Origin of the sequence: Orrella sp. JC864 (assembly GCF_037026685.1) — a bacterium.
In the GTDB taxonomy this organism is placed as follows: Bacteria; Pseudomonadota; Gammaproteobacteria; order Burkholderiales; family Burkholderiaceae_B; genus Orrella.
In genome coordinates, this window is sequence record NZ_JBANET010000015.1 from 1 (window position 1) to 110,381 (window position 110,381).

Genomic DNA, 110,381 nt, shown 5'->3' on the forward strand with positions numbered 1-110,381 from the left:
CCTACACGACGCTCGTCCGATCTCTCGGCCTGCGGCGCCGCAGCGGCCGGGCGCGGCTCGGCGGCCGGCGTGGGCGCGGCGCCAGCGGGCTCCTCGCGCAGCGGGGCTTCGCCGGTCTCGGGCGTATCGCGCTTGACGAAGACGCGCTTCTTGCGCACTTCGACCTGGATGGTGCGCGAGCGGCCGCTGCCGTCGGCCTGGCGGATTTCGGAAGTCTGGCGGCGGGTCAAGGTGATCTTTTTGCCTTCCGTCGCGCCATGCGCACGACGCAGCGATTCGAGGAGCTTGGCCTTGTCGCTGTCTGTGACGGCATCGTCCACCGACCGGAGGTGAACGCCGGCCGAACGCAACTGCTCCAGCAGCACGTTGGCAGGCATCTTCAGCTCGGTGGCGAACTGGGCGACAGTATTACTCGACATTAGGTTTCTCTCTTCCCTATTTACAGCGTATTTCCACGGTACCGCGGCGACCTCGAACCGATGCTGCCTGGCGCGGCGCCCGCCGCCCATTCAGGGCCGCGGGCGGGCGTGCCGCAAGCCGGGCCGCCTTGGGCTACCTTCGCCCTTGCGGGCTGGGGCACGAGCGCCTGCGGGCGGCCGGGCCGCGCTCACGCGGCCGGCTTGTCATCCTCGAACCAATGCGCGCGGGCGCGCATGATCAGCTCGCTGGCCGCCTCGGTATCCAGGCCGGCCATCTCGGCCAGCTCGTCGGTGGCCAGCTCGGCCAGGTCGTCACGCGTTTTCACTTCATGTTCGGCCAGCTTGGCCACCAGTTCGGGCGTCACGCCCTCCAGGCCAAGCAGGTCCTGGGCGGTTTCCATCATTTCTTCCTGCGCAATGGCCTCGGTCAGCAGCGCGTTGCGGGCACGGGTGCGCAGTTCGTTGATGGTGTCCTCGTCGAAGGCCTCGATCTCGAGCAGCTCCTGCATGGGCACGTAGGCGATTTCTTCCAGGCCGGTGAAGCCCTCGTCGATCAGGATGTCGGCCACTTCCTCGTCGACGTCCAGCTTGCTCATGAACGTCGCGCGCAGGTTGGCGCGCTCGGAAGCTTGGCGATTGAGGCTTTCCTCGGGCGTCATGATGTTGATCTGCCAGCCCGTCAGCTCGGAAGCCAGGCGCACGTTCTGGCCGCGCGCGCCGATGGCCTTGGGCAGGTTCTCTTCGTCCACCACCACGTCCATCGCGTGCTTGTCCTCGTCGACCACGATGGACTCGACGTTGGCCGGCGCCAGCGCGCCGATGACGAACTGCGCCGGGTCTTCGGACCACAGCACGATGTCCACCTGCTCGCCGCCCAGTTCGTTGCGCACCGCCGTGACGCGCGAACCGCGCATGCCCACGCAGGTGCCGATGGGATCGATGCGCTTGTCGTAGGCCACCACGGCGATCTTGGCGCGCACGCCGGGATCGCGGGCGGCCGCCTTGATCTCGAGCAGGCCCTGCTCGATCTCGGGCACCTCGTTCTCGAAGAGCTGGCGGATGAAATCGGGCGAGGTGCGCGACAGGATGACCTGCTGGCCGCGCGCCGCGTGATCGACCTTGAGCACGTAGGCGCGCACGCGATCGCCCACCCGCAGGTTCTCCTTGGGGATCATTTCCTGGCGGGGCAGGCGGGCCTCGATCTTGCCCGTCTCGATGATGCAGTCGCCCTTGTCCATGCGCTTGACCGTGCCCGAGATGATGGTCTCGCCGCGATCCAGGAAGTCGTTGAGCACCTGCTCGCGCTCGGCGTCGCGGATCTTCTGCAGGATGGCCTGCTTGGCGGCCTGCGCGCCGATGCGGCCGAACTCGACCGGCTCGAGCGGCTCCTCGATGTATTCGCCAACCTGGATGCCGGGCACGATCTCGGTTGCCTCGGACAGCAGCTCTTCGCGGTCGGGCTCTTGCAGGCCGGCTTCGTCGGGCACGACCAGCCAGCGCCGGAAACCTTCATGATCGCCCGTCGAGCGGTCGATGGACACACGGATGTCGGCATCTTCCTTGAAGCGTTTTTTCATGGCCGAAGCCAGCGCCCCTTCGAGCGCCTCGAAGACCACGTCGCGCGCCACGTTCTTTTCGCGCGCCAGCGCATCGACCAACAGAAGAATTTCGCGACTCATCGCTTTTTGCCCTTGAAATCCAGAACGGGATCCAGCTTTGCACGGTCGATCTCGTCGAACGTGAAGTTCAGCACCTGGGTCTCGTTCTTCTTTGCCTCAAATTCCAGACCGAACACCGCGGCGCCGGCCGCGGTGCCTTGCGGCGCCGGCTCGGGAGCCACCAGGGTGCCCGTGTATACCTTGCGGTTGTCCACCGCCTCGCGCAGCTTGATCTCGACGCGCTCGCCCGCGAAGCGCCACAGGTCGGCCTCGCTGCGCAAGGGCCGGTCCACGCCCGGCGAGCCCACCTCGAGACGGCGGTAGTCGATGTTCTCGACTTCGTACACGCGCGAAAGCTGGCGGGTGACCCGTTCGCAATCCTCGATACGCACGCCTTCGGGACGGTCTATCGTCACGCGCAGCAGGCCCATGGCGGCGCGCTCGATATCCACCAGCTCGACATCCATGCCGGCCAGCGCCTGTTCGGTCAATGCGTAGAGATCTGCCATATATATAAAAAAAGGGCTGACTACCCAGCCCCATCTGCATTCATGCCGGGCAGCTTGCAATCAAAGCCACCTGCGCCTGGTTTCGCACAAGGCCCCAGGGCGCCACCGGGCCTATCAACCCAGCACTATGCACCCACTGACCATGCGAAGCCATTGATTCTAGCAGATTTTTTCAAAAAAATCCTGTTCCGTCGCGGGGTTACGCACGGCGGCCCGCCACACCGCGCCTGGCCGGCTGGCCGCACCAGCCCTGCACGCCCTGCCCCGCAGCCCGGTGCCGCGGGCCGCCCGCGCAGGCAGGCGCCGGATCAGCGGCCGCCGCGCCCGCCCAGGAACCCCAGCCGGGACTCGTGGGCCGAGGCGCTGCGCGGCTGCGCGTCGTCGCCGCGCCCGCCGCCCTGGCCCGGGCGGCGCCCGGACCGCTGGGGCCGCTTGGCCGCGCGCGGACCTTCCTGCGGGCGAGCGCCTGGCTTGCCTTGCCCACGCGGCGCGCCGCCGGGCGCGCCGGCCGTCGCAGCGGCCTTGCCGGGGGCCTTGCCGCCCGGCTTGCCAGGCTTGCCGCCCTTGCCGCGCGCCTTCTGGCCCTTGCCGTTGCCCGCCTTGTCGCCGCCCGGCTTGTTCGCGGCCTTGCCGCCACCCTGCCCGGCCAGCGGATGGCCGTTGGCGTAGCCGCCCGAGAACATCAGGCCGGGCGTAAAGGGATCGACCGCCTGCGCGCCGTTGCGGCGCCCGCCCTTGATCGTGCCCTTGCGGCCCAGCCGCGCGCCGCTCATGCCGTTCTGCTCCAGCGTGCCGAAACCAGGCGGCAGCGCGCTGTCGTGCGAGACCGGCTGGCGCGGCCGGCGGCCATCGCGGCCATCCTCGTCGCCGTCGCGGATCAGGCCCAGCTGCACCATCAGCGCCGTTACCACCGAGGGCTCGACATCCTCCCAGCGGCCGCGCCGCAGGCTGCTGGGCAGCACCACGTCGCCGAACCGGGTCCGGATCAGACGGCTGACCGTCACGCCGACCGCCTCGAACATCCGGCGCACCTCGCGGTTGCGGCCTTCGTTCAGCGTCACGCGCCACCAGCGGTTGCTGCCCTCGCCACCCAGGAATTCCAGGCTGCCAAAAGCAGCCTTGCCGTCCTCCAGTTCGATGCCCTCGACCAGCGAACGGCGCGCCGCTTCGTCCAGTTCGCCCAGCACCCGCACCGCGTATTCGCGCTCGGCGCCGTAGCGGGGATGCATGAGGCGATTGGCCAGGTCGCCCGAAGTGGTGAAGATCAGCAGCCCTTCGGTGTTCAGGTCCAGGCGGCCCACCGACAGCCATTTGCCGTTGCGCACCGCCGGCAGGCGCGCAAAGACGCTGGCGCGTCCGCCCGGATCGTCATGGCTGACGATCTCGCCGGCCGGCTTGTGATAGAGGATCATGCGCGGCGGCTTCTTGGCATTGGGGCGCGTGACCAGCTTGCCGTTGACGCGCACCTGGTCGTTGGGCGCCACGCGCTGGCCGATGTGCGCCGGCTCGCCGTTGACCGACACCCGTCCGGCGACGATCAGCTCTTCCATTTCGCGGCGCGAGCCGATGCCCGCATCGGCAAGCACCTTGTGCAGCTTGGGCATGACCGCGTCGCTGGACAGGTACTTGTTCAGCCGTTGTTCGGTGCGCGAGGAGCGCTGCAGATAGGACAGGGCCTGGTCTGCCTCCTGCTCGCTGCCGCGCAGCGCTTCGGGCAAGAGGGTCTCGGCCTCGGCCGCCTGGGTCGCACCGGCACCCGCCCCCGCTCCGGCGCCTGGACGGCGGCGGCGGCCGCGGGCCACGGGCTTGTCCGCCTTGGGCGCAGCGCCCTCGGCCGGCGCGCCACCGGGCTGGGCCGACTCCTGGGCCACGCCGCTCTCGGCGCCGGCCTGCGCTTCGCGGCGCCGGCGAAACGGCGTCCTGAGCTTGCGGCCCTTGCCTTTGGGGGCACCGCCCTCGGCGGGCGCGGCGGCCTCGGCGGGCGCCGCGGAAGCGTCCTGCAAAGGCAGTTCTTCTTGCACGTTCTGATTCATGTTTTATCAGACTCCGATCATTTCTCGATTTTTGCGAACGTGGGGCGCCGCATTCAGGGGCGGGGCAAATCCACTTCGGCCGGCGTGCCGGCAGGCAACTCGTCGGGCACTTGCGGCACCGGCGCCTCGGCAGGCCCGTGGCCGGGAATTTCAGGGGACCGGTCCGGCGCCGGCACTTCGGCCGGACCAGGCTGCAGCGGAACGGGCTCGGGCAACGGCCGCCCGGGCTGCGGCTCAGGGGCCGGTTCCGGCTCAGGAACCGGCTCCGGCTGGGGGTCCGGTTCGGGTTCGGGAGCCGGCTCTGGCTGCGGCTGGGGGTCCGGCCCGGGTTCGGGAGCCGGCTCTGGCTGCGGCTGGGGTGCCGGCTCGGCCTGGGCCGGCTGCTGGCCCTCGGGCACGCTCAGCGCCAGGCTGCCCAGTTGCTGTTCCATCTGCTGGGGATCGAGCTCGGGCAGCTCGTCCAGCGCCTTGAGCCCCAGGTCGTCCAGGAATTGCCGCGTCGTGCCCAGCAGGGCCGGCCGGCCGGGCGCGTCGCGATGGCCGATGGTTTCTATCCAGCCGCGGTCTTCCAGAGACTTGATGATCTGCGAAGACACGGTCACGCCCCGGATGTCCTCGATGTCGCCGCGCGTGACTGGCTGGCGCCAGGCGATGATCGCCAGCGTCTCCATGACGGCCCGCGAATACTTGGGCGGCTTCTCGGGATTGAGCCGCTCCAGGTAGCGCTGCATGCCCGGCCGGCTCTGGAAACGCCAGCCCCCGGCCAGCTGCACCAGCGCCAGCCCCCGGCTTTCCCACTGCTGGGCCAGCATATCGAGCAACTCGGGCAGGCGCGCGGCGTCGACCTCCTCGCCCTGGAACAGCCGCCGCAGCTCGTTCATGGGCATGGGCTGCTGGGCGCACAGCAAGGCGGTCTCGAGCACCGCAATGGCTTGGCTGTCGGTCATCAAGGTTGAGGTCTCCGCGTTTCGGCTTCGAGCCCGGGCTGCGGCCTGCGCCCACGCCCGCGCCGCGCCGGCCCGGACATCGCCGGGCAGACGGAAACAGACAGACAGGCGCAAGGAAAAAGGCTCGACAAGACCGAAAGCTCTATGTTGCTAAAAGACGAAATCCGGGCTGCCGCCCCGGCCGGCAGCCGCGCTCGCGCCCAGGCGCCGCCGGCCATCCGCTACCAAAGCGGCACACGGCGGGCGGAACGAAAAGGAACGCAAAACGCGCGTTTACGCAAATACACCAAAGCGTGCAACTGCCGTATCAGGGTTGGGCGTATGTGCAGGGCTGGACGGTTCCGCCGGGGCAGGCAACTTACCGTTATTGATTATTGCCCTGCGCAGGCGGTTAGCCTGTCGCCGTAAGGCCGGACCGGTCCGCCATGATGGCTGGGACAAAACCTGGCTTGCTTGCAGTCAGGGACACGGGCCGATGAGGCTGGCTAAGGGCGGCATGCGCTGCTGCCCGCCGACACCGCCTTTGAACCGGCTGCGCCATCCGTGCTGCGGGCACTTGGTTCAAATGTCCGACGGCCAGCACTTCGAAAGCAGTTGTCAGTATAACCCCAACGCTTCGCGCCTTGTAAAGCCTTTGTGGGCAAATTGCCTGCCCCGGCATGGGAGCGGCGCACGCCTACGGCGCGCGCGCGCGCTCGAGCAGTTGCTCCAGCGCCAGGCGCAGCGCGGCGCCTTGCACGGCATCGGCCACCATCGCCACCAGCCCGCAGGCCGCCTGCCCGGTGTCGGGCAGGTCCTGCAAGGGATAACGCTGGCCGTGCACGCCATGCAACACCGCCATCGTGCCCGGGGAGCCGGCCCATCTGAGCACGGCCTTCAGGCGCAACAGCACCGGGCCGTATTCGTCCTGCAAGGCGGCCAGGCCCGCGAGAAAACGTCCTGCCTGCAAGCGGTGGCCCACAGGCAGGGCGATCACGTGCAAGCCGGCGTGGCTGGCCTGCAACCGTGCCGCGGCAGGCGCGATGCCTTCCGCCTGGCCCTGCCCCGCGCCGGCCAGCCCCAGCCAGCCCGCCGCCGGTGCGCGCCCGCCGCCATAGGGTCCCAGGTTCGCGAGATCCAGGACCAGCGGCGCATCGGGGCGCGCAAGCGCGATGGGCACGCCCGGCCATTGCGCGGCCAATTGCCCGCACAGCGCCTGGGCCGCGTCCGCCCCGGCCAGGTCGGCCTTGGTCAGCACGATACGATCGGCCAGGGCCAGTTGCCGGCGCCATTCGGGCCGCAACGCCTGGCTGCGGCCCGCATGCTGGGCGTCGACGGTGACCAGGGCGCCGCCGTATCGATAGCGCGCCGCCAGGAATTCGTCGTGACGCAGCGTGAACAGAATGGGCGCCGGATCAGCCAGCCCGGTGGTCTCGACGAGCACCCGAGCGAACCGCGGGATGCGGCGCTGCAGGGCCTGCATGAACAGCTCGCGCAGGGCCTGGCTGAATCCGCCGCGCAGGCTGCAGCACAGGCAGCCGCCCTCGAGCAGCGAAATCCGTTCGTCGACGACGCGCAACAGGTGGTGGTCGATGGCGATGCTGCCCACCTCGTTGACCAGCACGGCGGTATCGCGCAAGCCACCCTCGGCCAGCAGGCGATTGACGAGCGTGGTCTTGCCGCTGCCCAGAAAGCCGGCAACCACCACCACCGGCAGGCGGCGATCAACCTGCATGGTCAGCCCCGCCGGGCCGCCCCAAGGGGCTGACGGCCCCCTCGGGGGGCAGCGAACGCAGTGAGCGTGGGGGCCCCATGCCAGCCCCGCCGGGCCGCCCCAAGGGGCTGACGGCCCCCTCGGGGGGCAGCGAACGCAGTGGTCTCATCCAGGCCATGATTGCGGGGATATATACCACGGCTGCTCCGGTATATAGTGGATCGCCTGGCAGCGGGCACCACGGACCGGCCGCCTGGAACTACGATAACGAGGAGCAAGCATGAAGCAGAAGATCGGACTCATCGGCGTAGGCCTGATGGGCCACGGCATCGCCCGCAACCTGGTCAAGCACGGCTATCCCCTGACGGTGCAGGACCATCCCGGCAACCAGCCGCTGGACGAGCTGAAGGCCGGCGGCGCCACCACGCAGGCCAGCGCCCGGGCCGTGGCCGAGCACAGCGACGTGGTGATCCTGTGCGTGACCGGCAGCCCCGAGGTCGAGGCTGTACTGCAGGCCGAGGACGGCGTGCTCAAGGGCCTGCGGCCGGGCGCGATCGTGATCGACTGTTCCACGGCGCTGCCCGAATCGACCCGGCGCATGGCGCAAGCCGTGCAGGCCGCGCAGGGCCGTTTCCTGGATGCGCCCATGACCCGCACCGTCAAGGACGCCCACGAAGGCCGCCTGAACCTGCTGGTCGGCGGCGATGCGCAACTGCTCGAAGAAGTGCGCCCCATCCTGGCGTGCTTTGCCGAGAACATCACGCACGCCGGGCCGGTGGGCGCCGGCCACCAGATGAAGCTGCTGCACAACTACGTTTCGCTGGGCTCGGTGGCCCTGCTGGCCGAAGCGGCGGCCTGCGCCCAGGGCGCGGGCATCGCCCCGCAGGTGCTGATCGACGTGCTGGGCAAAGGCGGCGGACGCGGCGTCGCCCTGGAACGCATCGGACCGTACCTGCTTTCGGGCGATACCTCCGGCCTGCACTTTTTCATGTCCAACGCCGCCAAGGACCTGGGCTACTACACGCAGATGGCGCGCGACGGCCAAGCCGAACACGGCATTGCCGACAGCGTCTCGGCCGCGTATGCCAAGGGCGTGGAAAAGCTCGGTCCGCGCGCGGTGGTCCTGCAGCTGGGCGAGGCCTTCGGCCAGCAGGCCCGGCAGCCGGCCAGCGCCTAGCATCCCAGACGGCGGCCATGCCGCGCCGCCTGGCCGCCGTGGCGCGGGATGCGCGCGCCGCCGGCAAGGCGGCGTGCGGGCAGCCGGCCTATTGCGCGGGCGCGGCAGCCGGCTTGGGATAGGCCTGCTGGTAGACCACGCTGAACGTGGCCAGCGCCTTGAGCGCCTCTTGCGGATCGTGCCCGTGCTTGAGCGCGAAGCTGTCGAAGCCGCAGCGCGCCTGGTAATACAAGGTATCGATCATGACATCGCCCACGGCGCGCAGCTCTCCGCGCCAGCCCAGCGGGCCGCGCAGGGTCTGCGCCAGCGAATAGCCCCGGCCGTCGGTGTAGACGGGGAACGATACGGCGATCAGGGCCAGGCCTTCGGGATCGATCCTGCCGTCGCGGGCCAGCACGCGCGGATCCGAATCGGGCGCCAGCAGCACGCCGACCGGATGGCGGCGCTGGCGCAGCGCCGCCTCGTGCGCGGTCCAGACCGTCAGCGGTACGATCCAGCCGGGTTCGTCCGGCGGCAACTGGCCCTCGGGGGCGTCCTGCGCCGGCTCGAACACGGCCGAGACGGTGTCCTCGATGCGGCCGTTGCGGATCAGCCGGGGCAGGCCGGCAAATTGCGTGCCCTCAGCCATGGGCGGCCTCCGCGGGAACCCGGGGCTTGGACAGGCCCGGATCGGAATAGACATCCTGCTTGAAGGGCTCGATGCCGGTGCGCTCGACCACATCGATGAAGCGCTCGGCCTCGCTGTCGCGCAGGCGCAGGTAGGTCTGCACCAGGCGCTCGACCACGTCGGCCACCTGCTCGCGCGCGAACGAGGGGCCGATGATGCGCCCGACCGCCGCGCCGGCGCCGCGGGTGGTCTCGATGTCGGCGTGCTCCTTGTCCGCGCCGTTCTGGCGCCCGCCCAGCGTGACTTGGTACCACTCCTCGCCGGCCTTGTCCACGCCGAGAATGCCGATATGGCCGACGTGGTGATGGCCGCAGGAGTTGATGCAACCCGAGATGTTCAGGTCCAGCTCGCCGATCTCGTGCAGGTAATCCAGGTCGTCGAAGCGGCGCTGGATGGACTCGGCAACCGGGATGGAGACCGCATTGGCCAGCGCGCAGAAATCCCCGCCCGGACAGGCGATGATGTTGGTCAGCAAACCGATGTTGGGCGTGGCCAGGCCCAGTGCGTCCAGCGCCTGCCAGAGCTCGAACAGGCGGCTCTTGCGCACGTCGGCCAGCACCAGGTTCTGCTCGTGCGAGACGCGCAGCTCGCCGAAGCCGTAGCGCTCGGCCAGCTCGGCCACGCTGTCCATCTGGTCGGCCGTGATGTCGCCCGGCGGCACGCCGGTCTTCTTGAGCGAGGCGGTGACGGCCGCATAGCCGGCCACGCGGTGCGGGTGCACGTTGGTCTTGAGCCAGCGCGCAAAGCGCGGCTCGGCCTGCGCCCGCTCGGCGGTGGGATCGGGCTCGTGCGCGGCCTGCGGGTCGTAGTCCGGCCAGACAAAGCGCGCCGCGATCGCATCCAGCGCTTCCTGGGTAAGCGTATCGGGTCCGTTGCGCAACCCCTGCCAGATGTCGTCGACCTGCTGCGCGAACACCTCGGGGGTCAGGTCCTTGACCAGGATCTTGATGCGGGCCTTGTACTTGTTGTCGCGCCGGCCGTGCAGGTTGTAGACCCGCAGCACCGCCTGCAGATAGGTCAGCAGGTCCTGCCAGCGCACGAAGGGATTGATGAGCTTGCCGGTGATGGGCGTGCGGCCCATGCCCCCGCCGACCCAGACGCGAAAGCCGATCTGGCCGTCGCGCTCGACCGCATGCAGGCCGATGTCGTGCACGCCGACCGCCGCGCGGTCATGCAGCGCGCCGCTGACGGCGATCTTGAACTTGCGCGGCAGGAAGGCGAATTCGGGATGCAGGGTGGACCACTGGCGGATGATCTCGCACCACACCAGCGGATTGACCAGTTCGTCGGGCGCGATGCCGGCGAAATGGTCGGTGGTGGTGTTGCGGATGCAATTGCCGCTGGTCTGGATGGCGTGCATCTGGACCGAGGCCAGCGCCGCGAGGATGTCGGGCACGTCCTGCAGGCGCGGCCAGTTGAACTGGATGTTCTGGCGGGTGCTGAAGTGCCCGTAGCCGCGATCCCACTTGCGGGCGATATGCGCCAGCATGCGCAACTGCCGCGAGGACAGCAGGCCATAGGGGATCGCCACCCGCAGCATGGGCGCATGGCGTTGGATGTACAGGCCGTTCTGGAGCCGAAGCACGCGGAACTCGTCTTCGCTCAGCTGGCCGTCCAGGAAGCGGCGCGTCTGCCCGGCGAACTGGGCCACGCGTTCGTCCACCAGCTGCTGGTCGACCGGATCGTAGATATACATGACAGCAACCTCGTTGCGTCCGGCCGGCCTGGCCGGACATCGCGCCCGCACGAGATGCGTGGGCGACCTTCGATTATATTTTTCGCAAGGGCGCCAAGGTCGGGCCGGGTAAGCTAATAACCACAATGTATAAGCGGGCCGGCCCGGCCCGGCGAGCCTACGAAGGCCGCGGCGGACAAGGGGCCGGCGGCGCCGCGCAGCCGGCGGCACGGGAATTTGTTACCGTAGAAGGCGGCCTCCCGCTTTCTTGCCGCCGGGCCGGCCCAAGCCTCCCCTGTCGGGAACTGGCCAAGCCACAGGCGCAGCGTGGGGACCCTCACTTTTCGGAGCTTATGCCATGCAACGCAATTTCGACCTCGTAGTCAGCCTGCTCGGGGCCATGCGCGATGCGCCCGCCGCGCAACTGACCGTCGCCGAGCTGGTCCAGGCCTTGCAGGCCCCGGGCATCGACGAAGCCGACGAAGCCAGCGTGCAGCACCACCTGGCCATCATGGAAGACGCCGGCTTCGTCAAGCGCGTGGACGAGGTGATCGCCACCCGCTGGCGGCTGACCTGGGCCGGCTACGATGCCCTGGAAGGAAACGAGGACGACGAGGACGAGGACGACGAAGTCGATCCGAGCTGAGCCGGCGCGCCAGGCGCGCGGCCCGCGGCGCTCAGTCGTCGTGCCGGCCGCCGGCGTAGCCCAGCCCGATGGCCAGGGCGATGCCCACCGCGATGCCGATCACGATGTTGTCCAGGGCCAGGCCGATGGCCACGCCGATGGCGATGCCTAGGGGTAAAGCAAATTTCTTCATGGCGGGCAGTTTATAACGCCGGCGCGGCGCGGCAGGACCGCCAGGTTCTTGCGCTGGTTTTTTTGCCTGTGCGCTTGCACAAATCAAAAAATCAGTGCTATTATCTCGCTTCTTCAGGTCCCCGATAGCTCAGTCGGTAGAGCGACGGACTGTTAATCCGCAGGTCGCTGGTTCGAGCCCAGCTCGGGGAGCCAAAAAGAACAAAAGCCTTCACCTTGCCGTGAAGGCGCGGTAAACAGAAAAGCCTTCACTCAGTGAAGGCTTTTTACCGAGTAGTGTTGGTGTCTGCTTGTCTGGCCGCATCCGACTGCGCCCGATGATCCGCACCGCGCCGGCATAGCTCAGTCGGTAGAGCAGCGCATTCGTAATGCGAAGGTCGGGGGTTCGACTCCTCTTGCCGGCACCAATCCCAGAAGGCCGTCCGCACGCGGACGGCCTTTTGCTTTGCCGCCCGGCTATTCGGCGTCGGGCTGCCGCTCGGGCGCGGCCTCCTGGAAAGCCGGCAATTCGCGGCATGCCGCGTCGATGCGCACGATGGTGGGCATCTGCGCCAGGCTGCAGTCGAAACGGCGGGCATTGGCCACCTGCGGCACCAGGCAGATGTCGGCCAGGCCCGGCGCATCGCCGTGGCAATAGCGCCCGGTGCCCGGCGACTGCGCCAGCATGGCCTCGAGCGCCGTCATGCCCACCTCGATCCAATGCCGGTACCACTCGTTCTTGGCCTCTTCGCCCAGGCCCATGCCGCGCTTCAGGTACTTGAGCACGCGCAGGTTGTTCAAGGGATGGATGTCGCAGGCGATGGTCTGGGCCAAGGCCCGCACGCGCGCGCGGCTGGCCGGGTCCGGCGGCAGCAGCGCCGGCTCCGGATGCAGCTCCTCGAGATACTCGATGATGGCCAGCGACTGGTGCAGCACCAGGCCGCCGTCCATCAGCGTGGGCACCAGCGCGTTGGGATTGAGCGCGGTATAGCCGGCCTGCAGCTGCTGGCCGCCCTCCTTGAGCAGGTGCACCGGCACCGTCTCGTAGGACAGGCCCTTCAGGTTCAGGGCGATGCGCACGCGGTAGGCGGCGGAGCTGCGGAAATAGCTGTAGAGCTGCATCGAAAGCCTCGGGTCAGGATGCGGGAGACTGCAGGTCCACGGCCACCGCCTTGCGCGAGAGCTCCCTGGGCAGCGGGAAGGCGACGTTTTCCTGCAGGCCGTCCATGGTGCGCACGGAGATGGCGCCCAGCGACTTCAGGCGCTCGATCACGCGCTGCACCAGCACCTCGGGGGCCGAGGCGCCGGCGGTGATGCCGATGCGCGAGCGGCCCTGCAGCCATGCCGGATCGATGGCCTCGGCCCCGTCGATGAGATAGGCGGGCGTGCCGCGGCGCTCGGCCACCTCGCGCAGGCGATTGGAATTGGAGCTGTTGGGGCTGCCCACCACCAGCACCAGGTCGCACTCGGGCGCCATGAGCTTGACCGCGTCCTGGCGGTTCTGCGTGGCATAGCAGATGTCGCTTTTCTTGGGCTCGACGATGGAAGGGAAACGCGCCTTGAGCGCGCCGGACACCGCGGCCGCGTCATCCACCGACAGCGTGGTCTGGGTCACGTAGGCCAGGTTATCCGGGTCGGCGACCTGCAAGGCCTGCACGTCCTCGACCGTCTCGACCAGGTGCATGCCCCCTTCGGCCTGCCCCAGCGTGCCCTCGACCTCGGGATGGCCCCTGTGGCCGATCATGATGATCTCGCGCCCGGCCGCGCGCATGCGCGAGACCTCGATATGCACCTTGGTGACCAGCGGGCAGGTGGCGTCGAAGATGCGCAGCTGCCGCTCGGCAGCCTCGCGCCGCACGGCCTGCGAGACGCCGTGGGCGGAAAAGACCACGATGGCGCCGGCCGGCGCCTGGTCCAGCTCGTCGATGAAGATGGCGCCCTTGGCGCGCAGGTCCTCGACCACGTAGCGGTTGTGCACGATCTCGTGGCGCACGTAGATGGGCGCGCCGTGCAGTTCCAGGGCGCGCTCGACGATGTCGATGGCCCGGTCCACGCCGGCGCAAAAGCCCCGGGGCTGGGCCAGCAGCAGCTCGGCGCCGCCGGCGGTATGGGTCGTGGCGGTCATCACAGCACTCCTAGTATGGCCACGTCCACCTTCAGGGCGGCGCCGGCCAGCGGATGATTGAAATCGAACAGCGCGTAGTCCGGCGCCAGCTCCTTGAGCACGCCCGAATAGCGCCCGCCGTTGGGCGCGGTGAACTCGACCATGTCGCCCGGGGAAAACTCGGCATCCGGCCCGGCATGGCGCGCCAGCATTTCGCGGCTGACGCGCTGGATCAGCTCGGGGTTGCGCTCGCCGTAGGCTTGCGCGGGGCTGAGCGTGAAGCTGTAGCGGCTGCCCTCGGGCTGGCCCACCAACGCCTGCTCCATGCCCGGGGCCCACTGGCCCGCGCCCAGCTGCAAGGTGGCCGGCCGGCCGTCGAAGGTATCGGCAAAGACGGTGTTCTGGCCCGGGCCGGAAGCCAGGACGATGCGGTAATGCAGGGTCAGGTAGGAGTCGGGACGGACAAAAACGTTCACGGAGTCGGCAGCGGCGGGCAAGGTCTGTCACCTTAATAGGCGTTTATCAAACCCGATTTTAGAACGACCCATGCCCGAACCGCTTTGCGAACAGGCCGAACGCCCGCGCGAAAGGCTTTTGCGCCACGGCGCGCAGGTGCTGACCGACGCCGAGCTGCTGGCGCTGGTGCTGCGCACCGGCACGGCCGCGCAGGACGCCGTGCAGATGGGCCGGGCCCTGCTGCTGCGCTTTGGCGGGCTGCGCGCCCTGCTCTCGGCCGACATCCCCGCCCTGATGCGCCAAAGCGGACTGGGGCAGGCCAAGGCCTGCCAGCTGGCCGCGGTGCTGGAGCTGGCGCGCCGGGCCGCCGAGGAGGAACTGAGCCGCGGCGACGCCCTGAAGGACCCCCGGCGCGTCAAGCACTATTGCAGCCTGCTGCTGGGCCACCAGCCGGTGGAGCACTGCATGGCGCTCTACCTGGACAGCCAGCTGCGCCTGATCGGCACCGAGGAGCTGGCCCGCGGCACGCTCTCGCAGGCCTCGGTCTATCCGCGCGAAGTGGTGCGGGCCGCGCTGCGCCACCATGCGGCGGCGGTCATCCTGACGCACAACCACCCTTCCGGCTCGCTGCAGCCCAGCCTGGCCGACCAGCACCTGACGCGCCAGCTCAAGCAGGCGCTGGCGCTGGTGGACGTGCGCCTGCTCGATCACATGGTGGTGGGCGGCGGACAGGCGGTATCCATGGCCGAACTGGGCATGCTCTAGGCACAGGGCCGCGCGCATGCTAGAATTTGTGGTTAACCGTTTTTCCCCTAGCCCAGGATACGTGGTTTTTGGCAGCTTTCGGGGGTGCGGCAGCCGTTGCCCTGGCAACGACGCCGGCACCGGCCCGAGGCGCAAAGGCTGGCGACCCGCCCCAAGGATTCCATCATGAAAGAAGGCGTTCATCCCGATTACCGCGAAGTGGTGTTCCAGGACCTGATCACCGGCAACAAGTTCATCACCCGCTCCACGCTCAACACCCGCGAAACCATCGAACTGGACGGCAAGACCTACCCGCTGTTCAAGTGCGACGTGACCTCGGAATCGCACCCCTTCTACACCGGCGCCCAGACCCGCATCGTCGAGACCGGCCGCGTCGAGAAGTTCCGCGCCCGTTTCGCCCGCACCGCCGGCACCAAGAAGGCCGCCGACGCCTGATCGCTGGCGCCGCAGCCTTGCCGTCCCGCGCCCCGGCCCGGGCGACGGCGCAGACCAGGCAGCCGCAAGGCTGCCTTTTTTGCCTTCGCCGCAAGCAGGGCCGCTACGGCGCGTTACATTACGTCCTGTGTCCCCAGAATCGCGTTCCACTCCCGCCCGGCTGACCGCCCCGGCGACCGTCAAGCTGCCCCGCTACGTCCTGCTGGGGCTGGGGCTGGCCTACATCCTGGCCGGCCTGTTTCTGCGCGACCCCTGGAAGACCGACGACGTGGTGGGCGTGGCCACGATGCTGACCGCCCTGCACGAAGGCATGCGGGCCTGGCTGCTGCCGCAAGTGGGCCAGCTGGCCTATGCGCAGGACGGCCCGCTGGTCACCTGGGTGGGCGCGGCGGCCATCTGGCTGTTCGGCGCATGGATCGGCGAGCTCTCGGCCGCCCGGCTGCCCAACCTGCTGTGGTTCGGCCTGACGGCGTGGGGGCTGTGGTACGGCACCTACCTGCTGGGCCGGCGCAAGGAAGCGCAGCCCCTGGCCCTGCCTTTCGGCGGCGAGCCCACGGTGCGCGACTACGGCCGCATGCTGGCCGACGCGGCGCTGCTGCTGCTGATCGCCACCGCCGGCATACTCTGGCGCACCCACGAGACTTCGGAAGTGCCCGCCATCATGGCATGGCAGGCGCTGGCCTACTACGGGCTGGCCCGCATGCTGGACAAGCCCGTGCTGGGCGCGACGGTGCTGGGCGTGGCGCTGGCCGCGGCCTTCCTGACGCGCTCCTGGCCGGGCGCGCTGCCCATCCTGATCGCCATGGCCCTGGCCTTCCAGCCGCGCAGCGCCCTGTGGCGCTCGCGCCGCTGGCTGATGTGGCCGCTGCTGCTGGCCATGACGCTGGTGCTGCTTTGGTGGGTGCCCGCCTCGCAGCAAGGCGAGTACTGGATGCGCGCCTGGCGCCAATGGAACGAATCGCTGTTCGGCTTTCCCGGCTTTGCCGGCATCGGCCGCATGCTGCGCGACCTGCCCTGGTTCCTGTGGCCGACCTGGCCGCTGGCGCTGGTGGCCCTGTGGCGCTGGCGCGCCTGGCTGGCCGCGCCGCACATCTCTATCCCGGCCTCCTTCGCCTTCGGCGCGGCCGTGCTGCTGCCGCTGATGCGCCAGCCTTCCGAGCCCGAATTCATGCTGCTGGTGGTGCCTTGCGCGGTGCTGGCCGCCTTTGCCCTGCCCACCTTGCGCCGCGGCGTGGTCAACACGCTGGACTGGTTCGCCGTGATGTGCTTTTCGCTCACCCTGGCCACCGTCTGGCTGGGCTGGGTGGCGCTGCACTTCGGCTGGCCCGCCAAGATCGCCGGCAACATCGCCCGCCAGACCGCCGGCTTCGAGCCGCAGGTCTCCTGGACCGCCTTCGCGCTGGCGCTGGGCATCTCGGCCTGCTGGGTCGCGCTGGTGAACTGGCGCCTGCGCACCCGCCCGGCCGCGCTGTGGCGCGGCACCGTGCTCTCGGCCTGCGGCCTGTCGGCCACCTGGCTGCTGCTGGTGCTGCTGTGGATGCCGCCGGTGGACTACGCGCGCAGCTACCGCACCGTCTCTGGCGAGCTGGCCGCGGCGCTCGAACAGCACCGCCGGCCGGGCGAATGCCAGCGCGCCCTGAGCCTGGGCAGCGGCCAGCGGGCCTCCTTCCTGGTCTTCGACGGCCTGAACTTCGCGTACGACTCGCGCTGCACGCTGGTGCTGCAGCAGACCACGCGCAACGACCTGCGCGACGGCACCGCGGCCTACAGCGACATCGATCCTGCGCAGGTGCTCTGGCAGGGCGGACGCCGCGCCGACCGCCACGAAGTCTTCCGCCTGCTGCGCATCGCCCCTTCCCAATGAGCGCGGGTTCCCTGCCGGCCCCGGCCGGCGAGCGCTTTGGCGCCATGCTGGGCAAGATCCTGCGCCACGCCTGGCCTGTGCTGGTGACCCAATGGGCCGGCATCGCCTTCGGCGTGCTCGATACCGCCATGACCGGACATGCCGGCGCCAGCGACCTGGCCGCCATGTCGCTGGCCGTCTCCATCTACCTGACCATCTTCGTGGGCTTGATGGGAGTGGTGCATGCCCTGATTCCCATCATCGCGCAGCATTTCGGCGCGGGCCGCCATGCCGAGGTCGGCCGCGCCTGGGGCCAGGGCGTGTGGCTGGCGCTGGGGCTGTCGGCGGCCGGCGGCACGCTGATGCTTTTCCCCGATGCCTGGCTTTCGTTCTCGGGCGAAGTGGCGCCGCAAGTACGCCAGGGCGTGGCCAGCTACCTGCATGCGCTGGTGCTCGCCCTGCCCGCGGCGCTGATGTTCCGCACGCTCTACGCGCTGGGCACGGCGGTGTCCCGGCCCAAGCTGGTCATGGCCGTGAACCTGGGCGGCGTGGGCCTGAAGGCCTTGTGCAACTGGCTTTTCATCTACGGGAAATTCGGCTTGCCGGCCATGGGCGCGGCCGGCGCGGGCCTGTCCTCGGCCATCGTCTACTGGAGCAGCCTGGCGGCCGGCCTGTGGCTGATCCGGCGCGACCGCTATTTCGACAAGTTCAAGCTGCGCCTGGGCAAGCCCGATTGGCCCGCCCTGCGCGAACTGCTGCGGCTGGGCCTGCCCATGGGCGGCTCGTACCTGGTGGAGGTCTGCGCCTTCACCTTCATGGCGCTGCTGATCGCGCGCGAAGGCACCCATGTGTCGGCCGGCCACCAGATCGTCGCCAACCTCGCGGCCCTGTCCTACATGATGCCCATGGCGCTGGGCGTGGCCAGCGCCTCGCTGGCGGCCCAGGCCATCGGCGCGGGCGATGCGCGCCTGGCGCAGCGCACCGGCCAGGCCGGCCTGCTGCTGGCCCTGGCCGGCGCCGTGCTGACCGCCGCGCTGCTGGTGCTGCTGCGGCCGTGGATCGTCGCGGCCTATACGGGGAACGCGCCAGTGGCTGCCGTGGTGATGTCGCTCATGCCCGTGATCGTGCTGTTTCACCTGGCCGACGCCATGCAGTGCCTGAACACCTACCTGCTGCGCGCCTACAAGGTGGCGGTGGTGCCGCTGCTCATCCAGGTGCTGGCCCTGTTCCTGGTCGGCCTGGTGGGTGGCTGGTGGGCCGGTTTCGGCCCGGGCCGCGGCAGCCTCGAACCGCTGCGCCAGCTGCTGGCGCCGCAGGCCCCGCCCGGCGCGGGCACCATGTGGATCATGGCCGCGATCGGGCTGGCGCTGTCGGCGCTATTGCTGCATGGCTGGTACCGGCGGGTGGCGCGGCGGGCCGTGCTGGCGTCCTGAGCCCGGGCGCGCCGGCGGGCCGCCCGCGGCAACAGGCCCTAGCGCGGCCGCTTGTCCACCACCCGCCGGGCCTTGCCCGTGAGGGTCCGCTCGACCTGTCCGCACTCGAGCACCCGCACCCGCGCGCTCACGCCGATCATCGCCTTGATGTCGTGCTGCAGGCGCCGGCCCAGCTGCTCGCGCTCGGCCGCATCCAGCACGCCCGCTTCCTCGCGCGCCTCGGTCAGCACCTCCAGTTCGTCCAGCGAGCCGCTGCGGGTCAGCACCAGCTGGTAGTGCGGCGCCAGCTGGGGCAGCTTGAGCACCAGCTCCTCGACCTGCGTGGGAAAAAGATTGACGCCGCGCACGATCAGCATATCGTCGCTGCGGCCCGTGATCTTGCCGATCCGGCGCATGCTGCGCGCGGTGGGCGGCAACAGCCGCGTCAGGTCGCGCGTGCGGTAGCGGATCACCGGCATGGCCTGCTTGCTCAGCGAGGTGAACACCAGTTCGCCCGGCTCGCCGTCGGCCACCGGCTCGCCGGTCAGCGGGTCGACGATCTCCGGCAGGAAGTGGTCCTCCCAGACCACCGGGCCGTCCTTGGTCGCGGCGCATTCGCTGGCCACGCCCGGGCCCATCACTTCGGACAGGCCGTAGATGTCCACCGCGTCGATGCCGGCATGGGTTTCGATGTCCTGGCGCATCTGCCCCGTCCAGGGCTCGGCGCCGAACACGCCGATGCGCAGCGAACTTTGCAGCGGGTCGATGTTCTGGCGGCGCATCTCCTCCAGGATGTTGCAGAAGTACGAAGGCGTGACCATGATGACGTCGGGCTTGAAATCACAGATCAGCTGCACCTGCTTTTCCGTCTGGCCGCCGGACATGGGCACCACCGTGCAGCCCAGCCGTTCGGCGCCGTAGTGCGCGCCCAGCCCGCCGGTGAACAGGCCGTAGCCGTAGGCCACGTGCACCACGTCGCCCGGGCGCGTGCCGGCCGCCCGCAGCGAGCGCGCCACCAGCGCGGCCCAGGTCTCGATATCCCGGCGGGTGTAGCCCACCACCGTGGGCTTGCCGGTGGTGCCGCTGGAGGCATGCACGCGCACGACCTGCTCGCGCGGCACCGCGAACATGCCAAAGGGATAGTTCTCGCGCAGGTCCTGCTTGGTGGTGAAGGGAAACCTCGCGATGTCCGACAGCTGCTTCAGGTCGGAAGGATGCACGCCGGCCGCATCGAAGGCGCGGCGGTAATGGGGCACGTTCTCGTAGGCGTGGGCCAGCGTCCATTTCAGGCGTTGCAGTTGCAGCGCCTGGATCTCGTCGCGGCTGGCATGCTCGATGGCATCGAGGCCGGCGTCCTGGGCTACGGTGTTCATGATGCGCGATGTCTCCTGGTTGCTTGTTCCGTGGCGGCGCCCGCCGGTCAGTCCGGCTGCGCCACGATGTTGCCCTGGATGCGGTAGGACCGGCCCCGGAACACCGCGACCTGCCTGCCTTCCTGGTTGGTGACGACGACGTCGTAGACGCCGGTGCGCCCGGCCAGCGAAACCTCGCGCGCCTGCGCCGTCAGCACGTCGGCCTCGCGGGCCGGGGCGAGAAAGTCGATGGTGCAGCCCGAGGCGACGGTCGCCTGGTTGCGGGCGTTGCAGGCGAACGCGAAGGTGCTGTCGGCCAGGGCGAAGATGAAGCCGCCGTGGCAGCTCTTGTGCCCGTTGAGCATGTCGGCGCGCACGGTCATGCTCATGCGCGCGCTGCCCGGGGCAATGGCTTCGAGCCGTGCCCCCAGGCCCTGGGAGGCGGCGTCGGCCGCATACATGGTCCGGCCCACGGCCTGGGCCAGCGCCTGCGCGGCCGGATCCGGCACGGCGTGTTGGGCAGACAAGGCCGCGGGCTGCGCGAACGGTTCGCTCATCATTTCCCCTTGAAGACGGGTTCGCGCTTTTCCAGGAAGGCCTGCACGCCTTCGCGGTAGTCGTGGCTGCGGCCCAGCTCGCGCATCAGGTCGCGCTCCAGGTCGAGCTGCTCGGCCATGCCGTGCCGGCCGCTTTGCAGGATGGCGCGCTTGGTATAGGCCAGGCCCAGGGTGGGCGCGGCGGCGAGCCGGCGCACCAAGGCTTGCAGCGTCTCTTCGAATTCCTGGTCGGGCACGCACTGCCAGATCAGTCCCCACTCCTGGGCCTGGCGCGCCGGCAAGCGCTCGCCCAGCAGCGCCAGGCCCATGGCGCGCGCCAGGCCCACCCGGCGCGGCAGCGACCAGGTGCCGCCGGTGTCGGGCAACAGGCCCAGCCTGGCGAACGATTGGATGAAGCTGGCCGATTCGCAGGCGATCACCAGGTCGCCGGCCAGCGCCAGGTTGGCGCCCGCGCCGGCGGCCACGCCGTTCACGCCCATCACCACCGGCAGCGGCAGGGCCTGCAGGCGGCGCACCAGCGGCGCGTAGTGGCGCTCGATCGTCGCGCCCAGGTCCGGCGCCTGGCCGTCGGCCGAAGGCTGGCGCTCGGACAGGTCCTGCCCGGCGCAAAAGCCGCGGCCCGCGCCACGGACCAGCAGCACGCGCGCGCCCCCGGCCTCGACGCGCGCGAGCGCATCGGCCACTTCCTCGTGCATGCGCGCGGTAAAGCTGTTGAGCTTGTCCGGCCGGTTCAGCGTCAGGCGCGCGATGCCTTCTTCGAGCTCGAACAGGATGTCGTGGTAGCCGTTCATTGCGGTTTCCATGCCGTTTGCCATCACGCCGCGTGCCGGCGCGACTGCACCACGCGGAAACGGTTGGCGACGAAGGCCGTGTCGGACAAGGCCGCGTTGCCGGCCGGATTGGCGCCGGTGCCGTGAAAGTCGCTGAAGGCCGCGGTCTGATTGACGAACACGCCGGCGGTCAGGTTCAGCGACAGGTTCACCCCCGTCTCCTGCGCCATCTGCTCGACCGCCTGGATCACCGGCTCGCCGGTGGCATAGGCCGACAACGACAGCGCCCCCTTTTCGCGCACCAGCCTGCCGGCCAGCGCAATGGCCGCCTGGGTGGATTCGACCGGCACCACGAAGGCGATGGGGCCGAACCACTCCTGGGCGATGATTTCGCTGCCGGCCTCGCCCTGCAGCAGCAGCGGCGTGCGCACGCGGGCCTGCTCGAACTGCGGATGGACCAGGGCCTGGCTGTCGGCCAGCACCTTGAGCCCCAGGCCGCGCGCGCGCTCGAGCCGATCGAGCGTGGCCTGGCTCTGGATCGCGCCGGTCAGCTCCACCGCCTTGGCCGGGTCGGCGGCCAGCTTGGCCAGCGCCGCGCCCAGGGCTTGCGCGACCTCGTCGAAGGACAAACGGCCCTCGGGCGTATCGATGCCGTCCTTGGGCACGTAGATGTTCTGCGGCGCCGTGCACATCTGGCCCGAATACAGCGCCAGCGAGAACGCCAGGTTGCGCACCATGCCCTTGAAATCGTCGGTCGAATCGATGATGACCTGGTTGACGCCGGCCTTCTCGGTATAGAGCAGCGCCTGGCGGGCATGCGCCTCGAGCCAGCGGCCGTTCTCGGCGCTGCCGGTGAAGTCGATGATGCCAACCTGCGGATCGGTCGCCAGGCGCTGGGCGGCATCGTCGCCGGCCTCGTGCGCGGCCAGCAGCACCACATCGGGATCGAAGCCGGCCTCGGCCAGCACCTCGCGGGCCACGGCCACCGTGATGGCCAGCGGCAGGATGGCCGCCGGGTGCGGCTTGACGATCACCGTGTTGCCCGTGGCCAGGCTGGCGAACAGGCCCGGATAGCCGTTCCAGGTGGGGAAGGTGGCGCAGCCGATCACCAGGGCCACCCCGCGCGGCACCACGGCAAACCGCTTGTGCATGCGCAGCGGCTCGTGCTTGCCCTGCGGTTTTTCCCAGCAGGCGCTGCCGGGGATGCGCGACATTTCCTGCCACGCATAGGCCACGGCCTCCAGCGCACGGTCCTGCGCGTGCGGGCCGCCGGCCTGGAAGGCCATCATGAAGCCCTGGCCGGTGGTGTGCTGCACGGCCTGCGCGATCTCGAAGCTGCGGCGGTTGAGCCGCTGCAGGATCTCCAGCGCCACGCCCACCCAGGCGCGAGGGCCCGCGCGCCGCCAGGCCGGCGCGGCCGCGGCGCTGGCCGCGACCAGCGCGGCGGGATCCAGGCGCGGATAACGCACATCCAGCGCCAGGCCGAAAGGCGAACGCTCGCCGCCCACCTTGCCCTGCTCGCCGGCTATCGGCAGCGGGAAGTCCTTGCCGAGCAAGGCCTCGAACGCGGCCTGCCCTTGGCCGGCCGCCGTCTCGCCATAGGCCCTGGGACTGGGCGATTCGGCAAACGGGCTCCAATAGCCGCGGGCTTGCGTCGCCTGCACGGCCTGCTGCAGCATCGCCTCGTGGCGGGCGAAGAGATCTGGCTTATCGGACATGAATCAAGTCTCCTGGTCGAAATCCAACACCAGCCGCTCGCTGACCGCGTAGCTCTGGCAGCTGAGCACGAAACCGCGCGCAACCTCGTAGTCTTCCAGGGCGAAGTTGGCGTCCATGTCCACCTCGCCCTCTGTCACCTTGCAGCGGCAGGTCGAGCACACCCCGCCCTTGCACGAATAGGGCAGCTCGATGCCTTGCTCGAGCGCGGCCTCCAGCACGTTCTGGCTGCGGCGCGCAACGGAAAAAACGCGGCGGTGGCCGTCCTGGATCACCGTGACCTGGCACTGCCCGTCCCCGCCGGCGGCCGGCTCGCTGCTACGCGCCGGCCGCGGCCCGCGGGGCGCGCCGAACAGCTCGAACTTGATGCGCTCGCGCGGCAGGCCCTTGTCCTGCAGGGCCTGCACCACGCCTTCGATCATGGCCGGCGGCCCGCAGACGAAAGCGTGGTCCACGCCCGCCGGATCGAGCCAGCGCTCCAGCAGCTGGGCGACCTTCCCGCCGTCCAGGCGGCCGTTGAACAAGTCGATGTCCTGCGCCTCGCGGCTCATCACGTAGACAACCGCCAGGCGCTGCATGTAGCGGTTCTTCAGGTCCTCGATCTCCTCGCGAAACAGCACCGAGGACGAGGCGCGGTTGCCATAGCACAGCGTGAAGCGGCTGCGCGGTTCGGCGGCCAGCGCGGCCTTGACCAGCGACAGCACCGGCGTGATGCCGCTGCCCACGGCAAAGGCCACGAAATGGCGGCTTTGGCCGGGATCGAAATCGATGGTGAAGTTGCCCGAGGGCGGCAGCACCTCCAGCACCTGGCCGGGTGCCAGCTCGCTGTTGGCCCAGGTCGAGAAAGCGCCGTCGTCCAGGCGCTTGATGGCCACGCGCAGTTCGCCGTCCTCGGGCGCCGAGCAGATCGAATACGAGCGGCGCAGCTCCTGCCCGCCCACCTGCGTCTTGAGGGTCAGGTACTGCCCGGGCAGGAATCGGTACGCGGGCGCCAGCTCGGCCGGCACCTCGAAGGTGACCACTACCGCGTCGCGGGTGTTGCGCGCCACGCGCGCCACCGTCAGGGGATGAAAGCTCGCCATGATCCAGAAAGCCGATGCGCCGCTAGTGCGGCTTGAAATAGTCGAAGGGTTCCTTGCAGGCCAGGCAGCGATACAGCGCCTTGCAGGCCGTCGAGCCGGACTGGCTGACCAGCCGGGTGGACAAGGCGCCGCACTGCGGACAAGGCACGGCCGGGGCATCGGCGCGGGGCAGGATGCCCGATACATCCACCGCCTGCTGCACGGGCGGCGCGATGCCGTAGCGCCTGAGCGCCTCGCGCCCGCGCGGGCTCAGCCAGTCGGTGGTCCAGGCCGGCGCCAGCCGGGTGCGCACGTCCACCTCGCCTATCCCCTGGCGCGCCAGCGCCTGGCGTATGCCGTGCTCGATCTCCTGCATCGCCGGGCAGCCCGAGTAAGTGGGCGTGACGGTCACCACGCAGGTCTGTCCTTCCCAGGCGATCTCGCGCACCACGCCCAGGTCGACCACCGAGAGCACCGGGATCTCGGGATCGGGCACGGACTCGAGCCAGCCGCGGATCTCCTGCGGCGCCGCCCGGCGCAAGAGCGCCGCGCTCACCACGCACCCCCGGGATAGGCGCGCTGCAGGTACTGCATCTCGGCCAGCAGATAGCCCAGCGCCTCGGTGTGCCGGCCCTGGCGCCCGCCCCGCATGGCCGCATGGCGCGCCTGCGCCGGATCCGGCAGGGCCAGCGTGGCCTGCCGGCACACCTGCCCGACATGGCGCGACCACGGCTCGTACAGGCTTTGCAGGGTGCAGGCGATGCCTTGCCCGGCCATGCCCAGGTCCAGTTCGTCGTCGATGAACAGCTCGCCGGTGTAGGGCCAGAGCGCGTCCACGGCCGCCTGCATGCGCGCGTGGCTTTCCTCGGTGCCATCGCCCAGGCGCACCACCAGGTCGGACGAGCGGCGCACGTGGTAGGCGGTTTCCTTGACGGACTTCTCGGCGATGGCGGCCACGCGGGCGTCGGCCGAGCGCGCCAGCGCCTGCAGCAGGAAGAATTGCCAGACATCCAGGAAGAACTGGCGCACCATGGTATGGGCATAGTCGCCGTTGGGCAGCTCGGCCAGCAGCACGTTGCGGTATTCGTGGGCGTCGCGCAGGTAGGCCAGCGCATCTTCGTCCTTGCCCTGGCCCTGCACCTGGCCGGCCAGGGTCAGCCACAGGCGCGCCTGCCCCAGCAGGTCCAGCGCGGTGTTGGTCAAGGCAAGGTCTTCCTCCAGCTCGGGGCCGTGGCCGCACCATTGGGCCAGCCGCTGGGACAGCACCAGCGGCGTGTCGGCCAGGCGCAGCAGGAATTCGGTCTGCAAAGCCGTGCAGGCGGCCGGCTCGGCGGGGGCGCTTGGCATGGCGGCTCCTAGATGTGCTGCACGCCCTCGGGCATGGGAAAGAAGGTGGGATGGCGGTAGACCTTGCTTTGGGCCGGGTCGAACAGCGGCGCCTTGTCGTCGGGGCTGCTGGCCACGATGTCGGCCGCGCGCACCACCCAGATGCTCAGCCCTTCGTTGCGCCGGGTATAGACGTCGCGCGCATGATTGATGGCCATCTGCGCGTCGGCCGCGTGCAGGCTGCCCACGTGCTTGTGCGCCAGGCCATGCTGGCTGCGGATGAAGACTTCCCAAAGCGGGGTCGATTCGTGGTTCATGGGATGCGTCTCGTCTCGGATAGGTGCGAAGCGGCTCAGGGGTGCGGACCGGCTCAGGCCGCCTGGCGCCGGGCGCGCTTGCTGGCGTGGGCGAGCAGGGCTTGGCGCACCCAGGCGCCCTCTTCGTGGGCGCGCCGGCGCGCGGCCAGCCGCTCGCGGTTGCAGGGGCCGTTGCCGCGCAGCACCGCATGGAATTCGTCCCAATCGATCTGGCCGAAGTCGTAGTGGCCGCGTTCGGCGTTCCACTTCAGGTCGGGATCGGGAATGGTCAGGCCCAGGTATTCGGCCTGCGGCACCGTCTGGTCGACCATCTTCTGGCGCAGCGCATCGTTGGAGAAAAGCTTGATCTTCCACTGCATGGACTGCGCGCTGTTGGGCGAATCGGCATCGGGCGGGCCGAACATCATCAGCGCCGGCCACCACCAGCGGTTCAGCGCGTCCTGGCACATCTGCTTCTGCTCGGGCGTGCCGTGCAGGCACATCTGGATCAGCAGGTCGTAGCCCTGGCGCTGGTGGAACGACTCTTCCTTGCACACGCGCACCATGGCGCGCGCATAGGGGCCATAGGAGCAGCGGCACAGCGGGATCTGGTTGATGATGGCCGAGCCGTCCACCAGCCAGCCGATCATGCCGATGTCGGCCCAGCTCAAGGTGGGATAGTTGAAGATGCTGGAATACTTGGCGCGCCCGGCCAGCAGTTCGTCGACCAGCTGCTCGCGCGAGACGCCCAGGGTTTCGGCCGCGCTGTACAGGTACAGGCCGTGGCCGCATTCGTCCTGCACCTTGGCCAGCAGGATGGCCTTGCGCTTGAGGGTGGGCGCGCGCGTGATCCAGTTGCCCTCGGGCAGCATGCCGACGATTTCCGAATGGGCATGCTGCGAAATCTGCCGCACCAGCGTCTTGCGATAGTTATCGGGCATCCAGTCTTGCGGCTCGATGCGCACGCCCTGGTCGATGCGGCGCTGGAAATCGGCCTCCTGGCCCTGGAGTTCTGCGGCATCGCGCACCCGCGAGACGCCGGTTTCTACGAGCTGGGCGTACATGTTTTGCCTCCTTGTGCGGCCGGGTCGTGGCCAGTCCGCTGATGAGGAGGATTATTTAATACAAAAAAATCACTGTCAATCGTATTTCTGTATCATGTCATGCACGGCCATTTAGGTATCATGTCCCCGCCTTGAATGCTCCCATCGAAGATTTTCTGCAGCGCCAGCTGGCCGAACAGGCCCCGCGCGCCAAGTCGCTGTGCGTCACCCTGCTGGGCGACGCGCTGGCGCCGCACGGCGGCGCCATCTGGCTGGGCGACCTGATCGAACTCACCTCCCCGCTGGGGGTCAACGAGCGGCTGCTGCGCACCAGCGTGTTCCGGCTGGTGTCGCAGGGCTGGCTGCAGTCCGAACGCATCGGCCGGCGCAGCCTGTACACGCTCTCCCCGCAGGGCCTGCGCCTGACCGCGCACGCCTCGGCGCGCATCTACATCGGGCCGCCGTCCGACTGGAACGGCGAATGGACGCTGGTGATCCTGCCGCGCACCGGCAACGGCCAGCTGGCCGAGCGCGCCGAGCTGCGCCGCGAACTGGTCTGGGAAGGGTTCGGCGTGGTGGCGCCCGGGGTATTCGCGCATCCGCAGGCCGATGCCGGCACGGCGCACGAAATCCTGGAAAAGCTCGAGATCCCCGGCCGGGCGCTGGTGCTGCGCGGCCACGAGCTGCCGGGCGCAGGCGGCCTGCCCCTGTCCAGCCTGGTGCAGCTGTGCTGGAACCTCGACGAACTGGCGGCGCAGTATCGTGATTTTTCGGCGCGCTACGCGGCGCTGCAGGCGCTGCTGGCCCGGCAGGCGCCCTCGCCCGCGCAGGCTTTCACGCTGCGCACCTTGCTGATACACGGTTGGCGGCGCATCGTGCTGAACGACCCGCAGCTGCCCGCCCCGCTGCTGCCGCCCGACTGGCCCGGCCTGGCGGCGCGCCGGCTATGCGGCGCGCTGTACTGGCAGCTGTTCGCCGCCTCCGAAACACATCTGCAGGCCATCGCCAGCCGCGACAATGCCGCCTATACGCCGCTGGCGCCCGGCGCGCTCTCGCGCTTCGAGGGCGCGCCGGCCGAAGCGGCGGCCCTGGCGGCCCAGCAGGCCTGAAGGCGGGCGGTCCGGCGCTGCCGCGCCGGCGGCATGGGCGGCATGGGCGGCATGGGCGGCATGGGCGGCATGGGCGGCATGGGCGGCATGGGCGGCATGCCTAGACTTTCAGGAAGTGCTCGCGGTAGTACTTGAGCTCCTGGATGGACTCGTAGATATCGGCCAGCGCCTCGTGCCGGCTCTTTTTCTCGAAACCCTTGTAGACATCGGGCCGCCAGCGGCGCGCCAGCTCCTTGAGCGTGCTCACGTCCAGGTTGCGGTAATGGAAGAACGCCTCCAGGCGCGGCATGTAGCGCACCATGAAGCGGCGGTCCTGGCCGATGGTATTGCCGCACAGCGGCGACTTGCCGGCCGGGACGTAGCGGGACAGGAAATCGAGCAGCATCGTTTCGGCCTGGGCCTCGTCCAGGCTCGAGGCGCGCACCTTCTCGGTCAGGCCGCTCTTGCCGTGGGTGGCCGTGTTCCAGCTGTCCATGGCGGCCAGCAGGCTGTCGGGCTGGTGCACCACCAGCACCGGCCCTTCGGCCACCACCGTCAGGTCGGGTTCGGTGACGACCACGGCCACTTCGATGATGCGTTCCTTTTCGGGGTCCAGCCCGGTCATCTCCATGTCGAGCCAGACCAGGCGGTTTTCGTTCTGCGCCATATAATTTGCCTTTGGAAACCCCGGATTTTCTCATAGACGGCTGCATGCAATCAGCGATCCCCTTCTTCACGCTGGCCTTCGTCCTGATGCTGGCCGCCGACGTGCTGGTCAAGCTGTGGCTGGCCAGCCGCCAGATCCGGCACGTGGCCAGCCGGCGCGATGCCGTCCCGCCCGAGTTCGCTTCCCGCATCGGCCTGGCCAGCCACCAGCGCGCCGCCGACTATACGGTGGCCCGGGCGCGGCTGGGCATGCTCGAGCGGGTCTACGAGGCCGCCATCCTGGTGGGCCTGACCCTGCTGGGCGGGCTGCAGGCGCTGGACCTGCTGGCCGCGCGCCTGGCCGAAGGCCAGATGGCGCGCCAGCTGCTGCTGCTGGCCATGGTCTGCGTGCTGCTGGGCGCGGCCGGCCTGCCCTTCACCCTGTACCGGCAGTTCCGGCTAGAGGCCCGCTTCGGCTTTAACCGCATGACCCCCTGGCTGTTCGTCACCGACCTGGCCAAGGCCACGCTGGTGGGCGCGGCCCTGGGCCTGCCGCTGGCTGCCGTCGTGCTGTGGCTGATGGCCGGCGCCGGCAGCTATTGGTGGATCTGGGCCTGGGCCGTCTGGGCAGGCTTTAACGTGCTGATGCTGCTGATCTTTCCCACCGTCATCGCGCCGCTGTTCAACAAGTTCACGCCGCTGGCCGACGCCCAGCTGGCCGAGCGCATCAAGGGCCTGGCGCAGCGCTGCGGCTTTGCCATCGAGGGCCTGTTCGTCATGGACGGCTCCAAGCGCTCGGCCCACGGCAACGCCTATTTCACCGGCTTTGGCAAGTCGCGCCGCATCGTCTTCTTCGACACGCTGCTGGCCAAGCTCAACGGCGACGAAATCGAAGCGGTGCTGGCGCACGAGCTGGGCCACTTCAAGCGGCGCCACATCACCCGCCGCATCGTGATCAGCTTCGGCGCCGCGTTGGCGCTGTTTGCCGTGCTGGGCTGGCTGGCGCAGCAGCACTGGTTCTATACGGGGCTGGGGGTGCTCCCGCAGCTGGGCGGGCGCAACGATGCCATGGCGCTGATCCTGTTCTTCCTGGTGGTGCCGGTCTTTACCTTCCCCTTCACCCCCATCGCCAGCTGGTACTCGCGCCGCGACGAATTCGAGGCCGACCGCTATGCCGCCGAGCAAAGCGACGGCGCCCAGCTGGTCTCGGCGCTGGTCAAGCTCTACGACGACAACGCCGCCACGCTCACTCCCGACCCGGTGCACTCGGCGTTCTACGACAGCCATCCGCCCGCGGCCGTCCGCATCCGGCAATTGGCGGCAGGATGAACAGCCCCTTGCTGCCCGGCCGGGTCGTATCGGCGCACGGACGCCATTACCTGGTCGAGATGGCCGACGGCAGCGAACGCCATTGCTATCCCCGCGGCAAGAAGGCCGGCGCGGCCGCGGTCGGCGACCAGGTGCTGATCCAGCCCCAGGGACGCGACGAAGGCAGCATCGAAGCGGTCTGCGAGCGCCGCAACCTGCTCTACCGCTCCGACGAGCAACGCACCAAGCAGTTCGCCGCCAACGTCGACCAGCTGCTGATCGTGGTGGCCGTGCGGCCGACGTTTTCCGACGACCTGCTGGGCCGGGCGCTGGCGGGAGCCTGGTCGGCGGACATCGCGCCGCTGGTGGTCCTGAACAAGATCGACGTGGCCGAAGCGCTGCAGGCCGCGCGCGAACGCCTGGCCGTGGTGCGCACGCTGGATGTGCCGGTATTCGAGGTATCCGCGCTGGACGCCGCCTCGGCGCGCCAGACCCTGCTGCCGCACCTGGCCGGCAAAACCAGCCTGCTGCTGGGACAAAGCGGCATGGGCAAGTCCACGCTGCTCAACGTGCTGGTTCCGGGCGCGCAAGCGCCCACCCGCGAGCATTCGCAGGCGCTGGACATGGGCCGGCACACCACGACCAGCACGCGCCTGTACCACCTGCCCGAAGGCGGCGATCTCATCGACTCGCCCGGGTTCCAGGCTTTCGGCCTGCAGCATTTGTCGGCCAAGGAAATCGAAAGAGGCTTTCCCGAGTTCGCCCCGCATATCCCGGCTTGCCGCTTCTATAACTGCATGCACCTGCATGAGCCGGGCTGCGGCGTGCTGGCGGCCCTGGCCCAGGGCCGGATCAGCCCCGCGCGACATGCCTTGTATGCGCGGATCGTGCGCGAGAACGAACAAGGACAGCACAGGTACTGAGGCGCGCGAGCCCGGGATGCGTGCCTGACACGGTTGCCGGCGCAATCGCCTAACGCGACTGCCAGGACGAAAGCTGGGCGTGGCGCAGCAGGTGATAGAAGTTGCGCAGCATCGCGGCGGTGGCTCCCCAGATGAAGCGGCCGTTCCAGGGCATGGAATAGAACTGGCGCTGGCGGCCATCGGCCAGGGTGGCCACGTGCAGGCGATGATTGGCCGGATCGGTCAGGAAGGCCAGCGGCACCTCGAAGATATCGGCCACCTCGAAGGCATCGGGCTTGAGCGTGAAGCCCGGCCTGACCAGGGCGGCAACGGGCGTGACCGAATAGCCGGTGGTCGTCACATAGGGCGGCAAGCTGCCCAGTATCTCGACGTAGTCGCCCGTCAGCCCGGTTTCTTCCTGCGTCTCGCGCAACGCGGCCGCAACCGGGCTGGCATCCCAGCTTTCGATGCGCCCGCCCGGAAAGCTGATCTGGCCGGCATGATCGCGCAAATGCGCCGCCCGCTGCGTCAGCATCACCTTCAGCCCCGCTTCGTGCACCACCATGGGAATGAGCACGGCAGCCTGCACCGGCGGCCCTTCGCGGCCCGGCGTGCGCCAGCGTTCTTCCAGCGAAGGATCGGGCGTCCACGAAGGCGGCGCGCTCAGGATGCCTCGCAGGGCATGGGGCGTGAGCAGGCCGGGATCGACGGGCGCCAGGCCTTCATTGGCCACGCGCCAGGGCTGCTCGGTCGGATCGAAGGCCGGCGCAAGCCGCGCCCGAGGGGCGGCCTTGCCGGACGGGGGATGCTCGGCCATCAAGAAAACGGTTTGCTGGCAAAAAACAGGAAACGCACGGTCCCGGAAAAGCGCAGCCACGCCGCGCCTTCGGCCCGGCCGGCCCTGCAAGGAGGCCGTAGCCCCGCGGCGCGGCCCGGCGACAGAAAAAAAGGCACCCTTGCAGGTGCCTTTTTTACCCGAGAAGCCGGGAACATCGCGTTCAGGCCTGCGCCTGGGCAGCGGTGTTCTTGCGAACCAGCTTTTCCTTGATGCGAGCCGACTTGCCCGAACGCTCGCGCAGGTAGTAGAGCTTGGCGCGGCGCACGTCGCCACGACGCTTGACCTCGATGGACGCGATTTGCGGCGAGTAGAGCTGGAAGGTCCGCTCGACGGCTTCGCCCGAGGAGATCTTGCGCACGATGAAGGCCGAGTTCAGGCCGCGGTTGCGCTTGGCGATGACCACGCCTTCGTAGGCCTGCACGCGCTTGCGGCTGCCTTCGACCACGTTGACGTTGACGACCACGGTATCGCCGGGCGCGAAGTCGGCCAGGGTCTTGCCGGCGGTCAGGCGAGCAATTTCTTCCTGCTCGAGGGTCTGGATGAGGTTCATGAAAGAACTCCGGAATGATCTTGCTCGGGATCTTTATGCAGCGAAACGCAGGCCGCCAAGACCTGTGTTCCGGATGCGCTCTTGGGCCAAGGGCGAAAGCGGCAAACCGCATCGCATCTTGCGCCTGCCAGCGGCCAAGCCCGCAAAACGCCAGCCAGGCCAAAACGCCAGCTGGACCCTTTGCCGCCGGGTTTGCCGGCCAAGCCGGTAAACCCTAAGCACACCGGTAGCTACCGGCAGGCCTTTGCCGCCAGGATAAGTCCCGGCAGAGGATACGTTGAAAAGCCCATGATTCTAGCGCAAAAGCCCTGGAAAACCAAATGCTTGGGGGCAAACAGGAAGGGCAGGAAGGCGCCCGTGCCACGGACGCGCGCCGGGCCCGCCGCCCGGCCATCAGAAACCGCCAGCGTGGCCCAGCCACATCAGGCCGGGGATCATGGCGCCCCATGCCAGCACCAGCGCCACGTCCACCACCATGGCGCGCAAGCCGGGCTTGGCGGCCTGGGCGCCGGAGCCGGCGCAGTCGACCGCGCCGGCGGGCGCAGCGGGCCGGCGTTGCTGGGACGCCACATCTTCTGCCCCCGACGCGGGCCGCTGCGCGGGCCGGGCCGATTGGAAAGGCCATTTGCGGCGCGGCCCCAGGCTGGCGGGGGGGAGATAGCTGCCATAGACGCTGCTGTATTGGGTCGTGAACATGTCGATCTCGCTAGGTTGCCTGCATCCGGAAACGCGGCGCGCGCGCGGCGCGGCGCCGGCCGGGAGAAAAAACGCCAGGACCTTAGCCATGGGAAGGCCCTGCCTCGAAAAGCCCCAGTTGCCGGGGAGCATGGCCCGGCCGTGCCGCTGCCGGGGGTTGGAAAAGGTCGTGGGCCAGGCCGCCGCCGCGCAAGCGGTCCGCCAGGCCGGCGCGGGCCACGGCAATCCGGAAACGCTGGGCGATCAGCTCGGCCCAGGTGCCAGTGCCGCGCATGCGCGTGCCAAAGCGCGGATCGTTGCGGCGGCCGCCGCGCAGGTCCTCGATGCGATGCAGGACCCGCCCTGCCCGCTCGGGGTAATGCGCCTGCAGCCATTGCTCGAAGACTTCACGCACTTCGTAGGGCAGGCGCACGATGGTGTAGAAAGCCTGCCCCACGCCGGCCTGGGCGGCAGCCTGGACAATGCGTTCGATCTGGTCGTCGTTGATGAAGGGGATGACCGGCGCGATGCCCACGCCGGTGGGCACGCCGGCTTCGGACAGGCGCCGCAAGGCCTGCAGGCGGCGCCAGGGTGCCGAGGCGCGCGGCTCCAGCGTGCGTGCGACGTCGGCGTCCAGCGTGGTAAGGCTGACATGGACGCTGACCAGGTTCAGTTCGGCCAGCGGAACCAGCAGGTCGAGGTCGCGCTCGACCAGCGCGTTCTTGGTGATGACCGACACCGGATGCCGGGTTTCGAGCATGAGCTCGAGCACGCCGCGCGCCAGGCGCCACTGGCGCTCGATGGGCTGGTAGGCATCGGTGGCCGATCCCAGGGTGATGGCCTTGGGCACGTAGCCCGGGCGGGCCAGTTCGGCGCGCAGGGCCGCGACGGCGTTTTCCTTGGCAACGAGGCGGGTTTCGAAATCGAGCCCGGGCGAGTAGCCCAGGTACGCATGGGTGGGCCGGGCATAGCAGTAGATGCAGCCGTGCTCGCAGCCGCGATAGGGATTGACCGCCTGCTCGAAGGGAATGTCGGGGGAATCGTTGCGGGAGATCAGGCGCCGGGCCTGCTCGGCCTGGACGCGGGTGGCCGGATGCGGCGCCAGCTCGCCCTCCTGGGCGTCGCGCTCTAGCGTGTCGGTATCGATGCCGCGCGCATCGCGCTGGAAGCGGTGCGCGACGTTAGTAACCGCACCCCGGCCGCGCAAGGCGGCGGGGGCGGCAGCCGGGGACCCAGGACCGGCAGAACAGGAGGTATCGAAAGCGACCATGAGAGTACTGTACAAAAAACCAGTACTTTTCACAAGCTTTCGAACCGTTTTCTTTTTACACCTTTTCCCGCCCGCCAGCGAGCCGGGATCGACGGCGGGCGCCGCCGCAGGCGGGCCGTCCCGGGCGAAAACGCTACAGCCGCACCATCCCCGCCGCGGCCGTCTGGTGGGTCGCCTCGTCGATCAGGATGAAGGCGCCCGTTGCCGGCAGATGCGCATAGTCGTCCAGCGGCAAGGGCTCGCGCACCGCCAGCCTGACACGGCCGATGTCGTTCATCCCGAGCCCGCCGGCCGGCTCCACCTCCTGCAGTTCGTGGATGTCGCGGCGGCTGAGCACGGCGCGGACCCGGGCGCTGGTCAGCCGGGTGCCGTGCTTGAGCAGGTAGCGGCGCGCCGGATGAAGCGCGCGGGCATCAAGCCAGCACAGTTCGGCGTCGAACTCGCGCATCACCCTGGCAGGCGCCTGGGCCCCTGCCAGCACGTCCCCGCGCGAGACGTCCACGTCGCGGTCCAGCACCACCGTGACCGCATCGCCGGCCCGCGCCGCCTGGACCGGGCCGCCCGGCGCCAGCAGGCGCTGCACCCGGGCGCGCGTGCCGGCAGGCTGGACCACGATGTCCTGCCCGGCATGCAGCGTGCCGCTGGCCAGCCGGCCGGCATAGCCCCGGAAATCGTCCACCCGTTCGCCGCCATGGCGGATCACCCACTGCACCGGCAGGCGCACGGGCGCATCGCCGGGCGCCTGCGCGGCCGGCAACTGCTCGAGCAGGCGCAGCAAGGGCTGGCCCTCGTACCAGGGCGTATGCGCCGAAGGCCGGACCACGTTCTCGCCGGTCAGCGCCGACAGCGGGAGCACGTCGAAACGGTCTATCCCCAGCTTGCGCGCCAGCTCGGCATAGGCGCTGGCGATGCGTTCGAACACCGCCCGGTCCCAGGCGACCAGGTCCATCTTGTTGACCGCCACCACGATCTGCCCGATGCCCAGCAGCCGGGCGATGGCGCTGTGGCGCCTGGTCTGGGGCAGCAGCACGCCCTGCGCGGCGCGCGCGGCGTCGATCAGGATGATGGCCGCGTCGGCGGTGGAGGCGCCGGTGACCATGTTGCGCGTGTACTGCTCGTGGCCGGGCGCATCGGCAATGATGAACTTGCGCAGCGGCGTGGCGAAGTAGCGGTAGGCCACGTCGATGGTGATGCCCTGCTCGCGCTCGGCCTCCAGGCCGTCGGTCAGCAGCGACAGGTCCAGGGCCTGCCCCTCGGTGCGCTTGTGCTTGGCGCGCGCGATGGCCTGCAGCTGGTCGGCGAACACGCCCTTGCTGTCGTACAGCAGCCGGCCGATCAGGGTCGACTTGCCGTCGTCCACCGAACCGGCGGTGATCAGCCGCAGCACGCCCCGCTCGGCGTCGCGCAGAAAATGCCCGTCCCTGGCGTTCATCAGAAGTACCCCTCTTTCTTGCGGCGCTCCATCGAGGCCTCGGATGTCTGGTCGTCCATGCGCGTGGCGCCGCGCTCGGTGACGTCGCTGACCGCCGTCTCGGCGATGATGGCCTGCACATCGGCCGCCAGCGAGGACACCGGGCAGGTGCAGGAAATATCGCCCACCGTGCGAAAGCGCACCGACAGGGTTTCCACGGTTTCGCCCTCGGCCGGCGGGGTCAGCGGCGTGACGGGCACCAGCAGGCCGCGCCGGCGCACCACCTCGCGCCGGTGCGCGTAATAGATCGACGGCAGGGCCAGGCCTTCGCGCTGGATGTACTGCCACACGTCCAGCTCGGTCCAGTTCGAGATGGGAAACACGCGCATGTTCTCGCCCGGATGCACACGCGTGTTGTACAGGTTCCACAGCTCGGGCCGCTGGGCCTTGGGATCCCATTGCCCGAACTCGTCGCGAAACGAGAAGATGCGCTCCTTGGCCCGCGCCTTTTCCTCGTCGCGCCGCGCCCCGCCGATGCAGGCATCGAAGCCGAACTCCTCGATGGCCTCGAGCAGGGTCACCGCCTGCGCGGCGTTGCGCGTATCGGTTTCGCGGCGCAGCACCACCGAGCCGCGCGCGATGGAATCCTCCACGCTGCGCACGATCAGCCTCTCGCCCAGTTCGGCGGCGCGCGCGTCGCGAAAGGCGATGACTTCCGGAAAGTTGTGCCCGGTGTCGATGTGCATCAGCGGGAACGGGAAACGGCCCGGGCGAAAGGCCTTCTCGGCCAGGCGCAGCAGCACGCAGGAATCCTTGCCGCCGGAAAAAAGCAGCACCGGCCGCGCGCACTCGGCGGCCACTTCGCGCAGGATGTGCATGGCTTCGGATTCCAGCCAGTCCAGATGGCTGCGGGTCGCAACGGCGCTCATGATGGAGATGAATTCCTGGAAAAATCGATCGGAACAGGACCGGCCCTGCCGGTTCAGGACCGCCTGCGGGCCAGGCCCGGCGGCCCGGCCCGAAGCGCGGGCGCGGGGCGGTTGCCGGCGTGCAGGCCGCATTCCTTGCCGTCGGCCGACTCCCACCACCAGCGCCCGGCCCGCGCATCCTCGCCGGGCCGCACGGCGCGCGTACAGGGCTCGCAGCCGATGGAGGGGTAGCCCTGGTCGTGCAGCGGGTTGTAGGGCACGTCCAGGGCGCCGACGGCGTCCCAGACCTGCGCTTCGGTCCAGTCGGCCAGGGGATTGAACTTGCGCAAGCCAAAAACCGGGTCGTGCTCCTCTTCGGCCAGCGCGCCGCGCGTGGCGGCCTGCTCGCGGCGCTGGCCCGTCAGCCAGGCGCTGCGTCCGGCCAGGGCGCGGCGCAAAGGCTCGACCTTGCGCAGGCGGCAGCACGCCTTGCGCAGTTCGACGCTTTCATAGAAGGCATAGGCCCCGTGGGCCGCCACGTGGGCCTGCATCGCCTGCGGCTCGGGCCGCATCACGGCGATCGCCCTGCCGTAGCGCTTTGCCACGATATCGATCATGCCCAGGGTTTCGGCATGCAGCCGCCCGGTGTCCAGGGTAAAGATCTCCAGCGGCAGGCGCAGCGTGCACAGGGCATGCGTCAACAGCATGTCCTCGACCGCCAGGGACGAGGCCAGCGCGGCGTCCGGATGACGGGCGGCGATGCGGCCCAGGCGCTCGCACAGCGCCTGCCAGGGCGCGCGCACCGACGCCGGCAGCGCCGCAGACGCCTGCCCGCCCATGATCAGCCGCCCGCCGCGAACACGCGCGCATGGCGGGGACGGGCCAGCAGCGCGTCGCCCTCGCTGGCCCGCAGCGCCCGGAACGTCTCCTCGGGCAGCTGCGCCTCGATCAGCTGGCCGTTGTCCTCGCGGGCCAGCTCCAGGAAGGCGCTCGGACCGGCCAGGTAGGCATGGTTCAGCCGCACCGGAATGCCTTCGCTGCCCGTGCCCGGGCGCGCGATCTCCAGGTCGTGGGGCCGCACGTAGGCGACGGCCTCGGCCGGACCGGCGCCGGCGAACTCGGGCGCCGGCAGCGACAGTCCGTGATCGCGCCACACGCCGTCATGCACCTGGCCCTTGAACTGGTTGACGTCGCCCAGAAAGCCATACACGAAAGGCGTGGCCGGGCTTTCCCAGACCTCGCGCGGGGTGCCCACCTGTTCGATGCGCCCGGCATTCATCAGCACCACGCGGTCGGCCACCTCCAGCGCCTCTTCCTGGTCGTGGGTGACGAACACGCTGGCCACGTGCAGTTCATCGTGCAGGCGCCTGAGCCAGCGGCGCAGCTCCTTGCGCACCTTGGCGTCCAGCGCGCCGAAGGGCTCGTCCAGCAGCAGCACGCGCGGCTCGACAGCCAGCGCACGGGCCAGCGCGATGCGCTGGCGCTGCCCGCCCGACAGCTGCGAGGGGTAACGGTCGGCCAGCCAGTCCAGCTGCACCAGCCCGAGCAGCTCGTGCACCTTCTGGCGGATCTGGGCCTCGGGAGGGCGCTGCGAGCGGTGCTTGACGCGCAGGCCGAAAGCCACGTTCTCGAACACCGTCATGTGCTTGAACAGCGCATAGTGCTGGAAGACGAAGCCGACCTGGCGATGGCGCACATGCACGTCGGTGGCGTCTTCGCCCGCGAACCACACCCGGCCCTGGTCGGGCTGCTCCAGGCCCGCGATGATGCGCAGCAAGGTGGTCTTGCCGCAGCCCGAGGGGCCCAGCAGCGCCACCAGCTCGCCGGTCTCGATATGCAGGGATACGTCGTCCAGGGCGCGGAAATTGCCGAACCGCTTGGACAGGTTTTGGACTTCGATGCTCATGCGCCAGCTCCGTGTCAGGCCAGGGCCGCCCGCACCGGCACCGGCGCGGGCTCGGCATGCACGCCGGCCCGCGCGGGGCGGGCGCCCAGCCACTGGACCAGGTTCTTGGCCGCCAGCGTCACCAGCGCCAGCAGGGCCAGCAGCGAGGCGACGGCAAAAGAGGCCGCGAACATGTATTCGTTGTAGAGGATCTCGACGTGCAGGGTCATGGTGTTGGTCAGCCCCCGCACTTGCCCCGATACCACCGACACCGCGCCGAACTCTCCCATGGCGCGCGCATTGGCCAGTATCGTGCCGTACAGCAGGCCCCATTTTATGTTGGGCAGCGTCACGCGCCGGAAAATCTGCCAGCCCCCGGCGCCCAGCGTCAGGGCGGCCAGCTCCTCCTCGCTGCCCTGCGCCTGCATCAAGGGGATCAGTTCGCGCGCCACGAACGGGAAAGTGACGAACAAGGTGGCCAGCACCACCGCCGGCACCGCATAGACGATGCGGATGTCGTGGGCCTGCAGCCACGGGCCGAACCAGCCCTGCGAGCCGAACAGCAGCACGAACACCAGGCCGGCCACCACCGGCGAGACCGAGAAAGGCAGGTCGATCAGCGTAATGAGCCACTGCTTGCCGCGGAATTCGAAACGGGTGATGGCCCAGGCCGCGGCAATGCCCAGCGCAAGATTGACCGGCAAGGCGATCAGCGCCACGAACAGCGTCAGGCGGATGGCCGACAGCGCGTCGGGCTCGGTGATGGAGGCCACGTACACGTCCCAGCCGCGCGCCAGCGCTTGCGTGAACACCGCCACCAGGGGCAGCAGCAGGAACAGGGCCAGGAAACCCAGCGAGACGGCCAGCAGCAGCGCCCGCACCCAGCGCGGCTCGGTCAGGTGGGAAGGACGGCCGTGCCGGCTCACTTGCGCGCTCCCTGGCGACGCGCCTGCCACCATTGCAGGCTGTTGATGAGCAGCAGCAGGAGCAGCGAGGTCGCCAGCATGGCGGTGGCGATGGCGGCCGCGCCCGCGTAGTCGAACTGTTCGAGCTTGGCGATGATGAGCAAGGGAGTGATCTCCGAAATCATGGGCATGTTGCCGGCGATGAAGACCACCGAGCCGTACTCGCCCACCGCGCGGGCGAAGGCCAGCGCAAAGCCGGTCAGCAAGGCCGGCAGCAGCGCCGGCAGCAGCACGCGCCGGAACGTTTGCCAGCGGCCCGCGCCCAGGCTGCCGGCGGCCTCTTCAAGGTCGCGCTCGATGTCCTCGAGCACCGGCTGCACGGTGCGCACCACGAAAGGCAGGCCGATGAAGATCAGCGCGATGACGATGCCCACCGGCGTAAAGGCCACCTTGATGCCCAGCCAGCGCTCGATGGGCGCGCCCAGCCAGCCGTTGCCAGCGTACAGCGAGGTCAGCGCGATGCCCGCCACCGCGGTGGGCAGGGCGAAGGGCAGGTCCACCAGCGCATCGACCAGCTTCTTGCCGGGAAAGGAATAGCGCACCAGGGTCCAGGCCACGGCCAGGCCGAAGACCAGGTTCACCGCGGCCGCGATGGCCGAGGCCCCGAAGGTCAGCCTGAAGGAGGCCAGCACGCGCGGGGCCGCAATGGTTTCCCAAAAGCCGCTCCAGCCCAGTTCGGCGCTCTTGATCGGCAGGGCCGCCAGCGGGATCAGCACCAGCAGGCCCAGGTACAGCAAGGTATAGCCCATGGACAGGCCGAACCCGGGCAGCACGCCCAAGCGCCGGCCCGCGCGGGGCCGGACCGGGCCCGCCAAGCGCGGCCCGGCCTGGCGCGGCCCGGGTGCATCTGCTGCCGGGGGCAGGCTCGCGGAAACGTTCATGCTGGCCGGCCCCGCGTCAGCGGCCCTTGGGCTGGTAGATCTGGTCGAAGGTGCCGCCGTCGGCGAAGTGCGCCTGCTGCGCCTTGCGCCAGCCGCCGAACTGGCCGTCGATGGTGACCAGCTTGACCTCGGGGAACTGCTGCGCATACCTGGCCGCCACGTCCTTGTCGATGGGGCGGTAGTGATGCCTGGCGATGATCTCCTGCGCCTGGGGCGTATACAGGTATTCGAGGTAGGCCTGGGCCGCCTCGCGCGTGCCCTTCTTGTCGACGTTCTGGTCCACCAGGGCCACCGGCGGCTCGGCCAGGATGGACAGCGAAGGCACGACGATGTCGAACTTGTCCGGCCCCAGTTCCTGGACCGACAGGAAAGCCTCGTTCTCCCAGGCCAGCAGCACATCGCCCACGCCGCGCTCGACGAAGGTGATGGTCGAGCCGCGCGCGCCGGTATCGAGCACCGGCACGTTCTGGAACAGCTTGCGCACGAATTCCTTGGCACCTTCGGCATTGCCGCCGTTGCGCTGCAGCGCGAAGGCCCAGGCCGCCAGGTAGTTCCAGCGCGCGCCGCCGGAAGTCTTGGGATTGGGCGTGATCACCTGCACGCCCGGCTTGACCAGATCATCCCAGTCCCTGATGCCCTTGGGATTGCCCTTGCGCACCAGGAACACGATGGTCGAAGTGTAGGGCGAGCTGTTCGAGGGCAGGCGCTTTTGCCAGTCCTGCGGCAGCAGGCCGCGGTCGGCGATGGCGTCGATGTCGTAGGCCAGCGCCAGCGTCACCACGTCGGCGTCCAGCCCGTCGATGACCGAGCGTGCCTGCCTGCCGGAGCCGCCGTGCGACTGGCGGATGGTCAGCCGGGTGCCGGTCTTTTCCTGGTATTGCTTGACGAACGCCTCGTCGATCTCGCGGTACAGTTCGCGCGTGGGATCGTAGGACACGTTGAGCAGCGTCTGCGCCTTGCCTTGCGCCTGCGCGCCCGCCGGGGCCGCCAGGCCCGCCACCAGGGCCGCGACGGCCAACCAAGCTGCTTTACGAACCATGACCTCTTTCCTTGTATCGGGGAATCGAGGCCAAAGTGTGGGGGCTGCGCTTGAGGAACGGAACGAAGCTTTCATTGATAGTTCATCGCCCAGGCTCCTAAATACCGCCGGATATAAGGTTCCGCCCCGCATGCCGCATGCGCCGTATCGCTAGAGGCGGGCCGGCGACACGGCCGGCCGCAGCCGGCGTACCGTCCTAGGCCGGCACCCCGGCCAGGGCCGCCGCCAGGGCGTCCACGGCGGCCTCGGCCCGCGCGATCGAATCGGCCAGCCTGCCATCGCCGAACTCATCGTATTCGATGGCCACCTCGTGCACGTCGGTCACCCCGATGTAGGCGAAGGCGGTGCGCACCGAGGCCTCCACATGGTTCAGGTGTCCGATGCGCCCGCCAGGGTGGTATCCATGATCCCCCCGCGAGGACAGGATCACCAGCCGCTTGCCCGCGCCAGCCAGCAGCGGCCAGTAAGGGTCGCCGTTGCGGCGGCGGTCGAAACCGAAGGTACGCCCCACCCGCACGATGTTGTCGATGTAGGCCTTGAACTGCGCGGGCGGGCCGAAGTTGTACATCGGCACTCCCGCGACGATGAGATCGGCCCGCAGCAATTCGTCGACCAGGGCGTCGCTGACACGCAGCACCTGCCTCATCCAGTCCTGGCGCTCGTGTTCCGGCGTGAAGGCGGCGTGTATCCATTCTCCGGTCACCGGCGGCGGCGGCGCCTGGCCCACGTCGCGGCTGATCACCTGCGAGCCCGGATGCCGGGCGGTCCATTGCCGCACGAAACGGCTGGTCAGGCGGCGGGTGTGCGAGCCGTGGGGAACCGCATCGGAACTGCCCGCCCGGGCGCTGGCGTCGATACGAAGCAGCGTGGCCATAAAACCTCCATGGATGAATGATGTTCATGTTCAGAAAGTGTCTGCGAAGGCCCTGACCGTGGCAAAGGACATGTTTTCAGCCGACGGATGATATGAGATCATCCATGCATGGCAACGCGGCTTCCTTCCCTGGCATCCCTGCGCGCGTTCGAGGCGGCCGCGCGCCTGGGCAGCTTCAAACAGGCCGCCCACGAGCTCTCGGTCACGGCAACGGCCATCAGCCACCGCGTCCGGGTACTCGAGCAGCAGCTCGAGCGCCCGCTGTTCGTGCGCAAGGTACGGGCGGTCGAGCTGACCCCGGACGGGCGCGCCTTGTCGGCCGCCGTGCGCAGCGGCTTCGAAACCATCGCGGCCTCGATCGAGCAGATGCGCGGGCCCGGCCGGGCCCGCGTGACGCTATCGGCCACGCCCGCCTTCGCCACCAAGTGGCTGGTGCCGCGATTGGCGTCGTTCCAGGCGGCCCATCCCGGCATCGACCTGCATGTGCACGCCTCCAACGCGCCCGTGGACCTGGACGCCGGGACGGCGGACCTGGCCATCCGCTACGGCCAGGGCCCATACCCGGGCATGGCCGCGACGCTGCTGCTGCAGGACAGGTTCGCCCCGGTCGCCAGCCCTGCCCTGCGTGCCGCGGCCGGCACCGACATGGCGCAATGGCCGCTGATCCATTTCGACTGGGGGCACCGGCTGCCCGTGGACCTGAGCTGGGCCGCGTGGGCGCGGGCAGCCGGCCGCCAGCCCGCGCCCACGGACAGCGGCATCCGCTACTCCGAGGAAAGCCACGCCATCCAGGCCGCCGTCGCCGGCCAGGGGGTCGCGCTGCTGAGCCTGCTGCTGGTGCAGGAGGAACTGCGCCTGGGCCTGTTGCAGACCGTGGCCGGACCGGTCCTGCAGGGCATGGCCTATCATCTGTTGAGGCCGCGCAGCCAGGCCGCGCCCGCAGCGGCGGCCGCCGTGGACGCCGTACAGGGCTGGCTCGTGGCCCAGGCCGGCCAGCGGGCGGGCCAGGATGGGCAAGACGGCGCCGCCGGCGGCACGGCGCCTTAGGCAGGACAACCCAAGGAGGAATGCATGATGATCGAAGCGCCACGCATCTACCCGACCTTCCGCTTTCGCGACGCGGCGGCGATGATCGAATGGCTGCAGAAGGCCCTGGGCTTCACCGTCCATGCCAGGTACATGGACGGCGCAAAGGTCGCGCACGCGGAACTGGCCTTGGGCTCGTCCCTGATCATGTGTGGCGATGACCGGGACGACGCCTATGGCCAGATGGCGGGCAAGCCGTGCGCGCAGGACGGCAAGTCCGTCTACATCGCCGTGGACGACGCCGAGGCGATGTTTGCCCGCGTCCAGGCGGCCGGCGCGGCGATCGAGCAAGGCTTGACCGACCGCGACTACGGCAGCCGCGAATTCATCTGCCGCGACCCCGAAGGCAACCTGTGGTGCATAGGCACCTACTGGCCCAAAGTACCGGGCCAGCCCGACTGAAGGCGGCCCTTTCGGTACGCCTGGATTGACCGCCTACTTGTTCGGCTGGGGCGTGACCCGCAGATACGGACGCACGGCGGTGTAGCCCTTGGGAAACTTCTGCTTGATCACCTCCTCGTCCTTGAGCGAGGGCACGATGATCACGTCGTCGCCGTCCTGCCAGTTCACCGGCGTGGCCACGCTATGGCTGTCGGTCAGCTGCAGCGAGTCGATCACGCGCAGGATCTCGTTGAAGTTGCGGCCCGTGCTGGCCGGATAGGTCAGGGTCAGGCGGATCTTCTTGGCCGGATCGATGATGAACACCGAACGCACCGTGGCCGTGGCGCTGGCGTTCGGATGGATCATGTCGTAGAGCTCGGAGACCTTGCGGTCGGCGTCCGCGATGATGGGAAAGCCCACCGCGCACTGCTGCGTCTCGTTGATGTCCTCGATCCACTTCTGGTGCGAATCGGCCGGATCCACCGACAGCGCCAGCACCTTCACGTTGCGCTTGGCGAACTCGTCGGCCAGCTTGGCGGTATAGCCCAGCTCGGTCGTGCACACCGGCGTGAAATCGGCCGGATGCGAGAACAGCACGCCCCAGCTGTCGCCAAGGTATTCATGGAAGCGGATCCGGCCGACGGACGAATCCTGCTCGAAATCGGGGGCGGTATCGCCCAGGCGCAAAGTGCTCATGTTCTCTCCTTCGGTTGGACGCCCGCCCAGGGGGCGGGACGAGATGCCTTATGCCATTTTTGCAGCGATAGCGGCATCTTAATAAATAAGATTTCTATATAACCTTATGCCAGGCTGGAGCCGACCAAGGCCTGCTCCAGCGCCTCGCCCGCCGCCACCGCCGCGGCCAGCGCGCCGGCGCGCGGCAGGATGTGGCCGGCATGAAAGGCCGCCGTGGCAAGCTTGTCGGCGTAGAACGGGTCGGCCTGCCCGCCTTCGCGCAGCCGCGCCGCGCAGGCCAGCGCCGCGCGGCCCATCTGCCAGCCTCCCATGACCGTGCCCGCGAGCATCAGATAGGGCACGCTGCCGGCAAACGCCGCACGGGGATGTTCCTTGGCGTGCTCGAGAATGAACGCCACCGCCTGCCGATAAGCGGCGAGCGCCTCGGCCAGGCGGTCGGCGACCAGGGCGAACACGGCCGGGCTGTCGGAGCCGGCCCCCGCCTGGCGCAGCCGGGCCACCGTCGCGTCGATTTCCCGCGCCAGCCCCAAGGCCACCGCCCCGCCGTCGCGCAAGGTCTTGCGGCCAACCAGGTCGTTGGCCTGGATGGCGGTGGTGCCTTCGTAGATGGGCAGGATGCGCGCATCGCGATAGTGCTGCGCGGCGCCTGTCTCCTCGATGAAGCCCATGCCGCCATGCACCTGTATGCCCAGCGAGGCGACCTCGACCGCCGACTCGGTGGCATAGCCCTTGACCACGGGCACCAGGTATTCGTAGACGGCCTGGTGCATCGCCCGGGCCTGCGCATCGGGATGCAGGCGCGCCCGGTCAGCCTCGCCCGCCGCCGCGTAGGCCACCGCGCGCGAGGCCTCGGTCAGCGCGCGCATGGTCAGCAGCATGCGCTGCACGTCCGGATGGCGCACGATGGGCACCGGCGCGCTGGAGCCCTCGATGTCGCGGCCCTGGATGCGCTCGCGCGCATAGGCCAGGGCCTGCTGGGTGGCGCGCTCGGAAACCGCGATGCCCTGGATGCCGACCGCATAGCGCGCGGCGTTCATCATGATGAACATGTATTCCAGGCCGCGGTTCTCCTGGCCCACCAGGTAGCCGATGGCGCCCTCGCCCACCTCGCCCTTGCCGCTGCCGTACAGCAGCACGGCCGTGGGGCTGCCATGGATGCCCAGCTTGTGCTCGATGGAGGCACACCAGACGTCGTTGCGCTCTGCCGGCTCGCCGGCTTCGTTGAGCACGAACTTGGGCACGATGAACAGCGAAATGCCCTTGACGCCCGGCGGCGCATCGGGCGTGCGCGCCAGCACCAGGTGCACGATGTTCTGCGCCATGTCGTGCTCGCCGTAGGTGATGAAGATCTTCTGGCCCGCGATGCGATAGCTGCCGTCGGGCTGGGGCACGGCGCGCGTGGCGACCTGGGCCAGGTCCGAGCCGGCCTGCGGCTCGGTCAGGTTCATGGTGCCGGTCCAGCGGCCCTCGAGCATGGGCGCAATGTAGCGCTGCTTCTGCTCGGGCGTGCCCACCGTGAGCAGCGCCTCGATCACGCCGTCGGTCAACAGGGGGCACAAGGAGAACGACAGGCTGGCCGCGTTCAGGTTCTCGCTAGTGGCCGCGGCCAGCACCTTGGGCAGGCCCTGCCCGCCCCACTCCTGCGGATGCTGCAAGCCTTGCCAGCCGCCTTGCGCGAATTCGGCGAAGGCCTGGGCATAGCCTGGCGAGGCCGTCACCGCGCCGTCCTTCCAGACCGGCGGACGCTGGTCGCCCGCACGGTTCAAGGGAGCGATGACCTCCTGCACGAAACGGGCGTTCTCCTCGAGCACCGCATCGATCAGGTCGGTCGATATCTCCTCGTTGCCGGGCAGCGCGAGGATGTCGGAAAGCCCCGCCAGCTCGTTCAGGACGAAGCGGATGTCCTGCAAGGGCGCTTGATAGATCATCGTTGTCTCCTGCTTGGGGCGGCCCAAGGCAAAAGGGCCTGCAAACGCTTGGCTTGCAGGCCCATCGGGATCACAGCGTAACGCGCGGCCTCACAGCGCCTTGGCCAGTTCGGGCACGACCTGGAACAGGTCGCCGACCAGGCCGTAGTCGGCCACGCCGAAGATGGGCGCCTCGGGATCCTTGTTGATGGCCACGATGACCTTGGAATCCTTCATGCCCGCCAGGTGCTGGATGGCGCCCGAGACGCCCACGGCGATATACAGCTGCGGGGCCACGATCTTGCCGGTCTGGCCCACCTGCCAGTCGTTGGGCGCATAGCCGGCGTCCACCGCCGCGCGCGAGGCGCCCACGGCCGCGCCAAGCTTGTCGGCCAGCTCGTCCAGGATCTTGAAGTTCTCGGCGCTGCCCAGGCCGCGGCCGCCCGAGACCACCACGCGCGCGGCGGTCAGCTCGGGGCGGTCGCTCTTGGCCACTTCGCGGCCCACGAAGCTGGAAAGCCCCGAATCGGCCACGGCCTCGAGCGCCTGGACCTGGGCCGAACCGCCCTCGGCGGCCGCCGCATCGAAGGCGGTGCCGCGTACGGTGATCACCTTGACCGCGTCGCCCGACTGCACGGTGGCGATGGCATTGCCCGCGTAGATCGGACGCTGGAAGGTGTCGGGCGACTCGACGGCGATGATGTCCGAGATCTGCGCCACGTCCAGCCGGGCCGCCACGCGCGGCGCGACGTTCTTGCCCGAGGCGGTGGCCGGGAACAGGATATGGCTGTAGTCCTGGGCGACGGCCAGGACCTGCTCGGCCACGTTCTCGGCCAGGCCGTCGGCCAGGTGCGGCGCCTGGGCCAGCAGCACCTTGGACACGCCCGCCACCTTGGCGGCGGCCTCGGCCACGGCTTGCGCGCCGTTGCCCGCGACCAGCACGTGCACATCGCCGCCCAGGGCATGGGCGGCGGCAACGGTATTGAGGGTGGCCCCCTTGAGTTCGGCGTTGTCGTGTTCGGCGATAACCAGGGTCGTCATTCTTACACCACCTTTGCTTCGTTCTTGAGTTTGGACACCAGCTCGGCCACGTCGGCCACCTTCACGCCCGCCTTGCGCCCGGGCGGCTCGGCCACCTTGAGCGTCTTCAGGCGCGGCGTCACGTCCACGCCCAGCGCCTCGGGCGTGTGGGTGTCCAGCGGCTTTTTCTTGGCCTTCATGATGTTGGGCAGCGTCACGTAGCGCGGCTCGTTCAGGCGCAGGTCGGTCGTGATGATGGCCGGCAGCTTGAGCGAGACGGTTTCCAGCCCGCCGTCGACCTCGCGGGTGACGGTGGCCCGGCCGTCCGCCACCTCGACCTTGCTGGCAAAGGTGGCCTGCGGCCAGCCCAGCAGCGCCGCCAGCATCTGGCCGGTCTGGTTGGCGTCGTCGTCGATGGCCTGCTTGCCCAGGATCACCAGCTCGGGCTGCTCTTTCTCGACGAGCGCGCGCAGCAGCTTGGCCACGGCCAGCGGCTGCAGCTCGGCGTCGGTCTGCACCAGGATGGCGCGGTCCGCGCCGATGGCCATGGCCGTGCGCAAGGTTTCCTGGCTTTGCGCCACGCCGCACGACACCGCGACCACTTCGCTGGCCGCGCCCTTTTCCTTGAGCCGGGTGGCCTCTTCGACCGCGATCTCGTCAAAGGGATTCATCGACATCTTCACATTGGCGATGTCCATCCCGGACTGGTCCGACTTCACGCGCACTTTCACGTTGTAGTCAACGACGCGCTTGACGGGCACGAGTACCTTCATCCAGCAATCTCCTGTTATTGAATCCCGTGGGCAGGCCCAGGCGGCCCGGGCAGCATGCGCGGCGCCGGCCTGATAAATAAAACCTATCCGATTCTACAGCTTCGAGAGCGCCCTAACATGGGCCACCACGCTGCGCCCCAGGGCCGAGAGGTTGTAGCCGCCCTCGAGCAGGCTGACGATGCGCCCCTGCGCATACAGGCCGGCCAGTTCGACCAGTTGCCCGGTGATCCAGGCATAGTCGGCCTCGACCAGCCCCAGCTGGGCCATGTCGTCCTCGCGGTGCGCATCGAATCCGGCCGAGACCAGCAACAGCTCGGGCCGGTGCGCGTGCAGGCGCGGCAGCCACTGCTCCTGCACCAGCTTGCGCACGGCATTGCCGTCGGCATAGGCGGGCACCGGCACGTTGACCATGTTCGGCCCCAGCGGCGGCTCGCCCGAGTTGGGGAACAAGGGATGCTGGAACAGCCCGCACATCAGCACGCGCGGCTCGTCGGCGAACACCGCTTCGGTGCCGTTGCCGTGATGCACGTCGAAATCGACGATGGCCACGCGCGACAGGCCGTGCGCATCGAGCGCATGCCGCGCCGCGATGGCCACGTTGTTGAAGAAACAAAAGCCCATGGCCCGGTCCGGCAGCGCGTGGTGGCCCGGCGGGCGCACCGCGCAAAAGGCCGTGGCGGCCTGTCCGCCGAGCACGGCATCGACCGCCGCCACCCCTGCGCCGGCCGCGTGCAGGGCGGCCTCCAGCGAGTGCGGATTCATCAGCGTGTCCGGGTCGATCGGCCGGTAGCCCTGCGCCGGCGACTGTGCGCGCAGGTCCTGCAGATAGGCCGAATCGTGCACCCGCAGGATCTGCGTGTCGGTGGCCGCCGGCGCCTGGCGCTCGTCCAGCAGCGGCATGACCCCGCTGGCCAGAAGCTGGTCGGAGATCGCGTCCAGCCTTTGCGGGCACTCGGGATGCCAATCGCCCATTTCATGCAGGCGGCAGGCCGGATGGGTAAGATACAGGGTCTCCATAAGGATGATTATGTTCATCAGTCTGCGATTCCTGCAAATGGCCGGCATGGGCCTGATCCTGGCCGGCTGCGCAAGTACCGCCCCGCCCGCCCGTTCGGCCGGCGAATTTCCTCCTCCCGATACCCAGGCACCCGTCCGGCCGGCGCCCCCGCCCGACGCCGGCGCGCCGGCCGCGCCCAAGGTGGCCGAGCACCGCCCGGGACAAGCCGCGCAGCCGGCCGGCGCCGCCGAGACCGAAATGCGCGTGCGCGCCTATGCCGGCGAACTGGCGCGCCAGCGCGGCCTGGACGAGCAGCGCGTGCAAGCCGTGCTGGATACGGCGCGCTACAACGCCTCGGTCGTGCGCCTGATGGCCCCGCCCCGGCCCGCCGCGGACGGCAGCAAGCCGCTGCGCAGCTGGCAGGGCTACCGGCAGCGCTTCGTCGACCCCATCCGCATCCGCGGCGGCGTGCGCTTCATGCAGGACAACGCGGCGCTGCTGGCGCGCGCCGAGCAGCGCTACGGCGTGCCGGCCGCCATCATCACGGCCATCATCGGCGTGGAGACCGTCTATGGCCGCTACATGGGCAGCTTCCGATCGCTCGATGCCCTGGCCACGCTGGCCTTCGACTATCCCGATCCTTCGCGCGAAGACCGCATCAAGCTGTTTCGCGACCAGTTGGCCGACCTGGTGGAACTGGCGCTGGCCGGCGAGGTGGATCCGCATGTGCAAGGCTCGCATGCCGGCGCCATCGGCCTGCCGCAATTCATGCCCGGCAGCATCAAGCGCTACGCCGTGGACGGCGACGGCGACGGGCGCATCGACCTGGTCAACAGCACGGCCGACGCCATCATGTCGGTGGCCAACTTCCTGATCGAGCACGGCTGGCAGCCGGGCCTGCCGGTGTTCGCGCCGGTGCAGCTGCCGCCGCAGGCCGGCGCGCTGGTCGATGGCGGCATCACGCCCACGCGCGACTGGCAGAACCTGGCGGCCGCCGGGGCGCGCTCGCGCCAGGACGGCAGGCAGCCCTGGCAGGACGCGCCGCTGGGGGTGGTCGATCTGGCCGACGAGCCCACCGGCACCGTGCAGTACCGCACCGGCACGCCCAATTTTTTTGCGCTGACGCACTACAACCGCAGCTATTTCTACGCCAGCTCGGTGGCCGACCTGGCCGAGGCGCTGCTGCAGGCCGAGGCCGCGTTGGCGCAACGCCCGGCCGGCGCCGCCGGCCCGGCTCAGGCCGGGTCGAACACGCCGGTCGAAAGATAGCGGTCGCCGCGGTCGCAGACGATGAAGACGATGGTGGCGTCGCGCACGCGTTCGGCCACGCGCAAGGCGGCGATCAAGGCGCCGGCCGACGAAATGCCGGCGAATATGCCTTCTTCGGCGGCCAGGCGCCGGGCCATTTCCTCGGCCTGGGCCTGCTCGATGGCCTCGAAGGCATCGACCAGGCCGGGATCGTAGATCTTGGGCAGGTAAGCCTCGGGCCACTTGCGGATGCCGGGAATCTGCGAGCCTTCGGCCGGCTGCGCGCCCACCACCTGGATGGCCGGGTTCTGCGACTTCAGGTAGCGCGCCACGCCCATGATGGTGCCGGTCGTGCCCATGGCGCTGACGAAATGGGTAAGCTGCCCGTCGGTCTGGCGCCAGATCTCGGGCCCGGTGCCCTCCAGATGCGCCACCGGATTGTCCGGGTTGGCGAACTGGTCCAGCACCTTGCCCTTGCCTTCGGCCTGCATGCGCGTGGCCAGGTCGCGGGCATACTCCATGCCGCCCTGGTCGGCCGGGGTAAGGATCAGCTCGGCGCCATAGGCGGTCATGGCGGCGCGGCGCTCGACCGAAAGATTGTCGGGCATGATCAGGATCATGCGGTAGCCGCGCATGGCGGCCGTCATGGCCAGCGCGATGCCGGTATTGCCGCTGGTGGCCTCGATCAGCGTATCGCCCGGGCGGATGTCGCCGCGCGCCTCGGCCCGGCGGATCATGGACAGCGCCGGCCGGTCCTTGACCGAACCGGCCGGATTGTTGCCTTCGAGCTTGGCCAGCACGACATTGCCGCGCGGCGCGCCGGCCTGGCCGGGCAGGCGCTGCAGGCGTACCAAGGGCGTGTTGCCGACGGTATCTTCCAGGGTGGGATAGTTCTTCATGCGCCCGATATTACATGGCGCATCCCGCGACCGGAACAATTCCCGGCCCGCCCGGCAGGCTTTCAGCCCGGCGCCTGGCTGGCCGGCGCTGCGCGGCAAACTACTTTTTTCCCGTGACGGCCTTCACCAACGCGGCGACAGGAAGTCCAAGGAATATAGCCACCATCCAAGGGCTACGATCCTCGACCATCGCCCAGGTGCCGCCAACGACGCAACCGATGGCCACCAGCCAACCCAGGATAAGACCGATGCGATCATTCCAGATGGTTCCGGAGATACGCTTGTTTTCTATCTCGAGCTGACGCTCCCGGGCCAGGGAATCGCTTTTCTGGCCGTCGGACTCAAGCTTGCGCCGGTGCGCCGCCTGATCCTGCGCCATCTGCATGATGATCGCTGCCGCTCCGGGGACCAGATCGTCATAGCGACGCAAGGTCTGGGGGTCCGGAAGGGGCCACGGTGATGCTGGAGGGTTATTTGCCCCTCGGCCTGCGGCCGTTGCTCCTGGCGCCGTTGCGCAGAAGGCTCAGGACGCCTTGGAACGGGTCTTGCCATATTTCGCAACGGCTGCGTCTATGTCCTTGCCGGTCTGCACCCAATCGTTGCGCAAGGCTTCGCTGGCGCTCTTTGCGGGTTCACGCAAAGGCTGAACGTCGATTCTCGCGGGAGCGGGTATCGTCGCAGGAGAGTAGAGGGTCAGCGCGCCGGCCAGACCGCGCACGAACCCTCGGCGAAAGCGCTTGAAGTTCACGTTTTGGGGATCATTCATAGCCAAGCCTCCGGGAAGGCGGGAGCTGCTTTTTCCACGCTTTTTTCCGTCAAACCAGGCGGTTTTTACCCGGTAAAGGTTAACAGATTTCCGGGTTTTTACTATGTCGGCGCGTCTTTTTCGGGTCCTCTATCTGCCCTATCCAATGGACAGGACAGGGGGTATCGCCTCTCATCGCGCCCCCCCTCCGGCTGGCCAAGCCTAGCGAGAAAGCGCTATCGCTTGGCTGCGCTGTCCCGTTTGGTGCCTGCCGGGTGCGCGGCGGCCGGTAAGCCGCCCACCGTCAGCCCAGCCGCCTGCAAGGCCTGCAGGCGCTTGGGGCCGAGCCCCCGTATGCGCTCGCCCAGGTCCTCCAGCGAATCGTAGGGGCCCGCGCGCTGGCGCTCGGCCACGATTAGGCCGGCCATTTTGGGGCCAATGCCCTTGAGGGCTAGAAGCTGCTCGGCGCTGGCCGCATTCACGTCCAGCGCCCACGCAGGCACGCTGCCGGCCAGTCCCAGCGCCAGCGCCACGCAGCCGGCCTGGCGCCGCAACCTGCTGCCGGCTGCCGCCCTGCCGGCGGCAGGCCCGGCCTTCGTCGGACGCCATGGCAAGCGCCGGCACAGCGCCAACGGGCGGGCCACGGTGCAATGCAAAAAGGGATTCATGCGCGATCTCCTGGAAGAACGCCGGCAGTCCCCTGACCGCCGGCATGTCCAGATGATGCGCAATCGCCGTGCCCGCGTGGGCCCCAAGCGCCGCAAACGTCCTTGCGCGGAACTACGGACGCGTGTCTTCGCCGGTGGCCAGCAGCCATTGGCGCACGTATTCGGCCACCCCGGTGGCCACGTCGCGCATGGGCGCCTGGAAACCCGCTTCGCGCAGGCGCGTGACGTCGGCCTGCGTGTAGCTCTGGTAGCGCCCCTTGAGGTCCTCGGGAAACGGGATGTAGTGGATCAGTCCGCGCTCGACCAGCTGCGCCAGCGTGAGCGTCTCCTTGCCGCGCGCCTCGCGCAGGGTATTGACCACGGCCATCGCCACGTCGTTGAAAGGCTGGGCCCGTCCGGTGCCGCAGTTGAAGATGCCCGAGACCTGCGGGTTGTCCAGGAAATGCAGGTTGACGGCCACCACGTCCTCGACCGAGATGAAGTCGCGGCTTTGCCCGCCGTCCTCGTAGCCGTCCCAGCCGCCGAACAGGCGCACATGGCCGTCGGCCAGGAACTGGTTCATGTTGTGAAAGGCCACCGAGGCCATGCGGCCCTTGTGCTGCTCGTGCGGGCCGTAGACGTTGAAATAGCGCAGGCCCACCGCCTGGGCCGCCAGCCCTTGCGCCATGCGCGCGCGCAGCACCTGGTCGAACAGCAGCTTGGAGTAGCCGTAGACGTTCAGCGGCCGCTCGTTGGCCGGATGCTCGGCGTAGACGGGGCCGGCGCCGTAGACGGCGGCCGACGAGGCGTAGATGAAGGGGATGCCCTGCGCCTGGCAGTATTCGAACAGCTCCAGCGTGACGCGATAGTTGTTGTCCATCATGTAGCGCCCGTTACGCTCGGTGGTGTCCGAGCAGGCGCCCTGGTGCAGCACCGCATCGATCCTGGGCAGCCGGCCTTCGGCCACGCGGCGGCGGAAATCGTCGCGATCCAGGTAGTCGGCGACCTGCCCTGCGGCCAGGTTGACGAACTTGTCCCCGTCGCTCAGGTCGTCGACGGCCAGGATGTCGTTGCGGCCCCGCCGGTTCAGGCCCAGGACAAGGTTGCTGCCAATGAAGCCGGCGGCGCCGGTGACCACGATCATGAGAGTTCTCCTGCGGTAACGATGGAGGTGCCCAGCTTGCCGACCACGATGCCGCCGGCCCGGTTGGCCCAGCGCATCGCGGCCGACCAATCCAGCCCCGCCGCGCGCATCACCGCCAGCGTGGCCAGCACCGTGTCGCCGGCGCCGGAAACGTCGAACACCTCGTGGGCCTGCGCATCGACGTGATCGCGCCCGGCCTCGGTGAATAAGGTCATGCCCTGCTCGGACCGCGTCACCAGCAAGGCCTGCAGGTCCAGCTCGTGACGCAGCGCCTGGGCGCGCTGCTGCAACTGCTCTTCGCTGGACCACGAGCCCACCGCCTGCCGCATCTCGGCGCGGTTGGGCGTGACCAGCGTAGCGCCGCGATAGCGGCCATAGTCCTCGCCCTTGGGATCGACCAGCACCGGCACGCCGGCCTGGCGCGCCCGGGCGATCAAGCCCTGGACCCGCGCCAGCGCGCCCTTGGCGTAATCGGAGACGACCAGCACGTCGTGCTGCCCGAGCAGGCGGTCGAAGGCCGCGTCCAACGCATCGAGCGCCGCGCCGCCCGGGGTCTGCTCGAAATCGACCCGCAGCAATTGCTGCTGGCGGCCCAGCACGCGCATCTTGAGCGTGGTCGGGCCCGGATCGGTGGACAGCTCGGCCGCGATGCCGGCCTCGGCCAGCATCGCGCGCACGTGGCGGGCGGGCTCGTCGTCGCCGACCACGCCCAGCAGGCTGGCCTGCGCGCCCAGGGCAACGACGTTGCGCGCGACGTTGGCCGCGCCGCCCAGGCGGTCTTCCCGCCGGGCCACGCGCACCACCGGCACGGGCGCCTCGGGCGAAATCCGCTCGACCTCGCCGAACCAGTAGCGGTCCAGCATGACGTCGCCGATCACCAGCACGCGCGCGCGCGCCACCGCATCAAAAGGGAAAGCCGTCATTGCAGTTCTTCCAACCGGCGCGGCCGGTAGGTTTCCCAGGCGTTGCAGCCCGGGCATTGCCAATAGTAGCGCCGCGCCTGGAAACCGCAGGCCCGGCAGGCATAGCGGTCCAGCCGCTGCGTGTGCTTGTGGATCAGGGTGCGCAGCAGGGCCAGGTCGGCGCCCGGCACCGGGCTCTCCTGCTTGCCCTCGGGCGGGCTGCTTGCCAGCTCGGCCTCGAGCAGGCGGTCCAGTCCCAGCAGCGAGGGATGCTGGCGCAAGGCCGCGCGGGCAAAGGACCAGGCCGGCCCGGCCCCTTCCTGCACGCGCAGCTCGCGGAACACCACGTTGAACAGGTCCAGCGAAGGATGCTTGTGGTACTGCCCCAGCAGCAGCGCCAGCCCTTCTTCCTGCTGGCCAGCCTGCCGGTAGTTGTTCAGCAACGGCTCGGCGGCCAGGCCGGAGAATTCGGGGCATGCCGACAGGACGGCCTCCAGGTGCATGCGCTCGCCCTTGGGATTGCCTTCGAGCGCGGCCAGGCGCGCGCGCAGCAGCGCCACGCGCACGCTGGAGGCCTGGCTTTGCGCGCCGGCGCCCGCGCCGCTGGACTTCATGGCGTGCTCGGCGGCCTCCAGCGCGGCCTGGGCCTGTTCGGTATCGGGCGGGGTGGCCGCCAGCGCGGCCTGCGCCTGCTCGCAGTGATAATGCACGCGCTGCGGGACAGGCTCGTCCACCAGCTGGCGCAGCGTCTTGACCGATTCGATGGCGCGCTGCCAGTCGTGTTCGGATTCGTAGATGCGGATCAGGGCGCGCAAGGCCGGCAAGGCATAGCGGGTGTCCTTGAGCTTCTCGAAGGCCTCTTCGGCCCGGTCCAGCATGCCGGCCTTCAGGTAATCCTGCGCCAGTTCGTGCTGGGCGTGCTCGCGCTGGGCCTGCGGCAGGTCGGCGCGCGAGAGCAGGCTCAAGTGCACGCGGATGGCGCGCTCCATTTCGCCGCGGCGCCGGAACAGGCTGCCCAGCGCGAAATGCAGCTCGGTGGTTTCGGGATCGAGCTTGGCGACTTCGACGAAGGTGTCGATGGCGCGGTCGGGCTGCTCGTTGAGCAGGAAGTTCAGCCCCTTGAAATAGGAATCGGGCAGGTTGCGGTTCTCCGACAGCATCTGCCGGATGTCCACGCGCGCGGCGATCCAGCCCAGGCCAAACAGCAGGGGCACGAAGATCAACCACCAAGGTTCAAAATCCACGATCGGGCTCGCTAGTGCAAATCAAGACGGGGCCTTGCGCGCCGGCCGGGCAGGCCGCGCGGGCAGGCGGGATGCGCGCCGCGCCGCCCGGCGGCGCTGGGCGGGCGCGCGCCAGGCCGGACGCGATCAGAGCGGCGACATCGGGGCCACGGCCTCGGGCGCCACCGGCGCCTGCTGGCCCGGCGGCAGGGCGGCGGCCTGCAGGCGCTCGACCTCGCGGCGCAGCCGCGCGGCTTCGCGGCGCCGGCGCAGCGCGGCCGGCACGGTCAGCAGCAGGCCAAAGAGCGCTCCCAGCACGAACACGCCGAGCATGACCACGATCAGGGGCACGTCCTGCAAGGCATAGTCGCCGTAGAAGTTGACCGCGACCACATGGGTGTTTTTTAAGGCGAACAGCAGTACGGCTATGAAAACCAGCAGGCGCAGGGCCCAGATGAAATAGCGCATGATGAACGCTCCGATACGTCGAGAGGGTGATTGTAATGCGGGGGGACGCATGGGCCGCCTTTTTGCTGCGCAGCGGCAAACGGCGAAAAAAAGCCGTTCCGGCAGGAACGGCTTGGGGGAACAGAACAGCTCGATGCAAGAGCCTGGAACCGGACGGGCGGCCGCAGCCGCCCGCGCTCAGGCCGACAGGCGTCCGTCGATGGCATCGGCCGGGTCTTCGGCATAGGCCGAAGCCGGGGCCGGCGAACCGCCCGGCCCGCCGCCGCCCAGATCCACCTTCTCGCGCAACTCCTTGCCGGCCTTGAAATGCGGCACCTGCTTGCCAGGCACCAGCACCCGCTCGCCGGACTTCGGATTGCGTCCGATGCGCGGCGAGCGCTGCGACAGGGAGAAGCTGCCAAAACCGCGGATCTCGATGCGCTGGCCCGCGGCCAGGGCCTGGGTCATGGCATCGAGCACGGTCTTGACCGCGTAGTCGGTGTCGCGGGCGGCCAGCTGCGGATAGCGGGCTGCCAACGCGGCGATCAGTTCCGACTTGGTCACCGCCTTAACCGTCGTTGCGCTGCTGGTCCAGCTTGGCCTTCAGCAGCGCGCCCAGGTTGGTCGTACCGGAAGAAGCGCTGGCATCGGACATGCGCTGGATGGTTTCGGCGGTCTCGGCGTTGTCGCGAGCCTTGATCGAGAGCTGGATCGAACGCGTCTTGCGATCGACGTTGATGATCATCGCCTCGATGTTCTCGCCCGCGCTGAGCACGGTGCTGGCGTCTTCGACACGGCCGGCCGAGATCTCGGAGGCACGCAGGTAGCCCTCGACATCGACCGACAGGGTCACGACCGCGCCCTTGGGCTCGACCGACTTGACCACGCCAGGCACCACGGCGCCCTTCTCGTAGGTGGCCACGAAGTTGTTGAAGGGATCGCCCTCGAGCTGCTTGATGCCCAGCGAGATGCGTTCCTTCTCGACGTCGATGCCCAGCACCACGGCCTCGACTTCGTCGCCCTTCTTGAAGTTGCGCACGGCCTCTTCGCCCGATTCGGACCAGGACAGGTCCGACAGGTGCACCAGGCCGTCGATGCCGCCTTGCAGGCCGACGAACACGCCGAAGTCGGTGATCGACTTGATGGCGCCGCGCACCTTGTCGCCACGCTTGAAGTTGGTGGAGAACTCTTCCCAGGGATTCTGGCGGCACTGCTTCATGCCCAGCGAGATGCGGCGGCGATCCTCGTCGATTTCCAGGACCATGACCTCGACTTCCTCGCCCAGGGTCACGACCTTGCGCGGATCGACGTTCTTGTTGGTCCAGTCCATCTCGGAGACGTGCACCAGGCCTTCGATGCCGGCCTCGACCTCGACGAAGGCGCCGTAGTCGGTCAGGTTGGTGACCTTGCCGAACAGGCGGGTGCCTTGCGGATAGCGGCGGGCCAGGCCGACCCAGGGGTCTTCGCCCAGCTGCTTGACGCCCAGCGAGACGCGGCTCTTTTCCTGGTCGAACTTGAGCACCTTGGCTTCGACTTCCTGGCCCACCTGCAGGACTTCGGAGGGGTGGCGGACACGGCGCCAGGCCATGTCGGTGATGTGCAGCAGGCCATCGATGCCGCCCAGGTCGACGAACGCGCCGTAGTCGGTGATGTTCTTGACCACGCCCTTGACCACCGCGCCTTCGTGCAGGGTCTCGAGCAGCTTCTGGCGCTCTTCGCCCATGCTGGCCTCGAGCACGGCGCGGCGCGACAGCACCACGTTGTTGCGCTTGCGGTCGAGCTTGATGACCTTGAATTCGAGGGTCTTGCCTTCGTACGGGGTCGTGTCCTTGACCGGACGCAGGTCGACCAGCGAGCCGGGCAGGAAGGCGCGGATGCCGTTGGTCATGACGGTCAGGCCGCCCTTGACCTTGCCGGTGATGGTGCCGGTGACCAGTTCGTTGTTGTCCAGCGATTGCTCGAGCGAGAGCCAGGCCGACAGGCGCTTGGCGCGATCGCGCGAGAGGATGGTGTCGCCGTAGCCGTTCTCGAGCGAGTCGATCGCCACCGACACGAAGTCGCCGGGTTGGACTTCCAGCTCGCCCTGGTCGTTCAGGAACTCTTCCAGGGGAATGAGGGCTTCGGACTTCAGGCCCGCGTTGACGACGACGAAATTGTGGTCGATCCGCACCACTTCGGCGCTGATGACCTCACCGGACTTCATGTCCTGGTTCTTGATGCTTTCTGCAAACAGATCGGCAAAGCTTTCGCCGCCGGTTTGAACGGAGGTAGACATTAAATAGCGTCCAAGAGCCCCGCGGGGCTCGGTAGCACGCCCGATCAGACGGCGCAGGGCCGCTCGGGCGGAGTTTCACAAACCTCGAAACGCAAGGCCGGCGCGGCCGGGCGGATCAAGGACGGGGGTTGTCGCGCAGGACCTTGTCCCAGAGATCCAGGATGGCCTGCACGGTTTGCTCGGCGCTCAAGTCCGAGGAATCGAGCACCGTGGCGTCTTGGGCCGGGACCAGCGGCGCCACCGAACGGCTGGCATCGCGTGCGTCCCGCTCACGCATATCGCGTAAAAGATCGTCTAAATTAGCAGAAATTCCCTTTTCGATCAACTGCTTACAACGGCGCTGCGCACGCGCCTGGACGGCGGCGTCCAGAAAGACCTTCAGGCGGGCGTCCGGAAAAACCACCGTGCCCATGTCGCGGCCATCGGCCACCAGCCCCGGCGCCAGGCGGAAAGCGCGCTGGCGCGCCAGCAGGGCCTGGCGCACCGCGGGCAGCGCGGCCACGCGCGAGGCGCGGTTGCCGACCTCTTCCTGGCGGATGGCTGCGCTGACTTCCTGGCCTTCGAGGAAAATCTCGCCGGCGGCAAAGCGCACGTCCAGGTTGCGGGCCGCCTGGGCCAGCGCGGGCTCGTCGTCCAGGGGGATCTTCTGCAGGAAGGAGGCCAGCGCGGTCAGGCGGTACAGTGCTCCCGAATCGAGCACGTGCCAGCCCAGGGCCTGCGCCACCCCGTGGGCCACCGTGCCCTTGCCCGAGGCGGTGGGGCCGTCGATCGCGATGACGGGAACGTCGGTGATGCTCATGGGCTGGCCTGCGTGCTGCGCGCCGCGGTATCCGGCCCGTGGACCAGGCCCGCATACACGTCGAAGTAATCGGGAAAGGTCTTGGCCACGCAGCCCGGATCGAGGATGCGCACTGCCGCCGGTCCGAAGGCGGCCAGCGAGAAGCACATGGCCATGCGGTGGTCGTCCCAGGTGCCGATGTGCGCATCGCGCCAGGCGCCGGGGGCCGGGGGCGTGACGCGCAGCCAGTCCGCCCCGCTTTCCACCTGCGCGCCCAGCTTGGCCAGCTCGGTCTGCATGGCGTGGATGCGGTCGGTCTCCTTGACGCGCCAGCTGCCGATGTTGCGCAGCCGGCAAGGGCCGTCGGCATACAGGGCCAGGGCCGCGGCGGTCATGGCCGCATCGGGGATCAGGTTGAAATCGGCGTCGAAGGCCGCGAGCCTGCCGCCCTCGGCCACGCGCACGCCGCTGGCCTGGATCCAGTCGGGCCCGCGTTCGATGCGCGCGCCCATGGCCTGCAGCGTATCGGCAAAGGCGATATCGCCCTGGATGCTGTCGGCGCCCGCGCCGGTCACGCGCACCGGCCCGCCGCCGATGGCGCCCAGGGCCAGGAAATAGGAAGCCGACGAGGCATCGCCCTCGACCTGGATGAGCCCGGGCGCGACGTAGGCGCTGCCGGCCGGCACCACGAAACGCTGCCAGCCCTCGCGCCGCACCGTGACGCCGAAGCGGGCCATCAGGTTCAGGGTGATCTCGATGTAGGGCTTGGAGATCAGTTCGCCAGCGACCTCGATCACCAGCGGGCGCGCCGTGCCGGCCAGCGCCAGCGGCGCGGCCATCAGCAGTGCCGTCAGGAACTGGCTGGAAACGTTGCCTTGCACCTGCACCGCGCGCTCGGCCAGCCGGCCCATCGGGCCGATGGCCAGCGGCGGATAGCCGGGATTGCCCAGGTAGTCGATTTGCGCGCCCAGGTCGCGCAAGGCCTGGACCAGGTCGCCGATGGGCCGCTCGTGCATGCGCGGCACGCCCGAGAGGCGATACTGCCCGCCCATCAATGCCAGGGCGGCAGTCATCGAACGAAAGGCGGTGCCGGCATTGCCCAGGAACAGCTCGGCCTGGCGCTCGGGGAAGCGGCCCACGCCGCGCACCACCAGCGTGCCGTCGTCCTGCGGTTCGAGCGGCACGCCCAGCTTGGCCAGCCCATCGAGCATGACGCGCGTGTCGTCAGAGGCCAGCAGCCCCTGGATGCGCGTGGTGCCCTGCGCCAGCGCCGCCAGCAGCAGCACGCGGTTGGAGATGCTCTTGGAGCCCGGCAGCGCCACCGTGCCGCGCGCCACGCGCGCCGGGGGCAAGTCCAGATAGGGTTGGCCAGCCATCAGTCGTCCTCGGGGCGCCACTGGGCACGCGCCTGCGCAGCCAGCGCCAGCCATTGCTGCAGGGCCTGGCCGTCCTCGGCGAGCAGGGCCTGCTCGGCGCGGTCCATCACCTGCCGCAGCGCGCCCAGCTCGCGCAGCATGGCGGTCTTGTTTGAAATGAAGATGTCGCGCCACATCTCGGGCGATCCCGCGGCGATGCGGGTGAAATCGCGAAAGCCGCTGCCGGCCAGCTGCAGGCGCCGCTGGGCGTCGTCCGACAGCGCCACCTGCGCCATGTAGGCGGCCGCCAGCCAGTGCGGCAGGTGGCTGACCGAGGCGAACACGGCATCGTGCTCGGCCGCGGACATCTGCCGCACCCGCGCGCCGCAGGCCTGCCAGGCGCGCGCGACCTGCTCGATGCGCGCCGCCGGGTTCTGCGGCAGCGGCGTCAGGATCACGTCGCGGCCGCGGTACAGCCCGGCCTGGGCCGCCGCCGGCCCGCTGGCGTGCGAGCCGGCGATCGGATGGCCGGGCACGAATTGCGCGGCCAGTTCGCCCAGCGCCTGGCAAGCCTGGGCCGCCACGATCTCCTTGGTGCTGCCCGCATCGGTGATCGTCGTGCCCGGGCCGATCACCGGACGCAAGGCGCGCAGCGCCGGCGCCAGCGCCGAGACGGGCGTGGCCAGCAGGATCAGGTCGGCGGTGCGGCCGGCCTGCTCTATCGACACGGCCTGGTCGATCAGGCCCAGCGCCTGGGCGGCCTGCAGCGCCTGCGGCTGGCGGCCCACTCCCAGCACCTTGCCGACCTGGCCCGCGGCGCGCAGCGCCGCGGCGAACGAGCCGCCGATCAGGCCCACGCCCACCACGGCCAGCACCGGGATCGCCGGCGTGGCGCCCGGGGCTTGCGTCGGGGAAGTGGGGCTTGCCTGCGCCATGCCGTTATTGCGCCGGATAGGAGCCGAGCACCTTGAAAAAGGCGACCTGCGACTCCAGCGCGGACAAGGCGCGCGCCACCGGCGGATCGTCGCGATGGCCCAGCACGTCCACGTAGAAGAAGTATTCCCAGTGCCCGGTGCGCGCCGGGCGCGACTCGAAGCGCGTCATCGACACGCCGTTGGCCGCCAGCGGCGCCAGCATCTCGTAGACGGCGCCGGCGCGGTTGTTGACCGCCAGGATCAGGCTGGTCTTGTCGCGCCCGGTCGGCAAGGTGTCGATCTTGCCCAGCGCCAGGAAGCGCGTGCGGTTGTGCGGATCGTCCTGGATGCCCGCGGCCACGATCTCCAGTTGCCAGGAGCGCGCCGCGGCATCGCCGGCGATGGCCGCCACGGTGGGATCCTGCGAGGCCAGCTTGGCCGCCTCGGCATTGCTGGAGACCGCCTCGCGCTCGAGCGTGGGATAGAGCCGCCCCAGCCAGCCCTGGCATTGGGCCAGCGCCTGGGGATGCGCCAGCACGCGCGTCACGCCGTCCATGGTGCCGCTTTGCGTCATCAGGCAATGGCGCACCTCGATCGAGCGCTCGCCCAGGATGCGCAGCGGCGAGCCCAGCAACAGGTCCAGCGTGCGGTTGACCGCGCCCTCTGTGGAGTTCTCGACCGGCACCATGCCCACGTCGGCCTGGCCGGCCTCGACCACGCGAAACACTTCGTCGAAGGAAGGACACTGCAGGCCCTGCACCGCATGGCCGAACTGCTCGAAGGCGGCCTGCTCGGAAAACGAGCCCTGCGGACCCAGGTAGGCCACGGTCAGGACGCGTTCGAGCCCCCGGCAGGCCGAGATGATCTCGGTCCAGACCGCCGCGATGGCCTCGGGCGGAAAGGGCTCGCCGCGCTTGTCGGCCTGCAGGCGGCGGATCACCTGGGCCTCGCGTTCGGGCCGCAGCACCGGGCCGTCGGCGTTGGCCGCGTGCTTGACCTCGCCCACTTCCTGGGCGGTGCGGGCGCGCTCGGCCAGCAGTTCGAGTATCTGCGCATCCAGCCTGTCGATGCGCTCGCGCAGCGGCGTCAGTTTGGCAAGCAGGGACTCATCCATGAGTGCGCTCGAACTCCTTCATGTAGTCGACCAGGGCCTGCACGCCGGCCAGCGGCAAGGCGTTGTAGATCGAGGCGCGCATGCCGCCCACGCTCTTGTGGCCCTTGAGCTGGTGGAGCCCGGCGCGCTCGGCGCCTTCCAGAAAGGCGGCGTCCAGGCGCTTGTCGGCCAGCACGAACGGCACGTTCATGCGCGAACGCACCGGCGCATGGATGGGGTTGGCGTAGAAGGAGGAGCGGTCCAGCAAGCCGTACAGCAAGTCGGCCTTGGCGATGTTCTGCGCCTCGATGGCGGCCAGGCCACCCTGGGCCAGCAGCCACTTGTACACCAGGCCCGCGATGTAGATGGCGTAGGTGGGCGGCGTGTTGAAACGCGAATGCTCGGCGGCCACGTTGGCGTAGTCGAAGGCCGAGGGGCAGATGGGCAACGCATGGCCCAGCAGGTCGCGCCGCACCACCACCACGGTCACGCCGGCCGGGCCGGCGTTTTTCTGCGCCCCCGCATACATCATGCCGACGCGGCGCACGTCCATGGGGCGGGACAGGAAATGCGACGAGGCATCGACCACCAGGGGCACGCCGGGCGCGCCCAGGCTGGCCGGGTCCGGCCAGTCCATGAATTCGACGCCGCCGATGGTCTCGTTGCTGCACAGGTGCAGATAGGCCGAGCCGGGCCGCACGTGCCAGTCGCCGGCCGGCGGCACCCACGTCCAGGGCGCCTGCTCGCGGCCGTCGAGCACCGTGGCCGCTCCCGAGGAAGCCGCCACCTGCACGTCGCCGTAACGGGCGGCCTCCTTGTGCGAACGCGCGGACCAGTGTCCCGTCAGCACGTAGTCGGCGGCATGGGCGCCGCCGCGGCCGATCAGGTTCATGGGCACGATGGCGTTCTCGGCGCTGGCCCCGCCCTGCATGAACAGCACCGCGTAGTCTTCGGGCACCTGCAGCAGGCTGCGCAGGTCGGCTTCGGCCTCGTCGCAGATCTGGATGAACTGCTTGCCGCGATGGCTCATCTCCATCACCGACATGCCGCAGCCATGCCAATCGAGCATCTCCTGCGCGGCCTGCCGCAGCACGGGCTCGGGCAGCACCGAAGGCCCGGCAGAAAAATTCCAGGGGCGGCTCATGGATCAGGACTCCTGGGGAGCATCCGGCGAGGCGCCCTCGCCGTCGGAAGCCGGCTCGGCGTCCTGTCCGGCGGCATCCGGGGCATCGCCGCCGGACGGGTCGTCGCCGGCGATCGCCTGGCCGTTGTCGGTTTCGTCCGCGTCGCTCTCGACCACGCGGCGCACGCCGGACAGGCGGCTGCCGTCGTCCACGCTGATGAGCGTGACGCCTTGCGTGGCGCGACCCATCTCGCGGATCTCGGCCACCCGGGTGCGCACCAGCACGCCGCTGGTGGTGATGAGCATGATCTCGTCCGAAGGCATCACCAGCACGGCGCCCACCACCTTGCCGTTGCGGGCGGTGGTCTGGATGGCGATCATGCCCTTGGTGCCGCGGCCGTGGCGCGTGTATTCGGTGATGGGGGTGCGCTTGCCATAGCCGTTCTCGGTGGCGGTCAGCACGCTTTGCGATTCGTCGCCGGCCACCAGCAGCGCGATCACGCTTTGCGACTCTTCCAGCATCATGCCGCGCACGCCGCGCGCGTTGCGGCCCATGGGCCGCACGTCGTTCTCGTCAAAGCGCACCGCCTTGCCCGAGTCGGAGAACAGCATCACGTCGTGCTTGCCGTCGGTCAGGTCCGCGCCGATCAGGTAGTCGCCCTCGTCCAGGTCCACGGCGATGATGCCGGCCTTGCGCGGGTTGGAGAAATCCGAGAGCGGGGTCTTCTTGACCGTGCCGCGCGAAGTCGCCATGAAGACGTAGTGGTCTTCGCTGAATTCCTTGACCGGCAGCACCACGGTGATCTTCTCGCCGTCGGCCAGCGGGAACATGTTGACGATGGGCCGGCCGCGCGAATTGCGCGTGCCTTGCGGCACTTCCCACACCTTGAGCCAGTAGACCCGGCCCCGGTCGGAGAAGCACAGCAGGTAATCGTGCGTATTGGCGATGAACAGCTGGTCGACCCAGTCGTTCTCCTTCATGGCGGTGGCCTGCTTGCCGCGGCCGCCGCGGCGCTGGGCGCGGTACTCGGACAGGGGCTGGCTCTTGACGTAGCCGCCCGCCGACAGGGTCACCACCATGTCCAGCGGCGTGATCAGGTCTTCGGTATCGAGCTCGGTGGCGTTGATCTCGATGTGCGAGCGGCGCGCATCCTTGCCATTGGCGGTGAACTCGGTCTTGATGGCCTGCAGTTCATCGCTGATGATGGTGGTGATGCGCTCGGGCCGCGACAGGATGTCGAGCAGGTCGGCGATGTTGGCCATCACTTCCTTGTACTCGCCCACGATCTTGTCCTGCTCCAGGCCGGTCAGGCGCTGCAGGCGCATGTTAAGGATTTCCTGCGCCTGGCCGTCGCTCAGCCGGTAGCTGCCGTCGGCTTGCAGGCCGTAGCCCTCGGGCAGGCTGTCGGGCCGGTAGGCCGCGCGCCCGCCCGGGGTGTCGCCATCGGCGCGCGTGAGCATCTCGCGCACCAGCGAGGAATCCCAGTCGCGGGCCATCAGTTCCTGGCGCGCCACCGGCGGGGTGGGCGCGGCCTTGATGATGGCGATGAAATCGTCGATGTTGGCCAGCGCCACCGCCAGGCCTTCGAGCACGTGGCCGCGCTCGCGCGCGCGGCGCAGCTGGAACACGGTGCGGCGGGTGACCACCTCGCGGCGATGCTGCAGGAAATACTGCACCATCTGCTTGAGGTTGAGCAGGCGCGGCTGGCCGTCGACCAGGGCCACCAGGTTCATGCCGAAGGTGTCCTGCAGCTGCGTGTGCTTGTACAGGTTGTTGAGCACCACCTCGGGCACTTCACCGCGCTTGAGCTCGATGACCAGGCGCATGCCTTCCTTGTCCGACTCGTCGCGGATGTCGGAGATGCCCTCGATCTTCTTTTCGTTGACCAGTTCGGCGATGCGCTCTTGCAGCGTCTTCTTGTTGACCTGGTAGGGCAGCTCGTCGACCACGATGGCCTGGCGATTGCCGCGCTCCATGTCCTCGAAGTGGGTCTTGGCCCGCATGACCAGGCGCCCGCGGCCGGTGCGATAGCCCTCGCGCACGCCGCTCATGCCGTAGATGATGCCGCCGGTGGGGAAATCGGGCGCAGGTATCAGCTCGATCAGCTCGTCCACCGAGCATTCGGGATTGCGCAGGCAATACAGGCAGCCGTCCACCACTTCGGCCAGGTTGTGCGGCGGAATGTTGGTGGCCATGCCCACCGCGATGCCCGAACTGCCGTTGACCAGCAGGTTGGGCAGCCGCGAGGGCAACAGCAGCGGCTCGCTTTCGCTGCCGTCGTAGTTCGGCCCGAAGTCGACCGTCTCCTGGTCGATGTCGGCCAGCAGTTCGTGGGCGATCTTGGCCAGGCGGATTTCGGTATAACGCATGGCCGCGGCGTTGTCGCCGTCGATCGAGCCGAAGTTGCCCTGCCCATCGACCAGCATGTAGCGCAGCGAGAAGTCCTGCGCCATGCGCACGATGGTGTCGTAGACGGATTGGTCGCCGTGGGGATGGTATTTACCGATGACGTCACCGACGATACGCGCCGATTTCTTGTATGCCCGGTTCCAGTCGTTGTTCAGTTCGTGCATCGCATACAGCACGCGCCGGTGCACGGGCTTCAAGCCGTCGCGCACGTCCGGCAGGGCACGGCCCACGATCACGCTCATGGCGTAATCGAGGTAGCTGCGGCGCATTTCTTCTTCCAACGAAATTGGAAGCGTTTCCTTGGCGAAGGAATCCATAGGGCAAGCGTCTTTCTATATATATAGAGGGCGGACCCGTTGCCGGGTAAACGGCAGATTCTATCACCGCCCCTTGGAGCGTCCCCGGGGCGTGCGCGGCCGGCCGCGCACGCTTGCCCTGCCGCGCGGCGTGCGCGCGGGCGCGGGCGCGCGTGATGGGATCGCGCGCGCGATATCGGCGCGATATCCGAAAAAACCGTTCAAGCGCGCGCTTTTCAAAGCAGGAAAAAACATGACAAAAGGTACGCTTGGCCCCTGTTGTCAAAAACCAACAAGGAACTCCACCGATCGATGTAAATACAGACATCCAATGCCTGCGCGCCTCTTGAGGGGGTCCAAACTTCAGCAAATGCCTTAAGATTGTTTCCAGCACGCAGGAAACCCAGGCGGCTGTCCTATGAACACCTTCCAGGCGTTGCTATACTGGCCCCGTTTCCTGGCATATGCGGCGGGGGTTCGCTGCGAGTCACTTATCCAGCTTCAAGCTCAACGAGGAGAAACATGAACAAGCCCTCCAAATTCGCTCTGGCGCTTGCCTTTGCCGCCGTGACGGCGTCGGGTGCAGTCTCGGCCCAGTCCTATCCTGAAGTGGTCGACAACTGGCGCAGCGCTTTCGGTGATGTCTGGAAGAACGGCACCAACGAACTCTGCTGGCGCAATGCTTTCTGGACCCCCGCCACCGGCATCCCCGGCTGCGACGGCGTGCCTGTCGCCCAGGCCCCCGCCCCCGCTCCGGCGCCGGCGCCCACCCCGACGGCCAGCAAGGTCGTGTTCAACGCCGATACCTTCTTCGACTTTGACCGCGACACGCTCAAGCCCGAAGGCCGCCAACTGCTGGATCAAGTCGTGCAGCAAGTCAACGGCATCAACCTCGAAACCATCATCGCCGTCGGCCACACCGACTGGACCGGTCCCGAGGCTTACAACCAGGGCCTGTCCGAGCGCCGTGCCGCTTCGGTCAAAAACTACCTGGTTTCGCGCGGCATCGACCCGAACCGCATCTACACGGAAGGCAAGGGCGAACTCGAGCCCATCGCCGACAACCGTACCCGCGAAGGCCGTGCCCAGAACCGTCGCGTGGAAATCGAAATCGTCGGCACCCGCCGCTGATCTCGTGCAGCACGCGTAGCCGGCCCGCCAAACGGACCGGCTACAATCAAAGGCCTCGCCCAGCGAGGCCTTTTTTTTATCACGCCAAGGAAGGGCCACCATGACAGCATCCGCGCAGGCATCCGACACGGGCCACAACGTCGACCCGGCCGAGCTGGAGAAATTCAGCGCCCTGGCCTCGCGCTGGTGGGATCCCACCAGCGAGTTCAAGCCGTTGCACGCCATCAACCCGCTGCGGCTGGGATGGATCCGCGAGATGGCCGGCGACCTTGCCGGCAAGCAGGTCCTGGACGTGGGCTGCGGCGGCGGCATCCTGGCCGAAAGCATGGCAGTGGCCGGCGCGCAGGTCACGGGCATCGACCTGGCCCACAAATCGCTGCAGGTGGCCCGCCTGCACGGGCTGGAATCCGGCGTGAAGGTCGACTACCAGGCCATCAGCGCCGAGGACATGGCCGCACAGCACCCCGGGCGCTTTGACGTGGTCACCTGCATGGAAATGCTCGAGCACGTGCCCAACCCCGCTTCCGTGGTGGCCGCATGCGCGGCCTTGGCCAAGCCGGGCGGCTGGGTGTTCTTCTCCACCCTGAACCGCAATCCCAAGTCCTTCCTGTTCGCCATCGTGGGCGCCGAATACGTGCTGCGGCTGCTGCCGCGCGGCACCCATAGCTACGAGAACTTCATCAAGCCCAGCGAGCTGGCCCACAGCGCGCGCCAGGCCGGCCTGGAACCGGTGGCGCTGCGCGGCCTGGAATACAACCCGCTCAGCCAGCGCTACAAGCTGTCCGGCGACACCTCGGTGAACTACCTGATGGCGGCCCGGCGATGAAAAATAGCCCCCACGCTGCGCCTGCGGCTTGCTGCCCCCCGAGGGGGCCGCTTTTTCACCTTGGGACGGCCCGGCGATGAAAAATAGCCCCCACGCTGCGCCTGCGGCTTGCTGCCCCCCGAGGGGGCCGCTTTTTCACCTTGGGACGGCCCGGCGATGAAAAATAGCCCCCACGCTGCGCCTGCGGCTTGCTGCCCCCCGAGGGGGCCGCTTTTTCACCTTGGGACGGCCCGGCGATGAAAAAGGAAAACACCCTGATCCTGTTTGATTTCGACGGCACGCTGGCCGATACGGCGCCGGACCTGGCGGCCGCTGCCAACCAGCAGCGCCTGCGCCGCGGCCTGGCGCCGCTGCCGCTGGCGCAGTTGCGGCCGGTCGCCTCGCAAGGCGCGCGCGGCCTGCTGCGCGTGGCGCTGGACATGCAGCCGGACCATCCCGACTACGAAACCACGCGCCAGCAATTCCTGTACGACTACGAGCTGGCGATGACCGAGCACTCGCGGCTGTTTCCCGGCATCGCCGAGCTGCTGAACCAGATCGAAGACCATGCGCTCGAATGGGGCATCGTCACCAACAAGATCAGCCGGCTGGCCCTGCCCCTGATCGATCATCTGGGCCTGACCGAGCGCAGCGCCGCCACGGTTTGCGGCGACACCACGGCGCACGCCAAGCCTCATCCCGAGCCCTTGCTGCATGCCGCGCGCCAGGCCGGCTATGCGCCCTTCCAATGCATCTACGTCGGCGACGACTTGCGGGACATCCAGGCCAGCCATGCCGCCGGCATGCCCGCCGTGGCGGCCGCCTACGGCTATTGCGGCGATGCGCTGGCCGTCTCCGAATGGCAGGCCGAGGCCCAGGCCGCCTCGCCCGGCGAACTGTGGCCTGCGATCATGCGGCTGATCGAGAACCGGCCACAGGCCTCCTAGCGGCAAGCGGCGCGGCCGGCCCAGGCATGGGCGTACGTGAGGCTGCGCGTGTGTGAGGTCGCGCGTGGGCGTACGGCAGGCATTTTGCTGGCTACGCCGCTACGGACCGGCAAGGCGCTCCAGCGCCTTGCGGGCGCGCGCGATGGCGGCCTTGAGCGCGGCGTCGGCCGACAGATGGATGCTCTGGTGGTTCTTCTCCAGGTACTGCCAGCCATCGCCGCCGCCAGGCTGGCCGGGCGGCAGAAAGGCCGCGGTGCTCACGTACACGCCCGAGTCGATCTCGCCCGAAATCTCGCGCACCTGCACCCGCACGCGGCGGCCCCGGTATTCGAACTCCTCGTCCTTGCTCATGCGGTCTCCTTGGGCATGCGCGCGGCGCGCATGCCGGCGCTAATCCGGCATGGGGGTTTGCCGGGACTGGCTGTCGATCCTGGCCTTGGCTTCCTGGATGGCCCGCGAGACGGCCTGGCCGGCATCGGCCAGGACTTGCTGCGCGCCCTCGCCCAAGGTCTGCGCCGGATGTCCGCTCCCTTCCTGCCAGAACCGCGCCAGCCCGTGAAAGCCCTGGCCGCGTTCGTCCTGGCGGGCCCAGGCCTCGATCACGTAGCCGCCATGACGGACTTGCTGTCGTTCGTATTGCGCACCTGCCCCGTTCTGCTGGTCCATCGCCGTGCCTCCGTGATTGGAACGGTCATCGTATAACAGCTCCGGGATGAAAAAGACGGGATGAAGCGCTCGGCCTTGCCACTGGTCTGTGGCAGGTAGGGCCGGGTGAAGCGGTGTTTGATGCCAAGATCACGGCATAAGACGGCGAAGGCGCGGCTGCGGGAGGCCGGCCGTTATCGGTGAGCAGGCGCCGGATTGCCACGCCCGGGCGCTTGGAGTAGGCCACGGCGTCCTTCAGGAACTGGACTGCACTGGGGAAACGCTCGTCGGGATGAATGTCGGTAAAGGCCACGCGGGCGTGGTCATCGATGGCCACGACACGAAGTCCCAGCCGGCACCATCCACGCTAGTCAATCAGCAGCAGCCGGGCCGCCCACCAGGCGCGGCCACGCGTGCACCCAGCAGCAGCGATGGTCGAAGCCGGGAACGACCACGACCTGCGGCCGCTGCTGCGCGGGGAAGCGGCCGGCGTATGCGCGCGCGACTCGCGGCGGCATGACCGCATCCTCGCCGCCGGCGTAGTGCCGCTGGGCAATCGCCGCCAAGGCCTGCCAGGCGTCGGCCGGATTGAGCGAACCGACCAGAGGCTTCAGGCGCTGGCCGGCCGTCCAGGCCGACGTATGCAGGTTGCCGGCCACGGTCAGCAAGCGGGCGACGTCGGACCGGCGCGCCGCGACGAGCGCGGCCACTGCGCCACCGCCGGAATAGCCCACCAGTTCGACGGAACTGGCGCCGTAGCGAGCCTGCAACTGCGCGATGGCCCGGTCGCTGGCGGCGACGACTTCGGGCGCGAAGCGCCGTGCCGTCCAGTAGCCGGCGGAACAGCCGCGCCGGGCCTGTCCTTCCACGTACTGGCACGGCCGGGCCAGGTAGACGGCCTTGCCGCGCGGATCGCGTATGGCCAGCCGCAGCGCCAGCGGGTCCCGCGGCGTAGGGTCGAACGCAGGCGTGCCAGCGTCCACCCAGGCGGCCCCGTCTCCCTCGATATATACCGTCAGCACATCGGCCCGCGACAGGCCGGGCGGCACGAAGGCGGCCAGCACGAAGGCGCCGGCGTCCAAGTCCAGACGCTGCCAGCCCGCCTGATGGGCGACACCGGCCGCCGCGGCCCGCCGCTCCTGCGCGGACGGGACCACGCAGCCTGCGAGCAGCGCGGCCAGCAGGACAACGGGCAGGAAGAACCGCGCCAGGGACATCGCCGCCTGCGGCGCAGGTTTCAGAACGCCCAGCGCACGTGGACCGAGGCGGTCTGCGCGACGAAGCCGCTGCGGCCTTCCACGTCGTAGCGCGCCGTGACCTCGGTGCGCTCGGTCGCGCGCAGGGCCAGGCCCAGTCCGGCGCGGCCCAGCCACCGGCCCGGCTGCATGCCCGGCGTGCGGAACGCCGCCCCGCCGCCCACGTAGCTGGCCGTGATGCCGTTGTCCTCGCCCAGCATCTCGTAGGCTACGCCCACGTTGGCCCCGATCGCCGCGCGATCGCCGAGCTGGTGCTGCAGCCGCCCCTCCAGCATCGCGAACCATTGCTCGCTGGTCTGCGACCGCACCTTCAGATTCAGGTCCCCGGCGCCCTTCTCGGTGTAGGACTCGTTGCGGATGCGGTAGTAGTCCGTGCGCAGCGACGGCGTGAAGCGCGTCCTGTCGCCGAGTTGGAAGCCACGGCCGATGCCCGCGCCCAGGTGGACCGTCGTACTGTCGAAATCCGACTCGGCCCTGCGGTCCAGCCCGCCGAAGCGGATCGTGCGCTGGCCGTCGTTGCGGTTGATGCCGACATCGGCCTGCCAGTTGACTTCCACCTGCGGCCACGCGGCGATATCGTGGCTGCCGTAGGCCATCAGCTGATAGGCATCGACGTCGGCCTTGCTGGCGCTGGCGGTGGAGCGCCCGCTCACGTCGCTGCGGGCATAGGAGAACGCCACGCCCAGGCGGCTGGCCCGGCCCACCTCGGCATCGCCGCCGAATACGAAGCCGTAGGTGCTGGCGCGGTATCCGGCGATGCCGCCCCGGTCGTCCTGCTCGGCATACGAGGCCAGCGGCTTGAACCACAGATGCCTGTCGGCCAGGAAGCCCTCGCCCGAGGACATCCCCGAGAAGCCGGCCACGCCGTTCTGGCGGGCCTGGATCACGCGGCTCACGGCGTGCATGCTGCCCAGCGTGACCTGGTTCAGGCTGGCGCTCATCAGCGGCAGCGTCTGCGCCACGGCGTCGGCCACTTCGCGCTGGCTGCCCAACCGGCCCAAGGCGGTGACGACCTCGGCCATGTCGCCGGTGTTGCCGGAGCCGGCCACGAAGCCGTCGAGCACGCGCGCCCCGCCCAGGCCCTGGCCGAAGCCCTGGGCGATCACGCGGCTGGAGACTGCGCCGCCGGCGGGCTCCTTGCCGCCGCCGGGAGAGCCTCCGGATCCGTCACCGTCGCCCTCGCCCGGCCTGCCGTCCAGCACGGTGCGCAGATCGACGGTGTTCTTGCCGGTGACGGTCGCCTCGAAATTGAACAGTTCGCTGTCGTCGCCGACGATGAAGGTTTCGCTGCCCGCCTCCAGGCTGCCGGCGGTGATCACGGACTTCATGACGGCACCGTTGGCCAGCGTGTTGCCCTCGTTGACGGAAACGAGCAGCTTGGTGCCGTCTTCGAAGCTGGCGTGTCCCTCGACGACGAGCTTGCCGTGCTGGGTAGCGCCTGAGGTGGCGATGGCCAGCGTGGCGCCAGCGGACTGGATGTAGTCTCCCATGATCGTCGCCGTGTCGCCGGCGCCGATGGCGACGGTTCCACGGTTCTGGAAGGCTCCCTCGCCCATCTTGAATCCGTGGTTGCGGACAGTCATGTGGGCGCCGTCGGCCACGGAGAAATAATCGACGGAGAAATCGCCCTCCGTGGCGAACCTGCCGTTGATCACGACCGCGCTGTCCATGCCGCCCGTCACCGGGCCGATCAGGCGCGCCTTCTCGCCCTCGATGTAAAGCGTGGCGGAACCGAGGATGACGCGGCCCTCGATGAGGCCGAAGTTCGTAATGCCTCGCGTGATGGTGCCGAAGTTGTGGATGGCGGACATGGTCGGGCCGCCCGCGCGGATGATGCCTGTATTGACGATCTCGCCTATCGTGCCGCGGTTCGAGACGGCCGTGCCGCTGGCTTGGATGAGGCCGCTGTTGACCAGCTGGGTCATGGTGGCGTCGAAGCCATTGTAAACGGCAATCGAACCCTCGATCGTGCCGGTATTGGTCAGCGAAGCGTCCAGGCCATAGTTGTCGAAAGTGAAGTAGGAGAGCATGTCCGATACCATGTCCAGCTTCCCGTGGTTGAGGACGCTGACCCCGGCGCCGGTGATCCAGACGGCTCTACTACTGGTGGCGAGGATCGATCCGCCTTCGGTGACGGTCAATGCCTGGCCGTCTTCCGCGAGCACGCACCCCTCGCTCTGCGCAAAGCCGATGCTCACGGACGGCCCGGAGCATGCCGGCGCGGCGTGGGCCGGCGCGGCGGCCAACGCATGCAAGGCGGCGGCGACCGCCGCGGCCAGCACGGCGACGTGGGGCGGCCCGGCGCGCCGCCGCGGCGCGGGGCGGGAAGGACACGTACGATTCTGCTTGCAAAGGCGGCGAGCCTCGACCATGGACTTCTCCTCTGACGCATTCCCGGCGCGCCGCCGCGGCTGCCTTCCAAGGCATGTGGCGCACGCACCCCAAGGACAACTTAAGTGACAATAAGTAAACAATTGTCATCAGTATGCCGATTCTTGTCCTTTTGAAACTGAGCAAATCTGAGCGGATCGGCCCAGCAGGCAGAAGCTCCCGCACATCGCGCCGCGCAACGGGCGCGCGCCACCCGCGCACGGTCGGCAGCGGCCAGGATGGAGAAAAAACGGGCGGCCTGCGCCCGTCGCAGCGCAACTGGCGGGCTCAGCCCGCCGCGACGGGCCGGGGCAGTGTGAGACGGAACGTCACCGGCTCGTCGCCCCCGGCGCAGGCAAGCTCGACCGAACCGCCCAGCCTGGCGGCGATCTGGCGCACCAGGTACAGGCCCAGGCCCGCGCCTGGCCGGAGCATGGCGTTCTGCCCGCGGTAGTACTTCTGGAACAGGCGCTCGCGCTCCTGCACGGGAATGCGGGCGCCGGCATTGGTAACGTCGATGTGCACGGCATGGCCCTCTCCCCGGACCGAGACCTCGACCCGGCCGTCCGGCGGCGCATGGCGGTCGGCATTGGCCAGCAGGTTGCGCAGCGCGATATGCAACAGCCCGGCATCGCTGCGCAGCGATGCCGCAGGCGGCTGGAACGTGCACAGGACCCGGCCGGGTCCGAACCCCTGCGCCAGCTCCTCGAGCATGGCCCGCAAATCGCACTGGCTGTCGTGCAGGTCGGCGCGCGGTTCGCGGATCCGGTCGTCGGTCAGGTATTCGTCCACCAGCGCCAGCAGGCGCAGCGAGGCATCGCGGATGTTCCGGCACCGCGTCCGGCTTTTCTCGGCCGGCGCGTCCAGGTTGCGGGCGAGCTGCTGCGCCGACGTGCCGATGATCGCCAGCGGCGTGCGGAACTCGTGCGACACCATTGCGACGAAGTCGCGCTGCTCGGCCAGAACTCTGCGCTCGGAGGCCAGCGCCTGGCGCAGCTCTTCCTCGACCCGCTCGCGCCGCCCGATCTCGGCCGACAGGTCGGCGGTGCGCTGCGCCACCTCGCGCTCCAGACGCTGGTTGTGCTGCCGGGCCAGGTCCGCGGCGAGCTTGGCCTGGCGCAGTTCCCGGGCGCGCCGCTTGCGCTCGTGCCCGCCGATGATGATGAGACTGAGCAGCAGCATGTGCACCATGGTGCCCAGCAGCGACGCATGCTCGGTGAATGCGTTGACGGGCAGCAGCCCCAGATTGCGCAGGAAGCTGATCAGTACGCCCGCGTAGAACACGCCGAAGACCGGCAGGAAGTAGCGCGCCGGGCGCCAGCCGCGCCACAGCAGATAGCCGGCCAGCGCCGAGAACACCGGTATCAGCGCGATCGCCAGCAGTTGGATGGGCTGCATGCCCAAGGCATATCGGCCGGACAGGATGAGCGCCGCGCACAGCACGGCGGCGGCCTGGCAGGCCCGGCTGGTCCAGCGCGTGGCGCGCGGAAAGCGGCGGGCCAGTTCCAGCTGGCGCAGGGCCATCGCCAGGCCGATGGGCACGCCGCAGGCGATGCCCACGCCCAGGATCCTGTCGCTCCATGCCACGGGCAGCCCGCTCAGCTGCTGGATCAGCCCCAGCGACATCACTTCGTTGAACACGCAGATGCCGATGTAGGCCAGGAACAGGCCGCTCGCCGGGGCGCGCGTGCCCAGCCAGAACGCGGCATGCAGGCCGATCAGCAGCAGATAGAAGCCGGCGTACAGGCCGAACAGCAGCCCTTCCCTGCGGGATCGGTTGTCGAAGGCCAGCCGCTGCCAGACTTCCATTCGGGTCAGGATGGCGTTCTTGCTTTGCAGGCGCACCAGCAGGACGTGCTCGCCGGGCTCGGAAGGCGAGAAATGGAATACCGGGCTGCGATGGTCCACGGGCCAGTCCCGGCGGCTGACGTCTTCGCCGCTGTGTCCCAGCAGGCGCCAGCCGCCTGCGCCGCGCGCATAGAGCTGCACGTCGTCCAGCAGCGCGTTGCCCAGCCGCAGCATCCAGCCGTCCGGCCGCACCTGCCACACGTACAGCCTGAGCCGCAGCCAGACGGTATGCGTGGTGAAGCCTGCATTCAGGCTGCCGGGCAAGGCGGACCAGCCTGCCGCCGCGTCGGCCTGCCGCGCATCGAGCACGCCCCCGGGGTCGTCCAGGCGTTCCAGATAGCCGGCGGTATCATGTACGGCGTGCGCGTCGTCCAGGTGCAGCACCGCGGCGCCCGCCGGCAGCCAGGCGGCCAGCGCGAGGGCGGCGATCAGCAGCCGCCAGCCCGGCAGCCAGAAGATTCGTTGGAGACTATGGTTCCGTCGTTCCATCATGCAGGTTCTCGCCGTGCAGCAGGCGCATGCGCGGCGCCCGGCCGTCCGGGCACATAGGGGTCTTTGCATGCTGGACGTGATTTTGCTTGAAGACGAGCCGGTGCTGCGGCAGGAGCTGGGCGAATTCCTGGAGGAACTGGGATATGCGCCCGTCTGCCTGTCCAGCCTGGAAGAGTTCGAACGGCGATTCGAGCCGGGCCGCCACCGGCTCGCCATCATCGACATCGGCCTGCCGGACGGCTGCGGGCTCGAACTGATCCGGCGGCTGCGCACGGCCGGCGAGCCCGTCGGCATCATCGTCTTCAGCGCCCGCGGCACCAGCGCGGACAAGGTGCTGGGCCTGGAACTGGGCGCCGACCATTACCTGGGCAAGAACGCCGATCTCGACGTGCTGGCCGCGACGCTGGCCGCGCTGGTGCGCAGCCTGGCGCTCGTGCCGGCCGCCCCCGCCGAGGAATCCTCGTGCTGGGTGCTGGACATGGGGCCGCGCGTGCTGCACATCCCCGGCGCGCCGACCGTGCCGCTGTCGCAGCAGGATGCCCTCGTCCTGCGCTGCCTGATGGCCCGCCCGGGCCAAAACGTCACCCGCCGGCAGGTCGTCGAGGCGCTCGGAGCGCAGTACCTGGATTACGACCAGCGCCGGCTGGACACGCAGATGCTGCGGCTGCGACGCCGGATCGGCTCGCTCAGCGGCCGGACGCTGCCGGTCAAGACGGTACGCAATACCGGCTACTGCTTCTATGCCCATGCCGAGATCCGGGCCTGAGCCCGCGGGCACGGGCCTTAGCCGCGACGGACGCCTACCCATGAACGTCTGAGGCGCTCGATCCCAACCAAGAAGGCAGGGGTCAATTCGGCTGTCTGCCGGAATCAGTCCAACGGACGAAAAAAAGCCGGGATCCCTTGATTCTCCTGGGTTTCCCGGCTTTTTAAGTACTTCAGCGGATAGGTAAGTGGTGGAGCCGGGGGGAATTGAACCCCCGTCCGCGAGCCCTCTGCAGGCAGTTCTACATGCGTAGTCGGTCTATTTGGATTTAACCCCGGACTTAGCCGACCGACAGGCCGGACCGAGGCGATTCACATGGCTTTAAGACAATGCCGAGTGACCTGACATTGCCCGATTCCTTGTAGATAACGTTGCTGCGGGTTTTACCCCGCCTGACCCAAGGACAGATCAGTGCAACGGCTCACCGCTTAAGCGGCGAGAGCGAAACGCTCGTCGTTGGCGTTTGTAGTGTTCCAGTGGTTTTACGAGCGTACTGGTGCTCGACATGCCCTGCTCTGTTTCGCGACCCTCGTCGAATCCGGATCGGCCCCAGAACCTCTATTGTACCCCTTTGCTGTCGCAAAAGCACCGTCGAATTGGCAAGCACGCCACAGTGCGGCGGGTTACAAAGTGAATCCCGCCGGGCCCCGTGCCTGGCGCGGTCCCGGGTAACATAGGCCGGCCTGTCCCCGAAACATCTTCGCGGGTAAGGGCGCAGCGGAACGACTATGGAATCGGACGGTTTCTTCTCATGGCTGGGCAACGCCTTCGGCGAGGCGGTCCGGGTCATCATCGCCACCTTGCGCTGGCTCTTCGGCGGGCTGGGCCAGGCCATCGGCGATTTTTCCGACGGCGTGGCCAACGCCATCGGCATGAGCCCCACCTTCTTCAACTTCGCCTTGCTGGTGCTGGGCTTGCTGTGCCTGTATAGCGGCGTGCGGGCGTTCTTCGCGCGTTCCCCGGTGGCCGGCATCATCTGGCTGGTCATCGCGCTTTTCCTGCTGGGCGGGCTCATCGGCCAGCCGCCTGCGCCCGCCACCTAGCGCGTATCGCCACCTAGCGCATATCGCCGCCGGCAGCCATCGCCGCACCGCCGATGCGTGGCAAGCGCGCGGCCGGCTCACAGTTGTTTCCGTGCGCGACCCCCCAAGGACCTCCACCGCCGCCTGCCCACGGGGCGGCGGCGCGCAGGCTGCGCAATGACAGGCGCCGACACCAGCGGTTACGCGCAGGCAGGCCGGCCCCGGGTAGCGTGTGGCTAGAGAGCCGGCGCGCCGCGCAAGCGGAGGCCCCGCCGGCCCATCCAGGAGCCACGGCATGCAGCAACTTTCCTCTCCCGCCGACCGCGCCAGGCGCGCCTACGCGCGCGGGGCCTTCGCGCTCGGCTTTGCCCTGGGCGGGTTCTTCGACGGCATCCTGCTGCACCAGATCCTGCAATGGCACCATCTGCTCTCGGGCTGGGACAGCCCTGCCCTGGGCGAGCTCAGATACCAGGTGCTGGCCGACGGCCTGTTCCACCTGGGCATGTACGGGGTCGCCTGCCTGGGCCTGTGGTGGCTTTACCAGGGCCGCGCCGGCCTGGCAGCAACCGGCGCCGGCAGGCTGATGGCGGGCTGGGCCGCGATGGGCTTCGGCCTCTGGCATGCGCTGGACGCGGTGCTGTCGCATTGGCTGCTGGGCCTGCATCGCATCAGGATGGACGCCGGCTCGCCCCTGGCCTGGGACCTGGCCTGGCTGGCGTGCTTCGGCTTGCTGCCGCTGCTGCTGGGCTGGCGTTTGCTGCGCGGGCGCGGCGGCCCGGCTGGCGGTGGTGGCAAGGCCCGGGCAGGCCTGGCCGCGTGCGTGGCGGCAACCCTGGCGGCCGGCTGGATACAGGCGTTTCCGCTGGCCGCCCAGCCCGATGGGCTGCTCACCGTCGTCCTGCGTCCCGATGCCTCGCCGCGGGACGTCTTCGCCGCGATGGACCATACCGGCGCGCGCGTGGTCTGGCACGACCGCGACGGCGGCGTATGGGTGCTGCGGGCCGACCGCCCAGGCTCGGCGTGGCCCTACTACAGGCACGGCGCGATGTACGTGGGCGGCGCCTGGGGCGCGCCAGGCTGCGCGCAATGGACCCGCGCCGACCTGCCGCCGGGCCGGCGCATTTGACCCGGGGCGTCCGTGCGCGAAGCCGCCCAGGCCATATTGCTGTGGTTCGTGGTGCCCATGTGGCTGGCCGCGGGTTTCGCCGACTGGCTCTGCCACCGGCACACGCGCATAGAAGCGACTTCCGGAACTAAGGAATCCTTAATACACCTGCTCATGTTCGCCCAGATGGGCGTGCCCGTGCTTTGCGGCCTGTTCCTGCAGGTCAATGCCGGGATCCTGGCCCTGATGGTGGCGGTATTCCTGCTGCACGAAGCCACCGTCATGTGGGACCTGCGGGTCGCCAACGCCGCCCGCCCGGTGCTGCCGCTCGAACAGAAGATCCATAGCTACCTGGAACTGCTGCCGCTGGCGGCGCTGTGCCTGCTGATCACCCTGCACTGGACGCAATGGCAGGCGCTGTTCGGCATGGGCGAGCCCGCCGACTTCGGCCTGCGGCTGAAGGACCGGCCCCTGCCGGCCGGCTACCTGGCCGCCGTCTGCATGGCGGCGCTGCTGCTGATCGTCCTGCCGTTCTGCGAGGAAACATGGCGCTGCCTGCGGCATGCCCGCCGCCGGGATGCCGGCGCGGCCAGCGCGCGCAGCTAGCGCCCGCCGCCTGTCCGCCCGCGGGGCGGGCGCGCCTGCCGGCAGCGGAAAGCTAGCGCCCGGCCGACGGGCCCAGGTAAGGCGCGATATCGACCTCGTCGATCTGCGCCGGGTCCATGTAGCGCTCGGCGTAGCGCCGGTACACCCCCGAGGTCAGGAACAGGTCGAACAGGTCGCCGTCGATGTGGCGCCGGCGCTTGAATCCGGCCAGCAGGCGCACGGCCTCGGAGAGCTTCTTGGCCTTCTTGTAGGGCCGGTCCGAGGCGGTCAGGGCCTCGAAGATGTCGGCGATGGCCATGATGCGCGCCGGGATCGACAGGTCGTTGGCATCCAGCCCGCGCGGGTAGCCCGTGCCGATCAGCGTCTCGTGGTGCGTGCCGGCGTACTCGGGCACCCGCGCCAGCTCGGGCGGCAGCGGCAGGGCCTCGAGCATCACGATGGTCTGCACGATGTGTTCGTTGATCTTGTAGCGCTCTTCGGGCGTGAGCGTGCCGCGCTCGATGCCCAGGTTGTAAAGCTCGCCGAAGTTGTAAAGGTTTTCGGGCACCGGCATGCGAAAGCCATGGCGCGGGTCGTAGCGCTGCTGGTCGGTGCGCGGCACGATGTGCACGGGCTTGTCGGCCAGCAGCGGCTCGACGGCGGGCAGCGCCGGCGCAGGCGTGCCCGCCAGGCGCCACTCCTCGTCGGGAGACAGGCCCAGCCTGTCGTCGAAGTGGCGCAGCCAGGTCTGCGCCCCGATGCGCGCCAGCCGCTCGCGGCAGGCGGGCGGCATGCGCTCGCTGCCGAGATTGCATTCGGCCACGAAGGCAAAGTCCTCGAGCAACTGCGCCCGCCGGGCCTCGAACCGGCCGCGCGCGGCCTGCGGATCGGCGCCGCCGGCCACCGCCTCCAGCTCCTGGATGCGCGCATCGCGCAGCAGCACCTCGAAGCGCGTGCGGATCTCGTGGATGCGGTTGTACAAGGTCTCCAGCTTGGTGGCTTTTTCCACCACGTGCTCGGGCGTGGTCACCTTGCCGCAATCGTGCAGCCAGGTCCCGATGCGGAACTCGGCCCACTCCTGCTCGCTCTGGAAGCGAAACTGCGCCAGCGGCCCTTCGTCGGCCCGGCACGCCTCCTCGGCCAGCATGCGGGCCAGCTCGGGCACCCGCTCGCAGTGTCCGCCGGTATGCGCGCTCTTGGCGTCGATCGCCCCGGCGATCAGCCGGATCAGCGCCTCCATCAGTTCTCGCTGCCGGCGGGCCAGTTCGATGTTTTCCAGCGCCGAACCCGATTGCGCCGCCAGGGTCTGCACGTACGGCAGGGCGCCATGCACGCGCCGGCACGGCGGCGCGGCGGGCGCGGTGGGCTGGCCCGCCTCGCCGGCCAGCACGAGCACGCCGATCAGGCGGCTGGCGCTGCTGACCACCGGCACCGCCAGCAGGACTTGCGGCGCCTCGCCCAGCAGGCCCTGCTGCATGGCCAGGTCAAAGCCTTCGTCCTGCGCCTGCAGCGACAACGTCCGCCGGGTAGCCGCCACCCAGGCGACCGGGTCGGGCCGCTGCCCGCCCGGCCAGGCCTGCGGACGCGCCACGCTGGCAAAGGGGCCGGCCGCCGCGCTGCCCAGGCCGTCGGGCAGGCGCAGCCGCGCCGCGCCCGGGCTGGCGGGCCCGGCCATGCCGCTCCAGGAAGCCAGCCGCAACACGCCGCCCTCCTCGAACAGCCAGAACTGGCCGGTGCGCGCGCCGCTGAGCAGCCGCGCGCCCTCGGCGGTCTGGCGCACCACTTCCTCCCGGGTGCGGCGCGACACCAGCTGCACGCCGTTCTCGACCAAGCTGCCCAGCCGGCTCATGGCCTCGTCCAGCGCGGCGGTGCGCTCGCGCAGGGCCATTTTCATGGTGTGCTGGGCGCGCCCGAGCAGGTCGATCTCGTAGAAGACCGAGCGCACCGGCTCGGTGCCGCTGAAATCCAGGCGCTGGATACGCTGCGACTCCTGGGTCAGGGCGCGCAGCGTCGCGGCAATACGCCGCGCGATGAGATAGACCAGCGGCATGCAGACCAGCAGCGTCAGCGCAGCGAACAGCAGGATGTCGTCGCGCGCCTGCTCGATACGCCCCGCATACAGGCTCATGGGCGAGAAGGCCACCACATGCAGGGCTTGCGAGGGCGTGATCGGCACCGCCTGGTTGGCATAGGCCAGGTTCTCGCCCTGCACCCGCACCACGCGGCTGCCGTTGTCCTGGCTGAGCAGCCGGTGGACCTGCGCAAAATAGGGGTTGTCCAGCTCGCCCACCGGCGCGAGCACCTGGACCGGCTCGCCGAAATACCGGTCCTCCGCATGCGAGGCGAGCACCTGCCCGCCCGGCCCGGTGATGATCAGCCCGCCGTCCAGGCCGGCCAGCGAGGCGGCTGCGAAAGCGCCCAGGCCGCGCAGGGCGAGGTCGGCGCCAAAAACGCCCTCGCCGCGCTCGAGCTTTTGCGACAGCGTCAGGCCCAGATCCCGCAAGGAATCGTAGACATAGGGATCGCTGACCTGCAGCCCCGGGCTGGCGACGGCGGCCGCATACCAGGGGCGCGTGGTGGGCAGGTACAGGGCCGGGCCGGCATGGTGCCCCACGGCGAGTTCGTCCTCGTCCAGGAACAGCCAGCTTTCGCGCCGCGCCGCACCGGGCAGCGCGCCGGTGAGATAGCGCACCGCGAAATAGGTGTCCGGCGGCGCCTGCAGCGCGGCGGCGATCCCGGCTTCGCCGCGCACGCCGATGACCTGCAGGAACTCCTCGCTGCGCAGTGCGTAATAGAAGCTGTATATCTGCGGCGCCGCCCGCAGCGCCGTGATCAGCGTGGGCACCAGCACGTTGCGGTCCAGGCCGTTCTCGTCGAACATCAGTTGCGGGCTGCGCCGCGCATGCTGGGCCACCATGTTGCGCGCGGCCTGCAGCGTGGCCTGCAGCGGATCGGCATTGCGCTGGGCCACCTGCATGAACAGGGTCTGGGCGCTGTCGCGCGCCATGCTTTCGAACTTGGCCACCAGCGTGCTGACGGTCACCGCAGCCAGCAGGATGACGAAGGCAGCCAGCAGCACCGTGGGCAGCAGGTAGAACCGGACCTTGAATTTCGTGCGGTTGCGCATGGACGGACCCTTCCCCGCCGGCCGCTGAAAAAGCTGGCAGATTTTAGCTATCTCGAAATTTAAAGTTACATTTAATCTGTTTTGATGACATTTTCCTTAAGCTGAGGAAACCGGGATAGCATTTGCCTATCCAACGCCTTATCAAGGACAGCGGGGCCTGCCCCGCCGGGACCGCCCATGCTTTACGGATTCCTCGCAGACGCCGTGCTGGTCGTGCACGGATTGTTCGTGCTGTTCGTCGCCCTGGGCGCGGCGCTGGTGATCTGGCGCCCGCGCCTGGCCTGGCTGCACCTGCCGGCCCTGGCCTGGGGTGCAGGCATCATGTTGGTGGGCGGCATCTGCCCGCTCACGCCGCTGGAGAACGCGCTGCGCCAGGCCGGCGGCCAGCAAGGCTACGAGGGCGGATTCATCGAGCATTACCTGGTTTCGGCCCTCTATCCCGAGGGGGTGACCCGGCGTTTCCAGGTCGGACTGGGCCTGCTCGCGGTCGCCTGGAACGCGCTGCTGTACGGCATTGCCTGGCGCCGCCGCGCCCGCCGCGCATAGAATGGGCGCAAATCCAACCCCGGAGACACCGCACATGACCCCCAGCCAGATCGCCGAAGCCTTCCGAGAAGCCCGCCTGAACGCCACGGCGCTGGGGACGTATCCGGGCGTGGACGTGCCGGCGGACCTGCAGACCGCCTACAGCATCCAGACCACCGCGATCTCGGCCTGGCCCGGGCCGGTGGGCGGCTGGAAGGTGGCGGCCATCCAGCCCCAATGGCGCGACCGTTATCCGGCCGAACGCCTGGCCGGCCCGGTCTTCGCCGCGCACGTCTGGCCCGCCGAGCGGCGCGGCACGCAGCAACTGCCCGTGATCGAGAACGGCTATGCCGCCATCGAGCTGGAGTTCATCCTGCACATCGGCAAGACCCTGCCCCTGCGCGGCGACTGGCGCGATGCGCAGCAGTTGCGCGAGTACGTGGGCCAAGTGCATGCGGGCATCGAACTGGCGGCCAGCCCGCTGGCGGGCCTGAGCGCGCTGGGTCCGGGCGCGGTCATCAGCGATTTCGGCAACAACAGCGGCATCGTGGTCGGGCCGGCGCTGCCCGGCTTCTTCGACCAGCCGCTGGAACATTGGCAGACCCGCGTGCAGATCAACGGCCAGGCCGCCGGCGAAGGCAGCGCCGCCAAGGTGCCGGGCGGGCCGCTGCAGGCGCTGCTGTTCCTGGCCAATCACCTGGCCGATCGCGGCATTGCGCTCAAGGAGGGCGACTGGGTCTCCAGCGGCGCCACCACGGGCATCCATCCCGTGGTCATCGGCGACCGCTACACGGCGCACTTCGGCGCGGACATCACGCTGCAAGGCGAGATCGCCTCGGCGCTGAGCCTGCTGGCGCAGGCGCGCTGAGCCTGACGGCCGCGCCCGCGGGCGCGGCCTGCCCCGCGGCGCTCTACAATCGGCTTTTGGCTATTGCTGGAGCTGCCCATGCTGTGGGTCAAGACGCTGCACATCGTTTTCATCGCCTCGTGGTTCGCGGGCCTGTTCTACCTGCCCCGCATCTTCGTCAACCTGGCGCAGAACGACGAGCCGGCCGTGCAGGCCTGTCTGCTGGGCATGGCGCGCCGCCTGCTGCGCTTTACCACCATCCTGTCGGTGCCGGCCGTGCTGTTCGGGCTGTGGCTCTATGCGGGCTACGGCATCGGCATGGGCTCGGGCAACGGCTGGATGCACGCCAAGCTGGCGCTGGTGGCCGCGGCCATCGGCTATCACCACGGCTGCGCGGTGCTGCTGCGCAAGTTCGAGCAAGGCCGCAACACCCGCACGCACGTGTTCTACCGCTGGTTCAATGAAGTGCCCGTGCTGCTGCTGCTGGCCATCGTTGCCCTGGTCGTGGTCAAGCCTTTCTGATTTTCTTTCGGATTTTCCCGATGTCCTCGCAAGATGCGGACCCTCCGCGCAAGACCCTGAGCCTGAAGTCCCGAACAGCGCAGCCCGACGCCGCGGCGGGCGGGGGCACGCGCAAGCGCGCCGGCGCCCGGGCGCGGCAGGTGGCGCAGCACGAGAGGCTGGCCGCGCAGCAGCAGCGCGGGGCGGCGCCTGCCGTGCCGCGCGGGCGCGCCCCGCAGTCGCCCCGGCAGGCACGCGAGCCCGCGCGCGAGCCCTCCCCCGCCGTCGCGCTGCGCGCCGAGCCTCGCTCGCCGCGCGCCGCCAGCCGGCGGGACGGCCAGATATATCCGGTCTTCGCGCCCTGCCCGCAAGGCATGGAATCGGCGCTGGCCATCGAACTGCAGGCGCTGGGCTTCGAGGACGCCCAGCCCGACCGCGCCGGCGTGCGGCTGCACACCGACTGGACCGGCGTGCAGCGCGCCAACCTGTATTCGCGCCTGGCCACCCGCGTGCTGGTGCAGCTGGCGCATGCGCCGGTCGCCACCGAGGACGACATCCTGGAGCTGGCGCGCAGCGTGCCGTGGGAACGCTGGTTCGGCCCCGAGCACACCTTGCGGGTGGACACCTCGGCCATCCGCTGCCCCATGACCAGCCTGCAATACTGCAACCTGCGCGCCAAGGACGGCATCTGCGACCGGCTGCGCGAACGCGAGGGCGCGCGGCCCAGCATCGACACGGTGCGCCCGGACGCCCGCGTGCACCTGTTCCTGTCCGCCGAGACGGCCACCCTGTACCTGGACACCTCCGGCGAATCGTTGTTCAAGCGCGGCTGGCGCCTGGAAAAAGGCGAAGCCCCCCTGCGCGAGAACCTGGCCGCCGGCCTGCTGGCCCTGGCGGGCTGGGATCCGGCGCAGGCCTTGATGGATCCGTTCTGCGGCAGCGGCACCTTGCTGATCGAAGCGGCCTGGATCGCGCTGGGCGTGCCGCCCGGCATCTCGCGCCCCTTCGGCTTCGAGCGCCTGCGCGACCACGACGCGCACGCCTGGGAAACGCTGCGCCAGGAAGCCCGCGCGCGCATCCTGCCGCGGCTGGACGCGCCGCTGCTGGGCGTGGACATCGACGCCCAGGCCATCGACGCGGCGCGCCGCAATGCCGAACGCGCCTGGCTGTCGGCCGACAGCATCCGCTTCGAAGTGGGCGATGCGCGCCAGGCGATGCCGCCCGCGCCCGAAGGCTGGATCGTCACCAACCCGCCCTACGGCGAACGGCTGGAAGCCGGCGATGCCGGCTTCTGGGCCGAGTGGGCCAGCCACCTGAAGCGTCACTACGCCGGCTGGCACCTGAACGTGATCACCAGCGACCTGCGTTTTCCCCAGGCGCTGCGGCTCAAGGCCCACCGGCGCACGCCGGTTCACAATGGTGCGCTGGACTGCCGGCTTTTCGCCTTCGACCTGGTCGAAGGCGCCAATCGGCACAAAAACGGTGCCTGATTGTGGGCGGGATACGACTTTTACATGCTGCAACGCACCAAGCTGTTGCATTATTTCAGGGTAATCCCTATAATTCGGGTTAACCCTAAACGAGAAACGGCAAAACACTAGACAAGGCCGTTTCTCCCGAGTGTGCGTCGTGGGCCGGTCATCATCGCCCCCCACAATGGCACAGCAGTACAGCATTCTGTCGTACCGGTTTTCCCCTTGGGGGCTGCCAAGGCCCCTTTTCAAGCCTGCTGGTTTACCAGCAGGCTTTTTTTTTGCCGCCGGGCCGCCCCAAGGCAAAAACGCCCCCTCGGGGGGCTGCAAGCCGAAGGCGCAGCGTGGGGGTATTTTTTGCCGCCGGGCCGCCCCAAGTCCCCCCCCTCGCCGGCGATTCTTGGCGCAGCGCAACAAGGCGAATGCGGGATAATCGGCGCCATCATGACGACCCCGACCCTTGCCCTGCCTGCCGACCCCGCCGCCCCTTCGCGGCTGCGCCGCTTCGCCTGCATGATGTACGAAGGCGTGCTGCTGTTCGCCGTGGTGTTCCTGGCCAGCTACCTTTTCGATACCCTGACCCAGAGCCGCCACGGCCTGATGCTGCGCCACGCCCGCCAGGGCTGGCTGTTCGTCTGCATCGGCTTCTATTTCCTGCTGTGCTGGCGCAAGGGCGGCCAGACCCTGCCCATGAAGACCTGGCACATCCGCCTGGTGGACCTGCACGGCCAGGTGCCCGCCCTTCCCCGGCTGGCGCTGCGCTACCTGCTGGCCTGGGTGCTGCCGCTGGCGGCGGCCGCCGCCGTCTGGACCCTGGCCATGGCCACCGGGTGGCCGGCCAGCACCAGCCTGGTGGTCTTTGCGCCCTTCGCCAACTTCCTGGGCACTTTCGCGGGCGGCGGCCAGTTCCTGCACGACAGGCTGGCCGGCACGCGGCTGGTGGATCACCGGCCCTGAGCACGCCCGCCGGCACGCTCGCCGACGCGTGTCACAGAGCGGTCATTGCGCGGTCACAAGCCAGTCACCCCCCCATGCTTCCGTAGGCGTCATCCTCCTATGGAATGCCGCCGTGACCGATCCGCGACCCACCCACTGGCGTACTCTCTGGATATCCGACATCCACCTGGGCACCGCCGGCTGCAAAGCCGATTTCCTGCTGGATTTCCTGGAACACAACCACGCCAAGACCCTTTATCTCGTCGGCGACATCATCGACGGCTGGCAGCTGCGCCGCGGCTGGCACTGGCCGCGCTCGCACAACGACGTGGTCCAGAAGATCCTGCGCATGGCCCGCCAGGGCACGCGGGTGGTGTTCATCCCGGGCAACCATGACGAATTCGCGCGGCAGTTCGTCGGCTATGCCTTCGGCGACATCGAGGTGCTGGACGAAGACGTGCACCAGACCGCCGACGGCAAGCAGCTGCTGGTCCTGCACGGCGACCAGTTCGACCTGGTGGTCCAGCACGGCAAATGGCTGGCCTATGTGGGCGACCGGCTCTACAGCTTCGCACTGTGGCTCAACAACCACTACAACGCCCTGCGCCGGCGCCGCGGCCTGCCCTATTGGTCGCTGTCCCAGTATCTCAAGCACAAGGTCAAGGACGCGGTCTCGTTCATGACCGACTTCGAGGAAGCCCTGGCGGCCGAAGCCCGCCAGCGCGGGCTGGACGGCGTGGTCTGCGGCCACATCCACCGGCCGGAGATCCGCGAGGTCGAGGGCGTGCTCTACTGCAACGACGGCGACTGGGTCGAAAGCCTGTCCGCCCTGGCCGAGCAGCACGATGGCAGCCTGCACCTGCTGGACTGGTCGCATGTGCCGGTCGAACGCCTGGCGCGCCAGCGGGTGGACAAGCCGGCGCGGCCGGTCCGTCCGCCCCGCCCCGTCACGCTGCCGGCCTTGCCCTCGGCTTTGCAGCGCGAGGCCAAGCATCCGTACAAACCCTTAGACAATGCCTGAAGGACAAGGCTTGTATTGCAGTTAGCCTCCTACTCGGTCATGCTTGCGTCTTGAGAAACCGCTGGCGCGGCCGGCCAGGGCCCGCGCGGCCGGGCGGGTCGGCGCCCACTCCGCAAGGTGTTACCAGCGCTGCAGCACAGGGCCATGACCGACCACTACCAGGCGCTCTACAACTCGTTCCGCTGGCTGGTGCCGCCAGCCTTCAACATCGCGGAAGTCTGTTGCCACCGCTGGGCCGACAGCACCCTGGATGCCCGCCGCATCGCCCTCTACATCGAAGACGAAGCCGGCAACCGCGACGTCTGGACCTACGCGCGCCTGGGCCAGGCCACCAACCAGCTGGCCAACGGCCTGGTCAAGATGGGCGTCACCCGAGGCGACCGGGTCGCCGTCGTGCTGGGCCAGCGCCCCGAGACCGCGGTGGCCCACATGGCCATCTACAGCCTGGGCGCCATCGCACTGCCGCTCTCGCCCCTGTTCGGGCCCGACGCCCTGGAGCAGCGCCTGCGCGACGCCCAGGCGCGCGTGGCCATCGTCGACGAGCATTCGGCCGATAACCTGCTGGCTGCCGCCGACCGCTGTCCGGGGCTGAGCCAGATCATCGGCATCGGCCTGGACCACGAACGCCTGCTGCCCTGGCGCACGCTGCTGGCGCGCCAGCCGGCGCAGTTCCGCGCCGCCCCGACCCGCGCCTCCGACCCGGCCATCCTGCTCTATACCTCGGGCACCACCGGCGCGCCCAAGGGCGCGCTGCTGCCGCATGCCGCGCTGATCGGCAACCTGCCCGGCTTCGTCGCCTCGCAAGACTGGTTCCCCAAGCCCGGCGACGTGTTCTGGTCGCCGGCCGACTGGGCCTGGACCGGCGGGCTCATGGACGCGCTGCTGCCCTGCCTGTATTTCGGCTATCCCATCGTGGGCGCGCGCGGGCGCTTCACGCCCGAGCGCGCCTACGAACTGCTCGAACGCTATCGCGTCACCAACACCTTCCTATTCCCCACCGCGCTCAAGATGATGATGAAGAGCGTGCCCGAGCCGCGCTCGCGCTACAAGCTGGCGCTGCGCAGCATCATGAGCGCGGGCGAGAGCGTGGGCGTGACCGTCTTCGACTGGTGCCGCCAGGCCCTGGGCGTCACGCCCAACGAGATGTTCGGCCAGACCGAGATGAACTACCTGGTGGGCAACAGCGCGGCCAAGTGGCCGCCGCGGCCCGGCAGCATGGGCCGGCCCTATCCCGGCCACCAGGTCGCCGTGCTCGACGAGCAGGGCCGGCCGGCCAAGCCCGGCGAGATCGGCGAGATCGCGCTGAACCGCTACGACATCCACGGCCATCCGGATCCCATCCTGTTCCTGGGCTATTGGCGCAACGAAACCGCCACCCAGGAGAAGTTCACCGGCGACTGGTGCCGCACCGGCGACCTGGCGCGCGTGGACGAGGATGGCTACTACTGGTATGCAGGCCGTGCCGACGACGTGTTCAAGTCCTCGGGCTACCGCATCGGCCCGGGCGAGATCGAGAACTGCCTGATCGAGCACCCGGCGGTGGCCAATGCGGCGGTGGTGCCCAAGCCCGACGCCGAGCGCGGCGCGGTGGTCAAGGCCTACGTCGTGCTCACGCAGGAATATGCCGGGCGGCCGCGCGAGCAGGTCACCGAGGCGCTGCAGGCGCACGTGCGCACGCGCCTGGCACCCTACCAGTATCCCAAAGAAATCGAATACCTGGACAGCCTGCCCATGACCACCACGGGCAAGGTCCAGCGCCGCGTGCTGCGCCTGCGCGAGCAGGGCCGCCCGGGCTCGCCCAAGGCCGCGGCCTAGGGCACGGCAAGCCAGAGGACAGAGACCATCGACCATGCCCATCTACCAGCTGCAAGACAAGATCCCTCGCATCCACGAAGACACCTATGTGGCCGAATCGGCCGACCTCATCGGCCAGGTCACGCTCGAGGCCGGCGTCACCATCTGGTCCCAGGTCACGATACGCGCCGATAACGAACCCATCGTCATCAAGGCCGGCAGCAACGTGCAGGAATCCAGCGTGCTGCACGTGGACGCCGGCTTTCCGCTGACCGTGGGCGAGCGCGTCACCGTCGGCCACCAGGCCATGCTGCACGGCTGTACCATCCACGAGGGCGCCCTGATCGGCATGCAGGCCATCGTGCTCAATGGCGCGGTCATCGGCCGCAACTGCCTGATCGGCGCCGGCGCCATCGTGCCCGAGGGCCGGCAGATTCCCGACAACTCCCTGGTGATCGGCATCGGCAAGGTGGTGCGCGAACTCAGCCCCGAGGAAATCGCCGGCATGCACGCCGGCACCCAGCACTACATCGAGCGCGGGCGCGAATACCGGCAGTATCTGAAGCGCATCGGCTAGCCGCTGGCCCAGGGGGATCGGCTAACATTCCAGCATGACCGATACCCTCAAGAAATACCTGTTCGAAGGCCGCCAGGCCCGCGTGCAGATCGTCGACCTGCACGCCACCTGGCAGCAGGCGCAGGCCCATCACCGGCATCCTCCGGCCGTCCAGTCCCTGCTGGGCGAGCTGGTGGCCGCCTCGACGCTGCTGGCGGCCAACCTCAAGCTCGACGGTTCGCTGATCCTGCAAATGCACGGCGACGGGCCGATCTCCCTGCTGGTGGTCGAATGCCGCGGCGACCTGAGCCTGCGCGCCACCGTCAAGCTGCGTCCCGAAATGGCGCTGCCCAGCCAGGGCACGCTGCAGACGCTGCTCAATCCCGGCGGCAAGGGCCGCTTCACGGTCGTGCTGGACCCGCGCGAGAAACAGCCCGGGCAGCAGGCCTACCAGGGCGTGGTGCCGCTCGAAGGCGAAAGCGTCGCGCAGGTGCTCGAACACTACATGCGGGCTTCCGAACAGCTGGACACGCGCCTGTGGCTGGCGGCCGACGCCGACAAGGCGGCCGGCGTGCTGCTGCAGCGCCTGCCCGGCGAAGGCGGCAAGGTGACCGGCGCGCAGGCCCGCGGCGCCGACGACGACACCTGGGAACGCGCCTGCCAGCTGGCCGGCACCCTCGGGCACGACGAACTGCTGGCCACGGACAGCGACACACTGATCCACCGCCTGTTCTGGCAGGAGACCCTGCTGGCCTTCGAACCGGCGCCGGTACGCTGGCATTGCCCCTGCTCCAAGCAGCGGGTGGCCGACATGCTGCGCATGCTGGGCGCCCAGGAGGTCGAATCGATCCTGGAAGAGCAAGGTCAGGTCGAGGTCATCTGCGATTTCTGCGGCAAGCCCTACCGGTTCGACCCGGTCGATTGCGCCGAGCTGTTCCTGAACCAGCAAGGTGGCGAGGCGGGCACGCCGCCATCCGGGCCTCCCACGCTGCACTGAAGGCGGCGCGCCGCTGGCCGCGCGGGCGCGGCCCGCGCATCCATGCGGGCTTGCCGGCATGGACGGCCGGGCAACGGGCAGCCACACTGGCCCGCATCGCGCCCGTGCCCCTGCCCCATGACCGGTCATGCCCCGTCCTGCCTCCTGCCCGCCCTTTCCCGCCAGGCGCTCGGCGCGCCTTGCCTTGCCGGGCCTTGCCGGCCGCGCCGGCAAGGGGGCGCGGCGCTGATCGAATTCGTCGCCGGCGGGGCGCTGGTATTGGCCCTGGGCCTGCTCGTGCTGGAAACGGCCTATTGGCAGCTGGCCCGGCAGGTGGTCTCCCTGGCGCTGCTGCAGGCAGCCCGCGCCGGCGCCACCGGGCATGCCGAGCCACGGGTCATGGCCCAGGCGTTCGAAACCGCGCTGGCGCCGCTGCTGGCAAGCGGCCATGGCGCGCAACAGGCGCGGGCGCGCGTGCAGGCCATCGCGGCGCAGCGGGCCGCACGGGCCGGCCTGCCGGCCTGGCGCATCCAGGTCCTGTCGCCGACGCCGGCGCACTTTGCCGACTTCGCCCGGCCCGGCATCGGTCCGCAGGGCGGCCGCGCCATCGCGCACGACTACCAGTTCGAGCAGCATGGCGACCACCTGGGCAAATGGCCGGCGGGCCGCGGGCCGCGCTCGGGCCAGACCATCTTCCAGGCCAATGTGCTGGCCCTGCGGCTGACCTATCTGCACCAGCCCTTGAGCCCTTGGTTCGGCGCGCTGTTGCGGGTGCTGGCCGGCGACGGCCCGGCCGCGCAGGCGATGCGCCGCGCGGGGCTGCTGCCGATCACGGTCCAGACCGGCGTGACGCTGCAATCGAATGCGCGGAGCTGGCCGGCCTGGCGGGCGCCGGGCGGATGGATAGGCCCCTAGGCGGCGCTAGAGACTGCGCTAGGGACTGTCGTCCTCGCGGATCGCCGCCATATAGGGCGGCACGTCGGCGGGCGGCTCGCTGGAAACCAGCTCCAGGCGCTTGAGCATCTTGGGAACCGAGGCAGCCAGGTGGGCATCGAGCGCCTTGGCCGCGGCGGCCGCGCTGCGCCGGCCCAAGGCTTCCAGCACCAGCTTGTGCTCGGCCATGAACGGGTCCATGTCGGGCAGCTTGAAATAACCGCCCAGCATGTGCTTGTTGTTGATCAGCAGGGCCTGGTTCTGCTGCAGCATCTTCATCAGCTCGGGGTTGTCGCAATAGGCGATGCAGCGAAAGTGCAGGTCGCGCTCCAGCGTATCCAGCTCGTCCTCCGCCACGTCGGGATAGCGCTGCATCACGTCCATCAGGCGGGACCACATCTGGGCCAGCACGTGCTGCGGGATGCGCTCGGTGCTGCGCTTGAGCGCGGGCGGCTCCAGGTAGCGGCGGATCTCGTACAGCTGGCGCACCCGCGTCGGCGTCAGGGGCACGATGGTCCAGCGCCCGGCCGGATCCTTTTCCACCAGCCCCACGCCTTCGAGCCGCAGCAGCACCTCGTGCGCCACGGTGCGGCTCACGCCGAAGGTCTTGGCCAGCTCGGCCTCGATGATGCGCAAGGCGCCGTAGAGGGACCGGTTGCACACTTCCAGCTCGACCTTGTCGTAGATGCCGATCCAGGAGTCCGGCGTGCGCAAGGGCGCCATCTGCGCCGCGAATGCCGCGATCGATCCGGCCGACAGGCGGCGCAGGCGCTGGACCTGTTCCGGACGGCCCACCACGAAGCCGCGCCCCGTGTGCTTGTGCAGCACGCCGCGGGCGGCCAGCTCCTCGAGCGCGGCCTTGACGGGCGTGCGGCTGACCGACATCGCCTGCGCGATGATGGTTTCGTTGACCAGATCGCCCGCCTTGAGCGCACGCTGCGCGATGGCGGTTTCCATGGCCGTGGCGATGGCCTGGTAAAGCGGCGCCACAGGCGCGGCGGCCGGCCGTTTTTTTTTCATTTCCTTCCCTTGCGCCGGCGCCGGCCGCCTCGTGCAGGCCGGTCCCGGAAAACCCTAATTTTATAAAACGATTTATGTGTGCAATGATCGTTTCCACTTCCCGGCCGGGCACGCAGAAGGCCAGCGGCGGGAAGCCAACCGCGTCAGCGGCGGGACGGCGCCACGCACGAGCTCCGCCCGCGGCCGGTTGCCGCCTACGCAGCACCACAAGGAGACAAGCATGAATCATCCGCAAGGCTCGACCGGCGCGTTCACGCGCCTGTGCCGCACCCTGGCCGGCTGCGGCCTGCCGGCAGTCCTGTCGCTGGCGCTGTTGGCCGCCCCCTGGGCCGCGCGCGCCGATTATCCCGAAAAACCGCTCACGCTCATCGTGCCCTGGGCCGCGGGCGGAGGCACGGATTCAGTGGCGCGGGCCATCGCCTCCGCCCTGGAAAAAGAACTGGGCGTGATCGTCAACGTGGTCAACCGCACCGGCGGCAGCGGCGTCGTCGGCCATTCGGCCATGGCCACCGCCAAGCCCGACGGCTACACCATCGGGCTGATCACCGGCGAGCTGACGATGATGCACTGGCAAGGCCTGACCAAGCTGACCTACAAGGATTTCACCCCGCTGGGCATGATCAACTACGATTATGCCGGCATCCAGGTCGCCAGCAACGCCAAGTACCAGGACGTCAAGAGCCTGATCCAGGACATCGCCCAGCAGCCCAAGGGCACGCTCAAGGCCTCGGGCACCGGCCAGGGCGGCATCTGGCATATCGCGCTGGCGGGCCTGCTGCTGGACCAGCAGATCGCGCCCGACCAGGTCACCTGGATCCCCAGCCAGGGCGCGGCGCCGGCCATGGTCGAACTGGTCTCGGGCGGCATCGACATCGTGCCCTCGTCCATCGCCGAAGGCCGTTCGATGCTCGATGCCAAGCGCTCGAAGGCGCTGGCGGTGATGGCGCCCGAACGCAACCCCAGCTATCCCGACGTGCCCACGCTCAAGGAAGGCCTGGGCACCGGCTACACCATCGGCGTGTGGCGCGGCATCGCCGGGCCCAAGGGCCTGGACGAGCAGATCGCCGCCAAGCTGGAAAGCGCCATCCAGGCCGCCTTCCAGAGCGACACCTACAAGGGCTTCATGAGCAAGCAGGGCTTTGGCGCCGAATGGCGCGGCCGGCAGGACTTCGAGAAGTTCCTGGCCGAGAACGACGCCATGATGGGCGATCTCATCGAGAAGGTGGGGCTCAAGCGCTAGCGGGCCCGCGCGCGGCCTCGCTCCTGCACAAGGACGCAGCAATGAGAGACTTCGCCCTGGGCCTGGCCTTCGCCATACTGGGCGCGGCCATCATCGCCATCGCCAAGGATTTCCCGACGGTCGGCAACCTCGAATACGGCGCCTCGCTGTTTCCGGTGATCACGGGCAGCGGCATGCTGGCCTGCGGCGCGTTGCTGGCGGCGCGCAACGCGCTGCCGGCGCTGCGCGCCCTGCGCGGCGCGGGCGCGGCGCCGCTGCGCCCGCACCTGGGCCGGCTGGCCCGCCTGGCGCTGCCCTGCGTGCTGGTGGTGCTGTACATCTACGGCAACGAGCGCATCGGCAGCGCGCCGGCCATGTTCCTGCTGATGCTGGTGCTGTTTCGCGCCGGCGCCGTGCGGTGGCGGGTGGCGCTGCCCGTATCGCTGGGCGCCGCGGTGGTCATCTATCTGGCCTTCACCCGCCTGCTGGCCGTGCCGCTGCCGGCCGGCCTGCTGGGCTTCTAGGAGCGCGCCATGTCCGAAGTCCTGGCCGGCATGGCGCTGGTGATCAACCCCGAGGTCTTGACGGTGGCCCTGGTGGCCGCGGTGTTCGGCGTGTTCGTCGGCGCGGTGCCGGGCCTGACCGCCACCCTGGCGGTGGCCCTGCTGGTGCCGCTGACCTTCCACATGGAGCCGATTCCGGCCATCACGGCCGTGGTCACGACCTCGGCCATGGCCATCTTCGCCGGGGACATACCGGGCACGTACCTGAACATCCCGGGCACGCCTTCCTCGGCCGCCTACGTGGCCGATGCCAGCGCGCTGGGGCGCCAGGGCCGGGCGCGCCAGACGCTGGGCGTGATCCTGGTCTGCTCGATGATCGGCGGACTGGCCGGCTCGGTAATGCTCATGCTGGTGGCGCCCACGCTGGCCGAGTTCGCGCTGAACTTCAGCTCCTTCGAATACTTCTGGCTGGCCGTCCTGGGCCTGAGCTGCGCGGCCTTCATCGCCTCGGGCACCGTGCTCAAGTCGCTGCTCTCGCTGATGCTGGGGCTGTTCCTGGCCACGGTGGGCCTGGACGTGACCACCGGCGCGCCGCGCTTTACCTTCGACATCCCGGACCTGTTCGGCGGCATCAATTTCATCCCGGTGATGATCGGCTTTTTCGCCATCAGCGAAGTGATGTACCTGTACCGCAACCTGGAAGGCAAGAGCACGCTGGCCATCGTCAAGGATGCCGGTGCGGTCTTCGAAGGCCTGGGACGCACGCTGCGCGCCTATTGGCGCAACGTCACGCGCGGCTGTTCGGTGGGCGTGATCTCCGGCGTGCTGCCAGGAGCCGGCGCCGATCTCGCGGCCTGGATCGCCTACGCGCTGGGCAAGAAGCGCTCGCGCACGCCCGAGCGCTTCGGCAAGGGACATATCGAGGGCATCGTCGATGCCGGTTCGGCCAACAACACCGCGGTGATCGGCGCCTACGTGCCGGCGCTGGTATTCGGCATACCCGGCGATTCCATTACGGCCATCGTCATCGGCGTGCTCTACGTCAAGGGCATCAATCCCGGCCCGACCATCTTCAGCGGCGACGGCGCCATGGTGTATGCGCTGTTCACGGCGTTCTTCGTTGCGAACCTGATCCTGCTGCCGGTGGGCTATATGGCGATCCGGCTGGCGCACATGCTGGCGCGCATCCCGGCGCGCGTGCTGATGCCGGTCATCCTGTGCTTTAGCATCGTCGGCGCCTTCGCGATCAACAATTCCGTGACCGACCTGTGGATCATGCTGCTGGCCGGCGTGGCCGGCTACCTGATGATCTCGGCGCAAATCCCGCTGGCGCCCGCGATCCTCGGCCTGGTGCTGGGCAATATGCTGGAAAACAACTTCATGGCCTCGATGCTCAAGACCAGCGGCAACTTCCTGGAGTTCGTCTCGCGGCCCTTGAGCGCCGTGCTGGCCTCGCTGGTGCTGCTGATCGTCCTGTGGCCGCTGCTGCGCCGGCTGGCGCGCCGGCACGCCGGCCAGGCCCGGCCGCCGGGCTGAGGCCGCCCGTTCGGCCTTCACGCGGGGCTCGCGGCCGCCGCTTTTTCATGACTGTTCTGCCCCACTCAGGAACCCATACGTGACCCGCATCGAACTCTCCCCGCTGAGCGACTTCATCGACAGGCTGTTCCAAAGCGCCCAGGCCGCGCCCGAGGTGGCCGCCGTGACGACCCGCGTGCTGGTCCAGGGCGACCGGCTCGGCCAGCACACCCACGGCGTCAAGCTGGCGCGCGGCTATCTGCGCGACCTGCGCAGCGGCCATGCCAGCGCCGATCCCGCGCGCCTGCGCACGCTCAAGTCGGCCGCGTCGATCCGGCTGTACGACGCCGGCTACCTGCTCGGGCCCTGCGTCATGGACGCGGTGCTGGGCTGGGCCACCGAAGCGGCGCGCACGCATGGCGTGGCCGTGGCCAACGTCAGCCGAAGCCACCACATCGCCTGCCTGGGCGCCTATCTCAAGCAGGCCACGGACCAGAACCTGGTCTGCCTGATCATGTGCTCGGACCCGGCCGTGGCCTCGGTGGCCCCCTATGGCGGCACGCGCGCGCTGTACACGCCCAATCCCCTGGCGGTCGGCATCCCCGGCGAGCCCGATCCGGTGCTGATCGACGTCAGCATGTCCAGCATCACCAACGGCATGGTGCAGAAACGCCGCGCCCTGGGCCAGCGGCTGGACCATCCCGTCATCCTGGCCGCCGACGGCAGCCTGAGCGACGATCCCGCCGCCCTGTCGGCCGACCCGCCCGGCACCATCCTGCCGCTGGGCGGCATGGCCTATGGGCACAAGGGCTATGCGCTGGGCCTGATGGTCGAGGCCATGACCTCGGGGCTGGGCGGCCACGGCCGCAAGGACCGGCCGCAAGGCTGGGGCGCCTCCGTCCACGTGCAGGTCATCGACCCCGATTTCCTGGGCGGAGTGGCCGCCCTGAAGGCCGAGCTGGCCGTATTCGCCCAGGGCGTGGCCGACAATCCCCCGCTGGACCCGGCCCGGCCGCCCCGGCTGCCGGGCGCCCAAGGCATGCGCAATTGGCGGCGCGCCGAGCGCGAAGGGGTGGTCCTGCCCGAGGATGTCATCGCCGAACTGCGCGCCGCCGCCCAGGAGGCCGGGCTGCCCTATCCCTTCTGAACCGCCGGGCAAGCCGACGGCGCAGCGTGGGGGCCTTTTCGGTTTTCGCATAAAAAAGCCATTACATGAGGCATGACCATCATGATCAACATCAGCGCGGCCAGGACCGTCAAGCTTCATCCCCAGGACAACGTGGCGGTGGCCTGTCGCCCCCTGGGCAAGGGCGCGGACACCGGGCATGACGGCATCCGCACCGAAACCGCGGTGCCGCTCGGGCACAAGATCGCCATCCAGGCCATCGGGCGCGACCAGGCCGTGCGCAAGTACGGCCAGGTGATCGGCTTTGCCTCGGCGGACATCCTGCCCGGCCAGCACGTGCACACCCACAACGTGGCGATGAAGGACTTCGCGCGCGATTACGACGTGGGCCAGGACTTGCGCGAGACGGCGCTGGTGCCGCCTTCGGCGCGCGCCCGGTTCATGGGCTATCGCCGCGCCAACGGCAAGGCCGGCACGCGCAACTACATCGGCATCCTGACCACCGTGAACTGCTCGGCCACCGTGGCCCGCCACGTCGCCGCCGCGATCGAGCGCAGCGGCATGCTGGCGCGCTATCCGGGCGTGGACGGGGTCGTGGCGCTGACCCACGGCACGGGCTGCGGCATGGCCGATTCCGGCGAGGGATTCGCCGTGCTGCAAAGAACGCTGTGGGGCTATGCCCGCCATCCGAACTTCGCCGGCATCCTCATCCTGGGACTGGGCTGCGAAGTCAACCAGATCCGCTTCCTGACCCAGGCCTATCAGCTCGAGGAGCACCGCGACTTTCGCCTGCTCAACATCCAGGAGACCGGCGGCACGCGCAGCACCGTGGAAAAAGCCTGCGCCTACGTCGAGCAGATGCTGCAGGCGGCCCAGGGCTGGACCCGCGAGCCGATCTGCGCCAGCGAGCTCATCCTGGCCCTGCAATGCGGCGGCTCGGACGGCTATTCGGGCATCACCGCCAACCCGGCGCTGGGCCATGCCGCCGACCTGCTGGTGCGCCAGGGCGGCACGGCCATCCTGTCCGAAACCCCGGAAATCTACGGCGCCGAGCACCTGCTGACCCGGCGCGCCGTCAGCGAGGAAGTGGCCGAGAAGCTGATCGGCCACATCCGCTGGTGGGAGGACTATACGCAGCGCAACGGCGGGCAGATGGACAACAATCCCTCGCCGGGCAACAAGGCCGGAGGGCTGACCACCATCCTGGAGAAGTCGCTGGGCGCCGTGGCCAAGGGCGGCACCACCAACCTGACCGCGGTCTACCGCTATGCCGAGCCGGTCACCGAGCGCGGCTTCGTCTTCATGGACAGCCCCGGCTTCGACCCGGCCTCGGCCACCGGGCAGATCGCCAGCGGCGCCAACGTGCTGTGCTTTACCACCGGGCGCGGCTCGGTCTCGGGATTCAAGCCGGTGCCCTGCATCAAGATCGCCTCGAACTCGGCCATGTACGAGCGCCTGAAGGAAGACATGGACGTCAACTGCGGCGGGATCATCGAAGGACAGACCACCATCGCGCAGGCAGGACAGGAAATCTTCGAGCTGATCCTGCGGGTGGCTTCGGGAGAGCCGAGCAAGTCCGAGGCGCAGGGGTTCGGGGATAGCGAGTTCGTGCCGTGGCAGATTGGGGCGGTGATGTAAGGGGGCTGACCGTGGCCGGTTGGGCGAGCTTTGTCTCTACGGCTTCGCTTGGAACACGTCCGTTTGAACACGTCCGCCGAGACCGGTCGGGGCGTCGGGCGATGCCGTCGCCGTGCGGCGCGGTTGCGCCGCGCCCGGCGCCAGAAATCGCCCGCCACCCCGCCCGGCCTCGGCGGACTGCGTAGTCTGGGCTTGGTCCGGCGCTGGCACCGGAGTCGTTCAAGCCGCCCGGCGGTGTTGTGATCACACGGCTAAGGAGGCCGGCGGGGCCGGGCGGGGTGGTGGGCGAGCATGAGCCCGACGCCCCGACCGGCCACGCCGGCCGTCAAGCAAGCGGCCTAACCCAAAAAACCGCCTCGCCAAAAAACCTCACCGCACCAACGCCTTCAACGCCCCCCCTTCCCCGACGGCGTAATCTGCGGCGGCTGCACGTTGGGCGGCAGGATCTGCACGAACACCTCGCCCTCCCGCATCATCCCCAGCTCGCCGCGCGCGCGCTCTTCCACCGCCTCGGTGCCTTCGCTCAGATCCCGCACTTCGGCGTCCAAGGCCGCGTTGCGCGTGCGCAGGCCTTCGTTGATCTCGCGCTGCTCGGCTACCTGCCGCTGCAGGTCCCAGACGGTGAACCAGCCGCCCTTGCCCCACCAGAGCGGATACTGGATGAGGCACACCAACGCGACGAGCACCAGCAGCAGTAGACGCATCGAACGGCCCGTGCAGGGCCCCGGGGCGGCGGCAAGAGGACGCCGCCCCGGGGCTGCGGATTAACGCAGGTTGTAGAACGCTTCGCGGCCGGGGAAGGAAGCCACCTCGGCCAGTTCTTCCTCGATGCGCAGCAGCTGGTTGTACTTGGCCATGCGGTCCGAGCGCGACAGCGAGCCGGTCTTGATCTGCATGGCGTTGGTGGCCACCGCGATGTCGGCGATGGTCGAATCCTCGGTCTCGCCCGAACGGTGCGACACCACCGCGGTATAGCCCGAGCGCTTGGCCAGCTCGATGGCCGCGAAGGTTTCGGTCAGCGTGCCGATCTGGTTGATCTTGATGAGGATGGAGTTGGCCACGCCCTGGGCGATGCCCTGCTTGAGGATCTTGGTGTTGGTGACGAACAGGTCATCGCCCACCAGCTGCACCTTCTTGCCCAGCTGCTCGGTCAGCAGCTTCCAGCCTTCCCAGTCGTTCTCGGCCATGCCGTCCTCGATCGAGATGATCGGGTACTTGTCGCACCAGGTGGCCAGCAGGTTGGTGAATTCCTGCGCCGACAGCGCCACGCCGCCTTCGCCGGCCAGGTGGTACTTGCCGTCGCGGAAGAACTCCGAGCTGGCGCAGTCCAGGCCCAGGGCGATCTGCGAGCCGGCTTCGTAGCCGGCCGCCTCGATGGCGCGCAGGATCAGCTGGATGGCGGCCTCGTGGTTGGCCACGTTGGGCGCGAAGCCGCCCTCGTCGCCCACCGCGGTGGACATGCCCTGGTCGTGGATCAGCTTCTTGAGCGCGTGAAAGACCTCGGCGCCCATGCGCAGCGATTCGCGGAAGCTGCTGGCGCCCACCGGCAGGATCATGAACTCCTGCATGTCCAGCGTGTTGTTGGCATGCGCGCCGCCGTTGATGACGTTCATCATGGGCACGGGCATGCTCATGGGGCCGCTGCCGCCGAAGTAGCGGTACAGCGACAGGCCCGATTCGTCGGCCGCGGCGCGGGCCACGGCCATGCTGGCGGCCAGCAGCGCATTGGCGCCCAGGCGCTCCTTGTTCTCGGTGCCGTCCAGCTCGATCAGCGTGCGATCGACGAAAGTCTGCTCCTGCGCATCCAGGCCCATCAAGGCCTCGGAGACCTCGGTATTCAGGTTCTCGACGGCGCGCAGCACGCCCTTGCCCAGGTAGCGGCCCTTGTCGCCGTCGCGCAGCTCGATGGCCTCGCGCGCGCCGGTGGAGGCGCCCGAGGGCACGGCGGCGCGGCCCATGGCGCCGGATTCGAGCAGCACGTCGCACTCGACGGTGGGATTGCCGCGCGAATCCAGGATCTCGCGGCCGATGATATCGACGATTGCACTCATGGTTATCAGGTTCCTTGAACGATGAACATATTCATGATGGCGGCGCCCTCGCGGGCATTGCGGGCGCGGCGGTACTGCCAGGAATCGTAGAACGCCTGCGCGGCCGCCATGCTGGGGAATTCGATCATCACCGTGCGGCCGGGTTCGCGGCCCTCGAGCCGGCGGGTCTCGCCCCCGCGCACCAGCACCTTGGCATCGTGCGCGCGCATCGCCAGCGTCGAGAGGCGCTTGTAGTCCTCGTAGCGCTGCGGATGGGTCACTTGCACGTCTGCGATAAGGTAGGCGGTCATTTCCGGTCTCCTTGCCCTGGCGGGCGGTCTATCTGTGCGCCGACGGCGGGCGTGCGGCGCGGTTGATCGGGTCCGCTGTCAAGCGTACCGGTTTTCGAGCAGCTCGCCGCGCTTGACCATGGCATCGAGCGCCACCAGCGATTCGAGCAGGCCGGCCATGTGCGCCAGCGGCACCGCGTTGGGGCCGTCGGACAAGGCCTTGGCCGGGTCCGGATGGGTTTCCATGAACAGGCCGGCCACCCCCACGGCCACCGCCGCGCGCGCCAGCACCGGCACGAACTCGCGCTGCCCGCCCGAGGAGCTGCCCTGCCCGCCCGGCAGCTGCACCGAATGGGTGGCGTCGAACACCACCGGACAGCCGGTCTCGCGCATGATGGCCAGCGAACGCATGTCCGAGACCAGGTTGTTGTAGCCGAAGGAAGCCCCGCGCTCGCACACCATGATGTTGCGCCCGTCGCCGCCGGCCTCGATGGCCGCGGCGCGGGCCTTGGCGGCCACCTGCTTCATGTCGTGCGGCGCAAGGAACTGGCCCTTCTTGATGTTGACCGGCTTGCCCGAGGCCGCGCAGGCGCGGATGAAATCGGTCTGGCGGCACAGGAAGGCCGGGGTCTGCAGCACGTCCACCACCTGGGCCACCGGGGCCACCTGGTCGATCTCGTGCACGTCGGTCAGCACCGGCACGCCCAGCTGCGCCCGCACCTCGGCAAGGATGGCCAGGCCCTCGTCCATGCCCGGTCCCCGGAAGGAGGCGCCCGAGCTGCGATTGGCCTTGTCGAAGGAGCTTTTATAGATGAAGGGGATGCCCAGCTTGCCGGTGATTTCCTTGAGCGCGCCGGCCGTATCGAAGGCCAGCTGGCGCGATTCGATCACGCACGGGCCGGCGATCAGGAAGAAGCGGTGCGACAGGCCCGCCTCGAAACCGCACAGATCGATGGTGTCGCTGGCCGGGGCCGGCGGCTGGCCGGCGGTCGAGACGGATGCCTGGGTCATGGTCACTGCGCCTGGGTCTGCTGGCGGCCGGCCTGGTGGGCCAGCGCCGCCTGGATATAGCTGGAGAACAGCGGATGGCCGTCGCGCGGCGTGGAGGTGAACTCGGGGTGGAACTGCACGCCCACGAACCAGGGGTGCCCGGGCAGCTCCATCATCTCGGGCAGGTTCTCGGTCGGGGTGCGGGCGCTGATGACCAGGCCGGCCTCTTCCAGCCGCGGCACGTAGACGTTGTTGACCTCGTAGCGGTGGCGGTGGCGCTCGTTGACCTCGTCGCCGTAGATGCGCTGGGCCAGCGTCCCGGGCTTGACCGGGCAACGCTGCGAGCCCTTGCGCATGGTGCCGCCCAGGTCGGAATTCTCGTTGCGCTGCTCGACCTTGCCTTCGCGGTCCATCCACTCGGTGATCAGGGCCACCACCGGATGCGGCGCGGAAGGGTCGAATTCGGTGCTGTTGGCCCCGCCCAGGCCCGAGACGTGGCGGGCGAACTCGATCACGGCCAGCTGCATGCCCAGGCAGATGCCCAGGTAGGGCACCTTGTTCTCGCGGGCGTAGCGGATGGCGGCGATCTTGCCCTCGGTGCCGCGCTTGCCGAAGCCGCCGGGCACGAGGATGGCATCCAGGTGCTCGAGCTGGGCCGTGCCGTGCTGCTCGATCTCCTCGGAGTCGATGTACTCGACCACCACGCGGCTGCGGGTGTGGATGCCGGCATGCACCAGCGCCTCGGTCAGCGACTTGTAGGACTCGGTCAGGTCGACGTACTTGCCGACCATGCCGATGCGCACCTGGTGCTGGGGATGTTCGAGCGCCTCGATCAGGCCGTCCCACATGGACAGGTCGGCCGGCGGGGGCGAGATGCCCAGCGCCTCGCAGACCAGCGTGTCCAGGCCCTGCTTGTGCAGCATGGCCGGGATCTTGTAGATGGAATCGACGTCCCACACCGAGATGACGGCGTCCTGCGGCACGTTGGAGAACAGCGAGATCTTGGCGCGCTCGTCATCCGGGATGGGGCGGTCGGCGCGGCACAGCAGGGCGTTGGGCGTGATGCCGATTTCGCGCAGCTTCTGCACCGAGTGCTGGGTGGGCTTGGTCTTGAGCTCGCCCGCCGAGGCGATGAAGGGCACCAGGGTCAGGTGCACGAAGGCCGCGTTGTTGCGGCCCAGGCGCAGGCTCATCTGGCGCGCCGCCTCCAGGAAGGGCAGCGACTCGATGTCGCCCACGGTGCCGCCGATCTCGACGATGGCCACGTCGGTGGCGCCGTTCCAGGCCGCATCGGCGCCGCGCGCGATGAAATCCTGGATCTCGTTGGTGATGTGCGGGATGACCTGCACCGTCTTGCCCAGGTAGTCGCCGCGGCGCTCCTTGCGCAGCACGGACTCGTAGATCTGGCCGGTGGTGAAGTTGTTGACCTTGCGCATGCGCGCCGAGATGAAGCGCTCGTAGTGGCCCAGGTCCAGGTCGGTTTCGGCGCCGTCCTCGGTCACGAACACCTCGCCGTGCTGGAACGGGCTCATGGTGCCGGGATCGACGTTGATATAGGGATCGAGCTTCAGGAGGGTGACCTGAAGGCCGCGCGATTCGAGGATGGCGGCGAGCGATGCAGCGGAGATTCCCTTACCCAGGGAAGACACCACCCCACCCGTGACAAATACATACTTGGTCATCGTCTGAGACGCCCGTGCAAGCGGGCGCGTGCGGGAAATTTGGATTATAGCGGCTCGGTGCGCCGGTGCAGCCACGCCAGGGCGGGCCCCGACACCAGCGGCGCCAGCCGCTCGCGCACCTGGCGATGGTAGGCGTCGAGCCAGGCGATTTCATCCGGGCGCATCAGGCCGCGATCCACGCAGCGCGTGTCGATCGGACACAGCGTCAAGGTCTCGAAACGCAGGAAATCGCCGAATTCGGTGGTCTCGGCCGGCACCGCCAGCACCAGGTTCTCGATGCGGATGCCCCAGCGGCCCGGCCGGTACAGCCCCGGTTCGTTGGAGGTGATCATGCCGGCCTGCATGCCGCTGTGCGGGCCTTGCGGGGCGCGGTGCGAGATGCCTTGCGGGCCCTCGTGCACGTTCAGGAAGTAGCCCACCCCGTGGCCGGTGCCGTGGCCGAAATCGGCCCCACCCTGCCAGATGGGCGCGCGCGCCAGCGCATCGAGCGCGCCGGCGTGCAGGCCCGCCGGGAAAACCGCGCGCGACAGGGCGATCATGCCCTGGAGCACCCGGGTGTAGTCGCGTTTTTGCTCGGGCAGCACCGTGCCCACCGGCACGACCCGGGTGATGTCGGTGGTGCCGTCCAGGTATTGGCCGCCCGAGTCGATCAGCAGCAGCCCGTCGCCTTCGATGCGGGCATGCGACTCGGGCACGGCGCGGTAATGCGGCATCGCGCCGTTGGCATTGAAGGCGGCGATGGTGGGAAAGCTGGGCGAGACGTAGCGCGCGCGCCGCGACCGGCAGGCGATCAGCTGCGCGTCGATGTCCAGCTCGGTCAGCGGCTGGCCCTGCGCCAGCGCCTGCTCGAACCAGGCGAAGAATTCGCACAGCGCCGCGCCGTCCTCGGCCATGGCCCGGCGCACGTGCGCGGCCTGGGCCTCGGACTTGCGCGCCTTGAGCCACTGCGAGGGATTCAGGCTTTCGGTCTTTTGCACGAAGGCTGCCGCCTCCAGCAGCCCGGCGCTCACGCGGGCGGGATCGATCAGCAGCACGTCGGTCTCGGGCAGGCAGGCCAGCGCGCCGCCGATCTCGCCGTAACCCTGCACGGTCACCGCGTCGCGGGCCAGCTCGGCCTGCAAGGCGGGATCGATCTTGTCCGGCGCCACGAACAGGCGCGCCTGGTCCGGACCGATCAAGGCATGGGCCAGGAACACGGGGTTGTAATCGACGTCCGCCCCGCGCAGGTTGAACAGCCAGGCGATATCGTCCAGCGACGACAGCAGGTGCCAGCGCGCGCCCAGCTCGGCCATGGCCTGGCGCACCTGCGCGAGCTTGTCGGCGCGCGGCTGGCAGGCATATTCCAGCGCATGTTCATAGACCGGGGCATCGGGCAGCGCCGGCCGGTCGTCCCAGATGCGCGCCAGCAGGTCCTGCCCGGTTTCGACGGCCACCCCGGCCGCCTGCAGCGTCTCGCGCAGGCGTCGCAAGCCCGAGACGGACACCGACCAGCCGTCGACGGCCACGCGCGCGCCCTTGGGCGCGGCCTGCGCCAGCCATTCGGCATGCCCGCCGCCCGCCCCCTGCAGCTTCATCATCGCGATCGGCGTGCCGGCCAGCTGCGCCTGGGCCTGCTCCCAATAGCGGCTGTCCACCCAGAGCGCGGCCTGCTCCAGGGCGACCACCAGCGTGCCGGCCGAGCCGGTAAAGCCCGAGAGCCACTGGCGGCCCTGCCAGTGCGCGGGCAGGTATTCGGACAGGTGCGGGTCCGCGGTGGGGATGATGCAGGCGTACAGGCCTTCTGCGCGCAGGACGTCGCGCAGGCGGGCAATGCGGTCGGCGATGGCGTTCATGGCGGAGATGATAATGCCCGGGCGGCGAATTCGACGAACGCCCTCACCCGCGCCGCCGACTGGTGGCGCGGATCGTACACCACGTAGATATCGGCATCGGGCGTCGCGTACTGCGGCAGCACCTGCACCAGTTGCCCATTGGCCAGGTAGCGCGCGATGTCCCATTCGGCCCGCATCAGTATGCCGTGGCCGTCCAGGGCCCAGCGCACCGCGATTTCCCCGTCGTTGGTGGCCAGGTTGCCGTAGGTCTTGACGGTAACGGTGCGTGCCTGGCGCCCGCGCCCGGCGGTCAGCCGCCAGGCGCCGTAGGCCTGCTCGCCCTGGCGGATGCCGATGCAATTATGGTGCTTCAGGTCGGCCGGCGTGCGCGGCGTGCCGTGCCGAGCCAGGTATCCGGGCGCGGCGCACAGCAGGCGCCGGTTGGCCGCGATACGCCGTGCTATCACGCGCGCCTCGGGCGGCGCGCCGAAGCGGATGCAGACATCGAAAGCATCGTCGGTCAGCGGCGGCGGGTTCACCGAAAGCTGCAACTGCACGTCCAGTTGCGGGTGCTTGGCCACGAAACGGGATATCAGCGGCGCGACATGGCTGCGTCCGAATCCCAGCGTGGCGTTGACGCGCAGCAGCCCCTTGGGGATGACTTTCGAAGCGTCCAGCGCCTCTTGCATGGCCTGCATCGCGTCCAGGATGCGCCGGGCATGCTCCAGGTAGACCTGCCCGTCCGGGGTCAGGCTCATGCGGCGCGTGCTCCGGTTGACCAGCGCCACGCCCGCGCGCGCCTCCATCTGGGCCAGGTGCCGGCTGACCGCCGGCGTGCTGATGCCCAGTTCCCGGGCGGCCGCGCTCAGGCTGCCGGCGCCGGCCAGCACGGAAAAGAATCCTAGGTCAGCCGGCTGTATCGTGCTGGCCATCGCAAGCCCTCCACCTTTAACTTGAAGTCAACGATGCTTTGCCTGCCGCCGCGCGCACGCGCGGCAGGCGGCTCCTATAGTCGCAGACAGCATTCAACGACAGGAGCACCGCATGAAAACCTACGCCATCGCCACCATACCCGGGGACGGCATCGGCAAGGAAGTCATCCCCGCCGGCCGGCGGGTGCTGGAACAACTGGCGCAAAGCGAAGGGGGCCTGCGCTTCGAGTTCGAGGATTTCGACTGGGGCGGCGACTATTACCGCCAGCACGGCGCGATGATGCCCGAGGATGGGCTGGATCGGCTGCGCGGCAAGGACGCGATTCTTTTCGGTTCGGCCGGCGATCCCGAGATTCCCGACCATATCACGCTATGGGGCCTGCGCCTGAAGATCTGCCAGGGCCTGGACCAATACGCCAACGTGCGGCCCACGCGCATCCTGCCGGGCATCGACGCGCCTTTGAAGCGCTGCGCGCCGGACGACCTGGACTGGGTCATCGTGCGCGAGAACTCCGAAGGCGAATATGCCGGCGTGGGCGGCCGGGTGCACCAAGGCCATCCGCTGGAGGCGGCCACCGACGTCAGCATGATGACGCGCGCCGGCGTCGAGCGCATCCTGCGCTTTGCCTTCGAACTGGCCGCTTCGCGCCCGCGCCGGCTCCTGACCGTCATCACCAAGAGCAATGCCCAGCGGCACGCCATGGTGATGTGGGACGAGATCGCCGCGCAGGTCGCCGCCGAGTTCCCGCACGTCACATGGGACAAGGAGCTGGTCGACGCCGCCACCGCCCGCATGGTGAACCGGCCCGCCTCGCTGGACACCATCGTGGCCACCAACCTGCACGCCGACATCCTCAGCGACCTGGCGGCGGCGCTGGCGGGCAGCCTGGGCATTGCCCCGACCGGCAACATCGACCCCCTGCGCCGCTACCCCTCGATGTTCGAACCGATCCACGGCTCGGCCTTCGACATCATGGGCAAGGGCTGGGCCAACCCCATCGGCACCTTCTGGTCGGCAGTGATGCTGCTGCAACACCTGGGCGAGCCGGCCGCCGCCGACCGGCTCATGCAGGCAATCGAACGGGTGAGCGCCGATCCGGCCCTGCACACCCGGGACCTGGGCGGCACGGCCACCACCGAGGCGGTCACCGAGGCGGTCTGCGCCATGCTCGCCCAGGCGCCTCGATCCGCGGCGCTGGCCTAGCCGCTCTTGCAGTCCCGCCGCGCGGCGGCGTCCCACGATAAGAAGCGCCCCTTGGCGCGCCACACCAAAGGAGACCTCCACATGCCCACGCTTTCCTCGCGCAGGCCCCGCCTGCTTTCCCTCGTGGCGGCCGCCTTGCTCGCCCTTGGCGGCAATGCGGCTGTGGCCCAGGACTGGCCCTCGCGCCCGATCAGCCTGGTCGTTCCCTTTCCACCCGGAGGCACCACCGACGTGCTGGCCCGGGCCCTGGGAGAAAAACTGGCCGCCGAGCTGGGCCAGGCGGTAGTGGTGGAAAACAAGCCGGGCGCCGGCGCCACCATCGGCGCCGACCAGGTTGCCCGCGCCAGGCCCGATGGCCATACCCTGCTGGTGGGCGCGGTGCACCACACCATCGCGCCGAGCGTCTACCAGTCCCTGCCCTACGATTTCCAGAAGGACCTGGCGCCAGTCACCGTGATCGCCATGGTTCCCAACGTGCTGGTGGTCAACCCGCAGCACACCCGGGCCGGCACCGTGCAGGAACTGGTGCAGGCGCTCAAGGACAAACCCGAACAGGCCAATTTCGGCTCCAACGGCTATGGCACGGCCCAGCACATGATCGGCGCGCAATTCGAGGCCAAGACCGGTGCGCGCCTGACCCACGTGCCCTACAAGGGCAGCGGCCCGCTGACCACCGACTTGCTGGGCGGGCAGATCATGATGTCCTTCGACACCATCACGCCGGTGCTGCCGCACATCCGCAGCGGCAAGCTGCGCGCCCTGGCCGTGACCACGGCCGAGCGTTCGCAGGCACTGCCCGAGGTGCCGACGCTGGCCGAATCGGGGCTGGAAGGTTTCAACATCGGTACATGGTTCGGCGTGCTGGCGCCGGCCGGCACGCCCGAGCCCGTGCTGGAGAAGCTCTCGCAAAGCATGACCCGCATCATCCGCTCGGCGGAATTCGGCCAGGCCATGGCCCGGATAGGCGCGCAGCCGGTGGGCAACTCGCGCCAGGAAATGGCCCGGCAGATCCAGGATGAAACCGCGCAGTTCGCGCTGGTGGTGCAGCGCGCCGGGCTCAAGGCGCAATAGCCCGTATCGCGCATGCCGCCGGGCGGCGCGCCGCCCGGCCCGCCAGCCTTACTGCACCGCCGAGACGTCCAGCCTGGCCAGCGTCTTGGCCTTGACCTCGTCGGCGGTCACGCCCGGCGCCAGCTCGATCAGCTTGAGCCCGTCGTCGGTCACCTCCATGACGCCCAGGTCGGTGATGATCAGGTCGACCACGCCCAGGCCGGTCAGCGGCAAGGTGCATTCGGGCAGCAGCTTGATGTCCTCGGTGCCGTCCTTCTTGCGCGCCACGTGGTCCATCAGCACCACCACGCGGCCCACGCCGGCCACCAGGTCCATGGCGCCGCCCATGCCCTTGACCATCTTGCCCGGGATCATCCAGTTGGCCAGGTCGCCCTTCTCGGACACCTGCATGGCGCCCAGGATGGCCAGGTTGATCTTGCCGCCGCGAATCATCGCGAAGGAATCGGCCGAGGAAAAGATCGAGGAGCCGGGCAGCGTGGTGACGGTCTGCTTGCCGGCGTTGATCAGGTCCGGGTCGACCTGGTCTTCCGTGGGAAAAGGGCCGATGCCCAGCAAGCCGTTTTCCGACTGCAGCCACACCTCGACGCCGGGCGGCACGTGGTTGGCAACCAGGGTGGGCATGCCGATGCCCAGGTTCACGTAGAAACCGTCTTGCAGTTCCTTGGCGGCGCGCGCCGCCATTTCGTCACGGGTCCATGCCATGTTCGATTCTCCTTAAGCCGTGCGGACGGTGCGTTGTTCGATGCGCTTCTCGGGATTGGCGTTGACCACGATGCGATGCACGAAGATGCCGGGCAAGTGCACCTGGTCCGGGTCGATCTCGCCGACCTCGACCAGCTTCTCGACCTCGACCACGGTGACCTTGCCGGCCATGGCCACGTTGGGATTGAAGTTGCGCGCGGTCTTGCGAAACACCAGGTTGCCGCTGCGGTCGGCGATGTGGGCCTTGACCAGCGAGACGTCGGGCACCAGGGCGCGCTCCATCACGTATTGCTGCCCGTCGAATTCGCGCACTTCCTTGCCCTCGGCCACCATGGTGCCCACGCCGGTGCGGGTGAAAAAGGCCGGGATACCCGCGCCGCCGGCGCGCAGCTTCTCGGCCAGCGTGCCTTGCGGTGTGAACTCCAGCTCCAGTTCGCCGGCCAGGTACTGGCGCTCGAATTCCTTGTTCTCGCCCACGTAGGAGGCGATCATCTTGCGCACCTGGCGGGTAGCCAGGAGCTGGCCCAGGCCAAAGCCGTCCACCCCCGCGTTGTTGCTCACGCAGGTCAGGTCCTTGACGCCGGAATCGCGCAGGGCGGCAATCAGCGCCTCGGGAATGCCGCACAGGCCGAAACCGCCCACGCCGATCATCTGGCCATCCTTGACCAGGCCTGCCAGCG

General features: G+C 69.0%; 106 protein-coding genes, 2 tRNA genes, 1 other RNA gene and 2 pseudogenes (1 of these 111 running past the window's edge). 38 read left to right on the top strand and 73 right to left on the bottom strand.

The genetic code is table 11. The annotated features are described in order from the left end of the window. From V8Z80_RS14100 to V8Z80_RS14125, 6 genes are all read right to left on the bottom strand, one after another. Positions 1 to 419 (bottom strand): translation initiation factor IF-2 associated domain-containing protein (locus V8Z80_RS14100; RefSeq protein WP_336062416.1); only part of this gene is annotated, 419 nt, incomplete at its 3' end. A 188-nt stretch (positions 420 to 607) separates the two neighbouring features. Then, complete coding sequence (nusA, locus tag V8Z80_RS14105) at positions 608 to 2,098, bottom strand: transcription termination factor NusA (protein ID WP_155197196.1); 1,491 nt, start codon at positions 2,096 to 2,098, stop codon at positions 608 to 610. Next, the gene (gene rimP / locus V8Z80_RS14110) at positions 2,095 to 2,586 is read right to left on the bottom strand and encodes a ribosome maturation factor RimP (RefSeq protein ID WP_155197195.1); all 492 of its coding nucleotides are present in this window, start codon (positions 2,584 to 2,586) and stop codon (positions 2,095 to 2,097) included. The genes nusA and rimP overlap by 4 nt, the downstream gene beginning before the upstream one ends. Before the next feature lie 308 nt (positions 2,587 to 2,894). Continuing rightward, complete coding sequence (locus V8Z80_RS14115) at positions 2,895 to 4,619, bottom strand: pseudouridine synthase (protein WP_336062419.1); 1,725 nt, start codon at positions 4,617 to 4,619, stop codon at positions 2,895 to 2,897. A 53-nt stretch (positions 4,620 to 4,672) separates the two neighbouring features. Beyond that, a complete protein-coding gene (scpB, locus tag V8Z80_RS14120) occupies positions 4,673 to 5,566 on the bottom strand; it encodes an SMC-Scp complex subunit ScpB (RefSeq protein WP_336062420.1) in 894 nt (297 codons plus the stop codon). A gap of 676 nt (positions 5,567 to 6,242) precedes the next feature. After that, positions 6,243 to 7,280 (bottom strand): CobW family GTP-binding protein, encoded by a 1,038-nt coding sequence (locus V8Z80_RS14125; protein ID WP_336062422.1) that lies wholly within the window; start codon positions 7,278 to 7,280, stop codon positions 6,243 to 6,245. Between the two features lie 259 nt (positions 7,281 to 7,539). Between V8Z80_RS14125 and V8Z80_RS14130 the strand changes: the two genes are divergently transcribed. Next, positions 7,540 to 8,436, top strand: coding sequence for an NAD(P)-dependent oxidoreductase (locus tag V8Z80_RS14130; RefSeq protein WP_155197191.1), 897 nt, complete (start codon positions 7,540 to 7,542; stop codon positions 8,434 to 8,436). A gap of 88 nt (positions 8,437 to 8,524) precedes the next feature. Here the strand turns inward: V8Z80_RS14130 and V8Z80_RS14135 are convergent, their stop codons facing one another. Together V8Z80_RS14135 and V8Z80_RS14140 are read right to left on the bottom strand one after the other, a co-directional pair. Beyond that, the gene (locus V8Z80_RS14135; protein WP_155197190.1) at positions 8,525 to 9,064 is read right to left on the bottom strand and encodes a DUF934 domain-containing protein; all 540 of its coding nucleotides are present in this window, start codon (positions 9,062 to 9,064) and stop codon (positions 8,525 to 8,527) included. Further along, the gene (locus V8Z80_RS14140; protein ID WP_336062425.1) at positions 9,057 to 10,799 is read right to left on the bottom strand and encodes a nitrite/sulfite reductase; all 1,743 of its coding nucleotides are present in this window, start codon (positions 10,797 to 10,799) and stop codon (positions 9,057 to 9,059) included. The genes V8Z80_RS14135 and V8Z80_RS14140 overlap by 8 nt, the downstream gene beginning before the upstream one ends. Positions 10,800 to 11,136: 337 nt before the next feature. Here V8Z80_RS14140 and V8Z80_RS14145 point away from each other — a divergent pair, with 337 nt between their 5' ends. Next, positions 11,137 to 11,424, top strand: coding sequence for a DUF2513 domain-containing protein (locus V8Z80_RS14145; RefSeq protein WP_155197467.1), 288 nt, complete (start codon positions 11,137 to 11,139; stop codon positions 11,422 to 11,424). A gap of 31 nt (positions 11,425 to 11,455) precedes the next feature. On the opposite strand, the gene V8Z80_RS14150 is transcribed toward V8Z80_RS14145, so the two are convergent. Continuing rightward, positions 11,456 to 11,596, bottom strand: coding sequence for a hypothetical protein (locus tag V8Z80_RS14150; protein ID WP_336062427.1), 141 nt, complete (start codon positions 11,594 to 11,596; stop codon positions 11,456 to 11,458). Positions 11,597 to 11,714: 118 nt separating this feature from the next. Here V8Z80_RS14150 and V8Z80_RS14155 point away from each other — a divergent pair. Further along, a tRNA-Asn gene (locus V8Z80_RS14155) sits at positions 11,715 to 11,790 on the top strand. A 136-nt stretch (positions 11,791 to 11,926) separates the two neighbouring features. Further along, positions 11,927 to 12,002, top strand: a tRNA-Thr gene (locus V8Z80_RS14160). Positions 12,003 to 12,051: 49 nt separating this feature from the next. Here the strand turns inward: V8Z80_RS14160 and maiA are convergent. From maiA to V8Z80_RS14175, 3 genes are read right to left on the bottom strand one after another with little or no spacing between them, the layout of a single operon-like run. Then, a complete protein-coding gene (gene maiA / locus V8Z80_RS14165; RefSeq protein WP_336062429.1) occupies positions 12,052 to 12,696 on the bottom strand; it encodes a maleylacetoacetate isomerase in 645 nt (214 codons plus the stop codon). Between the two features lie 13 nt (positions 12,697 to 12,709). Then, positions 12,710 to 13,699, bottom strand: coding sequence for a 4-hydroxy-3-methylbut-2-enyl diphosphate reductase (gene ispH, locus V8Z80_RS14170; RefSeq protein WP_155197024.1), 990 nt, complete (start codon positions 13,697 to 13,699; stop codon positions 12,710 to 12,712). Further along, positions 13,699 to 14,154 (bottom strand): FKBP-type peptidyl-prolyl cis-trans isomerase, encoded by a 456-nt coding sequence (locus tag V8Z80_RS14175; RefSeq protein WP_442951982.1) that lies wholly within the window; start codon positions 14,152 to 14,154, stop codon positions 13,699 to 13,701. Before V8Z80_RS14175 ends, ispH begins: the two co-directional genes overlap by 1 nt. Positions 14,155 to 14,224: 70 nt before the next feature. On the opposite strand from V8Z80_RS14175, the gene radC reads away from it, so the two are divergent. From radC to V8Z80_RS14195, 4 genes are all read left to right on the top strand, one after another. Beyond that, positions 14,225 to 14,899, top strand: coding sequence for a RadC family protein (radC, locus tag V8Z80_RS14180; RefSeq protein WP_155197022.1), 675 nt, complete (start codon positions 14,225 to 14,227; stop codon positions 14,897 to 14,899). A gap of 165 nt (positions 14,900 to 15,064) precedes the next feature. Next, positions 15,065 to 15,334 carry a type B 50S ribosomal protein L31 gene (locus tag V8Z80_RS14185; RefSeq protein WP_155197021.1) on the top strand — a complete coding sequence of 90 codons (270 nt, stop codon included), beginning with the start codon at positions 15,065 to 15,067 and terminating at the stop codon, positions 15,332 to 15,334. 127 nt (positions 15,335 to 15,461) lie between these two features. Continuing rightward, positions 15,462 to 17,198, top strand: coding sequence for an ArnT family glycosyltransferase (locus tag V8Z80_RS14190; protein WP_336062434.1), 1,737 nt, complete (start codon positions 15,462 to 15,464; stop codon positions 17,196 to 17,198). After that, complete coding sequence (locus V8Z80_RS14195) at positions 17,195 to 18,610, top strand: MATE family efflux transporter (protein WP_336062435.1); 1,416 nt, start codon at positions 17,195 to 17,197, stop codon at positions 18,608 to 18,610. The genes V8Z80_RS14190 and V8Z80_RS14195 overlap by 4 nt, the downstream gene beginning before the upstream one ends. A 38-nt stretch (positions 18,611 to 18,648) precedes the next feature. On the opposite strand, the gene paaK is transcribed toward V8Z80_RS14195, so the two are convergent. From paaK to paaA, 9 genes are read right to left on the bottom strand one after another with little or no spacing between them, the layout of a single operon-like run. After that, positions 18,649 to 19,962: a phenylacetate--CoA ligase PaaK gene (paaK, locus tag V8Z80_RS14200; protein WP_155197019.1), complete on the bottom strand. Its 1,314-nt coding sequence runs from the start codon at positions 19,960 to 19,962 to the stop codon at positions 18,649 to 18,651. Between the two features lie 47 nt (positions 19,963 to 20,009). After that, positions 20,010 to 20,468: a hydroxyphenylacetyl-CoA thioesterase PaaI gene (paaI, locus tag V8Z80_RS14205; protein ID WP_336062436.1), complete on the bottom strand. Its 459-nt coding sequence runs from the start codon at positions 20,466 to 20,468 to the stop codon at positions 20,010 to 20,012. 29 nt (positions 20,469 to 20,497) lie between these two features. Beyond that, positions 20,498 to 21,289: a 2-(1,2-epoxy-1,2-dihydrophenyl)acetyl-CoA isomerase PaaG gene (gene paaG / locus V8Z80_RS14210; protein ID WP_155197017.1), complete on the bottom strand. Its 792-nt coding sequence runs from the start codon at positions 21,287 to 21,289 to the stop codon at positions 20,498 to 20,500. Between the two features lie 23 nt (positions 21,290 to 21,312). Further along, positions 21,313 to 22,986 carry a phenylacetic acid degradation protein PaaN gene (paaN, locus tag V8Z80_RS14215; RefSeq protein ID WP_155197016.1) on the bottom strand — a complete coding sequence of 558 codons (1,674 nt, stop codon included), beginning with the start codon at positions 22,984 to 22,986 and terminating at the stop codon, positions 21,313 to 21,315. 3 nt (positions 22,987 to 22,989) lie between these two features. Then, on the bottom strand, positions 22,990 to 24,066 hold the full coding sequence (gene paaE, locus V8Z80_RS14220; protein WP_155197015.1) for a 1,2-phenylacetyl-CoA epoxidase subunit PaaE: 1,077 nt from the start codon (positions 24,064 to 24,066) through the stop codon (positions 22,990 to 22,992). 22 nt (positions 24,067 to 24,088) lie between these two features. Next, the gene (gene paaD, locus V8Z80_RS14225; RefSeq protein ID WP_336062437.1) at positions 24,089 to 24,601 is read right to left on the bottom strand and encodes a 1,2-phenylacetyl-CoA epoxidase subunit PaaD; all 513 of its coding nucleotides are present in this window, start codon (positions 24,599 to 24,601) and stop codon (positions 24,089 to 24,091) included. Further along, on the bottom strand, positions 24,598 to 25,392 hold the full coding sequence (gene paaC / locus V8Z80_RS14230; RefSeq protein WP_155197014.1) for a 1,2-phenylacetyl-CoA epoxidase subunit PaaC: 795 nt from the start codon (positions 25,390 to 25,392) through the stop codon (positions 24,598 to 24,600). Before paaC ends, paaD begins: the two co-directional genes overlap by 4 nt. A gap of 8 nt (positions 25,393 to 25,400) precedes the next feature. Next, complete coding sequence (gene paaB, locus V8Z80_RS14235) at positions 25,401 to 25,688, bottom strand: 1,2-phenylacetyl-CoA epoxidase subunit PaaB (RefSeq protein WP_155197013.1); 288 nt, start codon at positions 25,686 to 25,688, stop codon at positions 25,401 to 25,403. Between the two features lie 53 nt (positions 25,689 to 25,741). After that, positions 25,742 to 26,731, bottom strand: a complete 990-nt coding sequence (paaA, locus tag V8Z80_RS14240) for a 1,2-phenylacetyl-CoA epoxidase subunit PaaA (protein WP_155197012.1) — start codon at positions 26,729 to 26,731, stop codon at positions 25,742 to 25,744. Between the two features lie 131 nt (positions 26,732 to 26,862). Between paaA and paaX the strand changes: the two genes are divergently transcribed. After that, complete coding sequence (paaX, locus tag V8Z80_RS14245) at positions 26,863 to 27,819, top strand: phenylacetic acid degradation operon negative regulatory protein PaaX (RefSeq protein WP_155197011.1); 957 nt, start codon at positions 26,863 to 26,865, stop codon at positions 27,817 to 27,819. A gap of 100 nt (positions 27,820 to 27,919) precedes the next feature. Here the strand turns inward: paaX and orn are convergent, their stop codons facing one another. After that, complete coding sequence (gene orn / locus V8Z80_RS14250) at positions 27,920 to 28,465, bottom strand: oligoribonuclease (RefSeq protein ID WP_336062438.1); 546 nt, start codon at positions 28,463 to 28,465, stop codon at positions 27,920 to 27,922. Positions 28,466 to 28,509: 44 nt separating this feature from the next. Here orn and V8Z80_RS14255 point away from each other — a divergent pair, with 44 nt between their 5' ends. Next, positions 28,510 to 29,772 (top strand): M48 family metallopeptidase, encoded by a 1,263-nt coding sequence (locus V8Z80_RS14255; protein WP_336062439.1) that lies wholly within the window; start codon positions 28,510 to 28,512, stop codon positions 29,770 to 29,772. Next, positions 29,769 to 30,674, top strand: a complete 906-nt coding sequence (rsgA, locus tag V8Z80_RS14260; RefSeq protein WP_155197084.1) for a ribosome small subunit-dependent GTPase A — start codon at positions 29,769 to 29,771, stop codon at positions 30,672 to 30,674. Before V8Z80_RS14255 ends, rsgA begins: the two co-directional genes overlap by 4 nt. Positions 30,675 to 30,723: 49 nt before the next feature. Here rsgA and V8Z80_RS14265 read toward each other — a convergent pair whose 3' ends face one another. From V8Z80_RS14265 to V8Z80_RS14320, 12 genes are all read right to left on the bottom strand, one after another. Then, positions 30,724 to 31,470 carry a CoA pyrophosphatase gene (locus V8Z80_RS14265; protein WP_155197083.1) on the bottom strand — a complete coding sequence of 249 codons (747 nt, stop codon included), beginning with the start codon at positions 31,468 to 31,470 and terminating at the stop codon, positions 30,724 to 30,726. Positions 31,471 to 31,651: 181 nt separating this feature from the next. Continuing rightward, positions 31,652 to 32,041, bottom strand: a complete 390-nt coding sequence (gene rplS / locus V8Z80_RS14270) for a 50S ribosomal protein L19 (protein WP_336062440.1) — start codon at positions 32,039 to 32,041, stop codon at positions 31,652 to 31,654. A 393-nt stretch (positions 32,042 to 32,434) separates the two neighbouring features. Then, positions 32,435 to 32,737, bottom strand: a complete 303-nt coding sequence (locus V8Z80_RS14275) for a hypothetical protein (protein ID WP_336062442.1) — start codon at positions 32,735 to 32,737, stop codon at positions 32,435 to 32,437. An 82-nt stretch (positions 32,738 to 32,819) separates the two neighbouring features. Continuing rightward, positions 32,820 to 33,986, bottom strand: coding sequence for a PA0069 family radical SAM protein (locus V8Z80_RS14280; protein ID WP_336062443.1), 1,167 nt, complete (start codon positions 33,984 to 33,986; stop codon positions 32,820 to 32,822). A 133-nt stretch (positions 33,987 to 34,119) separates the two neighbouring features. Next, positions 34,120 to 35,418 carry a sulfate adenylyltransferase subunit 1 gene (locus V8Z80_RS14285; protein ID WP_336062444.1) on the bottom strand — a complete coding sequence of 433 codons (1,299 nt, stop codon included), beginning with the start codon at positions 35,416 to 35,418 and terminating at the stop codon, positions 34,120 to 34,122. After that, complete coding sequence (gene cysD / locus V8Z80_RS14290; protein ID WP_155197078.1) at positions 35,418 to 36,326, bottom strand: sulfate adenylyltransferase subunit CysD; 909 nt, start codon at positions 36,324 to 36,326, stop codon at positions 35,418 to 35,420. The genes V8Z80_RS14285 and cysD overlap by 1 nt, the downstream gene beginning before the upstream one ends. Before the next feature lie 53 nt (positions 36,327 to 36,379). Beyond that, positions 36,380 to 37,144: a phosphoadenylyl-sulfate reductase gene (locus tag V8Z80_RS14295; protein ID WP_336062446.1), complete on the bottom strand. Its 765-nt coding sequence runs from the start codon at positions 37,142 to 37,144 to the stop codon at positions 36,380 to 36,382. Between the two features lie 2 nt (positions 37,145 to 37,146). After that, entirely contained in the window at positions 37,147 to 38,211 is a 1,065-nt protein-coding gene (locus V8Z80_RS14300; protein WP_155197076.1) for a sulfate/molybdate ABC transporter ATP-binding protein, read from the bottom strand. 14 nt (positions 38,212 to 38,225) lie between these two features. Beyond that, positions 38,226 to 39,149, bottom strand: coding sequence for a sulfate ABC transporter permease subunit CysW (cysW, locus tag V8Z80_RS14305; RefSeq protein ID WP_336062448.1), 924 nt, complete (start codon positions 39,147 to 39,149; stop codon positions 38,226 to 38,228). Continuing rightward, the gene (gene cysT, locus V8Z80_RS14310; RefSeq protein WP_336062511.1) at positions 39,113 to 39,904 is read right to left on the bottom strand and encodes a sulfate ABC transporter permease subunit CysT; all 792 of its coding nucleotides are present in this window, start codon (positions 39,902 to 39,904) and stop codon (positions 39,113 to 39,115) included. Before cysT ends, cysW begins: the two co-directional genes overlap by 37 nt. A gap of 148 nt (positions 39,905 to 40,052) precedes the next feature. Further along, a complete protein-coding gene (locus V8Z80_RS14315) occupies positions 40,053 to 41,075 on the bottom strand; it encodes a sulfate ABC transporter substrate-binding protein (protein ID WP_155197073.1) in 1,023 nt (340 codons plus the stop codon). 196 nt (positions 41,076 to 41,271) lie between these two features. Beyond that, the gene (locus V8Z80_RS14320; RefSeq protein WP_155197072.1) at positions 41,272 to 41,949 is read right to left on the bottom strand and encodes an FMN-dependent NADH-azoreductase; all 678 of its coding nucleotides are present in this window, start codon (positions 41,947 to 41,949) and stop codon (positions 41,272 to 41,274) included. Positions 41,950 to 42,057: 108 nt separating this feature from the next. Here V8Z80_RS14320 and V8Z80_RS14325 point away from each other — a divergent pair, with 108 nt between their 5' ends. Further along, positions 42,058 to 42,996 (top strand): LysR substrate-binding domain-containing protein, encoded by a 939-nt coding sequence (locus V8Z80_RS14325; protein ID WP_155197071.1) that lies wholly within the window; start codon positions 42,058 to 42,060, stop codon positions 42,994 to 42,996. A 24-nt stretch (positions 42,997 to 43,020) separates the two neighbouring features. Continuing rightward, positions 43,021 to 43,437 carry a VOC family protein gene (locus tag V8Z80_RS14330; protein WP_336062449.1) on the top strand — a complete coding sequence of 139 codons (417 nt, stop codon included), beginning with the start codon at positions 43,021 to 43,023 and terminating at the stop codon, positions 43,435 to 43,437. A gap of 33 nt (positions 43,438 to 43,470) precedes the next feature. Here the strand turns inward: V8Z80_RS14330 and V8Z80_RS14335 are convergent, their stop codons facing one another. From V8Z80_RS14335 to V8Z80_RS14355, 5 genes are all read right to left on the bottom strand, one after another. Continuing rightward, positions 43,471 to 44,112: a peroxiredoxin gene (locus tag V8Z80_RS14335; RefSeq protein WP_336062451.1), complete on the bottom strand. Its 642-nt coding sequence runs from the start codon at positions 44,110 to 44,112 to the stop codon at positions 43,471 to 43,473. 104 nt (positions 44,113 to 44,216) lie between these two features. After that, positions 44,217 to 46,040, bottom strand: a complete 1,824-nt coding sequence (locus V8Z80_RS14340) for an acyl-CoA dehydrogenase (RefSeq protein WP_336062453.1) — start codon at positions 46,038 to 46,040, stop codon at positions 44,217 to 44,219. Positions 46,041 to 46,130: 90 nt separating this feature from the next. Further along, entirely contained in the window at positions 46,131 to 47,060 is a 930-nt protein-coding gene (locus V8Z80_RS14345) for an electron transfer flavoprotein subunit alpha/FixB family protein (protein ID WP_155196793.1), read from the bottom strand. A gap of 2 nt (positions 47,061 to 47,062) precedes the next feature. Further along, positions 47,063 to 47,812, bottom strand: a complete 750-nt coding sequence (locus tag V8Z80_RS14350; protein WP_336062454.1) for an electron transfer flavoprotein subunit beta/FixA family protein — start codon at positions 47,810 to 47,812, stop codon at positions 47,063 to 47,065. A gap of 93 nt (positions 47,813 to 47,905) precedes the next feature. Further along, a complete protein-coding gene (locus tag V8Z80_RS14355; RefSeq protein ID WP_155196797.1) occupies positions 47,906 to 48,829 on the bottom strand; it encodes a histone deacetylase family protein in 924 nt (307 codons plus the stop codon). A 10-nt stretch (positions 48,830 to 48,839) separates the two neighbouring features. On the opposite strand from V8Z80_RS14355, the gene mltB reads away from it, so the two are divergent. Then, complete coding sequence (gene mltB / locus V8Z80_RS14360; RefSeq protein WP_336062456.1) at positions 48,840 to 50,078, top strand: lytic murein transglycosylase B; 1,239 nt, start codon at positions 48,840 to 48,842, stop codon at positions 50,076 to 50,078. On the opposite strand, the gene cysM is transcribed toward mltB, so the two are convergent. The 16 genes and pseudogenes from cysM to gyrA all read right to left on the bottom strand — a co-directional run bounded on the left by cysM (position 50,045) and on the right by gyrA (position 66,329). Further along, positions 50,045 to 50,956, bottom strand: coding sequence for a cysteine synthase CysM (gene cysM, locus V8Z80_RS14365; RefSeq protein ID WP_336062458.1), 912 nt, complete (start codon positions 50,954 to 50,956; stop codon positions 50,045 to 50,047). The two genes, mltB and cysM, sit on opposite strands and share 34 nt — an antisense overlap. Positions 50,957 to 51,056: 100 nt before the next feature. Continuing rightward, positions 51,057 to 51,389 (bottom strand): annotated as a pseudogene (locus V8Z80_RS14370) (DUF2335 domain-containing protein); the annotation flags it as partial. 90 nt (positions 51,390 to 51,479) lie between these two features. After that, complete coding sequence (locus V8Z80_RS14375) at positions 51,480 to 51,722, bottom strand: hypothetical protein (RefSeq protein ID WP_155196788.1); 243 nt, start codon at positions 51,720 to 51,722, stop codon at positions 51,480 to 51,482. A 215-nt stretch (positions 51,723 to 51,937) separates the two neighbouring features. Then, positions 51,938 to 52,369, bottom strand: coding sequence for a helix-hairpin-helix domain-containing protein (locus V8Z80_RS14380; protein WP_155196787.1), 432 nt, complete (start codon positions 52,367 to 52,369; stop codon positions 51,938 to 51,940). 112 nt (positions 52,370 to 52,481) lie between these two features. Further along, positions 52,482 to 53,492, bottom strand: coding sequence for an ADP-glyceromanno-heptose 6-epimerase (gene rfaD / locus V8Z80_RS14385; RefSeq protein ID WP_155196786.1), 1,011 nt, complete (start codon positions 53,490 to 53,492; stop codon positions 52,482 to 52,484). Beyond that, positions 53,489 to 54,415, bottom strand: a complete 927-nt coding sequence (gene rfaE1 / locus V8Z80_RS14390) for a D-glycero-beta-D-manno-heptose-7-phosphate kinase (RefSeq protein ID WP_336062461.1) — start codon at positions 54,413 to 54,415, stop codon at positions 53,489 to 53,491. Before rfaE1 ends, rfaD begins: the two co-directional genes overlap by 4 nt. Continuing rightward, positions 54,412 to 55,638 carry a lipopolysaccharide assembly protein LapB gene (gene lapB, locus V8Z80_RS14395; protein ID WP_336062462.1) on the bottom strand — a complete coding sequence of 409 codons (1,227 nt, stop codon included), beginning with the start codon at positions 55,636 to 55,638 and terminating at the stop codon, positions 54,412 to 54,414. Before lapB ends, rfaE1 begins: the two co-directional genes overlap by 4 nt. 126 nt (positions 55,639 to 55,764) lie before the next feature. Beyond that, on the bottom strand, positions 55,765 to 56,085 hold the full coding sequence (locus V8Z80_RS14400; protein ID WP_155196784.1) for a LapA family protein: 321 nt from the start codon (positions 56,083 to 56,085) through the stop codon (positions 55,765 to 55,767). A gap of 177 nt (positions 56,086 to 56,262) precedes the next feature. Then, the gene (locus V8Z80_RS14405; RefSeq protein ID WP_336062464.1) at positions 56,263 to 56,628 is read right to left on the bottom strand and encodes an integration host factor subunit beta; all 366 of its coding nucleotides are present in this window, start codon (positions 56,626 to 56,628) and stop codon (positions 56,263 to 56,265) included. A gap of 4 nt (positions 56,629 to 56,632) precedes the next feature. After that, positions 56,633 to 58,339 carry a 30S ribosomal protein S1 gene (gene rpsA / locus V8Z80_RS14410; protein WP_155196783.1) on the bottom strand — a complete coding sequence of 569 codons (1,707 nt, stop codon included), beginning with the start codon at positions 58,337 to 58,339 and terminating at the stop codon, positions 56,633 to 56,635. Positions 58,340 to 58,454: 115 nt separating this feature from the next. Then, positions 58,455 to 59,138 (bottom strand): (d)CMP kinase, encoded by a 684-nt coding sequence (gene cmk / locus V8Z80_RS14415; RefSeq protein WP_155196782.1) that lies wholly within the window; start codon positions 59,136 to 59,138, stop codon positions 58,455 to 58,457. After that, positions 59,135 to 60,493, bottom strand: a complete 1,359-nt coding sequence (gene aroA / locus V8Z80_RS14420) for a 3-phosphoshikimate 1-carboxyvinyltransferase (RefSeq protein WP_155196781.1) — start codon at positions 60,491 to 60,493, stop codon at positions 59,135 to 59,137. The genes cmk and aroA overlap by 4 nt, the downstream gene beginning before the upstream one ends. Then, positions 60,493 to 61,407: a prephenate dehydrogenase/arogenate dehydrogenase family protein gene (locus V8Z80_RS14425; protein ID WP_155196780.1), complete on the bottom strand. Its 915-nt coding sequence runs from the start codon at positions 61,405 to 61,407 to the stop codon at positions 60,493 to 60,495. The genes aroA and V8Z80_RS14425 overlap by 1 nt, the downstream gene beginning before the upstream one ends. A gap of 4 nt (positions 61,408 to 61,411) precedes the next feature. After that, complete coding sequence (pheA, locus tag V8Z80_RS14430; RefSeq protein ID WP_155196779.1) at positions 61,412 to 62,500, bottom strand: prephenate dehydratase; 1,089 nt, start codon at positions 62,498 to 62,500, stop codon at positions 61,412 to 61,414. After that, on the bottom strand, positions 62,493 to 63,623 hold the full coding sequence (gene serC / locus V8Z80_RS14435; RefSeq protein ID WP_155196778.1) for a 3-phosphoserine/phosphohydroxythreonine transaminase: 1,131 nt from the start codon (positions 63,621 to 63,623) through the stop codon (positions 62,493 to 62,495). The genes pheA and serC overlap by 8 nt, the downstream gene beginning before the upstream one ends. Before the next feature lie 3 nt (positions 63,624 to 63,626). After that, entirely contained in the window at positions 63,627 to 66,329 is a 2,703-nt protein-coding gene (gene gyrA / locus V8Z80_RS14440) for a DNA gyrase subunit A (RefSeq protein WP_155196777.1), read from the bottom strand. A 501-nt stretch (positions 66,330 to 66,830) separates the two neighbouring features. Between gyrA and ompA the strand changes: the two genes are divergently transcribed. From ompA to V8Z80_RS14455, 3 genes are all read left to right on the top strand, one after another. Further along, complete coding sequence (gene ompA, locus V8Z80_RS14445; RefSeq protein WP_155196776.1) at positions 66,831 to 67,439, top strand: outer membrane protein OmpA; 609 nt, start codon at positions 66,831 to 66,833, stop codon at positions 67,437 to 67,439. A 100-nt stretch (positions 67,440 to 67,539) separates the two neighbouring features. Continuing rightward, a complete protein-coding gene (gene ubiG / locus V8Z80_RS14450; protein WP_336062468.1) occupies positions 67,540 to 68,265 on the top strand; it encodes a bifunctional 2-polyprenyl-6-hydroxyphenol methylase/3-demethylubiquinol 3-O-methyltransferase UbiG in 726 nt (241 codons plus the stop codon). Between the two features lie 236 nt (positions 68,266 to 68,501). Next, positions 68,502 to 69,191, top strand: coding sequence for an HAD-IA family hydrolase (locus V8Z80_RS14455; protein ID WP_155196774.1), 690 nt, complete (start codon positions 68,502 to 68,504; stop codon positions 69,189 to 69,191). Positions 69,192 to 69,290: 99 nt separating this feature from the next. On the opposite strand, the gene V8Z80_RS14460 is transcribed toward V8Z80_RS14455, so the two are convergent. The 6 genes and pseudogenes from V8Z80_RS14460 to V8Z80_RS14485 form a co-directional block, all read right to left on the bottom strand. Further along, entirely contained in the window at positions 69,291 to 69,542 is a 252-nt protein-coding gene (locus V8Z80_RS14460) for a hypothetical protein (RefSeq protein ID WP_336062470.1), read from the bottom strand. 39 nt (positions 69,543 to 69,581) lie between these two features. Beyond that, complete coding sequence (locus V8Z80_RS14465) at positions 69,582 to 69,857, bottom strand: hypothetical protein (RefSeq protein ID WP_336062514.1); 276 nt, start codon at positions 69,855 to 69,857, stop codon at positions 69,582 to 69,584. Positions 69,858 to 69,916: 59 nt separating this feature from the next. Then, positions 69,917 to 70,196: pseudogene (locus V8Z80_RS14470) on the bottom strand (DDE-type integrase/transposase/recombinase); the annotation flags it as partial. Positions 70,197 to 70,207: 11 nt separating this feature from the next. Further along, entirely contained in the window at positions 70,208 to 71,053 is an 846-nt protein-coding gene (locus V8Z80_RS14475) for an alpha/beta hydrolase (RefSeq protein WP_336062472.1), read from the bottom strand. A gap of 20 nt (positions 71,054 to 71,073) precedes the next feature. Further along, positions 71,074 to 73,464, bottom strand: coding sequence for an autotransporter outer membrane beta-barrel domain-containing protein (locus V8Z80_RS14480; protein WP_336062474.1), 2,391 nt, complete (start codon positions 73,462 to 73,464; stop codon positions 71,074 to 71,076). A 286-nt stretch (positions 73,465 to 73,750) separates the two neighbouring features. Further along, entirely contained in the window at positions 73,751 to 75,802 is a 2,052-nt protein-coding gene (locus tag V8Z80_RS14485; RefSeq protein ID WP_336062475.1) for a sensor histidine kinase, read from the bottom strand. Between the two features lie 67 nt (positions 75,803 to 75,869). On the opposite strand from V8Z80_RS14485, the gene V8Z80_RS14490 reads away from it, so the two are divergent. After that, a complete protein-coding gene (locus tag V8Z80_RS14490) occupies positions 75,870 to 76,568 on the top strand; it encodes a response regulator transcription factor (protein WP_336062476.1) in 699 nt (232 codons plus the stop codon). A 188-nt stretch (positions 76,569 to 76,756) separates the two neighbouring features. On the opposite strand, the gene ssrA is transcribed toward V8Z80_RS14490, so the two are convergent. Next, positions 76,757 to 77,119, bottom strand: a transfer-messenger RNA (tmRNA) gene (gene ssrA / locus V8Z80_RS14495). Between the two features lie 177 nt (positions 77,120 to 77,296). On the opposite strand from ssrA, the gene V8Z80_RS14500 reads away from it, so the two are divergent. The 3 genes from V8Z80_RS14500 to V8Z80_RS14510 all read left to right on the top strand — a co-directional run bounded on the left by V8Z80_RS14500 (position 77,297) and on the right by V8Z80_RS14510 (position 79,301). After that, on the top strand, positions 77,297 to 77,611 hold the full coding sequence (locus V8Z80_RS14500) for a hypothetical protein (RefSeq protein WP_155196351.1): 315 nt from the start codon (positions 77,297 to 77,299) through the stop codon (positions 77,609 to 77,611). Positions 77,612 to 77,885: 274 nt separating this feature from the next. Then, complete coding sequence (locus V8Z80_RS14505) at positions 77,886 to 78,716, top strand: DUF2243 domain-containing protein (RefSeq protein WP_336062478.1); 831 nt, start codon at positions 77,886 to 77,888, stop codon at positions 78,714 to 78,716. A 12-nt stretch (positions 78,717 to 78,728) separates the two neighbouring features. Further along, a complete protein-coding gene (locus V8Z80_RS14510) occupies positions 78,729 to 79,301 on the top strand; it encodes a diguanylate cyclase (RefSeq protein ID WP_336062479.1) in 573 nt (190 codons plus the stop codon). Positions 79,302 to 79,353: 52 nt separating this feature from the next. On the opposite strand, the gene V8Z80_RS14515 is transcribed toward V8Z80_RS14510, so the two are convergent. Next, positions 79,354 to 82,407 carry an HD domain-containing phosphohydrolase gene (locus V8Z80_RS14515; RefSeq protein ID WP_336062481.1) on the bottom strand — a complete coding sequence of 1,018 codons (3,054 nt, stop codon included), beginning with the start codon at positions 82,405 to 82,407 and terminating at the stop codon, positions 79,354 to 79,356. Between the two features lie 177 nt (positions 82,408 to 82,584). On the opposite strand from V8Z80_RS14515, the gene V8Z80_RS14520 reads away from it, so the two are divergent. From V8Z80_RS14520 to V8Z80_RS14565, 10 genes are all read left to right on the top strand, one after another. After that, on the top strand, positions 82,585 to 82,953 hold the full coding sequence (locus V8Z80_RS14520; RefSeq protein WP_155196349.1) for a DUF2784 domain-containing protein: 369 nt from the start codon (positions 82,585 to 82,587) through the stop codon (positions 82,951 to 82,953). Between the two features lie 34 nt (positions 82,954 to 82,987). Next, positions 82,988 to 83,800, top strand: a complete 813-nt coding sequence (locus tag V8Z80_RS14525) for a 2-keto-4-pentenoate hydratase (protein WP_336062484.1) — start codon at positions 82,988 to 82,990, stop codon at positions 83,798 to 83,800. A gap of 78 nt (positions 83,801 to 83,878) precedes the next feature. Next, positions 83,879 to 84,301, top strand: coding sequence for a CopD family protein (locus V8Z80_RS14530; RefSeq protein WP_155196347.1), 423 nt, complete (start codon positions 83,879 to 83,881; stop codon positions 84,299 to 84,301). Positions 84,302 to 84,321: 20 nt separating this feature from the next. Further along, positions 84,322 to 85,770 (top strand): THUMP domain-containing class I SAM-dependent RNA methyltransferase, encoded by a 1,449-nt coding sequence (locus tag V8Z80_RS14535; protein ID WP_336062486.1) that lies wholly within the window; start codon positions 84,322 to 84,324, stop codon positions 85,768 to 85,770. Between the two features lie 426 nt (positions 85,771 to 86,196). Next, a complete protein-coding gene (locus V8Z80_RS14540) occupies positions 86,197 to 86,709 on the top strand; it encodes an RDD family protein (protein WP_155196345.1) in 513 nt (170 codons plus the stop codon). A gap of 112 nt (positions 86,710 to 86,821) precedes the next feature. After that, positions 86,822 to 87,709: a UDP-2,3-diacylglucosamine diphosphatase gene (locus V8Z80_RS14545; protein ID WP_336062488.1), complete on the top strand. Its 888-nt coding sequence runs from the start codon at positions 86,822 to 86,824 to the stop codon at positions 87,707 to 87,709. A 144-nt stretch (positions 87,710 to 87,853) separates the two neighbouring features. Next, entirely contained in the window at positions 87,854 to 89,524 is a 1,671-nt protein-coding gene (locus V8Z80_RS14550; protein WP_155196343.1) for an acyl-CoA synthetase, read from the top strand. Between the two features lie 34 nt (positions 89,525 to 89,558). Continuing rightward, positions 89,559 to 90,080 carry a gamma carbonic anhydrase family protein gene (locus tag V8Z80_RS14555; protein ID WP_155196342.1) on the top strand — a complete coding sequence of 174 codons (522 nt, stop codon included), beginning with the start codon at positions 89,559 to 89,561 and terminating at the stop codon, positions 90,078 to 90,080. A 34-nt stretch (positions 90,081 to 90,114) separates the two neighbouring features. Then, positions 90,115 to 91,056, top strand: a complete 942-nt coding sequence (gene hslO, locus V8Z80_RS14560) for an Hsp33 family molecular chaperone HslO (RefSeq protein WP_155196341.1) — start codon at positions 90,115 to 90,117, stop codon at positions 91,054 to 91,056. A 117-nt stretch (positions 91,057 to 91,173) separates the two neighbouring features. After that, positions 91,174 to 91,950 carry a hypothetical protein gene (locus V8Z80_RS14565; protein WP_336062490.1) on the top strand — a complete coding sequence of 259 codons (777 nt, stop codon included), beginning with the start codon at positions 91,174 to 91,176 and terminating at the stop codon, positions 91,948 to 91,950. Between the two features lie 18 nt (positions 91,951 to 91,968). On the opposite strand, the gene V8Z80_RS14570 is transcribed toward V8Z80_RS14565, so the two are convergent. Continuing rightward, on the bottom strand, positions 91,969 to 92,988 hold the full coding sequence (locus tag V8Z80_RS14570; protein WP_336062491.1) for a GntR family transcriptional regulator: 1,020 nt from the start codon (positions 92,986 to 92,988) through the stop codon (positions 91,969 to 91,971). A 220-nt stretch (positions 92,989 to 93,208) separates the two neighbouring features. On the opposite strand from V8Z80_RS14570, the gene V8Z80_RS14575 reads away from it, so the two are divergent. From V8Z80_RS14575 to V8Z80_RS14595, 5 genes are all read left to right on the top strand, one after another. Further along, on the top strand, positions 93,209 to 94,228 hold the full coding sequence (locus tag V8Z80_RS14575; protein ID WP_336062492.1) for a tripartite tricarboxylate transporter substrate binding protein: 1,020 nt from the start codon (positions 93,209 to 93,211) through the stop codon (positions 94,226 to 94,228). A gap of 41 nt (positions 94,229 to 94,269) precedes the next feature. Further along, positions 94,270 to 94,731: a tripartite tricarboxylate transporter TctB family protein gene (locus tag V8Z80_RS14580; RefSeq protein WP_336062494.1), complete on the top strand. Its 462-nt coding sequence runs from the start codon at positions 94,270 to 94,272 to the stop codon at positions 94,729 to 94,731. A 9-nt stretch (positions 94,732 to 94,740) separates the two neighbouring features. After that, the gene (locus V8Z80_RS14585) at positions 94,741 to 96,246 is read left to right on the top strand and encodes a tripartite tricarboxylate transporter permease (protein ID WP_336062496.1); all 1,506 of its coding nucleotides are present in this window, start codon (positions 94,741 to 94,743) and stop codon (positions 96,244 to 96,246) included. A 79-nt stretch (positions 96,247 to 96,325) separates the two neighbouring features. Further along, the gene (locus V8Z80_RS14590) at positions 96,326 to 97,372 is read left to right on the top strand and encodes an Ldh family oxidoreductase (RefSeq protein ID WP_336062498.1); all 1,047 of its coding nucleotides are present in this window, start codon (positions 96,326 to 96,328) and stop codon (positions 97,370 to 97,372) included. 72 nt (positions 97,373 to 97,444) lie between these two features. Then, positions 97,445 to 98,989 carry a UxaA family hydrolase gene (locus V8Z80_RS14595; RefSeq protein WP_336062500.1) on the top strand — a complete coding sequence of 515 codons (1,545 nt, stop codon included), beginning with the start codon at positions 97,445 to 97,447 and terminating at the stop codon, positions 98,987 to 98,989. A gap of 386 nt (positions 98,990 to 99,375) precedes the next feature. On the opposite strand, the gene ftsB is transcribed toward V8Z80_RS14595, so the two are convergent. The 7 genes from ftsB to V8Z80_RS14630 all read right to left on the bottom strand — a co-directional run bounded on the left by ftsB (position 99,376) and on the right by V8Z80_RS14630 (position 106,724). Next, positions 99,376 to 99,693 carry a cell division protein FtsB gene (gene ftsB, locus V8Z80_RS14600; RefSeq protein ID WP_155196689.1) on the bottom strand — a complete coding sequence of 106 codons (318 nt, stop codon included), beginning with the start codon at positions 99,691 to 99,693 and terminating at the stop codon, positions 99,376 to 99,378. Between the two features lie 60 nt (positions 99,694 to 99,753). Further along, on the bottom strand, positions 99,754 to 101,040 hold the full coding sequence (eno, locus tag V8Z80_RS14605) for a phosphopyruvate hydratase (RefSeq protein ID WP_155196688.1): 1,287 nt from the start codon (positions 101,038 to 101,040) through the stop codon (positions 99,754 to 99,756). A 5-nt stretch (positions 101,041 to 101,045) separates the two neighbouring features. After that, complete coding sequence (locus V8Z80_RS14610) at positions 101,046 to 101,330, bottom strand: DUF1330 domain-containing protein (protein WP_155196687.1); 285 nt, start codon at positions 101,328 to 101,330, stop codon at positions 101,046 to 101,048. 78 nt (positions 101,331 to 101,408) lie between these two features. Beyond that, positions 101,409 to 102,263, bottom strand: a complete 855-nt coding sequence (gene kdsA, locus V8Z80_RS14615) for a 3-deoxy-8-phosphooctulonate synthase (RefSeq protein WP_336062512.1) — start codon at positions 102,261 to 102,263, stop codon at positions 101,409 to 101,411. A 59-nt stretch (positions 102,264 to 102,322) separates the two neighbouring features. Beyond that, complete coding sequence (locus V8Z80_RS14620) at positions 102,323 to 103,981, bottom strand: CTP synthase (protein ID WP_155196685.1); 1,659 nt, start codon at positions 103,979 to 103,981, stop codon at positions 102,323 to 102,325. A gap of 44 nt (positions 103,982 to 104,025) precedes the next feature. Next, positions 104,026 to 105,813, bottom strand: coding sequence for an aminopeptidase P family protein (locus tag V8Z80_RS14625; protein WP_336062504.1), 1,788 nt, complete (start codon positions 105,811 to 105,813; stop codon positions 104,026 to 104,028). After that, positions 105,810 to 106,724: a LysR substrate-binding domain-containing protein gene (locus tag V8Z80_RS14630; protein WP_155196683.1), complete on the bottom strand. Its 915-nt coding sequence runs from the start codon at positions 106,722 to 106,724 to the stop codon at positions 105,810 to 105,812. Before V8Z80_RS14630 ends, V8Z80_RS14625 begins: the two co-directional genes overlap by 4 nt. A gap of 112 nt (positions 106,725 to 106,836) precedes the next feature. Between V8Z80_RS14630 and V8Z80_RS14635 the strand changes: the two genes are divergently transcribed. Together V8Z80_RS14635 and V8Z80_RS14640 are read left to right on the top strand one after the other, a co-directional pair. Further along, complete coding sequence (locus V8Z80_RS14635; protein WP_336062507.1) at positions 106,837 to 107,928, top strand: tartrate dehydrogenase; 1,092 nt, start codon at positions 106,837 to 106,839, stop codon at positions 107,926 to 107,928. 81 nt (positions 107,929 to 108,009) lie between these two features. Beyond that, complete coding sequence (locus tag V8Z80_RS14640; protein ID WP_336062508.1) at positions 108,010 to 108,999, top strand: Bug family tripartite tricarboxylate transporter substrate binding protein; 990 nt, start codon at positions 108,010 to 108,012, stop codon at positions 108,997 to 108,999. A gap of 48 nt (positions 109,000 to 109,047) precedes the next feature. Here V8Z80_RS14640 and V8Z80_RS14645 read toward each other — a convergent pair whose 3' ends face one another. After that, entirely contained in the window at positions 109,048 to 109,701 is a 654-nt protein-coding gene (locus tag V8Z80_RS14645) for a CoA transferase subunit B (protein ID WP_336062509.1), read from the bottom strand. A gap of 12 nt (positions 109,702 to 109,713) precedes the next feature. Then, a protein-coding gene (locus V8Z80_RS14650; protein ID WP_155196679.1) for a CoA transferase subunit A crosses the window boundary here: on the bottom strand, positions 109,714 to 110,381 show its 3' portion. Its footprint extends 31 nt past the window's final position; 668 of the gene's 699 nt are visible here — the last part of the coding sequence; its start codon lies beyond the right edge, outside the window; the stop codon is at positions 109,714 to 109,716.

Excerpts from the sequence above, each read along its gene's own strand:
- nusA (WP_155197196.1), bottom strand. The coding sequence starts at position 2,098 with ATGAGTCGCGAAATTCTTCTGTTGGTCGATGCGCTGGCGCGCGAAAAG.
- rimP (WP_155197195.1), bottom strand. The coding sequence starts at position 2,586 with ATGGCAGATCTCTACGCATTGACCGAACAGGCGCTGGCCGGCATGGAT.
- V8Z80_RS14115 (WP_336062419.1), bottom strand. The coding sequence starts at position 4,619 with ATGAATCAGAACGTGCAAGAAGAACTGCCTTTGCAGGACGCTTCCGCG.
- scpB (WP_336062420.1), bottom strand. The coding sequence starts at position 5,566 with ATGACCGACAGCCAAGCCATTGCGGTGCTCGAGACCGCCTTGCTGTGC.
- V8Z80_RS14125 (WP_336062422.1), bottom strand. The coding sequence starts at position 7,280 with ATGCAGGTTGATCGCCGCCTGCCGGTGGTGGTGGTTGCCGGCTTTCTG.
- V8Z80_RS14130 (WP_155197191.1), top strand. The coding sequence starts at position 7,540 with ATGAAGCAGAAGATCGGACTCATCGGCGTAGGCCTGATGGGCCACGGC.
- V8Z80_RS14135 (WP_155197190.1), bottom strand. The coding sequence starts at position 9,064 with ATGGCTGAGGGCACGCAATTTGCCGGCCTGCCCCGGCTGATCCGCAAC.
- V8Z80_RS14140 (WP_336062425.1), bottom strand. The coding sequence starts at position 10,799 with ATGTATATCTACGATCCGGTCGACCAGCAGCTGGTGGACGAACGCGTG.
- V8Z80_RS14145 (WP_155197467.1), top strand. The coding sequence starts at position 11,137 with ATGCAACGCAATTTCGACCTCGTAGTCAGCCTGCTCGGGGCCATGCGC.
- V8Z80_RS14150 (WP_336062427.1), bottom strand. The coding sequence starts at position 11,596 with ATGAAGAAATTTGCTTTACCCCTAGGCATCGCCATCGGCGTGGCCATC.
- maiA (WP_336062429.1), bottom strand. The coding sequence starts at position 12,696 with ATGCAGCTCTACAGCTATTTCCGCAGCTCCGCCGCCTACCGCGTGCGC.
- ispH (WP_155197024.1), bottom strand. The coding sequence starts at position 13,699 with ATGACCGCCACGACCCATACCGCCGGCGGCGCCGAGCTGCTGCTGGCC.
- radC (WP_155197022.1), top strand. The coding sequence starts at position 14,225 with ATGCCCGAACCGCTTTGCGAACAGGCCGAACGCCCGCGCGAAAGGCTT.
- V8Z80_RS14185 (WP_155197021.1), top strand. The coding sequence starts at position 15,065 with ATGAAAGAAGGCGTTCATCCCGATTACCGCGAAGTGGTGTTCCAGGAC.
- V8Z80_RS14195 (WP_336062435.1), top strand. The coding sequence starts at position 17,195 with ATGAGCGCGGGTTCCCTGCCGGCCCCGGCCGGCGAGCGCTTTGGCGCC.
- paaK (WP_155197019.1), bottom strand. The coding sequence starts at position 19,962 with ATGAACACCGTAGCCCAGGACGCCGGCCTCGATGCCATCGAGCATGCC.
- paaG (WP_155197017.1), bottom strand. The coding sequence starts at position 21,289 with ATGAACGGCTACCACGACATCCTGTTCGAGCTCGAAGAAGGCATCGCG.
- paaN (WP_155197016.1), bottom strand. The coding sequence starts at position 22,986 with ATGTCCGATAAGCCAGATCTCTTCGCCCGCCACGAGGCGATGCTGCAG.
- paaE (WP_155197015.1), bottom strand. The coding sequence starts at position 24,066 with ATGGCGAGCTTTCATCCCCTGACGGTGGCGCGCGTGGCGCGCAACACC.
- paaC (WP_155197014.1), bottom strand. The coding sequence starts at position 25,392 with ATGCCAAGCGCCCCCGCCGAGCCGGCCGCCTGCACGGCTTTGCAGACC.
- paaB (WP_155197013.1), bottom strand. The coding sequence starts at position 25,688 with ATGAACCACGAATCGACCCCGCTTTGGGAAGTCTTCATCCGCAGCCAG.
- paaA (WP_155197012.1), bottom strand. The coding sequence starts at position 26,731 with ATGTACGCCCAGCTCGTAGAAACCGGCGTCTCGCGGGTGCGCGATGCC.
- orn (WP_336062438.1), bottom strand. The coding sequence starts at position 28,465 with ATGGCGCAGAACGAAAACCGCCTGGTCTGGCTCGACATGGAGATGACC.
- V8Z80_RS14255 (WP_336062439.1), top strand. The coding sequence starts at position 28,510 with ATGCAATCAGCGATCCCCTTCTTCACGCTGGCCTTCGTCCTGATGCTG.
- rsgA (WP_155197084.1), top strand. The coding sequence starts at position 29,769 with ATGAACAGCCCCTTGCTGCCCGGCCGGGTCGTATCGGCGCACGGACGC.
- V8Z80_RS14265 (WP_155197083.1), bottom strand. The coding sequence starts at position 31,470 with ATGGCCGAGCATCCCCCGTCCGGCAAGGCCGCCCCTCGGGCGCGGCTT.
- rplS (WP_336062440.1), bottom strand. The coding sequence starts at position 32,041 with ATGAACCTCATCCAGACCCTCGAGCAGGAAGAAATTGCTCGCCTGACC.
- V8Z80_RS14275 (WP_336062442.1), bottom strand. The coding sequence starts at position 32,737 with ATGTTCACGACCCAATACAGCAGCGTCTATGGCAGCTATCTCCCCCCC.
- V8Z80_RS14280 (WP_336062443.1), bottom strand. The coding sequence starts at position 33,986 with ATGGTCGCTTTCGATACCTCCTGTTCTGCCGGTCCTGGGTCCCCGGCT.
- V8Z80_RS14285 (WP_336062444.1), bottom strand. The coding sequence starts at position 35,418 with ATGAACGCCAGGGACGGGCATTTTCTGCGCGACGCCGAGCGGGGCGTG.
- cysD (WP_155197078.1), bottom strand. The coding sequence starts at position 36,326 with ATGAGCGCCGTTGCGACCCGCAGCCATCTGGACTGGCTGGAATCCGAA.
- V8Z80_RS14295 (WP_336062446.1), bottom strand. The coding sequence starts at position 37,144 with ATGGGCGGGCAGGCGTCTGCGGCGCTGCCGGCGTCGGTGCGCGCGCCC.
- V8Z80_RS14300 (WP_155197076.1), bottom strand. The coding sequence starts at position 38,211 with ATGAGCATCGAAGTCCAAAACCTGTCCAAGCGGTTCGGCAATTTCCGC.
- cysW (WP_336062448.1), bottom strand. The coding sequence starts at position 39,149 with ATGGTGGCAGGCGCGTCGCCAGGGAGCGCGCAAGTGAGCCGGCACGGC.
- cysT (WP_336062511.1), bottom strand. The coding sequence starts at position 39,904 with ATGGGCTATACCTTGCTGTACCTGGGCCTGCTGGTGCTGATCCCGCTG.
- V8Z80_RS14315 (WP_155197073.1), bottom strand. The coding sequence starts at position 41,075 with ATGGTTCGTAAAGCAGCTTGGTTGGCCGTCGCGGCCCTGGTGGCGGGC.
- V8Z80_RS14320 (WP_155197072.1), bottom strand. The coding sequence starts at position 41,949 with ATGGCCACGCTGCTTCGTATCGACGCCAGCGCCCGGGCGGGCAGTTCC.
- V8Z80_RS14325 (WP_155197071.1), top strand. The coding sequence starts at position 42,058 with ATGGCAACGCGGCTTCCTTCCCTGGCATCCCTGCGCGCGTTCGAGGCG.
- V8Z80_RS14330 (WP_336062449.1), top strand. The coding sequence starts at position 43,021 with ATGATGATCGAAGCGCCACGCATCTACCCGACCTTCCGCTTTCGCGAC.
- V8Z80_RS14335 (WP_336062451.1), bottom strand. The coding sequence starts at position 44,112 with ATGAGCACTTTGCGCCTGGGCGATACCGCCCCCGATTTCGAGCAGGAT.
- V8Z80_RS14340 (WP_336062453.1), bottom strand. The coding sequence starts at position 46,040 with ATGATCTATCAAGCGCCCTTGCAGGACATCCGCTTCGTCCTGAACGAG.
- V8Z80_RS14345 (WP_155196793.1), bottom strand. The coding sequence starts at position 47,060 with ATGACGACCCTGGTTATCGCCGAACACGACAACGCCGAACTCAAGGGG.
- V8Z80_RS14350 (WP_336062454.1), bottom strand. The coding sequence starts at position 47,812 with ATGAAGGTACTCGTGCCCGTCAAGCGCGTCGTTGACTACAACGTGAAA.
- V8Z80_RS14355 (WP_155196797.1), bottom strand. The coding sequence starts at position 48,829 with ATGGAGACCCTGTATCTTACCCATCCGGCCTGCCGCCTGCATGAAATG.
- mltB (WP_336062456.1), top strand. The coding sequence starts at position 48,840 with ATGTTCATCAGTCTGCGATTCCTGCAAATGGCCGGCATGGGCCTGATC.
- cysM (WP_336062458.1), bottom strand. The coding sequence starts at position 50,956 with ATGAAGAACTATCCCACCCTGGAAGATACCGTCGGCAACACGCCCTTG.
- V8Z80_RS14375 (WP_155196788.1), bottom strand. The coding sequence starts at position 51,722 with ATGAATGATCCCCAAAACGTGAACTTCAAGCGCTTTCGCCGAGGGTTC.
- V8Z80_RS14380 (WP_155196787.1), bottom strand. The coding sequence starts at position 52,369 with ATGAATCCCTTTTTGCATTGCACCGTGGCCCGCCCGTTGGCGCTGTGC.
- rfaD (WP_155196786.1), bottom strand. The coding sequence starts at position 53,492 with ATGATCGTGGTCACCGGCGCCGCCGGCTTCATTGGCAGCAACCTTGTC.
- rfaE1 (WP_336062461.1), bottom strand. The coding sequence starts at position 54,415 with ATGACGGCTTTCCCTTTTGATGCGGTGGCGCGCGCGCGCGTGCTGGTG.
- V8Z80_RS14400 (WP_155196784.1), bottom strand. The coding sequence starts at position 56,085 with ATGCGCTATTTCATCTGGGCCCTGCGCCTGCTGGTTTTCATAGCCGTA.
- rpsA (WP_155196783.1), bottom strand. The coding sequence starts at position 58,339 with ATGTCTACCTCCGTTCAAACCGGCGGCGAAAGCTTTGCCGATCTGTTT.
- cmk (WP_155196782.1), bottom strand. The coding sequence starts at position 59,138 with ATGAGCATCACCGACGTTCCCGTCATCGCGATCGACGGCCCCACCGCC.
- aroA (WP_155196781.1), bottom strand. The coding sequence starts at position 60,493 with ATGGCTGGCCAACCCTATCTGGACTTGCCCCCGGCGCGCGTGGCGCGC.
- V8Z80_RS14425 (WP_155196780.1), bottom strand. The coding sequence starts at position 61,407 with ATGGCGCAGGCAAGCCCCACTTCCCCGACGCAAGCCCCGGGCGCCACG.
- pheA (WP_155196779.1), bottom strand. The coding sequence starts at position 62,500 with ATGGATGAGTCCCTGCTTGCCAAACTGACGCCGCTGCGCGAGCGCATC.
- serC (WP_155196778.1), bottom strand. The coding sequence starts at position 63,623 with ATGAGCCGCCCCTGGAATTTTTCTGCCGGGCCTTCGGTGCTGCCCGAG.
- gyrA (WP_155196777.1), bottom strand. The coding sequence starts at position 66,329 with ATGGATTCCTTCGCCAAGGAAACGCTTCCAATTTCGTTGGAAGAAGAA.
- ompA (WP_155196776.1), top strand. The coding sequence starts at position 66,831 with ATGAACAAGCCCTCCAAATTCGCTCTGGCGCTTGCCTTTGCCGCCGTG.
- ubiG (WP_336062468.1), top strand. The coding sequence starts at position 67,540 with ATGACAGCATCCGCGCAGGCATCCGACACGGGCCACAACGTCGACCCG.
- V8Z80_RS14455 (WP_155196774.1), top strand. The coding sequence starts at position 68,502 with ATGAAAAAGGAAAACACCCTGATCCTGTTTGATTTCGACGGCACGCTG.
- V8Z80_RS14460 (WP_336062470.1), bottom strand. The coding sequence starts at position 69,542 with ATGAGCAAGGACGAGGAGTTCGAATACCGGGGCCGCCGCGTGCGGGTG.
- V8Z80_RS14465 (WP_336062514.1), bottom strand. The coding sequence starts at position 69,857 with ATGGACCAGCAGAACGGGGCAGGTGCGCAATACGAACGACAGCAAGTC.
- V8Z80_RS14475 (WP_336062472.1), bottom strand. The coding sequence starts at position 71,053 with ATGTCCCTGGCGCGGTTCTTCCTGCCCGTTGTCCTGCTGGCCGCGCTG.
- V8Z80_RS14480 (WP_336062474.1), bottom strand. The coding sequence starts at position 73,464 with ATGGTCGAGGCTCGCCGCCTTTGCAAGCAGAATCGTACGTGTCCTTCC.
- V8Z80_RS14485 (WP_336062475.1), bottom strand. The coding sequence starts at position 75,802 with ATGATGGAACGACGGAACCATAGTCTCCAACGAATCTTCTGGCTGCCG.
- V8Z80_RS14490 (WP_336062476.1), top strand. The coding sequence starts at position 75,870 with ATGCTGGACGTGATTTTGCTTGAAGACGAGCCGGTGCTGCGGCAGGAG.
- V8Z80_RS14500 (WP_155196351.1), top strand. The coding sequence starts at position 77,297 with ATGGAATCGGACGGTTTCTTCTCATGGCTGGGCAACGCCTTCGGCGAG.
- V8Z80_RS14505 (WP_336062478.1), top strand. The coding sequence starts at position 77,886 with ATGCAGCAACTTTCCTCTCCCGCCGACCGCGCCAGGCGCGCCTACGCG.
- V8Z80_RS14515 (WP_336062481.1), bottom strand. The coding sequence starts at position 82,407 with ATGCGCAACCGCACGAAATTCAAGGTCCGGTTCTACCTGCTGCCCACG.
- V8Z80_RS14520 (WP_155196349.1), top strand. The coding sequence starts at position 82,585 with ATGCTTTACGGATTCCTCGCAGACGCCGTGCTGGTCGTGCACGGATTG.
- V8Z80_RS14525 (WP_336062484.1), top strand. The coding sequence starts at position 82,988 with ATGACCCCCAGCCAGATCGCCGAAGCCTTCCGAGAAGCCCGCCTGAAC.
- V8Z80_RS14530 (WP_155196347.1), top strand. The coding sequence starts at position 83,879 with ATGCTGTGGGTCAAGACGCTGCACATCGTTTTCATCGCCTCGTGGTTC.
- V8Z80_RS14535 (WP_336062486.1), top strand. The coding sequence starts at position 84,322 with ATGTCCTCGCAAGATGCGGACCCTCCGCGCAAGACCCTGAGCCTGAAG.
- V8Z80_RS14540 (WP_155196345.1), top strand. The coding sequence starts at position 86,197 with ATGACGACCCCGACCCTTGCCCTGCCTGCCGACCCCGCCGCCCCTTCG.
- V8Z80_RS14550 (WP_155196343.1), top strand. The coding sequence starts at position 87,854 with ATGACCGACCACTACCAGGCGCTCTACAACTCGTTCCGCTGGCTGGTG.
- V8Z80_RS14555 (WP_155196342.1), top strand. The coding sequence starts at position 89,559 with ATGCCCATCTACCAGCTGCAAGACAAGATCCCTCGCATCCACGAAGAC.
- hslO (WP_155196341.1), top strand. The coding sequence starts at position 90,115 with ATGACCGATACCCTCAAGAAATACCTGTTCGAAGGCCGCCAGGCCCGC.
- V8Z80_RS14565 (WP_336062490.1), top strand. The coding sequence starts at position 91,174 with ATGACCGGTCATGCCCCGTCCTGCCTCCTGCCCGCCCTTTCCCGCCAG.
- V8Z80_RS14570 (WP_336062491.1), bottom strand. The coding sequence starts at position 92,988 with ATGAAAAAAAAACGGCCGGCCGCCGCGCCTGTGGCGCCGCTTTACCAG.
- V8Z80_RS14575 (WP_336062492.1), top strand. The coding sequence starts at position 93,209 with ATGAATCATCCGCAAGGCTCGACCGGCGCGTTCACGCGCCTGTGCCGC.
- V8Z80_RS14580 (WP_336062494.1), top strand. The coding sequence starts at position 94,270 with ATGAGAGACTTCGCCCTGGGCCTGGCCTTCGCCATACTGGGCGCGGCC.
- V8Z80_RS14585 (WP_336062496.1), top strand. The coding sequence starts at position 94,741 with ATGTCCGAAGTCCTGGCCGGCATGGCGCTGGTGATCAACCCCGAGGTC.
- V8Z80_RS14595 (WP_336062500.1), top strand. The coding sequence starts at position 97,445 with ATGACCATCATGATCAACATCAGCGCGGCCAGGACCGTCAAGCTTCAT.
- ftsB (WP_155196689.1), bottom strand. The coding sequence starts at position 99,693 with ATGCGTCTACTGCTGCTGGTGCTCGTCGCGTTGGTGTGCCTCATCCAG.
- eno (WP_155196688.1), bottom strand. The coding sequence starts at position 101,040 with ATGAGTGCAATCGTCGATATCATCGGCCGCGAGATCCTGGATTCGCGC.
- V8Z80_RS14610 (WP_155196687.1), bottom strand. The coding sequence starts at position 101,330 with ATGACCGCCTACCTTATCGCAGACGTGCAAGTGACCCATCCGCAGCGC.
- V8Z80_RS14620 (WP_155196685.1), bottom strand. The coding sequence starts at position 103,981 with ATGACCAAGTATGTATTTGTCACGGGTGGGGTGGTGTCTTCCCTGGGT.
- V8Z80_RS14625 (WP_336062504.1), bottom strand. The coding sequence starts at position 105,813 with ATGAACGCCATCGCCGACCGCATTGCCCGCCTGCGCGACGTCCTGCGC.
- V8Z80_RS14630 (WP_155196683.1), bottom strand. The coding sequence starts at position 106,724 with ATGGCCAGCACGATACAGCCGGCTGACCTAGGATTCTTTTCCGTGCTG.
- V8Z80_RS14635 (WP_336062507.1), top strand. The coding sequence starts at position 106,837 with ATGAAAACCTACGCCATCGCCACCATACCCGGGGACGGCATCGGCAAG.
- V8Z80_RS14640 (WP_336062508.1), top strand. The coding sequence starts at position 108,010 with ATGCCCACGCTTTCCTCGCGCAGGCCCCGCCTGCTTTCCCTCGTGGCG.
- V8Z80_RS14645 (WP_336062509.1), bottom strand. The coding sequence starts at position 109,701 with ATGGCATGGACCCGTGACGAAATGGCGGCGCGCGCCGCCAAGGAACTG.